This window comes from Vreelandella sulfidaeris (genome assembly GCF_042429665.1).
Taxonomy (GTDB): domain Bacteria; phylum Pseudomonadota; class Gammaproteobacteria; order Pseudomonadales; family Halomonadaceae; genus Vreelandella.
In genome coordinates this window covers 55,726-171,068 of the sequence record NZ_JBHMAC010000009.1, presented here as the reverse complement: position 1 = coordinate 171,068, position 115,343 = coordinate 55,726, and the positions used below count along the sequence as shown (strand labels likewise).

103 protein-coding genes and 1 tRNA gene (2 of these 104 only partly in view) are annotated in these 115,343 nt (G+C 54.3%); 62 read left to right on the top strand and 42 right to left on the bottom strand.

The window, feature by feature from the left end; genetic code table 11:
- On the top strand, positions 1-139 hold the 3' portion of the coding sequence (locus ACFFLD_RS04875) for a RidA family protein (protein ID WP_386037396.1). It extends 218 nt beyond the left edge of the window; the window shows 139 of its 357 coding nt (coding positions 219-357); the start codon falls outside the window, past its left edge; the stop codon is at positions 137-139.
- Positions 140-169: 30 nt separating this feature from the next.
- Here the strand turns inward: ACFFLD_RS04875 and ACFFLD_RS04870 are convergent, their stop codons facing one another.
- From ACFFLD_RS04870 to ACFFLD_RS04860, 3 genes are read right to left on the bottom strand one after another with little or no spacing between them, the layout of a single operon-like run.
- The gene (locus ACFFLD_RS04870; RefSeq protein WP_386037393.1) at positions 170-1,033 is read right to left on the bottom strand and encodes a MurR/RpiR family transcriptional regulator; all 864 of its coding nucleotides are present in this window, start codon (positions 1,031-1,033) and stop codon (positions 170-172) included.
- Positions 1,023-2,789, bottom strand: coding sequence for an EAL domain-containing response regulator (locus ACFFLD_RS04865; RefSeq protein ID WP_386037390.1), 1,767 nt, complete (start codon positions 2,787-2,789; stop codon positions 1,023-1,025). The genes ACFFLD_RS04870 and ACFFLD_RS04865 overlap by 11 nt, the downstream gene beginning before the upstream one ends.
- Positions 2,786-5,392, bottom strand: a complete 2,607-nt coding sequence (locus ACFFLD_RS04860) for an ATP-binding protein (RefSeq protein WP_386037387.1) — start codon at positions 5,390-5,392, stop codon at positions 2,786-2,788. The genes ACFFLD_RS04865 and ACFFLD_RS04860 overlap by 4 nt, the downstream gene beginning before the upstream one ends.
- Before the next feature lie 411 nt (positions 5,393-5,803).
- On the opposite strand from ACFFLD_RS04860, the gene ACFFLD_RS04855 reads away from it, so the two are divergent.
- From ACFFLD_RS04855 to lpxL, 12 genes are all read left to right on the top strand, one after another.
- Positions 5,804-6,964: a GNAT family N-acetyltransferase gene (locus tag ACFFLD_RS04855; RefSeq protein ID WP_386037384.1), complete on the top strand. Its 1,161-nt coding sequence runs from the start codon at positions 5,804-5,806 to the stop codon at positions 6,962-6,964.
- Positions 6,965-7,134: 170 nt separating this feature from the next.
- On the top strand, positions 7,135-7,473 hold the full coding sequence (gene ftsB / locus ACFFLD_RS04850; protein ID WP_386037431.1) for a cell division protein FtsB: 339 nt from the start codon (positions 7,135-7,137) through the stop codon (positions 7,471-7,473).
- On the top strand, positions 7,470-8,168 hold the full coding sequence (gene ispD, locus ACFFLD_RS04845) for a 2-C-methyl-D-erythritol 4-phosphate cytidylyltransferase (protein ID WP_386037381.1): 699 nt from the start codon (positions 7,470-7,472) through the stop codon (positions 8,166-8,168). The genes ftsB and ispD overlap by 4 nt, the downstream gene beginning before the upstream one ends.
- Positions 8,169-8,184: 16 nt before the next feature.
- The gene (ispF, locus tag ACFFLD_RS04840) at positions 8,185-8,673 is read left to right on the top strand and encodes a 2-C-methyl-D-erythritol 2,4-cyclodiphosphate synthase (protein WP_386037378.1); all 489 of its coding nucleotides are present in this window, start codon (positions 8,185-8,187) and stop codon (positions 8,671-8,673) included.
- Positions 8,666-9,697, top strand: coding sequence for a tRNA pseudouridine(13) synthase TruD (truD, locus tag ACFFLD_RS04835; protein ID WP_386037375.1), 1,032 nt, complete (start codon positions 8,666-8,668; stop codon positions 9,695-9,697). Before ispF ends, truD begins: the two co-directional genes overlap by 8 nt.
- Before the next feature lie 110 nt (positions 9,698-9,807).
- Complete coding sequence (gene surE / locus ACFFLD_RS04830; protein ID WP_386037372.1) at positions 9,808-10,554, top strand: 5'/3'-nucleotidase SurE; 747 nt, start codon at positions 9,808-9,810, stop codon at positions 10,552-10,554.
- Positions 10,541-11,218: a protein-L-isoaspartate(D-aspartate) O-methyltransferase gene (locus ACFFLD_RS04825; RefSeq protein WP_386037369.1), complete on the top strand. Its 678-nt coding sequence runs from the start codon at positions 10,541-10,543 to the stop codon at positions 11,216-11,218. Before surE ends, ACFFLD_RS04825 begins: the two co-directional genes overlap by 14 nt.
- Entirely contained in the window at positions 11,215-12,174 is a 960-nt protein-coding gene (locus tag ACFFLD_RS04820; protein WP_386037366.1) for a DUF368 domain-containing protein, read from the top strand. The genes ACFFLD_RS04825 and ACFFLD_RS04820 overlap by 4 nt, the downstream gene beginning before the upstream one ends.
- Positions 12,175-12,180: 6 nt before the next feature.
- Positions 12,181-13,302, top strand: coding sequence for a peptidoglycan DD-metalloendopeptidase family protein (locus ACFFLD_RS04815; protein ID WP_386037363.1), 1,122 nt, complete (start codon positions 12,181-12,183; stop codon positions 13,300-13,302).
- Between the two features lie 165 nt (positions 13,303-13,467).
- Positions 13,468-14,442 carry an RNA polymerase sigma factor RpoS gene (gene rpoS / locus ACFFLD_RS04810; RefSeq protein ID WP_386037360.1) on the top strand — a complete coding sequence of 325 codons (975 nt, stop codon included), beginning with the start codon at positions 13,468-13,470 and terminating at the stop codon, positions 14,440-14,442.
- Between the two features lie 238 nt (positions 14,443-14,680).
- Complete coding sequence (gene alr, locus ACFFLD_RS04805; protein WP_386037357.1) at positions 14,681-15,781, top strand: alanine racemase; 1,101 nt, start codon at positions 14,681-14,683, stop codon at positions 15,779-15,781.
- Positions 15,782-15,793: 12 nt separating this feature from the next.
- Positions 15,794-16,708, top strand: coding sequence for an LpxL/LpxP family Kdo(2)-lipid IV(A) lauroyl/palmitoleoyl acyltransferase (gene lpxL / locus ACFFLD_RS04800; protein WP_386037355.1), 915 nt, complete (start codon positions 15,794-15,796; stop codon positions 16,706-16,708).
- A 60-nt stretch (positions 16,709-16,768) separates the two neighbouring features.
- On the opposite strand, the gene speD is transcribed toward lpxL, so the two are convergent.
- From speD to ACFFLD_RS04780, 4 genes are all read right to left on the bottom strand, one after another.
- Positions 16,769-17,563 (bottom strand): adenosylmethionine decarboxylase, encoded by a 795-nt coding sequence (gene speD, locus ACFFLD_RS04795; RefSeq protein ID WP_386037352.1) that lies wholly within the window; start codon positions 17,561-17,563, stop codon positions 16,769-16,771.
- A gap of 262 nt (positions 17,564-17,825) precedes the next feature.
- Positions 17,826-18,245 (bottom strand): OsmC family protein, encoded by a 420-nt coding sequence (locus ACFFLD_RS04790; RefSeq protein WP_386037349.1) that lies wholly within the window; start codon positions 18,243-18,245, stop codon positions 17,826-17,828.
- Between the two features lie 92 nt (positions 18,246-18,337).
- On the bottom strand, positions 18,338-19,006 hold the full coding sequence (gene murU / locus ACFFLD_RS04785) for an N-acetylmuramate alpha-1-phosphate uridylyltransferase MurU (RefSeq protein ID WP_386037346.1): 669 nt from the start codon (positions 19,004-19,006) through the stop codon (positions 18,338-18,340).
- Between the two features lie 64 nt (positions 19,007-19,070).
- Positions 19,071-20,096: an aminoglycoside phosphotransferase family protein gene (locus ACFFLD_RS04780; RefSeq protein WP_386037343.1), complete on the bottom strand. Its 1,026-nt coding sequence runs from the start codon at positions 20,094-20,096 to the stop codon at positions 19,071-19,073.
- Between the two features lie 70 nt (positions 20,097-20,166).
- Between ACFFLD_RS04780 and ACFFLD_RS04775 the strand changes: the two genes are divergently transcribed.
- From ACFFLD_RS04775 to apaG, 5 genes are read left to right on the top strand one after another with little or no spacing between them, the layout of a single operon-like run.
- Positions 20,167-22,617 (top strand): LPS-assembly protein LptD, encoded by a 2,451-nt coding sequence (locus tag ACFFLD_RS04775; RefSeq protein WP_386037340.1) that lies wholly within the window; start codon positions 20,167-20,169, stop codon positions 22,615-22,617.
- 39 nt (positions 22,618-22,656) lie between these two features.
- The gene (locus ACFFLD_RS04770) at positions 22,657-23,679 is read left to right on the top strand and encodes a peptidylprolyl isomerase (RefSeq protein WP_386037337.1); all 1,023 of its coding nucleotides are present in this window, start codon (positions 22,657-22,659) and stop codon (positions 23,677-23,679) included.
- A 14-nt stretch (positions 23,680-23,693) separates the two neighbouring features.
- The gene (pdxA, locus tag ACFFLD_RS04765) at positions 23,694-24,743 is read left to right on the top strand and encodes a 4-hydroxythreonine-4-phosphate dehydrogenase PdxA (protein ID WP_386037334.1); all 1,050 of its coding nucleotides are present in this window, start codon (positions 23,694-23,696) and stop codon (positions 24,741-24,743) included.
- 52 nt (positions 24,744-24,795) lie between these two features.
- Positions 24,796-25,623: a 16S rRNA (adenine(1518)-N(6)/adenine(1519)-N(6))-dimethyltransferase RsmA gene (rsmA, locus tag ACFFLD_RS04760; protein WP_386037331.1), complete on the top strand. Its 828-nt coding sequence runs from the start codon at positions 24,796-24,798 to the stop codon at positions 25,621-25,623.
- The gene (gene apaG / locus ACFFLD_RS04755) at positions 25,620-25,997 is read left to right on the top strand and encodes a Co2+/Mg2+ efflux protein ApaG (RefSeq protein ID WP_386037329.1); all 378 of its coding nucleotides are present in this window, start codon (positions 25,620-25,622) and stop codon (positions 25,995-25,997) included. The genes rsmA and apaG overlap by 4 nt, the downstream gene beginning before the upstream one ends.
- Here apaG and ACFFLD_RS04750 read toward each other — a convergent pair.
- Positions 25,994-27,442 carry a GMC oxidoreductase gene (locus tag ACFFLD_RS04750; protein ID WP_386037326.1) on the bottom strand — a complete coding sequence of 483 codons (1,449 nt, stop codon included), beginning with the start codon at positions 27,440-27,442 and terminating at the stop codon, positions 25,994-25,996. The genes apaG and ACFFLD_RS04750 overlap by 4 nt on opposite strands.
- Positions 27,442-27,648 carry a twin-arginine translocation signal domain-containing protein gene (locus ACFFLD_RS04745; protein WP_386037323.1) on the bottom strand — a complete coding sequence of 69 codons (207 nt, stop codon included), beginning with the start codon at positions 27,646-27,648 and terminating at the stop codon, positions 27,442-27,444. The genes ACFFLD_RS04750 and ACFFLD_RS04745 overlap by 1 nt, the downstream gene beginning before the upstream one ends.
- A 240-nt stretch (positions 27,649-27,888) precedes the next feature.
- Between ACFFLD_RS04745 and ACFFLD_RS04740 the strand changes: the two genes are divergently transcribed.
- Together ACFFLD_RS04740 and ACFFLD_RS04735 are read left to right on the top strand one after the other, a co-directional pair.
- The gene (locus ACFFLD_RS04740; protein ID WP_386037320.1) at positions 27,889-28,704 is read left to right on the top strand and encodes a symmetrical bis(5'-nucleosyl)-tetraphosphatase; all 816 of its coding nucleotides are present in this window, start codon (positions 27,889-27,891) and stop codon (positions 28,702-28,704) included.
- A 14-nt stretch (positions 28,705-28,718) separates the two neighbouring features.
- Positions 28,719-29,864: a polynucleotide adenylyltransferase gene (locus tag ACFFLD_RS04735; protein ID WP_446753353.1), complete on the top strand. Its 1,146-nt coding sequence runs from the start codon at positions 28,719-28,721 to the stop codon at positions 29,862-29,864.
- Between the two features lie 23 nt (positions 29,865-29,887).
- Here the strand turns inward: ACFFLD_RS04735 and folK are convergent, their stop codons facing one another.
- Together folK and folB are read right to left on the bottom strand one after the other, a co-directional pair.
- On the bottom strand, positions 29,888-30,436 hold the full coding sequence (gene folK, locus ACFFLD_RS04730) for a 2-amino-4-hydroxy-6-hydroxymethyldihydropteridine diphosphokinase (protein WP_386037314.1): 549 nt from the start codon (positions 30,434-30,436) through the stop codon (positions 29,888-29,890).
- A complete protein-coding gene (folB, locus tag ACFFLD_RS04725; protein ID WP_386037311.1) occupies positions 30,433-30,813 on the bottom strand; it encodes a dihydroneopterin aldolase in 381 nt (126 codons plus the stop codon). The genes folK and folB overlap by 4 nt, the downstream gene beginning before the upstream one ends.
- A gap of 90 nt (positions 30,814-30,903) precedes the next feature.
- Here folB and plsY point away from each other — a divergent pair, with 90 nt between their 5' ends.
- Positions 30,904-31,476: a glycerol-3-phosphate 1-O-acyltransferase PlsY gene (gene plsY / locus ACFFLD_RS04720; protein ID WP_386037308.1), complete on the top strand. Its 573-nt coding sequence runs from the start codon at positions 30,904-30,906 to the stop codon at positions 31,474-31,476.
- 40 nt (positions 31,477-31,516) lie between these two features.
- On the opposite strand, the gene tsaD is transcribed toward plsY, so the two are convergent.
- Positions 31,517-32,587 carry a tRNA (adenosine(37)-N6)-threonylcarbamoyltransferase complex transferase subunit TsaD gene (gene tsaD, locus ACFFLD_RS04715; protein WP_386037305.1) on the bottom strand — a complete coding sequence of 357 codons (1,071 nt, stop codon included), beginning with the start codon at positions 32,585-32,587 and terminating at the stop codon, positions 31,517-31,519.
- Between the two features lie 214 nt (positions 32,588-32,801).
- Between tsaD and rpsU the strand changes: the two genes are divergently transcribed.
- The 3 genes from rpsU (at position 32,802) to rpoD (ending at position 37,241) form a co-directional block, all read left to right on the top strand.
- A complete protein-coding gene (rpsU, locus tag ACFFLD_RS04710) occupies positions 32,802-33,017 on the top strand; it encodes a 30S ribosomal protein S21 (protein ID WP_016416934.1) in 216 nt (71 codons plus the stop codon).
- A gap of 272 nt (positions 33,018-33,289) precedes the next feature.
- Entirely contained in the window at positions 33,290-35,158 is a 1,869-nt protein-coding gene (gene dnaG / locus ACFFLD_RS04705; protein WP_386037299.1) for a DNA primase, read from the top strand.
- Positions 35,159-35,384: 226 nt separating this feature from the next.
- Positions 35,385-37,241, top strand: coding sequence for an RNA polymerase sigma factor RpoD (rpoD, locus tag ACFFLD_RS04700; RefSeq protein WP_386037296.1), 1,857 nt, complete (start codon positions 35,385-35,387; stop codon positions 37,239-37,241).
- 115 nt (positions 37,242-37,356) lie between these two features.
- On the opposite strand, the gene ACFFLD_RS04695 is transcribed toward rpoD, so the two are convergent.
- Entirely contained in the window at positions 37,357-38,004 is a 648-nt protein-coding gene (locus ACFFLD_RS04695; RefSeq protein ID WP_386037293.1) for a hypothetical protein, read from the bottom strand.
- Positions 38,005-38,187: 183 nt separating this feature from the next.
- On the opposite strand from ACFFLD_RS04695, the gene ACFFLD_RS04690 reads away from it, so the two are divergent.
- Positions 38,188-39,555 (top strand): L-serine ammonia-lyase, encoded by a 1,368-nt coding sequence (locus ACFFLD_RS04690; protein WP_386037290.1) that lies wholly within the window; start codon positions 38,188-38,190, stop codon positions 39,553-39,555.
- On the opposite strand, the gene ACFFLD_RS04685 is transcribed toward ACFFLD_RS04690, so the two are convergent.
- Complete coding sequence (locus ACFFLD_RS04685) at positions 39,552-40,448, bottom strand: LysR family transcriptional regulator (protein ID WP_386037287.1); 897 nt, start codon at positions 40,446-40,448, stop codon at positions 39,552-39,554. The two genes, ACFFLD_RS04690 and ACFFLD_RS04685, sit on opposite strands and share 4 nt — an antisense overlap.
- Positions 40,449-40,578: 130 nt before the next feature.
- Here ACFFLD_RS04685 and ACFFLD_RS04680 point away from each other — a divergent pair, with 130 nt between their 5' ends.
- From ACFFLD_RS04680 to mtgA, 4 genes are all read left to right on the top strand, one after another.
- On the top strand, positions 40,579-41,553 hold the full coding sequence (locus tag ACFFLD_RS04680; protein WP_386037284.1) for an MBL fold metallo-hydrolase: 975 nt from the start codon (positions 40,579-40,581) through the stop codon (positions 41,551-41,553).
- Positions 41,554-41,598: 45 nt separating this feature from the next.
- The gene (locus tag ACFFLD_RS04675; RefSeq protein WP_386037281.1) at positions 41,599-42,708 is read left to right on the top strand and encodes an S-(hydroxymethyl)glutathione dehydrogenase/class III alcohol dehydrogenase; all 1,110 of its coding nucleotides are present in this window, start codon (positions 41,599-41,601) and stop codon (positions 42,706-42,708) included.
- Positions 42,709-42,865: 157 nt separating this feature from the next.
- Positions 42,866-43,720 (top strand): S-formylglutathione hydrolase, encoded by an 855-nt coding sequence (gene fghA, locus ACFFLD_RS04670; protein WP_386037278.1) that lies wholly within the window; start codon positions 42,866-42,868, stop codon positions 43,718-43,720.
- 10 nt (positions 43,721-43,730) lie between these two features.
- Positions 43,731-44,447, top strand: a complete 717-nt coding sequence (mtgA, locus tag ACFFLD_RS04665; protein WP_386037275.1) for a monofunctional biosynthetic peptidoglycan transglycosylase — start codon at positions 43,731-43,733, stop codon at positions 44,445-44,447.
- A gap of 32 nt (positions 44,448-44,479) precedes the next feature.
- On the opposite strand, the gene ACFFLD_RS04660 is transcribed toward mtgA, so the two are convergent.
- Together ACFFLD_RS04660 and ACFFLD_RS04655 are read right to left on the bottom strand one after the other, a co-directional pair.
- Entirely contained in the window at positions 44,480-45,247 is a 768-nt protein-coding gene (locus ACFFLD_RS04660) for an EAL domain-containing protein (protein ID WP_446753352.1), read from the bottom strand.
- 30 nt (positions 45,248-45,277) lie between these two features.
- On the bottom strand, positions 45,278-46,147 hold the full coding sequence (locus ACFFLD_RS04655; protein WP_386037272.1) for a DMT family transporter: 870 nt from the start codon (positions 46,145-46,147) through the stop codon (positions 45,278-45,280).
- A 202-nt stretch (positions 46,148-46,349) separates the two neighbouring features.
- On the opposite strand from ACFFLD_RS04655, the gene ACFFLD_RS04650 reads away from it, so the two are divergent.
- The 3 genes from ACFFLD_RS04650 to ACFFLD_RS04640 all read left to right on the top strand — a co-directional run bounded on the left by ACFFLD_RS04650 (position 46,350) and on the right by ACFFLD_RS04640 (position 49,597).
- Complete coding sequence (locus tag ACFFLD_RS04650) at positions 46,350-46,742, top strand: DUF4168 domain-containing protein (protein WP_386037269.1); 393 nt, start codon at positions 46,350-46,352, stop codon at positions 46,740-46,742.
- A gap of 217 nt (positions 46,743-46,959) precedes the next feature.
- Entirely contained in the window at positions 46,960-48,870 is a 1,911-nt protein-coding gene (locus tag ACFFLD_RS04645; RefSeq protein WP_386037267.1) for a DUF294 nucleotidyltransferase-like domain-containing protein, read from the top strand.
- A 1-nt stretch (position 48,871) separates the two neighbouring features.
- A complete protein-coding gene (locus tag ACFFLD_RS04640; protein WP_386037264.1) occupies positions 48,872-49,597 on the top strand; it encodes a 3'-5' exonuclease in 726 nt (241 codons plus the stop codon).
- Positions 49,598-49,681: 84 nt separating this feature from the next.
- Here the strand turns inward: ACFFLD_RS04640 and ACFFLD_RS04635 are convergent, their stop codons facing one another.
- The 5 genes from ACFFLD_RS04635 to ACFFLD_RS04615 form a co-directional block, all read right to left on the bottom strand.
- Positions 49,682-51,322 (bottom strand): BCCT family transporter, encoded by a 1,641-nt coding sequence (locus ACFFLD_RS04635; protein WP_386037262.1) that lies wholly within the window; start codon positions 51,320-51,322, stop codon positions 49,682-49,684.
- Between the two features lie 119 nt (positions 51,323-51,441).
- Complete coding sequence (locus tag ACFFLD_RS04630; RefSeq protein ID WP_386037259.1) at positions 51,442-51,864, bottom strand: universal stress protein; 423 nt, start codon at positions 51,862-51,864, stop codon at positions 51,442-51,444.
- Positions 51,865-52,032: 168 nt separating this feature from the next.
- Entirely contained in the window at positions 52,033-52,908 is an 876-nt protein-coding gene (locus ACFFLD_RS04625; protein ID WP_386037256.1) for a glycine betaine ABC transporter substrate-binding protein, read from the bottom strand.
- Positions 52,909-53,078: 170 nt separating this feature from the next.
- Complete coding sequence (locus ACFFLD_RS04620) at positions 53,079-53,909, bottom strand: ABC transporter permease (RefSeq protein ID WP_386037253.1); 831 nt, start codon at positions 53,907-53,909, stop codon at positions 53,079-53,081.
- Positions 53,909-55,111 carry a quaternary amine ABC transporter ATP-binding protein gene (locus tag ACFFLD_RS04615; protein ID WP_386037250.1) on the bottom strand — a complete coding sequence of 401 codons (1,203 nt, stop codon included), beginning with the start codon at positions 55,109-55,111 and terminating at the stop codon, positions 53,909-53,911. Before ACFFLD_RS04615 ends, ACFFLD_RS04620 begins: the two co-directional genes overlap by 1 nt.
- Before the next feature lie 454 nt (positions 55,112-55,565).
- Here ACFFLD_RS04615 and ACFFLD_RS04610 point away from each other — a divergent pair, with 454 nt between their 5' ends.
- Together ACFFLD_RS04610 and ACFFLD_RS04605 are read left to right on the top strand one after the other, a co-directional pair.
- Entirely contained in the window at positions 55,566-56,024 is a 459-nt protein-coding gene (locus tag ACFFLD_RS04610) for a hypothetical protein (RefSeq protein WP_386037248.1), read from the top strand.
- A gap of 432 nt (positions 56,025-56,456) precedes the next feature.
- The gene (locus ACFFLD_RS04605) at positions 56,457-56,660 is read left to right on the top strand and encodes a hypothetical protein (RefSeq protein WP_386037245.1); all 204 of its coding nucleotides are present in this window, start codon (positions 56,457-56,459) and stop codon (positions 56,658-56,660) included.
- 60 nt (positions 56,661-56,720) lie between these two features.
- Here ACFFLD_RS04605 and ACFFLD_RS04600 read toward each other — a convergent pair whose 3' ends face one another.
- From ACFFLD_RS04600 to ACFFLD_RS04570, 7 genes are all read right to left on the bottom strand, one after another.
- A complete protein-coding gene (locus ACFFLD_RS04600; protein ID WP_386037242.1) occupies positions 56,721-58,121 on the bottom strand; it encodes a sigma-54-dependent transcriptional regulator in 1,401 nt (466 codons plus the stop codon).
- A gap of 11 nt (positions 58,122-58,132) precedes the next feature.
- A complete protein-coding gene (locus ACFFLD_RS04595) occupies positions 58,133-59,578 on the bottom strand; it encodes a HAMP domain-containing sensor histidine kinase (RefSeq protein ID WP_386037239.1) in 1,446 nt (481 codons plus the stop codon).
- Positions 59,579-59,618: 40 nt separating this feature from the next.
- The gene (locus ACFFLD_RS04590) at positions 59,619-60,752 is read right to left on the bottom strand and encodes a PQQ-dependent sugar dehydrogenase (RefSeq protein WP_386037425.1); all 1,134 of its coding nucleotides are present in this window, start codon (positions 60,750-60,752) and stop codon (positions 59,619-59,621) included.
- Between the two features lie 144 nt (positions 60,753-60,896).
- Positions 60,897-61,772 (bottom strand): AEC family transporter, encoded by an 876-nt coding sequence (locus tag ACFFLD_RS04585; protein ID WP_386037236.1) that lies wholly within the window; start codon positions 61,770-61,772, stop codon positions 60,897-60,899.
- Between the two features lie 83 nt (positions 61,773-61,855).
- Positions 61,856-62,755 carry a LysR family transcriptional regulator gene (locus ACFFLD_RS04580; RefSeq protein WP_386037233.1) on the bottom strand — a complete coding sequence of 300 codons (900 nt, stop codon included), beginning with the start codon at positions 62,753-62,755 and terminating at the stop codon, positions 61,856-61,858.
- A 175-nt stretch (positions 62,756-62,930) separates the two neighbouring features.
- Positions 62,931-64,988, bottom strand: a complete 2,058-nt coding sequence (locus tag ACFFLD_RS04575; RefSeq protein WP_386037230.1) for a TonB-dependent receptor domain-containing protein — start codon at positions 64,986-64,988, stop codon at positions 62,931-62,933.
- A 340-nt stretch (positions 64,989-65,328) separates the two neighbouring features.
- Positions 65,329-67,542: a TonB-dependent receptor domain-containing protein gene (locus tag ACFFLD_RS04570; protein WP_386037227.1), complete on the bottom strand. Its 2,214-nt coding sequence runs from the start codon at positions 67,540-67,542 to the stop codon at positions 65,329-65,331.
- Between the two features lie 308 nt (positions 67,543-67,850).
- Between ACFFLD_RS04570 and ACFFLD_RS04565 the strand changes: the two genes are divergently transcribed.
- The 5 genes from ACFFLD_RS04565 to ACFFLD_RS04545 all read left to right on the top strand — a co-directional run bounded on the left by ACFFLD_RS04565 (position 67,851) and on the right by ACFFLD_RS04545 (position 73,770).
- Positions 67,851-68,774 (top strand): ABC transporter substrate-binding protein, encoded by a 924-nt coding sequence (locus ACFFLD_RS04565; protein ID WP_386037224.1) that lies wholly within the window; start codon positions 67,851-67,853, stop codon positions 68,772-68,774.
- A 60-nt stretch (positions 68,775-68,834) separates the two neighbouring features.
- Positions 68,835-69,848, top strand: coding sequence for a FecCD family ABC transporter permease (locus ACFFLD_RS04560; RefSeq protein ID WP_386037221.1), 1,014 nt, complete (start codon positions 68,835-68,837; stop codon positions 69,846-69,848).
- A 104-nt stretch (positions 69,849-69,952) separates the two neighbouring features.
- Entirely contained in the window at positions 69,953-71,005 is a 1,053-nt protein-coding gene (locus ACFFLD_RS04555; RefSeq protein WP_386037218.1) for a FecCD family ABC transporter permease, read from the top strand.
- Entirely contained in the window at positions 71,002-71,811 is an 810-nt protein-coding gene (locus ACFFLD_RS04550) for an ABC transporter ATP-binding protein (protein ID WP_386037215.1), read from the top strand. Before ACFFLD_RS04555 ends, ACFFLD_RS04550 begins: the two co-directional genes overlap by 4 nt.
- 150 nt (positions 71,812-71,961) lie before the next feature.
- Entirely contained in the window at positions 71,962-73,770 is a 1,809-nt protein-coding gene (locus tag ACFFLD_RS04545) for an ABC transporter ATP-binding protein (RefSeq protein ID WP_386037212.1), read from the top strand.
- 46 nt (positions 73,771-73,816) lie between these two features.
- Here the strand turns inward: ACFFLD_RS04545 and ACFFLD_RS04540 are convergent, their stop codons facing one another.
- The gene (locus ACFFLD_RS04540) at positions 73,817-74,407 is read right to left on the bottom strand and encodes a hypothetical protein (protein ID WP_386037209.1); all 591 of its coding nucleotides are present in this window, start codon (positions 74,405-74,407) and stop codon (positions 73,817-73,819) included.
- A gap of 112 nt (positions 74,408-74,519) precedes the next feature.
- Here ACFFLD_RS04540 and ACFFLD_RS04535 point away from each other — a divergent pair.
- The 5 genes from ACFFLD_RS04535 (at position 74,520) to ACFFLD_RS04515 (ending at position 79,939) form a co-directional block, all read left to right on the top strand.
- Positions 74,520-74,596 (top strand) — tRNA-Ile (locus tag ACFFLD_RS04535).
- Between the two features lie 641 nt (positions 74,597-75,237).
- The gene (locus ACFFLD_RS04530) at positions 75,238-76,368 is read left to right on the top strand and encodes a PQQ-dependent sugar dehydrogenase (RefSeq protein WP_386037206.1); all 1,131 of its coding nucleotides are present in this window, start codon (positions 75,238-75,240) and stop codon (positions 76,366-76,368) included.
- A 454-nt stretch (positions 76,369-76,822) separates the two neighbouring features.
- Positions 76,823-78,904: a TonB-dependent siderophore receptor gene (locus tag ACFFLD_RS04525; RefSeq protein WP_386037203.1), complete on the top strand. Its 2,082-nt coding sequence runs from the start codon at positions 76,823-76,825 to the stop codon at positions 78,902-78,904.
- Between the two features lie 367 nt (positions 78,905-79,271).
- The gene (locus ACFFLD_RS04520) at positions 79,272-79,520 is read left to right on the top strand and encodes a FitA-like ribbon-helix-helix domain-containing protein (RefSeq protein WP_386037200.1); all 249 of its coding nucleotides are present in this window, start codon (positions 79,272-79,274) and stop codon (positions 79,518-79,520) included.
- Positions 79,517-79,939, top strand: coding sequence for a type II toxin-antitoxin system VapC family toxin (locus tag ACFFLD_RS04515; RefSeq protein WP_386037197.1), 423 nt, complete (start codon positions 79,517-79,519; stop codon positions 79,937-79,939). Before ACFFLD_RS04520 ends, ACFFLD_RS04515 begins: the two co-directional genes overlap by 4 nt.
- A 22-nt stretch (positions 79,940-79,961) precedes the next feature.
- Here ACFFLD_RS04515 and ACFFLD_RS04510 read toward each other — a convergent pair whose 3' ends face one another.
- Positions 79,962-80,795 (bottom strand): ABC transporter ATP-binding protein, encoded by an 834-nt coding sequence (locus ACFFLD_RS04510; RefSeq protein ID WP_386037194.1) that lies wholly within the window; start codon positions 80,793-80,795, stop codon positions 79,962-79,964.
- Between the two features lie 234 nt (positions 80,796-81,029).
- Here ACFFLD_RS04510 and ACFFLD_RS04505 point away from each other — a divergent pair, with 234 nt between their 5' ends.
- Positions 81,030-83,165 (top strand): TonB-dependent receptor, encoded by a 2,136-nt coding sequence (locus ACFFLD_RS04505; protein ID WP_386037191.1) that lies wholly within the window; start codon positions 81,030-81,032, stop codon positions 83,163-83,165.
- 76 nt (positions 83,166-83,241) lie between these two features.
- On the opposite strand, the gene ACFFLD_RS04500 is transcribed toward ACFFLD_RS04505, so the two are convergent.
- The 6 genes from ACFFLD_RS04500 to ACFFLD_RS04475 form a co-directional block, all read right to left on the bottom strand.
- Positions 83,242-84,279, bottom strand: a complete 1,038-nt coding sequence (locus ACFFLD_RS04500) for a FecCD family ABC transporter permease (protein WP_386037188.1) — start codon at positions 84,277-84,279, stop codon at positions 83,242-83,244.
- Positions 84,276-85,280 (bottom strand): FecCD family ABC transporter permease, encoded by a 1,005-nt coding sequence (locus tag ACFFLD_RS04495; RefSeq protein WP_386037185.1) that lies wholly within the window; start codon positions 85,278-85,280, stop codon positions 84,276-84,278. Before ACFFLD_RS04495 ends, ACFFLD_RS04500 begins: the two co-directional genes overlap by 4 nt.
- Positions 85,274-86,218: an ABC transporter substrate-binding protein gene (locus tag ACFFLD_RS04490; RefSeq protein WP_386037182.1), complete on the bottom strand. Its 945-nt coding sequence runs from the start codon at positions 86,216-86,218 to the stop codon at positions 85,274-85,276. Before ACFFLD_RS04490 ends, ACFFLD_RS04495 begins: the two co-directional genes overlap by 7 nt.
- 108 nt (positions 86,219-86,326) lie before the next feature.
- On the bottom strand, positions 86,327-86,662 hold the full coding sequence (locus ACFFLD_RS04485; RefSeq protein ID WP_386037179.1) for an AzlD domain-containing protein: 336 nt from the start codon (positions 86,660-86,662) through the stop codon (positions 86,327-86,329).
- Positions 86,659-87,387, bottom strand: a complete 729-nt coding sequence (locus ACFFLD_RS04480; RefSeq protein WP_386037176.1) for an AzlC family ABC transporter permease — start codon at positions 87,385-87,387, stop codon at positions 86,659-86,661. Before ACFFLD_RS04480 ends, ACFFLD_RS04485 begins: the two co-directional genes overlap by 4 nt.
- A complete protein-coding gene (locus ACFFLD_RS04475) occupies positions 87,384-87,914 on the bottom strand; it encodes a helix-turn-helix domain-containing protein (RefSeq protein WP_386037173.1) in 531 nt (176 codons plus the stop codon). Before ACFFLD_RS04475 ends, ACFFLD_RS04480 begins: the two co-directional genes overlap by 4 nt.
- A 219-nt stretch (positions 87,915-88,133) precedes the next feature.
- Here ACFFLD_RS04475 and ACFFLD_RS04470 point away from each other — a divergent pair, with 219 nt between their 5' ends.
- Positions 88,134-89,438, top strand: coding sequence for an MFS transporter (locus tag ACFFLD_RS04470; RefSeq protein WP_386037170.1), 1,305 nt, complete (start codon positions 88,134-88,136; stop codon positions 89,436-89,438).
- A gap of 112 nt (positions 89,439-89,550) precedes the next feature.
- On the opposite strand, the gene sstT is transcribed toward ACFFLD_RS04470, so the two are convergent.
- Positions 89,551-90,774 carry a serine/threonine transporter SstT gene (sstT, locus tag ACFFLD_RS04465; protein ID WP_386037167.1) on the bottom strand — a complete coding sequence of 408 codons (1,224 nt, stop codon included), beginning with the start codon at positions 90,772-90,774 and terminating at the stop codon, positions 89,551-89,553.
- A gap of 230 nt (positions 90,775-91,004) precedes the next feature.
- On the opposite strand from sstT, the gene ACFFLD_RS04460 reads away from it, so the two are divergent.
- Positions 91,005-91,334: a hypothetical protein gene (locus ACFFLD_RS04460; RefSeq protein WP_386037164.1), complete on the top strand. Its 330-nt coding sequence runs from the start codon at positions 91,005-91,007 to the stop codon at positions 91,332-91,334.
- A 90-nt stretch (positions 91,335-91,424) separates the two neighbouring features.
- Here ACFFLD_RS04460 and ACFFLD_RS04455 read toward each other — a convergent pair whose 3' ends face one another.
- Both ACFFLD_RS04455 and ACFFLD_RS04450 read right to left on the bottom strand, forming a co-directional pair.
- Positions 91,425-91,781, bottom strand: coding sequence for a hypothetical protein (locus ACFFLD_RS04455; RefSeq protein WP_386037161.1), 357 nt, complete (start codon positions 91,779-91,781; stop codon positions 91,425-91,427).
- A gap of 140 nt (positions 91,782-91,921) precedes the next feature.
- Positions 91,922-92,545, bottom strand: coding sequence for a CDP-alcohol phosphatidyltransferase family protein (locus tag ACFFLD_RS04450; protein WP_386037158.1), 624 nt, complete (start codon positions 92,543-92,545; stop codon positions 91,922-91,924).
- 277 nt (positions 92,546-92,822) lie between these two features.
- Here ACFFLD_RS04450 and ACFFLD_RS04445 point away from each other — a divergent pair, with 277 nt between their 5' ends.
- The 6 genes from ACFFLD_RS04445 (at position 92,823) to ACFFLD_RS04420 (ending at position 101,367) form a co-directional block, all read left to right on the top strand.
- Entirely contained in the window at positions 92,823-94,472 is a 1,650-nt protein-coding gene (locus tag ACFFLD_RS04445) for an SLC13 family permease (protein ID WP_386037155.1), read from the top strand.
- A gap of 288 nt (positions 94,473-94,760) precedes the next feature.
- Positions 94,761-95,276, top strand: coding sequence for a CinA family protein (locus ACFFLD_RS04440; RefSeq protein ID WP_386037152.1), 516 nt, complete (start codon positions 94,761-94,763; stop codon positions 95,274-95,276).
- Between the two features lie 94 nt (positions 95,277-95,370).
- Positions 95,371-96,195: an ammonia-dependent NAD(+) synthetase gene (nadE, locus tag ACFFLD_RS04435; protein ID WP_386037149.1), complete on the top strand. Its 825-nt coding sequence runs from the start codon at positions 95,371-95,373 to the stop codon at positions 96,193-96,195.
- Positions 96,196-96,311: 116 nt separating this feature from the next.
- A complete protein-coding gene (locus ACFFLD_RS04430; RefSeq protein ID WP_386037146.1) occupies positions 96,312-97,457 on the top strand; it encodes an exonuclease SbcCD subunit D in 1,146 nt (381 codons plus the stop codon).
- Positions 97,454-100,519 (top strand): AAA family ATPase, encoded by a 3,066-nt coding sequence (locus ACFFLD_RS04425; RefSeq protein WP_386037143.1) that lies wholly within the window; start codon positions 97,454-97,456, stop codon positions 100,517-100,519. The genes ACFFLD_RS04430 and ACFFLD_RS04425 overlap by 4 nt, the downstream gene beginning before the upstream one ends.
- Positions 100,520-100,623: 104 nt before the next feature.
- Positions 100,624-101,367, top strand: coding sequence for a tellurite resistance TerB family protein (locus ACFFLD_RS04420; protein WP_386037140.1), 744 nt, complete (start codon positions 100,624-100,626; stop codon positions 101,365-101,367).
- Positions 101,368-101,513: 146 nt separating this feature from the next.
- On the opposite strand, the gene ACFFLD_RS04415 is transcribed toward ACFFLD_RS04420, so the two are convergent.
- The 3 genes from ACFFLD_RS04415 to ACFFLD_RS04405 form a co-directional block, all read right to left on the bottom strand.
- Positions 101,514-102,896 (bottom strand): NAD-dependent succinate-semialdehyde dehydrogenase, encoded by a 1,383-nt coding sequence (locus tag ACFFLD_RS04415; RefSeq protein WP_386037137.1) that lies wholly within the window; start codon positions 102,894-102,896, stop codon positions 101,514-101,516.
- A gap of 177 nt (positions 102,897-103,073) precedes the next feature.
- Positions 103,074-103,697 (bottom strand): peptide-methionine (S)-S-oxide reductase MsrA, encoded by a 624-nt coding sequence (msrA, locus tag ACFFLD_RS04410; RefSeq protein ID WP_386037134.1) that lies wholly within the window; start codon positions 103,695-103,697, stop codon positions 103,074-103,076.
- Positions 103,698-103,780: 83 nt separating this feature from the next.
- On the bottom strand, positions 103,781-104,683 hold the full coding sequence (locus ACFFLD_RS04405; RefSeq protein ID WP_386037131.1) for a LysR family transcriptional regulator: 903 nt from the start codon (positions 104,681-104,683) through the stop codon (positions 103,781-103,783).
- 168 nt (positions 104,684-104,851) lie between these two features.
- Between ACFFLD_RS04405 and ACFFLD_RS04400 the strand changes: the two genes are divergently transcribed.
- The 9 genes from ACFFLD_RS04400 to ACFFLD_RS04360 form a co-directional block, all read left to right on the top strand.
- On the top strand, positions 104,852-106,363 hold the full coding sequence (locus ACFFLD_RS04400; RefSeq protein WP_386037128.1) for a CoA-acylating methylmalonate-semialdehyde dehydrogenase: 1,512 nt from the start codon (positions 104,852-104,854) through the stop codon (positions 106,361-106,363).
- Between the two features lie 21 nt (positions 106,364-106,384).
- Entirely contained in the window at positions 106,385-108,091 is a 1,707-nt protein-coding gene (locus ACFFLD_RS04395; protein WP_386037125.1) for a GMC family oxidoreductase, read from the top strand.
- A 203-nt stretch (positions 108,092-108,294) separates the two neighbouring features.
- On the top strand, positions 108,295-108,501 hold the full coding sequence (locus ACFFLD_RS04390; RefSeq protein WP_066448238.1) for a cold-shock protein: 207 nt from the start codon (positions 108,295-108,297) through the stop codon (positions 108,499-108,501).
- Between the two features lie 224 nt (positions 108,502-108,725).
- Complete coding sequence (locus ACFFLD_RS04385; RefSeq protein ID WP_386037121.1) at positions 108,726-110,495, top strand: SLC13 family permease; 1,770 nt, start codon at positions 108,726-108,728, stop codon at positions 110,493-110,495.
- A 90-nt stretch (positions 110,496-110,585) separates the two neighbouring features.
- On the top strand, positions 110,586-111,251 hold the full coding sequence (locus ACFFLD_RS04380; RefSeq protein ID WP_386037118.1) for an alpha/beta hydrolase: 666 nt from the start codon (positions 110,586-110,588) through the stop codon (positions 111,249-111,251).
- Positions 111,252-111,331: 80 nt separating this feature from the next.
- A complete protein-coding gene (locus ACFFLD_RS04375) occupies positions 111,332-112,012 on the top strand; it encodes a hydrogenase subunit MbhD domain-containing protein (protein WP_386037115.1) in 681 nt (226 codons plus the stop codon).
- Positions 112,009-113,499, top strand: coding sequence for a complex I subunit 5 family protein (locus tag ACFFLD_RS04370; protein WP_386037112.1), 1,491 nt, complete (start codon positions 112,009-112,011; stop codon positions 113,497-113,499). Before ACFFLD_RS04375 ends, ACFFLD_RS04370 begins: the two co-directional genes overlap by 4 nt.
- On the top strand, positions 113,496-115,004 hold the full coding sequence (locus tag ACFFLD_RS04365; RefSeq protein ID WP_386037109.1) for a complex I subunit 5 family protein: 1,509 nt from the start codon (positions 113,496-113,498) through the stop codon (positions 115,002-115,004). The genes ACFFLD_RS04370 and ACFFLD_RS04365 overlap by 4 nt, the downstream gene beginning before the upstream one ends.
- On the top strand, positions 115,001-115,343 hold the beginning of the coding sequence (locus tag ACFFLD_RS04360; RefSeq protein WP_386037106.1) for a complex I subunit 5 family protein. 1,454 nt of this gene lie beyond the right edge of the window; 343 of the gene's 1,797 nt are visible here — the first part of the coding sequence; its start codon is at positions 115,001-115,003; its stop codon lies off the right edge, out of view. Before ACFFLD_RS04365 ends, ACFFLD_RS04360 begins: the two co-directional genes overlap by 4 nt.

Below are 115,343 nucleotides of genomic sequence, written 5' to 3'. Positions count from 1 at the left end.
CAGCGACGTCGCCGCGATGAATGAGGTGTGGGATGCGTGGGTGCCGCAAGGATACGCACCGGCGCGCGCTTGTATATGCGCACCTATGCCGGCAGATGAACTTAAGGTGGAAATTAGCGTGACCGCCGCGGTGAACTAGCCCGATGCGGTCGGCTATTTGTCATGCGTTTTACTTGGCGGGTTTTTCCACCGGGAAGCGGGTATCGCGCAAGCTGTCTTTGATTTTCTTGAGGTGAGGGAGAAAGTCTTCTCCGCGCCTCAAGGTAACACCCGTTGCCAGTGCATCAATCAGTGTTAATTGAATAACGCGCGAGGTCATCGGCATATAGTGGTCGGTGTCTTCGGGCGTGGCGACATCCAGCGTCGCGGTGCACTCGTTGGCTAAAGGGGAGTGCGGAGCGGTAATACCCAGGACAACGGCGCCGGCATCTCTCGCCAGGCGGGCAATATCCACCAATTCCCGCGTGCGGCCAGTGTAGGAAATAATGACGACGACATCGCCCGTGTGGCAGGCGGCTGCCACCATGCGCTGCATCAGCACATCGATGTAGGCCATTACCGGCAAGTTGAAGCGGAAAAATTTATGCTGCGCATCCTGCGCGACCGCGCCCGAGGCACCCAAGCCAAAAAAGTGAATCTGTTTGGCTTGGGTGAGATAGTCGACCATGCGCTCAATCGCGCTCATGTCGATGTCACGCTGGGCTTCATCAAGGGCGGCGATAGTGGCACCAAAAATTTTATGGGTATACTGCGTGGCCGAGTCGCCGGGCTCCACCGCGCGAGTCACATAAGGCGTTCCACCCGCTAAGCTCTGAGCTAGCTTAATTTTAAAGTCGGGATACCCCTTAGCACCAAAGTTACGGCAAAACCGGTTCACCGTGGGTTCGCTGACGCTGGCGGCTTGAGCCAGGCTTGCGATGCTAAGACTGGTGGCGACCGCAGGATCCTCAAGAATGACATTGGCTACTTTACGCTCTGAGCGATTGAGTTCTTCTAAACGTTCGCGTAAGCGGTCCAGTAAGTCATGAGCCATTGGCGATCTCCATGTGAGTAGGCGAAATATGCGGTTTCCAGTCGGCACACCATGCCACGAATTCGTCGGCAGGCAGAGGGCGTGCATACAAGTAACCTTGTGCCGCTTCACAACCGATAGCACTTAAATACGCCGCTTGTGAAATGTTTTCGATCCCTTCTGCCACGACATCACAGCCCACACTATGCGCGAGCTGGGTGATGGTATGGGCTAACTGACGGTCAACCTCGCTGGTTTCCAGGTCCATCACAAAGGCACGATCAATTTTGAGTGTCGAGAAGGGTAACGTTTTAATATATGCCAGCGACGATTGGCCCGTACCAAAATCGTCAATCGCGACAGCAATATTCATCTTGGCCAGCAGCGCAAGCTGCTCCTGGGCGTGATCCATATTGCTCATCAGACCTGATTCGGTCACTTCAAGCGCCAGGAAGCGTTCAGGAATGCCATGGTGGGCGAGGCGCGACAGTAAGTGCTGGGCAAAATCTTTGCGTGTCAGCTGCCGTGCGGCAACGTTAACAGCAATATGAAAGTCGTCACTCAGTAGTCCTTCGTGTCGCCACTGAATGATGTAGCGCATTGCTTCATCGAGTACCCAGTCGCCGATAGAGAGAATATCACCGCTGGCCTCCGCCAATGGAATAAACTCACCAGGAGAAATCAACCCGAATTCAGGATGATGCCAGCGCAGCAGCGCTTCGGCGCCCAAAATCTTATGGTCAACCAGTGATAGTTTGGGCTGGAAGGCGAGCGACATCTCGCCTCGCTCGGTGGCGCCGCGGATCGCCTGCTGTATATGCAGTCGATGCCGCTGCTTGGCTTCCAGCGCCGGCGTATAGCTCTGAACGGATGACGATCCTTGCGGTGGCAGTGCTAATGCCGCCATATGAACGAGCCGATCAGTCTCAAAATGGCCCTCTTCGCCACTGACCCCAATACGTGCGCTCAACGGGAGCAACAGATCACCCAATGCCTGGTCTTGTTCAAAGCATGTCAACAACCGGTGGGCCAACTGTAATAGTTTGCCAGGGTCGGCAGTGGGCGTGATGACCAGTAACTCACTCCCCCCCCATAAACCGAGCAGGCAGTCCGCGCTGAGCTGGTGGCGAAGCCTGTGGCTGATAGCGCGCAGCAACTGGTCGGCGATGCGATAGCCATGCAGGCGGACGACATCATCGAGTTTGTCGAGCGCGATAAACAGCAGTCCTGTGCCCGACGCTTGAAGAGCTGCCGCTTGTAGCGCCTGGCTCAGCCCTCGCCGGTTGGGTAGTTGGGTAATCGGGTCGGTGCGAGACTGACTGTCGAGCTCTTGGGTCCGTTTGGCAATTTCCAGTTCTAGCGTGTCGGCCTGTTTGTCACGAATCTGATAGCGATGCTCGATACTCAGCGTATTGCGTATACGTTGGAGCACTTCATTATGCTTAAAGGGCTTGGTAATGAAGTCGCGCACTCCCATCTCTAACGCACGTTGCCGGGTGGCATCATCAATTTGTGCGGTCAATACAATGATGGGAGGTGTTTGCTCAGCAAAGTGGGTACGGAGCTGTTCAATCACCGCGTAGCCATCTAAGTGAGGCATGCGAATATCCAGCAACAATAGATCTGGTAAATGTTGCTGACAGTAAGGAAGCACTTCTCGTGAGTCATTAATGCCGTGAATATTTTCAAAACCATACTCATCGAGGAGGTCGAGCATCAATTCGATATTAACCGTGTTGTCATCCACGATTAATACGTGCTTTTCGGTAAGGCTCATGGCTCCTTCCTTGGTAAGGGAGAGATAAACTGCGCAATCGTGGCGTGCAGCTTATCCAGCGCTAGCGGTTTGGTGAGATAAGCGTTAAAGCCAGCATCCAGGCCGCGTTTGACGTCGTTTGGCAGGGCATTCGCCGACAGGGCCACCACCGGTAAGGTTGCAAGCCGAGAGTCGCTGCGTATAACCTCCAGCGCCTGATAGCCGCTCATCCCCGGCAGGTGGACATCCATCAACACGAGAGCAGGGACGCGATGACGCATGATCTCCAACCCCGCTTCGGCACTGGGGGCTACCTGAACGTATAGCCCTTCCATGTCTTCAATAATATCTTTCATCAGGCGCTGGTTGGCAGGGTTGTCTTCAATGTAGAGCACCAGGTGGCCATCGACAGGTGAGGCGCGGCGAGAACCGAGCGGCACTCCCTTCTCGGCGGTAGCGTTTGTGTTGGCCACCGGCAGAGTAAACCAAAACGTGGCGCCGTGTCCGGGCTGGCTGTTAACCCCGATCTGTCCGTGCATGTGCTCTACTAGTTCCCGGGTAATCGCCAAGCCGATGCCGGTGCCCTCAATACTGCCGCCTTCTGCATCCAGGCGATTAAACGGTTCAAACAACTCATGCTGGCGCTCTGGAGCGATGCCGGGTCCGGTATCGGTAACACTGATACACACGTGGTTGCCTGAATGTGCCACCGTTATATCGATTTTTCCATTGTCGCTATTGTACTTAATCGCGTTTGAAAGCAGATTTAAAAGTACCTGCTTGGTACGCGTGTAATCTGCGCTGACTTGCCAATGTTCGCTAGGGGGGGTAACGCATAGTTGAATGCCTGCTGCTTCGGCAGTGGCCTCTAGCGTTGAACAGGCATCATCAAATACCTGTGCAAGAACAATCGGCTCAATGGAGAGCGACATTTGCCCCGCCTCGATTTTGGCTAAATCTAGCACTTCGTTGATTAGACTGAGCAAGTGGTGGCCGCTTTTCTCAATCTGAGCCACTTGGCGCTGCTGTTTTTCACCCAGCGTTTCTCGACGGCTGTTAGTTAAAAGCTGGGCAAACCCAATGATGGCATTAAGCGGTGTACGCAGTTCATGGCTCATCGAAGAAAGAAATTCACTTTTCGCTCGGCTAGCCGTTTCTGCCTGGTCACGGGCAGCCGCCAAGTCGCGGGTAACCTGCTCACGCTCCGCCATTTGGCTGTAAAGATTGATCAATAGCGAGCAGGTATCGGTGAACGGCTGGAGCCAATCCAGCAGCGCTTGATTCAGCGGCTGCTTACTATTGGCGATGGCATACATGCCGATAAGCCGTTCGCCACTAAAAATAGGCACGCCCAAGTAATTATGTAGAATGGGATGGCCCGGCGGAAAGCCCCCGCGGTTAATGTGGTTATAGACATCGTCCGTCATGATCACGTCGCCATGCACAAACCCCCTACCCAGTAGCGAATTGGGATTAGTAAGGGTCATGTCGCCGTTTCGCAGTCGTTCCATCAAGTGGCGAGACGCTTCGCTCCACGATAAATCGGTGATGGCATGGATTTTAAGCGCATTGGTGGTCTTGGTCGGAATCACTTCCCCGATCAGCGCATAGTCGCTGTCGGTGAGTTCACGAAGCGCCTCCATTAAAAATACCCACAGTCTTTTTCCTGACATCAACGCTTGGTAATCAGTAATGCCCTGGTGAAGCACCTTGAGCAGATTTTGCTCTTTCTGTATTCGCCGATTAGCGTTGTACACCTCAGTCAGATCCGTCAGTACCCCTAAGAATTCCACTACCTTACCGTAGTTATCATGAATCGCATTGACAGCAAGATGGACCGGAATATAACGGCCATCTTTATGAACGGCCTGCACTTCACGCCCGCGGCCGATGACGGTGGATTCGCCACCGGCAATATAGCGGGCAATAAACACGTCGTGTTGAGCACTAATCTCCGGTGGGGTAAGCACCGCGATATTTTTTCCAATCAGCTCGCTCTCTTCATAGCCCAGCAGCTTGAGCGCAAAAGGGTTGATGCCAATGATATGGCCGGCATGGTCAATGCGCACCTTGGCGGTTGCGCTTTTGGTAAACAGGGCTTCAAAGCGGCGCGCAGTGTTGGCTAGCTCTTGTTGTAACTTATGTTGGCGAAGTAATTCTTCTACCTGGCCCGCCAGGCTTCCCAGCAGTGCCATGTCGCGTTCGCTGAAGTCACGAGGCTGGCGACTGATCAAGCACAGCGAGCCAACCGCTATATTGTCCAAAGGCCGTATTGGATAACCTGCATAGGCGCGGATATAGGGATTGCCACTAACTAACGGGTTATCGATGAATCGCTGATCTTTCAAGGTATCTTGAATGACGAGGGGGGCATCATTGGCAACGGCATGCGCGCAGAAGGAGAAATCACGGTGTGTTTCGCATACTTCAAGTCCTGGATGCGATTTAAACCACTGGCGGTCTTTATCAATTAACGAAACCAAGGCAATTGGTACGTCAAATAGATCGCGGGCCAACTGTGTCATACGGTCAAATGCCTCTGCAGGAGGCGTATCGAGTATTTCTAGAGCATGCAAGGCCGCTAGGCGCTGTGTTTCATTCTGAGGTATATCTGGGGCTTGCATGACCATTCCGAAGAAAAAAGTTAACAAAACATAGTATAAGGACATTACACCGTTGGATAACTTAACTATCGGTCATTACTCGACAAGCTTTAACCGAGACCTAACAATTTCATTATCCAGCGCCGATAAGGAGGGTAAAGGAGTCGGCTGGGGGAGCGTTTGAAAGTCACTGATAAGATTACGCATCATAGCCTCTCCTTAAGCTAGCGTCCGGCGGGCGAAGGGGGAGCAGCGGGTTAGAGCGCCGTGCTTGCGGTAGGTAAATCTAAACGGTCAGTGTAAACAATTAGTGTAAAGTGATGCAGACCCTGTTCATTGTGGGCTCATCACACGCTTTATAGCGCTACGTTAATGTTCTAGTTCTATTTGCTCTGTCCGATCTTTCTAGCCTTGCATTCTCTGGGAGGTGCTATGCCGTTACAGCCATTGTCGATCACTATCTTGCCCACCATAGGCGCCGTGACGGCCAGCCAGTGGGATGCGCTGGTCGACAAGGATCAGCCCTTTTTGCGACATGCCTTTTTGCACGCGCTGGAGGCCAGTGGTGCTGTCAGCATGGCGACTGGTTGGGAGCCCTGCCACCTTAGCGTATGGCAAGACGAGCAATTAGTCGCGGCCATGCCGATGTACCGTAAGCACCACTCGTATGGTGAATATGTTTTTGATTGGGCATGGGCGGAAGCCTTGGAGCGGGCCGGTGGCGACTATTACCCCAAAGCCCTAAGCGCGGTGCCTTTTACGCCGGTGCCGGGTAGCCGCACGCTGATAGCAAAACAAGCTGATTCAGACAAAGTGCGAGCCCTGCTGGCCGATGCCTGGCGCGAGCACTGCGAAAGCCAAGCGCTTTCAAGCTGGCACCTGTTATTTGCCGACGAGGCTGAGATTACCGCATGGCAGGCCCAGTGCCCTGAACTGATTAGCCGTGAAGGGGTTCAGTTTCAGTGGCGAGATAGCGGTTTCAATGATTTTGATGGCTTTCTGGCCAGCCTTACCTCCAAGCGGCGCAAGATGATTAAGCGTGAGCGGCGTTTGGTAGCTGAACAGGGCTTAACCGTGACGCGCCTGGAAGGTAGTGACATTACCCCAGCCGCTATCGCCCATTTTTATCGCTGCTACGCCATTACTTACCATGAGCGTGGTCGTCCGCCTTATTTGAACCATGATTTTTTTGAGCGCTTGCGCCAAACCATGCCGGAGGCGCTGGTGCTGGTGCAGGCCTATGTAGAGGATCGCCCTGTGGCAGCGGCACTCTATTTTCGCGGCAGTAGTACGCTCTATGGACGCTACTGGGGAAGTGAGGTGGAGGCCGATTGTCTGCATTTTGAGGCGTGTTATTACCAAGGTATTGAATATTGTCTGCAGCGTGGCTTAACGCTGTTTGATCCCGGTACTCAGGGCGAGCATAAGTTGGTACGTGGGTTCGCCCCTCAGCGAGTGCGCTCGTTGCATTATATTCGTCATCCTGGGCTGGCGGCCGGTGTCGCTCAGTTTTGCCACGAGGAAGGAGAGCACGTGAGTGCGTACCGCGAGGCAGCTCATCAGGCGTTACCTTTCAAGCTTTCTTTTAAATGATGCACGGCTCGCTGGTGTCGCGCCTTAATGGCATAATGCGCGCCAACGACAGGCGCCTATGCAAAACAATCCTGAGTGAAAAGGTTTTATTTACGCCAGCCCGGTCGACAGGTGATGACATGTCTGTTGTGAAAGACAGGCGGTAGGCGACAGATGACGGGAAAGCAATGATGCGCAAATGGCTAGTGATAACATTGCTCGCGGTGTTGGCTTTGCTTCAATACACGCTATGGATGGGTAACGGCGGCTGGGGGGATTTGCAGCGTGTCCAGCAGCGCGTGGCAATTCAAGAAGCGGCCAATGGCCCTATGCGCGAGCGCAATGCGCGGCTAGCCGCTGAAGTGACGGACTTAAAAACCGGTCTAGATGCGATTGAAGAGCGTGCGCGCAGTGATATGGGGATGGTGCGCACAGATGAGCAGTTTTTCTGGGTGCCGGGAGTGGCGATCGTGGATGAGCTGGAAGGCATTAATGCGGGGCTAGCCACTCCTCAGGGGCCGCGTCAATGAGCCAAACGTGGCTAGTCGTACCTGCAGCAGGTCAAGGCCGCCGGATGGGCGCCGATAAGCCTAAACAATACCTCACCCTGGCTGATGGGCAGCCGATATTGGCGCATACGCTGGCGAGGCTGCATAAAGCGTTTCCCGACGCGCATTTAATGCTTTGTTTAGATGCAGATGACCACTGGTTTTCCCCGCGCTGGGTGCCCTTTACGCATTGGCAGCGAGTGCCCGGTGGCCGCGAGCGAATGGACAGTGTCCTGAATGCCCTGCAGGCCATGGCGGCCGAGAGTGACGATGTGGTCATGGTGCATGATGTGGCAAGGCCCTGTATCACCTTGAGTGATTTACAGGCCCTCTATCAAGCCACTACGCAGAACCCCGCAGGCGCGCTGTTAGCCATGCCGGTTGCCGATACCATGAAGCGTGCCGATGACCATGGTAAGAGTACCCGCACTGAGTCGCGGGAGGGGTTATGGCATGCGTTAACCCCGCAAGGTTTTCGCTATGCATTGCTACGCCGCGCGCTAGAAACTGCCCGCCAGAAACAAGTAATGGTGACGGATGAAGCATCGGCCATTGAAGCACTGGGTGAGCGCCCACAGTTGGTGAGCGGTCGCCGCGATAACCTGAAAATTACCCACCCGGATGACCTGCCGTTAGCGCTGGCGATTATGACCGCACAAGCGGCTGACAGGGCCTAATTATTAGGAGTGAATAATGCGTATTGGTCACGGATTCGATGTACACCGCTTTGGCCCTGGCGATCACCTGATGATCGGTGGGGTTAAGGTGCCGTTTGAACACGGTTTTGTGGCCCATTCCGACGGCGATGTTCTGTTGCATGCGGTGAGTGATGCCGTGTTAGGCGCCTGTGCTCTAGGCGATATTGGACGCCACTTTCCCGACACTGATGCGACCTGGGCGGGCGCTGATAGTCGCCACCTATTACGCCATGTGGTTGAGCTGGTGCGTGAGCAAGGCTATGGCGTCATTAACCTCGACGCCACTCTCATGGCCCAGGCGCCTAAAATGGCCCCTCATATAGAAGCGATGCGAGCCGTTATTGCCGCCGACTTAGGCATTGAGCTTGGTCAGGTTAATGTCAAAGCCACCACGACCGAAAGGCTTGGCTTTACCGGGCGCGGTGAAGGCATTGCCGCTGAAGCCGTTGTACTGCTTGAGCGTGTAGAGACACGTAATGATTAATATACCTGAGTGGCAGCGCTGCTTAGACGCTCAGTTTGGCGCTCTTAAATCAGGCCAGTACCGTGCTCAGCCGGAAGATTTTTGGGTTGATGAACAGCTCGATTTTGTTCCCGAGGCTTATGGAGAACACCTATGGCTGCGTGTTGAAAAGCGCAACCAAACCACGTTAGATATGGTGAGAGTCGTCAGTCAGCTTTGCGGTGTGGCGCCTCGTGATATTGGTTACTCTGGTATGAAAGACCGTATTGCTGTTACTCGCCAATGGCTAAGTGTTCATTTGCCGGGGCGAGACGCCCCGCCGGATCTGGCGCAATTGCTTAACGCCAAGGGAATCTTTGTCGTCGAACAGGCTCGTCACCCGCGCAAACTGAAACGTGGTGTGCATCGTACCAATCGATTTGTACTGCGCCTGAGCGGTGAAGCGATTGATGACAGTGATTTTGTCGGCCGCTGGGAGGCGCTTTGCCAACATGGCGTGCCCAATTATTTCGGCCCTCAGCGCTTTGGTCATGACGGACGTAATTTGCAACGCGCAGAGGCATTGCTTAACCGAGGTTGGCGTAAGCGTGACGATCGACAAGGTATGATGCTTTCCACGGCGCGCAGTTTTCTGTTTAACGAATTACTGAGTGAGCGGGTGGCAGAGGGGACGTGGACACAGCCGCTGGCGGGCGATACGGTCATGCTTGATGGCACCCAAAGCGTGTTTAGCATCGATGTTGCCGATGCAACGTTAGCGGCCCGTGCCGCCGAGCTGGATATACATCCCACTGGGGTGATGTGGGGCGTGGGAGAGCAAGCCAAGCACGAGGCAGGCGCCTACGAAGCACGTGTGCAGCAGCGCTATCCTGACTTATGCAATGGCTTGGAGCGCAGTGGCGTCAAGCAAGCCAGGCGCGCACTACGAATGCGGCTGCAAGAGCCACAGCTTGAGTGGGACGCAAAGGCCGCACAGCTCTCGTTTGTGTTGCCGCGGGGAAGTTTTGCTACCGCCGTGTTAAGTGAGCTGATGGTGATGCATTAATAGCCGTAAGCTGACTCACCCGTCAGCACGGTGATAAATAGGCAGAAAGGATAGTAAAAGTGATGGATTTAAGCCGCTGCCTTTAGCGCTTATGATCAAGGAGAACCACGATGAGGCGATTACTGCTTTCCAATGATGACGGTGTGCATGCGCCTGGGTTACGCGCCCTACACGACGCATTGCTAGCGCATGCCAATATTCGCGTAGTGGCGCCTGATCGTGATCGTAGTGGCGCCAGTAATTCGCTGACGTTATCACGACCGCTTTCGTTAACGCCCCTTGATAACGGTTTCTATAGCGTCGATGGCACTCCTGCGGACTGCGTCTATTTAGGTGTTAACGGCGTATGGGACGAGAAACCGGATTTGGTGATTTCAGGCATCAATCACGGCAGTAATCTGGGTGACGATGTGCTCTACTCGGGCACCGTGGCGGCGGCGATGGAGGGGCGTAACCTGGGCATGACAGCGATCGCCATGTCGCTGTGTGGCGAGCGTCACTTTGACACCGCGGCACGCGTTGCAGCGACGTTGATTGGCGCTGCTGACCAGCTGTCGTTGCCACCGCGAACATTGCTTAACGTCAATGTGCCCGATGTGCCTTGGGAAGAGATCAAAGGCGTGAAAGTGACCCGCCTGGGATATCGCGGGCCGGCTGAACAACCTTTGCCGGTGCAAGACCCGCGAGGCCGGACGCGTTACTGGATTGCACCTGTTGCCGCCAATGCTGACGATGGCGAAGACACTGATTTTGCCGCCGTCGAGGCGGGCTTTGTGTCGATAACACCGTTACAAACGGATTTAACGCGACACCCCGCGCTTAACGATGTGCAGGAATGGTTGGATGTTTTTGCCTGATATCTCCCCATGTGAACTACGTGGCAGAGGCATGACCTCCCAGCGCACCCGGGACCGGATGGTTGAACGGCTCCAGCGACAAGGCATTCATGATGCCCGCGTGCTGGAGGTGATGGCTAACGAACCACGTCATCTGTTCGTCGATGAGGCGCTGGCCCATCGCGCGTATGAAGATACCGCGCTTCCCATCGGATTCGGCCAAACGTTATCGCAGCCGTTAATCGTGGCGCGCATGACGGAACTGGTGCTGCGCGCCGCGCCGCGCCGTGTGCTGGAGCTGGGAACCGGCTCCGGCTATCAAACATTACTGCTCTCAAGGTTGGTGGAGCAGCTGTACTCCATTGAACGCATTAGTGCGCTGCATGAACGAGCGGCTGAGCGTTTAAGGCGCCTAGCGGCACCTGTATCGCTGGCGGTCGCTGATGGCGGGCATGGATGGCCAGAAGTGGCGCCGTTTGACGTTATTTTATTGACCGCCTGCGCCCAAACGCTGCCCACACCGCTTTTAGAGCAATTGAGTCATGACGGGGTATTGATCGCCCCGCTGGAAGAGCCCGATGGCAGCCAATGGCTTACCCAGATAAAGCGCATCGGGAGTGCCTTTGAAAAGCGCCGGCTTGAACCCGTGCGTTTTGTACCTTTACTACAAGGAGTAGTGGATTGAAGCGGCGACCCTTGGGGATTTTTTTACGAGGCGCAGGGATGGGCGCCGCCGACGCGGTACCCGGCGTGTCGGGAGGAACGATTGCGTTTATTAGCGGTATTTATGAAGAGCTGATTAACACCATTAAACAGTTTGGACCCAGTGCCATTGGTGCATGGCGTCAAGGCGGCTTGCGTGGGCTTAGCCTGCATTTGAATCTGGCTTTTCTCGTGCCGTTATTGGCGGGGGTGGGAATTAGTCTGTTCAGCGTCGCCCATTTGGCGCTTTGGTTAATGGAAACCCACCCTTTGTTGTTGGATGGATTTTTCTTTGGCTTGGTAGCGGCTTCTGCTCTCGTCGTTGGGCAAGCAAGTCAGGGATGGAAGATTTGGTATTTGCTGCCGCTGTTGTTTGGTTTGTTGTTGGCGCAATCGTTGCCTGGCATGATGCCGCTGGTACTGTTGCTTGGCAACGAAGCGCTGGTGGTCATGGTGGCTGGTTGTATTGCAATTAGTGCCATGTTGCTTCCAGGCGTATCAGGCAGCTTTTTGTTGCTGACAATGGGGCTCTACGGCACCATTATGGGAGCGATTCGAAGCCTTGATCTAGGCATTATTGTGCTTTTTGGCATGGGCTGTGTGGTTGGCTTGGCGCTATTTTCACGCCTGTTGTCCTGGCTTTTAAGGCGTCATCACACCGCAACGATGCAGCTGTTACTGGGGTTCATTGTCGGCTCGTTACCGGTTCTCTGGCCATGGCGCGAACTGTTACGCTATCAAATGGGTCCGGAAGGACAGTTGATTCCGCTTGATCACCGTTATTTGCTCCCTGCTGATTATGCCGCATTAACCGGCGACTCAGCACAAGTGGCAGGCGTTCTCGCGCTAATGGCCTTTGGGGCGCTCATTGTTGTGCTACTCAATCGGCACGCTGATCGTCGCCCAATCGATACCAAGCTTGGCGCTGGAAAGGAGTAAGTTTGTATGCGTAAAGGTTATATACCGAAAGTAATGATGATGTCGGCGTTGGTATTAGCCGTTGCAGGTTGTGCCAGCCAACAAGGCGGAAGCCCCCAGGTACGTGATATAAGCCAAGCGCGCCAGGCAGTCGAAAACTCGCCACAATATACCGTCAAGGCGGGGGATACCTTGTATGGTATCGCGTGGCAGCACAATTTGGATTATCGCCAACTGGCAGCCATCAACAATATTGAGGCGCCTTATCAGATTCGCCCAGGGCAAACGATTGCCCTGCGTGCGGGGGCGGGCGCTTCATCGGCCTCGATTGCCAATCGTGAACCCACCTCGGATAGCGCCCGTGGCGGTGCGGTAGCTACCGGACTGAATCCACAGACGGCCTCGGTCGCGAGTAATGATCAAGAGCTGGATTGGCTGCTCCCCGATGAGTCGGCGATTCAGCGTAACCAGCGCCTGACGGCTGAGCGCAACGCCGCTGATGCAGGTGCGCAAGACACTGATGCGTCAGGCTCAGCGCCAGCGTCTGTCACTGCAGCAGAACAATCCTCGTCATCAGGGCCCAGCGCTACAGAGCCCAACGCTACTGAGCCTGCTGTGGTAGCGGCCGCCGAACCAGCGCCAGCCCAGCAGGCGACGCCGGAGCCATCAGCGCCCGCGCCTGAACCAACGCCTGAGCCGCAGGCTCAGCCTGATGCGGCACCTGCGGCTCAAACCGCCAGTGTAGACCGCGCTTCGCGTACCTATACGCCTGCCGATACCATTGCTTGGCAGTGGCCGGCCGAGGGTGCTGTGGTAGGCGCGTTTGGTCAGGGCGACAGTATTACCGCCGGGATTGATATCAGTGGTAAAAAGGGGCAACCTGTAAAAGCGGCTGGTCCGGGTATTGTGGTGTACGCGGGCAGTGGCGTAAGGGGTTACGGCAACCTCATCCTTCTCAAGCACAACGACCAATTCCTGAGTGCATATGCACATAACGATAGCTTGCGAGTCAGTGAAAATGACGTCGTAGAAGCTGGCGAAGTCATTGCCTCAATGGGGGATAGCGATGCCGAGAACGTCAGATTACATTTTGAGGTTCGCCGAGACGGCCAGCCTCAGGATCCGTTAGATTTTCTGCCTTCTCGCTAATGCGATTAACGGTTGTGTAAGGAACCAGCGTTTAACTAGGAAGTTGCCCGAATTGCTGCATTCGAGCGTCATAAAACAATGGTCACATAATAATATGGTGTGCGCCCAAGAGCGCACCCCTTTGACTTTCTAAATGGCGGATAGGCGACAAACGGGGGTAAGGCCATGAGTATGTTGGAGAAAGATTTACAGGAAGTTGACCTGGATGCTGCTGAGGAAGCGCTTGATAATACCGATGATGAGGAAACGGTAGAAGAAGATGCTTTTGAGAAGGCGCTAGGGCGTGAGGATCGGCAATCGACCCAAAGCTTGGATGCAACGCAAATTTATCTCAACGAAATCGGTTTTTCACCTCTCTTAACACCTGAAGAGGAAGTGTACTACGGTCGTTTAGCGCGCAAGGGGGATCCCTTGGGCCGTTCGCGGATGATTGAGTCCAACTTGCGGCTGGTAGTGAAAATTGCCCGGCGTTATCTGAACCGCGGCTTAACGCTGCTGGATTTGATCGAAGAGGGCAATTTAGGCTTGATCCGCGCCGTTGAGAAATTTGATCCCGAGCGCGGTTTTCGGTTTTCGACGTATGCTACCTGGTGGATTCGCCAAACTATCGAACGGGCGTTGATGAACCAGACACGCACCATTCGCTTGCCTATCCATGTGGTCAAAGAGCTGAATATCTATCTGCGTGCGGCGCGTGAATTGACGCAGAAGTTTGATCATGAAGCCACCGCCGAAGAGATCGCCGATCACCTGGACAAGCCGGTTGAAGTGGTCAAGAAAATGCTGGGCCTTAATGAGCGTGTATCGTCGGTCGACTACCCCATGGGTGGCGAGAGCGACAAGCCCCTTATCGACACGTTAACGGACGATGAGGTGCAGGGGCCTGAAGCGTGTCTGGTGGATGGCGATGTTAAAGAGCATGTGGATCTTTGGCTGGATGAACTTAGTGAAAAGCAGCGAGAAGTGGTGGTGCGCCGCTTTGGCTTACGGGGACATGAGTCGGCAACCCTTGAAGAAGTAGGCGCCGAGATTGGTCTAACCCGAGAGCGAGTGCGTCAGATTCAGGTCGAAGCACTCAAGAAGCTGCGCCGCTCGTTAGAAAAGCAAGGGTTATCGCTGGAAGCGCTATTTGAAACCTAGGCAAACTGTTTATTCGGCCGCTGAGTAGCGGTTTAGCCGTCAGCTCAATTTACAACGGCTAGGCAGCGTCGCTGAAGGTGTTTAGCGGTACTGGGCAAGCAAGCATGTGTTCCCCCTCAAAGCCGAGCGAGTGCCATTGCGCACTTACTCGGCTTTTTTATGATTTAGCGCTTCATAACGTTGTTTATGTTTAGAATTATTGCAGAATCTTCTATTTCAGGATCAGGTGGAAAAGCTTATGCGCCCCCTAGTGGCCGAGATTGACCTGGACGCGTTGCGCCATAATTATCAATTAGCGTGCCGCTGTGCACCTCAAAGCCATTCAGTGGCTGTGATTAAAGCCAATGCTTATGGTCATGGTGCGCTTGAATGCGCGCAGGCGCTGGAAAGCCAAGCGCCTGCGTTTGCTGTTGCCAGCATTGAAGAGGCCATGTTACTGCGTCACGGAGGCATCACACGGCCCATCGTTCTGCTGGAAGGTATTTTTAGCATTGATGAAATGGCGCTGGTTGATGCCCATGGCTTGTGGATCTGTGTGCATAGCCAGTGGCAGGTCGATGCGCTGTTGGCCGCGACGCCTCGACATCCTATACCGGTATGGTTAAAAGTCGACTCGGGCATGCATCGACTGGGGTTCTCTGTTGATGAGGTCGCTGGCCTGTGGCAACGGCTTAGCGCGGCCCCAAGTGTGGCCTCACTGCATTTAATGAGTCACTTTGCCAGCGCGGATAGTCAAGATAATGGTTATTTCAATCAGCAAATGGCGCTGCTTCAAGGGCTGGCGAGCCAGCTGGACGCGCCGCTCTGCCTGGCCAATTCGCCCGCCACGTTGGCCTGGCCAGTGGCTCACGGCGATTGGAATCGACCCGGGGTGATGCTTTACGGCAGTGATCCTTTGCAAACCGCTAATGACATAACCCGCCAACTGCAGCCGGTAATGACCCTACGCTCGGAAATTATTGCCCTGCGGGAGCTGGAGGCGGGGGAGCCGGTGGGGTATGGCGGGCGATGGCGAGCACCACGTCGCTCACGAATTGCTGTGGTCGCCTGTGGTTATGGCGATGGTTATGACCGCCATGCCCGAGACGGCACCCCGGTACTGGTCAATGGCAAGCGCTGCGCCCTTGCTGGCAAGGTGTCCATGGATATGATGACCGTTGACGTGACGGACGTGCCTGAGGCCGTTATTGGCAGCGACGTCGTACTGTGGGGAAGAGCGAGCAACGGTGAGATGTTATCGGTAGATGAGGTGGCCCGTTACTGCGATACGATCAGCTATACGCTGCTCACGGGGGTACTGCCGCGGGCGCCACGGCGTTATCATACGCGTTCTGCTTAAACGGTTGTTGCTATGTCATCATCACCTTATCCCCGCTCATTCGCCCACCCCCGGTATTGGTCCACGTGGCTGGCGATTGGTGCTATGTATGTGGCTGCCTGGTTACCTTGGCGATTAAAAATGGTCGTTGGTAAGTTGCTTGGATTACTCGCCTGGCGGTTTGCTAAGCGACGGCGGCATATTACCGAAACCAACCTGGCGATCTGTTTTCCTGAAAAAAATGCTACTCAGCAGCGCCAGTTGGTGAAAGATACCTTTATTGCTAATGGCATTGGGCTGGTAGAAACCGCAACCGGCTGGTGCCGAAATGCACAAGCGTTACGCCACCGGGTAGCTTACAGCGGCCAGGAGCATCTGGCCCATGCCAAGGCGCAGGGCAAGGGAGTGCTGGTCATCGGCATTCATTTTTCGACCCTGGACCTGGGCGGTGCATTACATTCGCTGTTCTTTCCTGCCGATGTCGTCTATCGCCCGCACAATAACCCGCTGTTTGAGCGTTTCATGACCCGTGCCCGCTCGCGCATTTTTGGTCAGGCGATTGATCGTCATGACCTGCGGGGCGTTGTGCGCCGAATCAAGGCCGGGCACATTGTGTGGTACTCGCCGGACCAGGATTTTGGCCGCGATGTCAGCGTGTTTGCGCCCCTGTTTGGCCAGCAGGCCGCTACGATTCGTTTAACCGCCAAGATTGCCCGGATGACCGGCGCACCGGTCGTGCCGCTGATGTTTCACCGCAACCCAGATAACCGCACCTATACCATCGAATGCCTGCCCGCGTTTGAAGACTTTCCCAGCGGCGATGAAGTTGCCGATGCCACCCGCGTTAACCAGTTTATTGAAACTGCTATTCGTAAGCACCCTGAGCAATACTTATGGTTGCATCGGCGTTTTAAAACCCGTCCTGAGGGCGAAGCAGGTATTTACTAAACCGCTATCATCGAAAAAAAAGCCAGCGTTAGCTGGCTTTTTGGCGTTCCGAGGCGGGGGTTAATCCAGATTGCGGGAGTAGAAAATTTCCAGCATCTCTTTGCGCAGGCGGTTCTCAATCTCACGCGCTTCTTCAAAGGTAATATCGCGACGCGAAGTGCCAAATAGGTAGTTATCCAGCTCGAAGTCTTTGAGCAACATCTTGGTATGGAACATATTTTCCTGATACACGTTTACGTCCATCATCTGATACGCATGTTTGGTATCTTCAGCAAGGTAGTCTTGGATGGAGGTAATACCGTGATCGATAAATAGTTTTTTACCATCGACATCACGTGTAAAGCCGCGCACTCGATAATCCATGGTAACGATATCAGAGTCGAAGCTATGGATAAGATAGTTCAACGCTTTGAGTGGGCTGATATGGCCACAGGTTGAGACATCAATATCCAGGCGGAACGTACTGATACCGTTGTCAGGGTGGGACTCTGGATAGCTATGCACCGTTACATGGCTTTTATCCAAGTGGCCAACCACTGTTTCGGGCAGCGGACCAGGGCCAGGCTTGATTTGCTCAGGCGCGGCGTCGTCCAGCTCATGCTCGGCAATCAAAATCGTCACACTCGCGCCGTGGGGCTCGTAATCCTGCCGGGCGATATTCAGCACGTGGGCGCCGATGATATTCGTGACGTCTTTGAGGATTTGCGTCAAACGTTCGGCATTGTATAGCTCATCGATATAATCGATGTAGGCCGCACGCTGCTCTTCGGTTTTGGCGTAACAAATGTCGTAAATGTTGAAGCTCAGTGAGCTGGTCAGGTTATTAAACCCGTGGAGTCGGAGATTGTCTGTCACGTCCGAACCTCCCTGTGGCAGATGAAGACACCCCGACGAGCCTGCGCCGGAACCGAGAAAACACTATCACTATCGTGGCGGCGTGAGCCTGCTAGGCAAGCCAACAGTGTCGCCACGAGATGGTTACAGGTGAAACAAGCGAGCATATTATGCCCATCCAGACGGTGCGTTGCATCCGGCTGAGCCACTTTTTTTGTCTTATCCAATAGCAGTGCGGCACTATTCGATGCGTATGCCGAGGGCTGATAGTGTGCGATGTGGCTCACGCCTCCTTAATCTCAAAAGAGTGAGTGATGTTAACCCCTCCTTTGACGAGCATGATCGAGGCGCTGCAGTATTTTTCAGCGGAGAGCTCAACGGCTCGCTGTACTTGCTTCTCTTTCAGAGCGCGTCCAGTGACGATGAAATGAACATGGATGCTGGTAAATACGGCAGGCACTTCATCAGCCCGCTCGGCATCCACTTCCGCCACACAGTCAGTCACCTCGGCGCGCGCTTTATCGAGAATATTCAAGATATCAAACGCGGTGCAGCTACCCATGCCCATCAATAGCATTTCCATGGGGCGAGGTCCGGTATTCCGGCCACCGTGGTCGGGCGGGCCGTCAATCACGACGCTGTGTCCGCTACCGGATTCCGCCACAAATTGGCGGCCTTCTGTCCATTGTACCCGTGCTTTCACGCTGCTCTCCTCATCTGGGCGACGAAAGGTAAGTCGCGCAGCATACCATTTCTTGGCCTGTACGCCTCGTATTACGAGCGCCAATGCATAAGCTAGCGCCTGTCATTCTGTAGCTGGAAATCGAGTTCGCAAAGCCGTTCGGGCGTACCTACATCAACCCATCTTCCGCGATAGTGCTCGCCGCTCACCCGCTGGTGATCAATCGCATTTCTAAGCAGCGGCGCCAAAGCAAAGGCGCGTTGAGGGTGGCCTGACACTAGGTCAGGGTGAATCACGGCAATTCCGGCGTAGGTGAAGCGCTGGGCGCTGGTTTGAGTAACGCGCCCGGCCGATAGCCCAAAATCGCCACTCGCATGATGCGAGGGGTTATCCACCAGGATTAAATGTGCCAAATCATCGTGGCTGAGCGCTTGTGGGTTGGGCAGTGCGTCGCACCACACGTCGCCATTAACGAGTAAAAAGGGCGCTTCACCCAGTAGAGGCAAAGCTTGCCGTATGCCACCACCGGTTTCCAGTGGCACGCTTTCCTGGCTCCAGTAAATGCGCAGCCCATAGGTCGTTCCATCGCCCAAGGCCTGCATGATTTGCTTAGCACGGTAGCTTACGTTGATGACGACCTCATCAAACCCCGCCTCGCGAAGGCGCTCCAGGTGATGCACAATAAGCGGCTTACCAGCGACAGGTAGCAGTGGCTTGGGACAGTGGTCGGTGAGTGGGCGCATTCGCTTACCAAGGCCGGCGGCTAGAATCATCGCTTTCATGGCACGATTGCTTCCATGTTTATTAAGGGCACGGTTATTAAAGACATGGTTGTTAAGGACATGGTCATTGAAGAGTGTCCGTTAATTGTTTCATAAGATGGGGTCGGAAGGTCTGTTTGAGCCACTGTGCAAACTCGGCCGACGCTGAGTCGGGCTGCGAGGACAGTGCTAAAAGACTGTCTTCCAGATGGTCCAGAAAATGTGGCAGGCGCTCAAGGTAGCCGTGCTTTTGGTCTCGCAGCGTTAACCGGCAGAAAATTCCCAGGACTTTTATTGAGCGCTGAGCGGCCATAGCGTGGCACTGGGTGAGGAACGTCGCAAAGTCGACACCGGTGGATAGCCGCCCGTCGCGCCGTGCCTGAAGGTAGAAGTCGTTTACGAAAGTGGCAAACTGCTCACTGGTAAAACGGCAGTAGCGTCCTCGTAAAAGCGAAATAAGGTCGTAGCTGATGGGGCCGGCAACGGCGTCTTGAAAGTCGATCATATAAAGGCGTTGATCGTGCAGCATTAGGTTCATTGCATCAAAATCACGATGTACGCTAACCACTGGCTGAGCCAGTGCCTGTTGAATGAGGTAGTCACGCAAGGGCTGCCAGCTTTGGGGAGGGGCCAGCGTTAACCATGCGTCAAGGCACCACTCCGGAAACAGATCAAGTTCACGGCCGAGCAGGGCTGCATCGTAAGCGGGCAGCGACTCAGGGCCAGCGCGATTTTGTAGCTCAGCGATCAGCGCGAGCGCCTGCTGATGGTACGCTTGTGTCGTTGCTTGATCGCTAAACAGGCACTGTAGCGGCGTGTTGCCCAAATCATCGAGCAGCAGAAAGCCGTCTGCTAACTGGCTGGCGAGCACTCTGGGTACCGGCAGTCCGGCGTTATGCCAACGTTTGGCAATGGTGACAAAAGGTTGGGAGTCCTCTTGTTGGGGAGGAGCGTCCATGATGACCTGAGTGCGGCCGTCGGGTAGTGTGAGGCGAAAATAGCGTCGAAAACTCGCATCGCCCACGGCGGATGAGAGTGAAATATCGGCTATCGAAAGGCCGTTTTGTTGTGCAGCCCACATGGTGAGGGCGTTAAACCGATGAGAGGACATGCAAGCTCCTTGCTGGTCGGGCATCATGCGGGCTGTATAATACCTATTCTGAATGCCAAGGATAACGAACATGGGCAAGCGATTTTCGCGCACGTTGCCGGTGGCGCATACGCTGATGGGTGGTTTGCTTGCTGGCGCCTCGTTTACGACAGTGGCTCACGCTCAGGATATTCCCGCTGACGCGTTGGATTGGCGACCCTGGGGAAAAGACGAAGTAGCTAATCAATTATGCCGTGGCCGCTATGTGATGCCCGGCTATCGCTTGCCAGCAAACGATAACGCTGAGGCGCTCACCATTGAGTCCAGTGAGGTCGATTACGCCGCTGATGGTGAGGCGTTATTACGTGGAGACGTGGTATTAAGGCGCGGCAATGAAGAGCTGGAGGCCGAGCAGGTGTTTTTGCCTGCCGATCGTCAGCAGGTCGACGCACAAGGCAATATTGCGCTTCGCGATAGCCGGGCCCTGGTGCGCGGTGAGCAGGCTATGCTGCGGCTAAACGAAGACCGGGCGACGCTTAATAACAGCCACTATGTGCTTTACGACCAGCGCTTGCGTGGGCAAGCGCGTCAGCTAGCGCAGACCGCGGAAGGTGAATATCGCCTGAAGGATGCCAGCTTTACTACCTGTGACCCTGGCGCCAATAGCTGGCAACTAGTGAGCAGCGATATTCGCTTGAACCAGACAGAAGGGTACGGGATAGCGCGGCATGCCCGTTTGGAAGTCAAAGATGTGCCGGTCTTTTACTGGCCATGGCTGCGTTTTCCCATCGACGATCGCCGTCATACCGGGCTGCTTGCGCCTTCGATAGGTTTTACCTCAAGTGGCTTTGACTACACCCAACCGTTCTATTGGAACATTGCTCCTAACCACGATGCCACGATTACGCCGCGTTGGATGACCGACCACGGCTTGCTGATGAATGGTGAGTATCGCTATTTGCTGGATGAAAGTGCGGGTATCGTCGAAGGCGGCTATTTAAATAGTGACGATGGTGGCTCGGGCGGCGGTGAAAACCGCTTCAAAGGCGATGACCGTTGGTATGTCGATGCCCGCCATGCAGGTCGGGTGAACGAGCGCAGCAATTATCGTCTGCGCTATGGGGCCGCCAGCGATGGGCGCTATTTCAATGATTTTGGCGGCCAGTTTGGTGAAAGCACCCGTACGAGCATGGAGCGTTTGGCCCAGATAGATTATCGCGGCCAGCGTTGGCAGTTAGATGCCCGTGCGCAGGGGTTCCAGCGGTTGGAAGACCCACTGAACGACAGCGATAAACCCTTTTATCAACTGCCAAGCCTTAGTGCTAATGCCAACTGGCAGTTCGACAATGGGCTTTATACCCAGTGGCGCTCCAACGCGACCTATTTTTGGCGCGATGTGGACGAACGTCAGGTACCTGAGCGCGAAGCGGCGACGGGGGGGCGTTTGCATCTAACCCCTGCCATAGGCTGGCGTTATGAGCAGCCCTGGGGGTATCTGGAACCGCGGACTGAGCTGTGGCATACCGCTTACGAGCTGGATTACGGTGAGCGTGAGACGCAGCGGGGTACCTCGCCCAGCCGCAGCGTGGCGCTTACCTCGATAGACGGCGGGCTGGTTTTTGAGCGTGAACTGGCGCTAGGGGAGCGCGAATATCGCCAAACCTTGGAGCCTCGGCTGAATTATGCCTATGTGCCGCGAACCGACCAAAGCGAGTTACCCGATTTTGACAGCCGAGAGCGCGCCTTCTCCTGGGATCAGCTCTGGTCGACCCGACGTTTTTCGGGAACCGACCGGGTGGGCGATATCAACCGACTGTCTTACGGGGTGCAGTCGCGCCTACTGGAGGATTCCTCGGGTCGTGACCGACTCTCCTTGGGCGTAGGGCAAAGCGTTTATTTTGCCGAACGCCGTATTGATAGCGAAGGCGACGCGGATACGCTGCCGGATCGCCCGGAAGAGAACCCTAACGTGAATCCGCTAAGCCGCTATCAGGCGACTCGGGATCGTTCGCCGCTGGTGACTCGCCTCGACTGGCAGATCAATGATCGCTGGAGCACTGGCTACGAATGGCTCTACGATGATCATCTTGAACGTACCGAGCGATCAAGCGTTGACGTGAGATACCGTCATCCCGAAGGGCACGTAGTGAACCTTGGCTACCGTTGGGAGATCGAAGGCTTCGATCCCGGTGTGGTGCCTGGTGACGATGGTTTTCGAAATTATAACCGCGAAGAATGGGACATGTCGTTTGCCTGGAAAGCCAGCCCTAACATTGATTTGATTGGTCGCTACCTTCACGATCAAACCAATGAGCGATCGCTTGAACAACTGGCGGGCGTGCAGTGGAACAACTGTTGTTACGGTCTACAAGTGGTATGGCGCGAATGGGTAGATGACAATGATACCGCTTACATTGATGATGATTTTAATGACCGCGGCATATTCTTGCGCTTCGTATTCCGTGGATTAGGCGGCGTAGGTAAGGACGCGGACAGTTATTTTGATCAGGCCATTCCTGGCTATCGCCCGACGACTTTATAAATGACTGCCATAGAATGGCTAACGAAAGAGACGTTTGTGATGAAAATGAGAAAGCCCCTGCTAGGCCGTATGAGAAAGCTCTCTGCTGGTAGTCTGTTAGCCCTGTGTGTCGGCGCTGGCTTGGCGTTGGCGCCGCTTGCACTGCAGGCGCAAGACTTTCAGTCTACTCAGCGCCAAGCGTTGGACAGCGTAGTAGCCGTGGTCAACAGTGACGCCATCATGCGCAGTGAATTAGATGATCGCATGGCGCAAATCGAGCAGCAGGTTCAGTCGCAGGGCGGCAACCTTCCTCCTCGCTCTCAGTTGGAGCGCCAGGTGCTTGAGCGTATGGTCATGGAAGAGATCCAGCTGCAGATGGCGAAAGACGCCAACTTGAGCATTAACGATACTGAGTTAAATGCTCAGGTGCGTTCAATTGCTGAAGCCAACAGCATGACGTTGGAAGCGTTTGCCGATGCGCTGGAAGCCGAGGGTACGACGCTGGCCGCAGTACGCGAGGAAGTGCGTCGTGAACTGCTTATGCGTCAGGTACAGCAGCGTCAAATTAGAAGCCGCGTCTCGATAAGCGACCGTGACGTTGAGCGTTTTTTGAGTCAGCAGGGGCAATCCAGCGAGCAGAACTTCATTGAAGAAACGCGCGCCCGCCATGTACTGATTGCCTTAACGCCAAATCGCGATGAAAACCAGGCGCGTGCCCGGGCTGAAGAGGTACGTGAACGCATCATGCAAGGAGCCGATTTTGCGTCGGTGGCGCGAGAAGTAAGTGATGATAGCGGAAGTGCACTTAACGGTGGTGCGTTGGGATGGGTGCGCCCTGGGCAAACCGTGCCCGCCTTTGAAGAGGCAATGCGTGGCCTGGAGATTGGTCAAATCTCTCAGCCGGTGCGTTCGCAGTTCGGCTATCACCTGATCGAAGTAGAAGAGCGCCGTCGCCAAAACGTGACGCAAGAGAGCCAACGTGAGCAGGTACGCCAAGCGATTTTCCAGCGTCGCGCCAATGAAGAACTCGAAAGCTGGCAACAAGAGATACGCTCGCAAGCGTTTGTTGATATTCGCCTCTAATGAATAACCGCGCCATGGACAACGATAGCGTCTTGCCAGTGGTGGTCACCACTGGCGAACCGGCGGGCATTGGGCCTGAGCTGGTGCTGATGCTGGCTGCTCAAGGGCAACTGCCTGCCAATACGGTGGCGGTTGGTGACCCTGAGCTGTTGCGCGAACGCGCGAGCGCACTAGGGCTAACGGTGTGTGTCACAGAGTGCTCGTTCGGTGAATGTCCGCAAGGCGCGGGGCTATTGCCTGTTTGGCCTGTCACGCTGAACGCCCCTGCGCCGCCAGGCGTGCTCAATCCCGCCAATGCTGACTATGTATTGGCTACATTGGCGCTGGCTGTCGATGCCTGTCACCATGGTCATGCGGCGGCCATGGTGACCGCGCCGCTGCACAAAGGCGTGATTATCGAGGGCGGCCACGCTGACTTCACGGGCCACACCGAATGGCTGCGGGATAGGTGCGGTGTTAATGATGTCGTCATGATGCTGGCCACCGACAGGGCGCTGCATGCAAGCTCACCCAATTGGCAAGGTAGTGGCGATTTACGCGTGGCACTGGTGACGACGCATTTGCCGCTGCGCGATGTGGCTGACGCTATCACCTTTGAACGCGTGACTCACATTAGTCGCCTACTCGTGGCTGATTTGCAGGCCCAGTTTGGTATCGCCAAGCCACGTATTGCCGTGTGCGGCTTAAACCCCCATGCTGGCGAAGATGGTCATCTTGGCCGTGAAGAGCTGGATATCATTATTCCTGCGCTTGAGTCGTTACGCGCTGAGGGGATGGATATCGTCGGCCCATTACCCGCCGATACGCTGTTTACCCCTCGTCACTTAACCGGTATCGATGCCGTACTAGCGATGTATCATGATCAGGGCCTTGCCGTACTCAAATATGCAGGCTTTGGGCAGGCGGCCAATATTACGCTGGGCCTTCCTTTGGTGCGTACGTCGGTCGATCATGGCACGGCGCTGGATCTAGCTGGTAAAGGCGTGGCAGACCCGGGCAGCCTGAAGGTCGCTATCGCCCTGGCACGCCGCTTAGCGGCGCAACGACAGGCTGTTGATTCATAACATTGGCTGCCTAACTACATTTTTTGTTTACGTTTCCAAGGAACACCGCTTGATGTCTAATGTGCCCCAACACCGCGCTCGTAAACGCTTTGGTCAGAACTTTTTACGCGATCTTGGCATTATTTCGCGGATCGTTCGTGCTGTTGGGCCACGCGCGACGGATCGTCTCGTCGAAATTGGCCCAGGGCAGGGGGCGTTAACCGAGCCGCTGCTGGAGGCGGCGGGCCATTTAGAGGTAATCGAGCTTGATCGTGACTTGATCCCTGGCCTTCGGGTGCAGTTTTTCAACTACCCTGATTTCGTCATTCATGAAGGTGACGCATTAAAGTTTGATTTTGCCGCGCTCAAGGGAGATGGGCCTGCGTTACGCGTGGTGGGTAACCTACCCTATAACATCTCTACGCCGTTGATTGTGCATCTGCTAGCCGCCGGTGATGCGATAGCGGATATGCATTTTATGCTGCAAAAAGAAGTCGTAGAGCGCTTGGCCGCAGAGCCCGGTGGGCCGGACTGGGGGCGTCTTTCGGTGATGGCGCAGTATTACTGCCATGTCGAACAGCTATTTATTGTGCCGCCAGAGGCATTTGTACCGCGCCCTAACGTCGATTCGGCTATTGTCCGGCTCACGCCTCATGAGTCGTTACCTCATCCTGCGGATGACCCTGCGCTGTTGTTTGAACTGGTCAAGCTGGCGTTTGGGCAGCGACGCAAAACACTGCGTAATAATTTTAAAGGCCGGGTCAGTCCCGCGACCTTGGAGGCGCTCGGCATCGACCCTATTCGTCGCCCCCAAACGCTGACCGTGGCCGAGTATGTCGCCATTGCCAATCGCGTTGCTGCCGACGAACAAGCGATCAGTGAGCGGAGCGATCCGGCGTGAGTGGGCTAGCGATTGAGGTAAGTGTTGTGCCCAGTTATCGGGCCGATGAGTCCAATGATGTGGAGGAGCGGTACGTGTTTAGCTACACCGTGACCGTCCACAATCAGAGTCCTCATAGCGTTCAGCTGATGGCCCGCTATTGGAAAATTACCCAGGGCAGCGGCGATTGCCAGGAAGTGCGCGGCAAAGGCGTTGTCGGCCAGCAGCCGCTGATTGGTCCCGGGCAGAGTTTTCGCTATACCAGCCGGGCTATTCTGCAAACCCCTGTCGGGGTAATGGAAGGTGCCTACACGTTGCTGGACACCTCCACGCAACGCGCGTTTGAAGTGTCGATAACGCCATTCAGGTTAGCCGCGCCGCTACAACTTCATTAAGTATTCTCGGTCAGTCGTTGGGTAAGATGGTCGCAGAGGCGAAGGGCCAGTTGCACTATCGTTAACGTCGGGTTGGCGTGACCGGCGCTGGCAAACACGCTGGATCCGGCTATATAGGCGTTGTCTTGAGCAAACAGCCGACAGTCTGAATTAACGATACCGTCCTTGGGCTCATTGCTCATCCGCGTGCCGCCCATATGGTGGCGTCCAGCGAGTTCGCCCTCGGTCGGCAACGTTACCGGTGTCTCGGCCAGCCATTCGGCCATTTGCAGCCTGCCTAGGTTGTTGTCGCGCAGATACTCCCCGAGCAGCAGCATGCTTTCGCGAATCGTTCGGTGATCCAACTCAGACTGCTGCCATACCAACCGACTGCGTGGAATACCCAGCGCGTCTAGCTCATCGCCCAGTTCAATGCGATTGTCATAGCGTGGCTGTTGTTCCCAGGCAGCTCTCATCACCGCACCGTGAATGACTTGCCCTTGGGCTTGCCAAACACGCAGCCGTCCGCCCAATGTCGGTGCTTGATCGGCGAGCTCATCTATCAGTTCCTGGGTAGCGTCAGCGTTCATACGGTGCAAACGCAGCCCACAGTTAAGTATTTGACGTGACTCAAGGGACGCCGCCGTTGGGGAAAGGAATACATTGTAATCCTCGGCCAGCCCTAGTTCCTCTGGCTTGAACAGCAGCGCTTTGCCTACCGTAGCGTGAGGATGCTCCATCCAGTAACGGCCCAGCGTATCGGCGTCAGGTATCAAGGCGCCATTAGCCTGACGATTGCACCATAACAGCAGGCGTGAGTTTTCGATGCCGCCACAGGCGAGGACAAAATAGCGTGCGCGCACCTGACGATAATCACCTTGATAGTTCTTGAAGGTCGCGCTGGTGATGTTGCCATGCTCTGTTTCTAGCGCCACCAGGTTGGCAGTCAGGCAGCATTTCAGCGTGTTTGATGCGCTGAGCGTAGCGGCATATTTGTCTTTCAGGCGGGCGGGGTTGCCTAACGAAAAATAGATACGCTTGAGCCCTGAGTCATTAACGAGGTGATCCTGAGGTGTCGTCACCAGATCGAGCACACTAGCGGCAGCCCGGTAGTAAGGCGAGAGCGCGCTACGCTCAATCGGCCATGCCGTTTCAGGCGCGGCTTCTTTAGCGCTGAAATCATAGCGATCCAGTGGGCGGCAAACGCCTCCCCAATGATTGGTTGAGCCGCCCAAAAAGCGTAACCGGGCGCCGTATAGCGGGATGTAAGGATCACCGACAGATTCGCCGCGGTAGCAATCCTGGGAGCGCTCGCTATAGTCGGCGTCGCCTCCTTCGCAGAGTAGAACACGGTGCCCGCGTTCTGCCAGCGTGACTGCCATGGTAATGCCCGCCGCGCCAGCGCCAATAATGCAAACATCCACCGCGTCGCTGTGTTCGCTGATATCGTTAAAATCAATAATCATCAGAGGTCACTAGCATTCAGTAGCCAACCCTTCAGAACAAGCGGTGTCGATGGAGGTGAAAGAGGGGGGCTTCCCGCCCAGGCCGTTGGTAATAGCGTGCCGCGAAGTAGCGCCGGTGGCATGGGAAGCAGAGCGGCACTAACCCCCGCTAGAGTGGCCGCTTTTAGCAGCCTGCGCCGAGTGTGGTTCATCGTCATATCTGTCATGTTTTTCCGTAAGCGTATAGCGAGAGGGCAAACTCCAAAGCGTAACAACGCTTGTTTGGATAGTGATTCAGGTTGCATGTTTGCGCCAGTATTAAGTCATAAGAGACTCGCATGTGGCGGGCATAGCGGGCCGGTGGGATGCTACTATTTACTCAACGATGGGTTATTCAACGCAGGCGGATGCAGCGACGCGTTACGCAATGATTGATTACCCACCTCATCTGTTTATAAAGGCTACCCATGAGTACCTATGTCATCGGCGATTTACACGGCTGCCATGCTGAATTCGTTACCTTGCTGGAACAGCTTGGCTTTACTCCCGACAGGGATACGCTGTGGCTCGTAGGCGATTTGATTAATCGGGGCCCAGGGTCACTGGCGTGTCTGCGCGAAGTGCGTGCATTAGGTGGCGCCGCCCGTAGCGTCTTGGGGAATCATGATTTTCATTTGCTGGTAGTGGCGCGCGGTGGCGGTAGCGTGAAGAAAAACGACACCCTCGACGATATTCTTGGCGCCCCTGACCGCGAAGATCTGCTGGATTGGCTGCAATGTCAGCCGTTAAGTGTATACGAAAATAATCGGCTGATGACACACGCCGGGCTGCTTCCCCAATGGAGCGTGGCACAGGCTGCCGCCTTGGGGCGTGAGGTAGAGTCGATGTTGGCAAGCGAGCTGTCGGGCCAGTTCCTGACACAGTTGTTTGGCAACCAGCCCGCTAGATGGCGTGATGATCTAGACGGCATAGAGCGGCTGCGATTGATTGTGAATGTATTGACCCGGATGCGCTTCATCGATGCTCAGGGGCGCTTGGACTTTAGTGCTAAAGAGGGGCTTGATAGCGCTCCAGAGGGCTTTCTACCCTGGTTTCAGTACCCGCGCGAGGACAATGTCCCACTGCTGTTTGGGCACTGGGCAGCCCTGGAGGGGCAGACACCTCAGGCACAGGTGAACGTGCAAGCGCTGGATACGGGCTGTGTATGGGGAGGGCGTTTAACCGCGCTAAACCTGGATAATGGCGAGCGAACTAGCGTACCCAGCCAGCAGCGGAGCAAATAGAAATGGCTAAGGACATGGCTGACACGGTGCTGCACGGGGTTAAAAAAAATGCTGACCCACGTTTGGCGGGCCTAAACGTGTATCGGGTTGGCGGGGCGGTGCGCGATGCACTACTGGGTAGGCCCGTGGTCGATAACGATTGGGTCGTTGTTGGTGCCACTCCAGAGATGATGCGCCAGCGTGGCTTTAAGCCTGTGGGGCGCGATTTTCCGGTTTTCCTGCACCCTGATACGGCTGAGGAGTTCGCACTGGCCCGAACTGAGCGCAAATCTGGCCATGGCTATTCAGGGTTTGAAGTACACGCTAGTCCCGATGTTACGCTGGAAGAAGATTTGCTGCGGCGTGATCTGACGATCAACGCCATCGCTCAGAGCACTCAAGGCGAGTTAACCGACCCGTTTGATGGGCAGGGCGACATTGAGAAGCGGCTGCTAAGACATATTTCCTCAGCGTTCAGTGAAGACCCCTTGCGTGTACTGCGCACTGCGCGTTTTCTGGCCCGATACGCGTCAATCGGATTCTCGATTGCCGCCGAAACAAAAGCACTCATGCGTCAGGTGAGCCAGTGCGGTGAGCTGGAACACTTGGCCGCCGAGCGGGTGTGGGTCGAAACCGAAAAGGCGCTTGGAGAGCCAAACCCAGAAGCCTATTTTGCTACGTTAAAGGAGTGCGATGCTCTGACGGTGTGGTGGCCTGAACTGGTGGGCGAGCCGCTAGCGAAAGGATTGGCCGCATTAGCCCAAGTGCCTGCTCATAGTGCGCTGCCCATGGCCCATTGGCGCTATGCACAGCTGGTGTCGCCGCTCAGTGAGGAGCAGCGCGAGATGTTAGCAGAGCGACTAAAGATGCCCAATGCGGTGGCACAGCTTGCCCGTCATACGTCACTGACTCAGGCGCTACTGGGCACCTCGATAAACAGTGCGAACGTGCTGCAATGGTTAGAACGCCTGGACAGCGTGCGCAAGCCTGCCCAGGCTGAGGAGCAACTGGCACTCATTAAGGTGCTTGCCCCTGGCGAGTTAGCGTCACTTAGGCGCGCCTTCAAAGCGTTTCGCGCCGTGAACCCGCAGGCGTTAATCGCCGAAGGGTACCAAGGCGCTGCGCTGGGGGAGGCATTGCGTCAGCGTCGCGGTCAAGCCGTGGTGGCTGCATTGAGCTAGCGTCCGCTCTACTATGGCTGGCTTTATCGCCGTGCGGTGGCGAAACAGGGCTGTTGATCAGTCTGTGATACCCAGCGCCCACGCCAACGAAAGTCGACGGGCCATAGGCGTTGGTCACCTAGCGTAAAGGCGTCCCACAGTGTTGCGTAAGGGGTGCCGCAGAGAGGATGTTGCTGGTCGGGTAGCAGTTCCGCCATCGGCTGCAAAACAAATGCATTATGAGTGATTTCACCTCGAGGCAAGGTCACATCGTCAATCGTGCCGCAAAGGTTGCCTACCGTTAATAGATCAATGTCCAGTGCGCGAGGAGTGAATTTGGCGATATCGGACGGACGACCATGCGTGATTTCAAGCTGTTTTGCCCACGTCTGCAGCTCGCCTGGCGTCCAGTGGCTGTGAAAAGCCACCACTAGGTTATAGAAATTGCGGCTATCGGAAAAACCGACGGGCTCGCTTTCAAAGACACGAGAGATTTGCAGAGCGCCGAAGGTATCTGACAGCGCATCAAGGCAGTAACGAATATTTTGGGCGGGGTTAATATTGCTGCCTAAGCTAACGGTAACGAGATTCATGCGTTGGGCTCCTGCGCTGCCTCCGGGAGGCTACCGCGGGTGATTTCCAGGCCTACACTAGCGGCGTTGGGAACCGCGCCTGGTTTACGAACGGTGAGGCGCAGCCAGGCAATGGGGAACTCGTTGCGCAGGCACTCCGCCAGGCGTTCGGCGAAGGTCTCCACCAGCGCAAACTGGTGGGCATCGGCAAACTGCTGGATACGCTGGCAAATAGCAGCATAGTCCAGTGTCAGGCGTAGATCATCAGTGGCTGCTGCCGAACGAATATCGGTCGCTAGCGATAAGTCTAAGCTCAGCGTTTGTTGAATCGAACGCTCCCAAGCGTAGACGCCAATGACCGTATCAACGGTTAACGCTTCTATTAAAATGCGATCCATCTACCTTCTCCCCACTGCAACAAGCGAGGGATTGTACGTTAGGATGGGTGTAAACGACAGCGAGCCTGACCACAAAGCGAGCATGCAGCCATGGGATGGATAGTGGTGGGGTATTTAAGCGGCAGTTGGTTGGCAGCGCTGAGCGTTTGCCGTCTTGCTGGGGTGGGTGATCCCCGTCAGCATGGTTCGCTAAACCCTGGGTTTTCAAACGTGCTGCGTCTTTACGGCGTCCGCTTGGCGACAGCGACGCTGTTGCTGGACGCGGTAAAAGGCATGCCCGCCATAGTGGGGGCGGTAATAATGAGCTGTCCGATATGGCTCCAGGGGCTCGTCGGGTTGGCGGTGTTGCTGGGCCACAGTTTTCCCCTGTGGCACGGCTTTCGCGGCGGGAAGTCGGTCGCTTGTGCGTTTGGCATGCTGCTGGTGTTGGTGCCCAGCGTCGCGCTCTTGAGTGCGGTTATCTGGGCGCTACTGGCGTGGCGCTGGCAGACCGCGGCGGCGGCCTCGCTCACCACGGCGCTTGTGGCACCGCTCGCCTGCGTCTGGTTAGCACCTGAGTACGTCATCATCGTGGGCGGGTTCAGCCTGCTGGTACTGGCCCGCCATGGGCTTAATATCGGCCGGCTTCGGCGTGGGGAGGAGACCCCGTTTCGAGGGCCATAATGCTAGACATAGCACGAGTTGGTTAGGGCGAGGGGGCCTGTTACGCCTCCGTCACCAGCGGGGCGGTGGCCGATGGTGGGGTGAGTTGAGCAAGCGGCCACCGCGGTGTCGCCTGCATCACGCCTAACGTGTCGCATTCGCCTGCAGCCAAGCGCTGAGCGCCTACATAGGCAATCATTGCGCCATTGTCGGTACAAAAGCGCCCGCGTGGATAGTACGCACGCGCTTGGCGTTTTTCACAGGCGTCACCTAAACGTTCGCGGAGGCGTTGGTTGGCGCTAACACCGCCTGCCACGACCAGCCGCTTCAAGCCGGTTTGATCCAGCGCCCGCCGACATTTAATCACCAGGGTATCTACCACCGCCTCTTCAAACGCACGGGCCACATCGGCACGTGCTTGCGCGTCAAATTGTCCCGCGGCCTCTAACTGACGAATAGCCGTCATGGTATGGGTTTTTAAGCCGGAAAAACTGAAATCTAGTCCTGGCCGATCAGTCATTGGGCGCGGGAAACGAAAGCGTTGGGGATCGCCTTGCTCTGCCAGCTTCGCGACCTCTGGCCCCCCGGGGTAAGCAAGACCCAGCATTTTGGCGGCTTTATCAAAGGCTTCACCGGCGGCATCATCGACTGATTCACCGAGGAGTTGATAGCGCCCCAGCCCCTGAACATCCACGAGCTGGGTATGGCCGCCCGATACCAAAAGTGCCACGAACGGAAACTCAGGCGCGTCATCTTCGAGCATCGGCGCCAGTAGATGCCCTTCCATATGGTGTACACCCAGCACCGGTATCCCCAGCGCGCGAGCCATGCCGTGAGCCGTGCTCGCCCCTACCATTAACGCGCCGACCAAGCCTGGTCCAGCGGTGTAGGTGATTCCATCTAGATCGTGGCGCGTCATGTTGGCGTCACTAAGCACCTGTTCGATCATGGGCAGCAGTTTGCGGGTATGGTCCCGCGAGGCGAGCTCGGGTACCACGCCGCCAAATTCGGCGTGCATGGCGATCTGGCTATACAGCGCGTCGGCGAGCAGGCCGTCGCCTCCTGACAAGGCCGTGTCATACAGGGCGACGCCGGTTTCGTCGCAGGAGGTTTCAATGCCGAGCACTCGCATAAAAGGAACTCTTAAAGAAGATAAAGGTGAAAAAACACATGTGCATTAGTTTAGCATTGTCGCCGCAGGTGAGCGTAAGCATTTGCAAAGATGGCCAGCGACGACTAGACTACTGTGCGCTGTAAAAACTGGGTCGTGCATGGCACTCTAAACTGCTTTATTGCCGTGTACGTACTATCCGAACTCAAGAATCCTTAAGGTAGGTGAGTGCTTAATGCCTTCTGTAAAAGTACGTGATAACGAGCCGTTTGACGTCGCCCTGCGTCGCTTCAAGCGTTCTTGCGAAAAAGCCGGCGTTCTCTCTGAAGTACGTCGTCGCGAGCACTATGAGAAGCCGACTGCTGAGCGTAAACGCAAAGCGGCAGCTGCCGTAAAACGTCACGCCAAGAAGCTTCAGCGTGAGCGTAAGCGTTTCGAACGGCTCTATTGATCCGTACCCGAGGGGGCCGGAGCAGTTAGCTGGTCGTCTCAAGAGGGATACCAAGCGGCCGCCGATAGGTGGCCGTTTGTTTTTCGGTTTTTCATTGCTGTTTATATCCATCGCTGTTTGCTGTTTAAGGTGATCTGGCTATTGCCTGATGACCCTAGGCAGTCTCTTAAGAAGCAGTGTTTTAAGAAACAGTGGTTTAAGAAACAATGTCTTAAGAAGCAGTCTCTTAAGCGTCAGCGAGTTAGCGTTATACGCGAGGATGCCCGACGTTCATGGCAGGCCAGATTCCACAGCGGTTCATTGATGACCTGTTAGGCCGCGTTGATGTGGTCGAGGTGGTTGGTGAGCGCGTGCAGCTCAAAAAGGCTGGCCGCAACTACTCGGGACTTTGCCCCTTCCATCAAGAGAAAACACCTTCCTTTACGGTTAGTGCTGATAAGCAGTTTTATCACTGCTTTGGCTGCGGTGCTAATGGCAACGCACTGCGTTTCTTGATGGAGTACGACAAGCTGCCTTTTCCCGAGGCGGTAGAACAGTTGGCGGGGCGCTTGGGAATTGATGTGCCCCGTGAGGGTGCTGATGACCCGCGAGCTCAGCAGCGTGAGCAGAAGCGTAAAGAGGGCGTTAATCTACTTGAGCTGTCCGCCAGTTTCTATCGCGAGCGATTAAAAATGCAGGAGGGCCAGTCCGCTCAGCGCTATCTGTTGGGTCGTGGGCTCTCGGAAGAGGTCATTAAGAGCTATGGGATTGGTTACGCTCCTGGTGGCTGGGAAGCACTAAAACAGCACCTTAGCGAGCGTGGCATCAATGAGTCAGTTCAGGTGGAGTACGGCCTGCTGATTCATCGCGAAGATACCGGGCGTACCTATGATCGTTTTCGTGATCGGGTGATGTTTCCGATTCGTGACCTGCGGGGAAGAACGATTGCGTTTGGTGGGCGGGTAATGGGCGATGATCAGCCTAAATACCTTAACTCACCAGAAACGCCGGTGTTTCACAAGGGGCGTGAGCTGTATGGCTTGTTTGAGGCGCGCCAAGCCTCGAACAAGCTTGAGCAATTGGTCATGGTCGAAGGCTATATGGACGTTGTGGCGCTGGCGCAATATGGCATTCATAACGCTGTTGCAACGCTTGGGACCGCGACCACGGAAGACCATTTAACCCGCCTGTTTCGCTTGGTGAGTCGGGTGGTGTTCTGTTTCGATGGAGACCGTGCCGGACGCCAGGCGGCCAGCCGGGCGCTTGAAACTGCATTGCCGCAAATGATTGATGGGCGTGAGGCGCGCTTTCTGTTTCTGCCCGAAGGTGACGACCCGGACACGCTGGTGCGTCGTGAAGGGTCGCAGGCATTTCAGGATCGAGTGACCTGTGCCATGCCGTTGTCGGAGTTTCTGTTCGAGCAAGCGGCCCAAGGGCGCGACTTGAACACGGTAGAAGGGCGAGAGCGTTTTGCCAGTCAAGTGCTTGAGGCATTGAACAAAGTACCTGATGGCATGCTCAAATCGCTATTGCTGGAATCATTGGCGCAGCGTAGTGGATTAGCGCAGGAGCAGTTAAAAACCTTGCTTGAGAAGCGTGCCGCCGCCACCCGCCAACATGCATCCAGCGGTGCGGGAGGCCAGTCACCAGAAGCGTCGTCTGCGGTTGATTCGGCACCGGTCGCTAGGGTGGGCGCGAGGCAAGCGGGATCTGCTCAGTCATCTCCATCGCGCACCCGGGCGCTTTCGCCAGTCGGGCGTATCGCGCAGCTGTTGTTGCACGAGCCTGGTCTGGTGGCCGCACTGCCTGACTCCTTGGCGTGGCTGCCAGAGGATGACGATACGCCGCTATGCCAAGAGCTGATCGCTCTTCTCAAGGCGGGGCGTTATCGCAGCCCGCAGGTGGTATTGGCGCACTTTCAGGGCAGTGAGCAGGGGCGTGCCCTGGCAGCTCTCGCCAAGCGTGAGCTGCTGATTCCAAAAGCCGATCGGGAAGCAGAGCTGACTGGGTTGGTTGAGCATTTGCAATACGTTCAGCGCCAGCGCTCTCCGCAAGGCGAGTACGAGGCACTACTGGCGCAGGAGCGCGCCGGGCATAAGTTAGATAAGGAGCAGCGCCAGCGTTTGGCAAGCTTGGTAATGGAGCTTGCGCAGCGCCAATAAGGCGGTGTTTTGGACGATGGGGGTTGAATTCCTGCCGTTTCAGCACCACATAAAGGGGCAGCCATCGATCACTGGCCTAACCGAACAACCTAACACACCTGGATGACCGCGCAAATACGTCACGCTGGAAAAAAACCGGTAGATTACGCTATACTGTACGGCTTGTTGAGTTTAATCGATTCAGCGCTCCAGGAGTTTCATTCTTCTTCGTCGAGATAGGGTTTCTATGGCTGGAAATGCGCAGCAGCAGTCACGTCTGAAGGAGTTGATCGCACGAGGCAAGGAACAGGGCTACCTGACCTATGCTGAGGTCAACGATCATCTACCCGAGGATATCGCCGACCCGGATCAAGTGGAAGACATCATTGGCATGATCAACGACATGGGTATTAGTGTCGTTGAAGAAGCGCCAGATGAAGACACTTTGATGATGTCGGATCACTCCACGGACGAGTCCGCTGCGGAAGAGGCCGTAGCGGCCCTTGCCGCCGTGGAAAGCGATGTAGGACGCACCACTGACCCGGTACGCATGTATATGCGTGAGATGGGCACGGTTGAACTTCTGACCCGTGAAGGCGAAATTGAAATCGCCAAACGGATCGAAGAAGGCACCCGTGAGGTGATGTCGTCTTTGGCCTATTTACCGGGTGCCGTCGCGTCTATTCTTGACGCCTATGACGCTACTCAGGATGAAGAAGCGCCTGGGCGCCTTTCAGACCTGTTTTCCGGCTTCATTGACCCCGATGAAGGCATCCCTGGCGTTGCCGAAGCGGAAGTGCCTGAGCCGGAGCTTGAAACCGACCTTGGTGATGGTGATGAGGTTGACGGCGACAGCGATGATGAGGATGAGGATTCCACTGCCACCGAAGGCGGGCCTGATCCAGAAGAGGCGCGCGCACGTTTCGAACAGATTCGTGAGCAGAATGCCTTGGTTGAAGCGGCGTTTAACAAGTACGGTCGCGGTAGTGCCGAACTCAAGGCTGAGCAGACCCGTTTGGCGGTGCTGTTCTCGCCCATCAAGCTGGTACCCAAGCACTTTGAGCGACTGGTCGGCCAAGTGCGTATTAGTGTTGAGCAGGTGCGTGCCCAAGAGAAAGCGGTCATGCAGCTGTGCGTGAAAAAAGCCAAGGTGCCGCGTAAAACGTTCATCAAGTCGTTTCCCGGCAACGAGTCGAGCAAGACATGGCTGGATGAATTTCAGGCCGCGCAGAGCAAGTACGCTGATCGCCTTGAGCCGCTTCGTGCCGACATCGCCCGTGCTCAGCGCAAGATCGCCTTTGAAGAGGACATGGTCCAACTCTCGGTTGCCGATCTTAAAGAGGTGAACCGCAAGCTCTCCATTGGTGAGGCGAAAGCTCGTCGCGCCAAGAAAGAGATGGTTGAGGCCAACTTGCGTTTGGTGATCTCGATTGCCAAGAAGTACACCAACCGTGGTCTGCAGTTCCTGGATCTCATTCAGGAAGGCAACATCGGCTTGATGAAAGCGGTTGATAAGTTCGAATATCGCCGTGGCTACAAGTTCTCGACCTACGCCACCTGGTGGATTCGTCAGGCAATTACCCGTTCGATCGCCGACCAGGCGCGCACCATTCGTATCCCGGTGCACATGATTGAGACGATCAATAAGCTCAATCGCGTATCGCGCCAGATGCTTCAGGAAATGGGCCGAGAACCGACGCCGGAAGAACTTGGCGAACGGCTTGAGATGCCGGAAGATAAAGTACGCAAGGTGCTCAAAATCGCCAAAGAGCCGATCTCCATGGAGACGCCGATTGGTGACGATGACGATTCACATCTGGGCGACTTTATCGAAGACGGCACTATGCTGCTGCCGATTGATATGGCCACCGGTGAAGGCCTTATCGAAGCCACGCGTAACGTATTGGGTGGCTTGACGGCCCGCGAAGCGAAAGTGCTACGCATGCGTTTCGGTATCGACATGAATACCGACCATACGCTGGAAGAGGTAGGCAAGCAGTTTGACGTCACCCGCGAGCGGATTCGTCAAATTGAAGCTAAAGCGCTGCGTAAGTTGCGCCATCCGAGCCGCTCCGAGCCGTTACGGTCGTTCCTTGATGAATAAGGCTAAGTAGCCCGCCGTCAGGACCTAAAAGCCCGCCGTTCATTGAACGGCGGGCTTTTTCATGAGGCTCTTTTAGCAGGTCGGTTGCCACCGCCGGGGGTGGCAACCGTGGTGCTCAAGGAGATAACTGCTTAGTTCGGTAAAGGCGTCGGGCCAAGAGGAGTAATTCAAGCGTGGCGAAAAGTATTAAGCTGTAACCGAGTAGCTCAACCACTTCTTCGGCGACGTCCTTGAAGATGCGCACGTATTGATCGTCAAGCACGGCTTGCCACATGATCGTTCGTCCATACAGGCGTGAGAAGATATAGGTAGTCAGCACGCCTGCTGTGAACAAGCCAAAGGCAAACGTATTGCTGTAATAAGCAAATTCTTCAAGAAAGCGACGCCGTTGTATTACCACCCAGACGATAGAGGGGAGGATGATTAATGTCACCAGAACCTTCCATGTATTTCGGGCTATATAGGTATCTAAAAAATAATCCTGTTCGCGCACCAGCGAGGAGGCCACAAACGCCAATAGCAGCAGGGTAATGGTGGGCCACACCTTGAGCACATGGCGAATGTAAATCAGCATGGCGCAGCAGGTGAACAGGACTATCGTTTGGGTAAGTTCGGTAAACCCTAGCTCTGAAAATCGCACGGAAGGGAGATAGAGCGCTTCTAAATAAGCACCCTGGGCAATCGCCCCAATAAATAATACGTACAGTACCGCACGCACTAGAATATCTTTAAAGCCAATGGGCCAAGAAGGGGTAGGAGGCATACCAACATCCTTTTAGGTAGGCAGCTTAAGCATAACCGGAAACATGCACAGATGAATGTTCATTATATCGTCATGTTTATGTGTTCGCACGTGGATATTGTGGTGAAACCACTGATGTCCAGGGAGTGTCACCACAAGATGATAGACTGATAAGTAATAACAACTTTCTGAGAGGGGGGAGGTATGGCTATTAGTGTGTTTGATCTTTTCCGTATTGGCATTGGGCCGTCCAGCTCTCATACGGTGGGTCCTATGCGAGCCGCGCGCGACTTTGCCCTGGCGCTAGACGACACTAACGTGACTCGGGTAGTGGTAAGGCTGCATGGCTCCCTGGCTGCAACTGGGGTGGGGCATGGGACCGATCAAGCCGTCATCATGGGGCTGATGGGGGAAACGCCTGAGCAGATTGAGCCGGACAGCATCGCCACGCGCTTGCAAAGGCTGAATGACGGTGAGCCTTTGTTGCTTGCTAATGGTCAGCAGGTGGCCTTTGATCCTGCGACCGACGTGGAGTGGGATGAGTCATGTCTACCGTTTCACCCTAATGCGATGATAGTGAGCGCTTATGAGGATAAAAAGCTCCTTGCGACCAATACGTTTTATTCGCTGGGTGGCGGCTTCTATGTCGATCAGGCCAAAGCCGATCAAGGTGAGGTGGGTGAAGACAGCACGCCGCTAGTGTATCCCTTCAATACGGCTACGGAGTTACTTGCCTTATGCCAGCAGCACCAACTGCGGATTAGCCAGTTGATGCTTGAAAATGAGAAAGCCTGGCGCAGCGAGACGGCTATTCGCGAAGAGCTGCTGACCATTTGGCGCGCGATGAGTGACAGTATTGAAAATGGCCTACGAGCGACGGGTCATTTACCAGGGGGGCTGCACGTTCGTCGCCGTGCGCAATCGCTGCATCAACAATTACTAAATCCGCCCGTTAATCAGCGTTTGATTGTGTCCAGCTTTACGGTGATGGATTGGGTTAACGTCTTTGCGCTAGCGGTTAATGAAGAGAATGCCGCCGGGCGACGTATGGTCACGGCGCCTACCAACGGTGCTGCTGGCATTGTGCCCGCCGTGTTGGCGTACTACTTAAAGTTTGAACCGGAGGCTAGTGAAAGTGATGTCGTGGACTTTCTGTTGACCGCCGGAGCCGTGGGTATTCTGTGCAAAAAGAATGCCTCGATTTCTGGCGCAGAAGTGGGCTGCCAGGGCGAGGTGGGTTCTGCTTGTGCGATGGCAGCTGCCGGTCTTGCCGAGGTGCTGGGGGGGACGCCTGGTCAAGTAGAAAATGCGGCCGAAATCGGCTTGGAACACAATTTGGGCCTGACCTGCGACCCGGTAGGTGGCCTTGTGCAGGTGCCCTGTATTGAGCGCAATGCCATCGCCTCCGTCAAAGCAATTAATGCTGCTCGCATGGCGTTACATGGTGATGGTGAGCATTTTATATCGCTGGATAAAGTGATTCGTACCATGCGCGATACCGGTCGCGATATGCAGGATAAATACAAGGAAACATCCAAAGGCGGGCTCGCTGTTAACGCTATAGAGTGCTAAATAAGCGCGTTTTTAGGCAATAAGCGGTCAATATTGGTGACCAGATAATCAACCAGTTGGCGAATTTTGGGTGACATGTGGCGGTGGCGAGGATACACCGCCCAGACGGCGGTATCGTGGTGCTGAAACGGTTCGAGTACTGCCACTAACTCTCCGCTGGCCAGATAGGGGGCCACGTAGTAGTCAGGTAACTGAGCAAGTCCTAATCCTTTGCGCGTCGCATCTAATAGCGCAGGCCCTGAGTTTCCGCTCCAGCGCCCCTCAACACGCACTTCTCGACGTTGCCCGTTCACTTCAAATAGCCAGTTGGGCCGTGAGCCGATCAAACAGCGGTGCTGGCTAAGTTCACCCAGCGTATGGGGGCGCGGCGCTTGGCGAAAGTAATCTTGAGAGCCAACGATGTACTCGCGCCGATCGCAAAGGCGCCTGGCGATCAAGCTGGAATCTTTTAATACCCCCATTCGAATAGCAATATCGTAGCCTTCTTCAATCAACGCCACGGGTCGGTTGGTAAAGTGCATATGAACGTCTAGCTGGGGGTGCAGCGCCTGAAACTCATTAACCAGCGGCGCGATAAAACGCTCACCGAAGGTGGTGGCGGAGGTGAGTTTCAGCAACCCATTGGGCTTGGCTTGGAGCTCGCTCAGCGCTTGCTCTGCATCGCGCAGGCCATCAAACAGATGGCGGCAGTGTTCCTCATAGGTAGCGCCGGCATCGGTCAAACGGATCTGGCGGGTGGTGCGATAAAGCAGCTGCACGCCCAGTTGATTTTCAAGCTGGCTCACCAAGCGGCTGATATGGGAGGTAGATACATTCAAGTGACGTGCAGCGGCAGAAAATGTGCCTAACCGAACCACTTCAACAAAGGCCTCAATTCTGCTCCAGTGCTGCATGCCAACTCCTTGGGATGATGACGATTGTTGCTCAGTGACAATAATCTTATGAGTGTATCCCGCTTTATCAACAGTGCCTAGCTGACTTACACTGCTACCATTACTCACATATCAACGGAGGGTATAGGCTATGTCCAAATCTCTGATTAAGTGGACTGTAGGTACGTTGGCGTTTTCGATGAGCGCCGTTAGCGCACAGGCGGAACTGCCCAGCCAGCAGCAAGAGCAAGCCCCTGGCTGGTTTAGAATGATGGTGGGGGAGTATGAAGTCACCGCGCTTTATGACGGTCAGACCACTATCGATACGTCATTGCTGAAAGGCATGGAGCAGGATGAGATTCTCCGTCACCTAAATACTCTCTTTATTGATGCAGAGAGCGGAATGCAAACTGCCGTCAATGCGTTCCTTATTCATACTGGCGAGAACCTGGTGCTAGTCGATGCCGGTTCTGCTGCCTGCTTTGGCCCCACGCTTGGACAAGTGGAAAGCAACCTGCGCGCATCAGGCTATTCGCCAGACGAGGTCGATACGGTATTGATGACCCATCTGCACCCTGACCACGTGTGCGGTTTGGCTGATGAAAACGGCGAAGCGGTTTATCCGCAGGCCGAGCTACGCGCCAGCCAAGCTGATGCGGATTTTTGGCTGGATGAGGAGCGCGCAGCAGCGGCTCCCGAAGGTAATCAAGCTTTCTTTGAAATGGCCCAAAACGCGGTTGCGCCTTACCAGGCCTCAGGCCGGTTCAAGCCTTTCACCGCAGGCGATGAAGTACTGATGGGCATTGTTGCTCACGATACCCACGGGCACACTGCCGGGCACACCAGCTTTATGCTCAATAGTGATGATGATGCCATGCTGGTATGGGGCGATGTGGTGCATAGTTATGGCGTTCAATTTGCCGATCCTACGGTCGCCATTGAGTTTGATTCCGACCCCGAGCAGGCTATTCGCACACGTGAAAGTGTGCTCGAAAGTGCCGTTGAAGATAAGCACTGGATAGCGGGTGCCCATATGCCATTCCCAGGTATTGGTCATATCGTAAAAGAGGAAGAAGGCTATCGCTGGTTGCCAGTTGAGTTTGGGCCGATAGCCACTGACGATTAACGTCTACATGCTTGTTTTGATAGTCACGTACATTTAGGAGCCAACATGAAATCACGCGCAGCTGTTGCATTGGAGGCGGGTAAGCCGCTTGAGCTGATAGAAATTGACGTTGAAGGCCCGAAGGCGGGTGAAGTGCTGGTAAAAATGGCTGCCACGAGCGTATGCCATACGGATGCCTACACGCTTTCCGGCGCTGATCCTGAAGGTAACTTTCCTGCTGTACTCGGTCACGAAGGGGCGGGTGTGGTGCAGGAAGTTGGCGAGGGTGTCACAAGCCTCAAGCCTGGCGACCATGTGATTCCGCTTTATACCGCCGAGTGTGGCAAGTGTAAGTTCTGCCTCTCGGGTAAAACCAACCTGTGTGGCAGCGTGCGCGCTACTCAGGGTAAAGGGGTAATGCCCGACGGTACGTCGCGTTTTTCCCTCGATGGTAAAATGCTGCACCACTATATGGGGACGTCTACCTTTAGTGAATACACCGTATTGCCTGAAGTCTCCCTGGCAGTGGTGTCGAAAGAAGCCCCGATGGATAAAATCTGCCTGCTAGGCTGTGGTGTCACGACAGGGATAGGCGCTGTCTTGAATACTGCTAAGGTGGAGCCGGGTAGTACGATTGCCGTGTTTGGATTGGGCGCCATTGGACTGGCGGTCATTCAAGGGGCGGTGATGGCGAAAGCATCGAAAATTATCGCGGTCGATGTCAACCCGGATAAATTTGAGCTGGCCAAACAGTTTGGCGCCACCGACTTTATTAATCCAAAAGATTACAGTGATCCCATTCAACAGGTGATCGTGGATCAAACGGATGGCGGCGTTGACTACTCCTTCGAGTGTATTGGTAACGTTAACGTGATGCGTTCGGCTCTGGAGTGCTGCCACAAGGGATGGGGTGAATCAATCGTGATCGGCGTTGCTGGCGCTGGCGAAGAGATCTCAACTCGGCCCTTCCAGCTGGTGACCGGACGCGTCTGGAAAGGCTCGGCCTTTGGTGGTGTTAAAGGGCGTAGCGAACTGCCGGGCTACGTTGATCGCTATATGAACGGTGAGATCAACATCGATGATTTCATCACTCACGATATGCCGTTCGAGAAAATCAACGAAGCGTTTGAGTTACTGCATGCAGGCAAGAGTATCCGTACTGTGCTGCACTACTAATGGTTGGTAGGCTGATGGCGGACGCTTTTAAACGCCATCTTTTGCCTTGTTGATAACGACTTTCTGCTTTTTTAAGTAGTATGGTAAGTACGTTGGAAACGCTAAAGCGCGGTAGGGAAGACCTGCCGCGTTTGCTGCATTTAAAGGAACCCTGCCCATGAGCATGAGTGAAACCTTAGAACTGGTGTCCGCCAACCGTAGTTTCGGCGGCTGGCATAAGCGCTACCGCCACTACTCACGTGCGCTGGACTGCGACATGGTATTTGCTGTTTACCTGCCGCCACAGGCGGAAAACGAACGCGTACCGCTGCTATGGTGGTTGTCAGGGCTAACCTGCAATGACGAAAACTTCATGCAAAAAGCGGGCGCGCATCGTCTAGCCGCTGAGCTGGGGATCGCTATCGTTTGCCCGGATACCAGCCCGCGTGGCACCGATTTGCCTGGCGAACATGAAAGTTATGACTTGGGCTCGGGCGCTGGGTTTTACGTCAACGCCACAGAGTCGCCATGGAAGTCTCATTACCGTATGTACGATTACGTCATTGAGGAGCTGCCTTCCGTTGTACGTCAGCATTTTCCGGTCAATGGGCGCGAATCTATCAGCGGCCATTCGATGGGAGGTCACGGTGCGTTGATCCTGGCACTGCGTCATCCAGGACGTTTCAGCTCGGTATCCGCTTTTTCACCGGTGGTTAACCCGATGAATTGCCCATGGGGTCAGCAAGCGTTTAACGCTTATTTAGGTGACGATCAGTCACGCTGGCGCCAGTACGATGCCTGCGAGCTGGTGGCCAATGGGGCATCGCGTCAACGTCTGTTCATCGATCAGGGGGAGGCGGATCAATTCTTGGAAGAGCAACTCCAGCCCGAGCGCTTGGAAGCTGTTTGCGACGAGCACGATCATCCTTTAACGCTGCGTCGTCAACCGGGCTACGATCATAGCTACTTCTTCATTGCCTCGTTCATTGAGGATCATTTGCGCTATCATGCAGATCATCTCTTGAAGCGTTAAGGATAGTCGGATGTTCAATCGCACGCTGCGTCGTTTTATGCGCCAAGTATGGCGTATGGTTTGGCGCGGCGTTTTGCTCTTTGCCTTGGTGTCAGTAGCGTTCGTGTTGCTATTTCGTGTGGTTCCGCCACCAGGGTCGATGGTCATGGTTGAGCGTAAGGTACAGAGCTGGGTGCATAGCGACCCACTTCGCCTCCAGCGCGAGTGGCGCGATTGGGATTCGCTTTCTGCTAACGCCAAGATAGCCGTGATTGCCGCTGAAGATCAGCGCTTCCCGCACCACAGTGGTTTTGATTTCGTCGAATTGCGCCGGGCCTTCCTGGCGAGCCGTGATGGCGGTAAATTGCGTGGTGCCAGCACGTTAAGCCAGCAAACGGCTAAAAACGTCTTCTTGTGGACGGGTCGTAGCTGGACGCGAAAGGGGCTTGAGGCGTGGTTTACGCTGTTGATTGAGCTGTTCTGGAGTAAGCAGCGAATTTTGGAAGTCTACCTTAATGTCGCCGAGTGGGATCGTGGCGTGTTTGGTATTGAGGCCGCTGCTCAGCACTATTTCGGCGTTTCTGCCCAGTCGCTGACTGAGCGCCAGGCGAGTCTGCTGGCAGCGATTTTACCTAGCCCGCTTACGCGAAGTGCGGCGCGCCCCGATGCACAGGTAGAGCGGCGCAGCCAATGGATACGTCAGCAAATGCGCAACTTGGGTGGGGCTGGTTATTTAGAGCATCTATAGGCGCTTGGTAGTTTGTCTGCTCGTAGTTCTGTCTAGTCGTATTTGGAATCATCAATGACCGCTAATGCTTCCAGGTTAGGGTAGGAAAAATAAAATCCCTGCTGGACGGGTATCCCTAACTCCAGTAGGCAGCGCGACTCCTCTCGGGTCTCTATTCCTTCGGCAATGAGCTGCGTACCTAACGTATTAGCCAGGGCGACAATGCTGCGCAGTATGGACTGACGGCGTGGGTCACTATCGCAGTTGATGATCAGGTCGCGGTCTATTTTTAACGTATCTGGCTGCAGGTCCGTTAATAGATCAAGGTTGGCATAACCGTTGCCGAAGTCATCCAACGAGGTGGTAAACCCCATTTCGCGGTAGCTATCGATGATTTTACGCATGTGCATGCGGTCACGAACGCGTTCGGTTTCAGTAATCTCGAAATTGAGCCGTTCAAACGGCCAGCCAACCCGCTGAGCGGTTTCCAGGGTAGCCTGAATGCAGGCTTTTGGTTCATATACGGCGTTGGGTAGAAAGTTAATCGACAGTCGTTCTTGCATGCCCAGTTCGCTGGCCAGTTCGATTGCTCTGATTCGGCAAGCCTGGTCGAACCGGTACATCAAGTCATCAGTCACTTGCTCTAGAATCGAAAAAGCAGATTCACCATTGGGGCCGCGCACTAATGCTTCGTAGTAAACAATCTTCCGCTCGCTAATATCGACGATAGGTTGAAACGCCATCGTAAATAAAAAAGGCACCGGCGAATCGCAGCGGTTGCACACCCCATTTACTCTGGCACAGTGATGTTGTACTGCCATTTTTCAAACCCTTAAACTATTGCTGCCGTCTTATTGTCTGAGAATGGGTTTTCGAATCACCATCACCACCCCGATAATGGCGATCAACATCCCCAGTAAGCCTAATAGCGGAATATGTTCATCAAATAGCCACCACGCCTGCAGCGCAGTGACCGGTGGCACCAGATAAAAAAGACTCGCGACACGCGAGGCCTCCCCTTTTTTTATCAAGGCCATCAATAACAGAATAGCGGCAATTGACAGAATCAACACTAGCCAGCCCAGGGTCAACATAAAGGTAACGCTCCACTGCACCTGGCGCGTTTCAAATAACAGTGCCCCTAAACCAAGTAGAACACCTGCTGCCAAGTACTGAATAACGGCCCCGGAAAGCAGTGGCATGCTAGTGCAGTATTTTTTTTGGTACAGCGTGCCAAGTGAAATGCCGATTAAAGCAACGATCACGCTTAACAGCGCATTAATACCAAACCCATCGAATAGAGATTCACCAATGTCGAGCTGGCTGCCTAGCACTAAGCTGATACCCGCCAGCCCGAGCGCTAATCCCAGCCACTGGCGACGCACCAGCTTTTCACCTAACAATGGCCCTGCACATGCAGCGGTTAATAGTGGCTGAAGGCCGACCAGCAACGCTGCTAACCCTGCGGGCATGCCCAGGTAGATACCATAAAAAACGCCGCCCAAATAAGCGCCATGCACTAGAAGACCCGATATGGCGATATTTTTCCATAACTTAAGTGAAGATGGCCATGAAACACCCATTACTATTACTAACGGTATTAATAGCAGTAGCGTGAGTACAAAACGCATAAATAAAAACGTAAAAGGCTCTGCGTAGGGAAGGCCAAATTTGGCGCCGATAAACCCCGTACTCCATAGCAGAACAAAAAGTGCTGGCATGATGGTTAGCCCCGCAGCCTTTAGATTGCTTGATCTTAACTCTTTGAATAACCTTGTCATTTTCTGTCCGTGCTGATTAGGTAAGTTGGCTTTGCTTACATAAAGTTCTTTTTGTAACTATTGATTACATATTAAATTGAACCTGAAGGTACGTGATGCGTCACAGTGGGACATTCACAACGCACGAATGAGGTTTCTTATTATGCAACGTATGGCTGCTCTATTTTCTGCTGCACTGCTCGCAACCGGCTTAATGACGGCGACTGCCCACGCCCAGCAAGCGCAAGATCCCGCCCAGGATTCCATGGCGACTCAGCAAGCAGCGCCTGCTCAAGATTTTTCTGACGAGCAACTCCAGCAGTTTGCCGATGCTGCTCAAGAAATCGCGGTTATTTCTCAAGAATACACTCAGCGTCTGCAGGAAGCGGAAGACCAATCAGCGCAACAGGATGTTCGCACCGAAGCTAACGACCGCATGATCCAAGTGGTTGAAGACAGTGGCCTGGATGTTGATACCTTCAACGCCATCGGTCAATCTATTCAGCAAGATCCAGAGATGATGCAGCGCGTTCAGGAGATGGCTAACCAGTCATAAATATCGCTATTTCGTATGGCTGGCACAGCTATTACGAATAGTGGTTACTCCTTTATCTGTTTAGTGTTGCCCTCCAAAGCCCGGTGCTGACTGCACCGGGCTTTTTTTATGCTGGGCGATGTTATATGACCCCATCGTTGGTGATGGGGGTTTACCTACCATACTCTTCCCGCCACACTTCAGGTGGTATCTTAACCGACAAGCCCAAGGAGGCCGTATGGATGTTGAACTGTTAGAAATACGTCAACATATGGGGCGCTTTCCCCCATTTGATGGGCTGTCGGATGATCTTCTTGATGCTATTGCTGAACAGGTAGAGGTGAGCTACTTCAAAACCGGCAGCGATATTTTAGCACTCAACGAGATGCTCCATGAGCTTTGCTATATCCGCAGCGGTGCTGTGGAAGTCTATCGTAGCCAAGGGGAATTATATAATCGGCTGGGGGAGGGCGATATTTTTGGCCACTTCAGCCTACTGCGTAACCATAAAGTACGCTTCCCTGCGAAGGCGATAGAAGACACCCTGATTTATTTCATTCCCAATGCGGTCTTTCAGCGGTTGTGTGATGAGGATAACGATTTTGCCGATTTTGTGGAATTGGAGCGTCCGCGGCTAGAAACGGTTGCTGAACAGCAGAAAAAGTCCAACGATATGATGGTGACGCGAATCCGCAAGCTGCTGACCCGTTATCCGGTGATGGTTGAAGTGTCCACTACCGTTCAGCAAGCCGCTTTGCAAATGAGTGAGGCCCAAGCCTCGGCGTTACTGGTATTAAAAGAGGGCAAAGAGAATCCTCGCTACAGTTTTAAAGATAGCGAAGGCCAAACCTGGGAAATGTGCGGAATTTTAACCGATAGCGATTTTCGGACGCGTGTCGTGGCGGAAGGTCTTTCGCCACAGACACCGGTGGGCGAGGTAGTGTCTTCGCGACTCATCGCTATTCAATCGGATGCTTCAGTCTATGAAGCCATGCTAACCATGCTGCGCAGTAATGTGCACCATCTGCCTGTCCTGTATCGTCAACGCCCGGTGGGCGTCGTGCATCTTTCCGATATTATCCGCTATGAGACGCATAGCGGGCTCTATTTGGTCAGCAACATTTTTCATCAGTCCAGCGTTCAAGGGTTGGCACGTTTAGCGCCGGATGTGGGCGCTGCATTTGTACGCATGGTGCAAGAGGATGCGAGCTCGCAGATGGTAGGAAGCGCGCTTTCCACCATAGGACGCAGCTTTACACGCCGATTACTGGAAATGGCGGAAGCCGAGCTAGGCCCACCACCGGTTCCTTACTGCTTTATGGTCAATGGCTCAATGGCGCGCAATGAGCAAAGCATAGTCACCGATCAGGATAATGCCCTGATCCTGTCCGATGAGTTCATTCCTGAGCAGCATGACGACTATTTTTATAACCTGGCAAAAATTGTCAGCGATGGCTTGGATGCCTGCGGTTACACTTATTGTAAGGGTGACATCATGGCAACCAACTCGCAGTGGCGTCAGCCATTAAGCGTATGGAAGCGCTACTTTCAGGATTGGATGGCCAATCCCACTCCTGAGAGGTTGCTGCATAGCTCGATTTTCTTTGATCTGGATAGCTGCTATGGAGAAGACCACTATGTGGAAGCGCTGCAAGACCTGATTGCTGAAACGGCGCCCTCATCACCGCTATTTTTAGCGGCCATGGCACGTAATGCCTTAAATCGCACACCGCCCCTTGGGTTTTTCAGGACCTTTGTGATGGAGCAAGATGGCAAGCACAATAACTCCATCAACTTGAAGCGGCGGGGTACTGCTCCTATGGTCGATTTGGTGCGAATTCACGCATTGGCCTGTGGCTCCAAAGCACAGAACTCTTTTCAACGTTTACATGATATTAATAATACGCAGCTGTTGGCGACCGGCATGAGTGACAAGCTAAGCTATGCGTTTGAGTTTTTATGCATGTCGCGGCTGCGCCATCAGATGATTGATCTACAGGAAGATCGACAGCCGGATAACAATATCGAGCCTGAAAACGTCGCCGATAGCGAGCGTCATACCCTCAAAGATGCGTTCCAGGTGCTGAGTAACGCGCAAAAATTTCTAAAATTCCGTTATCCAATGCCCGTTAAGCGGCAGGGGCGTTGAGATGAATGGCATACGTCCACGGCAAAAAATCAAACAGGCCGACTGGGCTGGTTACATGGCACAGCGGGCCCAGCGAGCATCCAGTACGGCGATCCAACAATTTTTTAGCACGCCGCTTCCTGACCCCGAGACGCCCATTAGTGAGGTGCCGATGGTGGCGATGGATATGGAAACCACGGGGCTTGATGAGCGGCGCCATGCGATTATCAGCGTTGGCCTGGTGCCGTTTACATTAAACCGCATCAAACTGGCTGAGCGGCGCTATTGGGTGGTTAATCCTTCGCGGCCATTGGCAGAAGCCTCGATTGCCTATCATCATATTACTCACTCAGAAATCGCCCATGCGCCAGACTTGGACGATATTCTGAATCCTCTGCTGGCGCAGCTGGCGGGGAAGCTCGTCGTGGTGCATTTTCGCAATATTGAACGCCCCTTTTTAGAGGCGGCGGTCAAGGCCCGGCGTGGGGAGGGGGTGCTGTTTCCAATGATTGACACGATGTCGTTGGAAGCTAGGCTTCACCGCCAAACCCTGTGGGCACGTTTTCGCCGCTGGCTGGGGCGCCCGCCGGTTTCAATACGACTCCACGCTAGCCGGGAGCGTTATGGTCTGCCCGCTTATCAGGGGCATCATGCGTTGGTGGATGCGCTGGCAACGGCTGAGCTATTACAGGCACAAATCGCGACGCATTACCGACCGGAAACGCCGCTGAAAGATATTTGGTGCTGAAGCCATTAGATGTGTAGCAAGCAAAACGAAAACGGGCAACCCAATGGGTTGCCCGTTTGCTTACTAGCTAAGTGTCACGCAACACTACACGGCTTTCGGCTCGCTCATTAATCCTTTGATGATGGCATAACACGCCACTAACAAAATGATCGTGAACGGGAAACCGGTGGACACGGCCATGGTTTGCAGGGCGGTCAGGCCGCCACCGAGCAGCAGCGCAATGGCAATAGCGCCCTCAATAATTGCCCAGAACACGCGCTGTGGTTTCGGCGCATCGACCTTGCCACCTGCGGTAATGGAATCAATTACCAGCGAACCGGAGTCTGAAGACGTCACAAAAAAGATAATCACCAAGACAATCGCGATGAACGAGGTAATTTGTGACAGCGGCAGTTGCTCCAGCATGATAAATAGCTGTAAATCAACGCCAGCATCACGCACGGCCTCAATACCTTGGCTTACATACTGGTCAATGGCGGTACCGCCGAATGTTGTCATCCACAGGACCGAGACGACCGAAGGCACGATTAATACCGATACCAAGAACTCGCGGACGGTGCGGCCACGCGATACGCGCGCAATAAACATACCGACATAAGGAGACCAGGAAATCCACCATGCCCAATAGAAGGCTGTCCAGCCTTGGCTAAAATTAGCATCTTCACGACCGAAAGGGTTCGATAGAGCGGGTAAGTGAACCACATAGCTCCACAGGTTCTCAAAGAAGCCCGTCGCAATCAGCAGGGTGGGGCCTACTGCGATCACGAAGAACAGCAGCAGTGCTGCCATGGCAATGTTGATCTTGGAGAGTAGCTGCACACCCTTGTCGACACCTGCCAGGATTGAACCGATAGCAATGATCGTAATGCCGATGATCAATAAGATCATGGTGATATCGCTTTCCGGTGCACCAAACAAATAGGTGAGGCCCGCTGCTGCTTGAGTGGCACCCAAGCCCAGTGACGTGGCCAAACCAAATAGCGTGGCAAAGACGGCAAGAATATCAATTAAGTGACCTGGCCAGCCCCAAACGCGCTCACCCAAGATTGGATAAAACACCGAGCGCATGGAAAGCGGTAAGCCCTTGTTAAACGAAAACAGCGCCAAAGAGAGAGCGACGACCGCGTAAATCGCCCAGGGGTGAAGGCCCCAGTGGAAAATAGTGGCGGCCATGCCTAACGCCGCAGCGCCTGCAGCGTCACCCTCGGCGCCTGCTAGCGGAGCCCAGCTGCCGCCTTCAAACGAGGTGCCAAAGTGAGTCAGTGGCTCATTCACACCAAAGAACATCAGGCCAATGCCCATGCCGGCCGCAAACAGCATCGAGAACCAGCCCATATAGGTAAAGTCAGGCTTGGCGTCGGCGCCGCCAATACGAATTTTACCCAGAGGCGAGAAGATCAAACCAATACACAAAATGACGAATATATTGGCCGCTAAAATAAAGAACCAAGCCAGATTGCCGGTCAAAAAGGCGAAAATGGCATCATAAATAGGTGAGATGGTGTCCTGTAGCGCCAGTGTTAGCACCACAAATAGCAACACCACAACGGCCGAAATACTGAATACCTTGCCATGAAGATCAAGGTTGAGCCCCATGGTCGTGGTGGTGATATTGTCTTGGCCGATCACGTAATCGGTATCAATTAGATTCGCCGGGCCATTAGGGGCAGGTATGCCCTCTGAGGCCTGCTCATCAGGCGATCGATTTTGCGGTTTTTTATCCACAAAGATGCTCCCTTTGGCATTATTAAGTATGGGTCATTATCCAGAATGACCCATTATAAACATGTGTTATTGCAATGATGAGTATAGATTCATCGGCAACATTAAACGGTAGCGCGAATTCATTGACCCATTCTGATCAAAAAAACGGATACGTCGGTATGTGTCGCAAGCTTGCCACCATGAGACGGCATCACGATATCCAGATGACGAGGCAAGTGGGTCGCCATCATTACCAGATCGGCATTAACCTCGGCAATGGCTTTCTCCAGTAGCGAATCGATATTGGCGACTGGATCTGTCGAGCTATATACCTTAATGCTTACCGGCTGGCCATGAACCTTATGCCGTTCTTGTGCGAACGCTTCCAGTTTTTGCTCATACTCTTGAGGTGTGCGCGCGATGCTGGAGGGAGTGTTAGCCGTGACGCTGACATAAGTAATACGCGTGTCGTATTGCTTGGCCATGTTGGCGACAACATCTAACGCGGGCTCAAGTGCCTCTAGGTGAGCAAGATCTACCGGTACCATGATGTTAGTAAACATACGAAGCTCCCGACATGCTTTACCGTGATAGCAATGTAGTTTAACGGCTTGGTGCATCTCAATCAGGTGAATAAGTTCACCACGCAGAGCGGCGCGTTATCTGCCCCGCTCTGCCGTTGACAAGGTAACGGATTACCTTGTCAACGCTGGTGGCCTATGAATAGCGTATTAGCTATCGAGCCACTGTTCCACGACGTCCTGGTTTTCTTCAACCCACTGTTTTGCGTTTTCGTAGGGGTCGCTGCCATCTTCCTGGTTCATGAGCATCACTTCACCCATTTGCTCAGGTGTCCATTCAAACGCATCAAGAATCGCATAGGCTTCAGGCATGTCATCTTCCAAACCTTGACGAACGACGGTATGGATCTGTTCGGCACCGCCAAATACGTTTTCAGGATCCTCTAGATATTTAAGATCAAAACGGGCAAACATCCAGTGCGGCGTCCAGCCGGTAACCACGATATTCTCTTCGTTGTTAATCGCGCTAGCCAACGCCGCGGTCATCGTTGCCCCGCTGCCGCTACGCAGATTCAGCTCAAGGTCATAGGTATCCACAACCTCTTCGGACAGCGCCATTAGGCCTGCGCCGGGGTCAATACCGATGATCTCGCCATTAAAGCTGTCGGCGTTGTTGTTAAGCTCTGCAATAGAGTCTACCTCGGTGTACGAGGGCACGACGAGACCTAGCTTGGTACCGTCAAGGTTAGGGCCTAGGTCTTCAAGGTTATCGCCCACGCGCTCCATGTAGTCGGCATGGGTAGTCGGTAGCCAAGCAGCCACAATAGCATCCGCATCACCGGTTGATAGCGCCTGGAACATGGCAGCTGCCGACAGTGAGGTTAGGTCCACCTCGAAGCCCGCTTGCTCAAGTACCGCAGCGATGACGTTAGTAGACGCCACTTCAGAAGACCACTCCACGTAGGCGAGGTTAACCGTGCCTTTATCTTCTTCGGCCTGAGCTGCGCTGCTAACGGCGACCCCTGCACCGGCCAATAGGGCCAGCGACGCAAGACGGATACGTTGGTTCAATGTGTGACATTTCATTCACTTTCTCCCTTGGGTGTAATCGTTAATGTTGTTACTTATTGCTACCTATTATTGTTACTTACTGTCGTTACCTACTGTCGTTACCTACTACTGATACTCACTACAGCATGAGTAGCCAGAAGCAACTTATCAAGCGTATGGCTCAACGCACTGGCTACCATGTTGCTCTATTGGCGTGTTTTTCTCAGTGATTGCGTCAAGCGATCAAGCAGCATGGCTAGAATCACCACCGCGATACCTGCTTCAAAACCATCACCGGGACGCAAGCGCTGGATGGCACGCCATACTTCGCTGCCTAGCCCATCGGCGCCGATCATCGCGGCGATCACCACCATTGAGAGGGCGAGCATAATCGTTTGGTTGATGCCGGCCATCACGGTGGGGAGCGATAACGGCAGCTGGACTTTAAACAGCTTTTGCCCACGGGTAGCACCATACGCATCAGCGGCTTCAATAAGCTCTACCGGCACTTGGCGAATGCCCAGGGTGGTAAAACGAATCGCGGGGGGCATTGAAAAGATGACCGTGGCAAAAATGGCGGATACGGAGCCAATGCCGAAAAAGGGAATGGCTGGAATCAAATAGACGAACGCAGGCATGGTCTGCATAAAGTCGAGAATCGGCATGATGACTCGGTAAAGCCGTTCTGATAGGGCTGCTGCTATACCCACGGGCAGGGCAATCACCACAGCGACAAGGGTTGCAAAGACCACCAGCGTGAGCGTTTCGATCATCGGGTTCCAGAGACCCAGGTTCCAGATCAACGCTAAGCCAGCGACGGCGCCGATCGCTAAACGAATACCTGCTAATTTCCAGCAGAGCAGTGCAATCAACCCCAGCAGGGCCCACTCAGGCAGCCACATCAAACTATCGTTTAGGACATCGATGCCCGTTTGAGTAAAACGGGAAATACCGCGGGTAACCGAGGAGTATTCGCTGGTCAGCCAAGTCAAGCCGCTTTCAATCCAATTGCCTAGCGGAATACGTGGGATATCCATTATTGTTCTCCTGCTCGTGCTAGTTCATCAAGTACAGCGCCTTTTACCACGACGCCAAGCAACTGCTGTTCTTGGTCAATAACAGCGATGGGGAAGCTCTTTTCACTGAACATGGCAAACAGGTGACTCAGGGGTTCTTCCCGGGGAACCGTGCGGAAATCCTGGGTTAAATAGCCCAGGATCGAGTCGGCACCTTCATCGATAGCGCGGCTGGCGGCATCGGCCTCAAGCAGGCCTAGAAGTCGGCGGTCGCGGTCGATGACATAGATAGAATCAATACTGTGATCGCGCATACGGTGTAGAGCCGTGCGAGGGCCGTCGCTATCACGGGCCGTTGAGCGAAGAGGGCGCATAGCACTTTCAGCGGTCAAAATGCGTGACCGGTCAACGCCTTCTATAAAGCGGCGTACATAATCGTCTGCTGGCTTGGTAAGGATCTCTTCAGGCGTCCCGATTTGCACTACTTCGCCATCTTTAAGCAACACGATACGATCGCCAATGTTGAGCGCTTCATCCAGATCATGGGTGATAAATACCGTTGTTTTCTGCATCTTGGACTGCAGCTGTAATAGCTCTTGCTGCATGTCTTTGCGTATTAGTGGATCGAGCGCTGAAAAGGCTTCATCCATTAATAGTACAGTCGCATCGTTTGCTAGCGCGCGAGCCAGCCCAACGCGTTGCTGCATGCCGCCGGAAAGCTGGTTGGGGTAAGCGTCTTCCCAGCCTTCTAGACCTACTTGCTTGAGCGAATCGTGGGCGATTTGCTGGCGTTTTGATTTCTCGATACCGCGGATTTCTAGACCAAATTCAGCATTTTGTTGCACAGTACGGTGGGGAAACAGAGCAAAGTTTTGGAAAACCATTGAGAAATGGCGGCGGCGGCATTCAAGCAGCGCTTTCTCATTAAGCGTCGGGATATTCTCGCCATCGATGATGATCTCGCCTTCGGTGGTATCAATCAGCCGATTAAGGCAGCGAATCAACGTCGACTTACCTGAGCCAGAAAGCCCCATGATGACCAGAAGTTCGCCCTCATAGACATCGAATGAAATATTGGAAAGTCCCAGTGTCTGACCTGTTTTTTCCAATACTTCAGGACGCTTCATGCCTTGGTTGCGAAGCTCTAAGGCTTTTTGTGGTTGCTTGCCAAAGACTTTGCTTAAGCCGCGCACTTTAATTTTGACGGGTCTTGTCTCGTCCATCGACGGTGCCTTTTGGTTGGGAAGAATGGGCGCGCGAGCGCGAGGTTACTGCGTTGCCTTATCCTGGCTGGGCCTGAACGTGCCCCAGTAAGACAAGAATGACAGCGCCACCACGCCATTCATAAGTAAATAAGATCTTGAGTTGGGTTATTTATTAATAATTATTATACATAGCTAACGCCTGTGTGTCACAACGCCTCGCTCAACGGTGGTGATAATGCTACATGTGTCATTTTGTACCCATATGAAAAAGTCTTTAGGAAGATAAATGTCCAGAAATATATTTTTATAAATAATTGTTTTTTAAATAATTAATTATTTATTTTTTGTTTTTGGCATGTTGTGTGTATGTGGTTGAATATAGGAAATAGTTACAGTGTGTCATTTACGTTTGTAAGTACGTTTATCGTTTAATGGAGCTATATCTCTCGTCGAGATTGCAATGGAGGCGTGTATGAAAGGCAAGCAACGTGACAACAGTAACGGTGAGCTTTTTGCAAAGCGTCCCCGCTGGTTAACCATTGCCATGATGGTAACGGCAGCAAGCGTGCTGACATTAGCGGGCTGTGGTGATAATGAAGAGCCTGTAGTGCCTGATGAAGAGCCTTCTCCCTTAGAGCAGGACGCGACCGAACCAACTGATCCAGGCGTCAATGAACAGTCTACCTTGCAGCAAGATCCTGGCTTAGAAGAAGAGCCAATGGATGAAGGGGCTGCTAACCAAAGTACTGGTGTAGATCCTCAACCGGCGGCTGCTAATGAAGGCATGCCTGATGACATGATGGATGAGCCAGCTGAAGGGACTGTTAATACAGAGCAGGACGAGCCTGGATTCGGTGAAGGTACCGACCCAATGCCGGGCACGGAAGATAATGCACCTGAAGACGATCAGACTACGTCCAGTAACCAGTAGTGATAGGGCTTCGAGAATGAGTGTTTTCGAGCATGAATTTTTTCGAGAATAAGTGTTTTCGAGCATGTTAGTGAGTAAGTACCGTTCCCTACGATGGTAGATCGCACCAGCTGTTTGTTCCCTGCGGCTGCTCCACTCGGTCTATCATCCTTTCCGCCCCCGCGCCCGCGGGGGTTTTTTTATTCACTGATGCATGGACGTTGAGCCGTTTTAGTCTTTCATCCCTCTATCCGCAAAGGGTTAATGAAACTGGCAATCTAGTTCGTCAGAGCTATGGTTAATCAGGACGATGGTTAATCAGGACGATGGTTTAATCAGGACGATGGTTAATCAGAGCGATAGTTAATCAGGACGACGGTGAGAAGGCCGGTAGGATAAATCAGTATCGTCGTAAATAGCGTGGACTGACGCCAACGAAGGAGAAAATAGGACATGATGTCACTGAAATTCAATATGCGGTTTTTTGCTGGTCTGCTGGTGGCGTTATTGGCAGCGGGTTCGCTCTCTGGGTGTGGAGAGAGCGCTCCTCCCGAAACGAGTGCCGAGCCTGAAAAGCAAGAGCCTATTGATACCGGGCCGATGGCGCTGGATAGTGACCCTGCCGCTGAAGCGCCAGGCGAGGGCGTGACGGAATAAACCGTTAGCCAGCAAAACGACGTTAGCCGACGCTAAGTCGCGTGCGGCTAACGTTAGCGACTACTCTTCGTTATCTTCAAGGCGGCGGTAGAGCGTTCTGCGCGCAATGCCAAGTACCTCTGCCGTACGCCGCTTATTGCCACCCGTTGCTTCTAATACCTTATTTATATAACGCTTTTCGACTTCTTCCAGGCTTGGCCAGCGGATCGGCGGGGGCGTGGGTAGCTGACTTCCCGCCACTACTTCACCACTTAATGTAGGCACCAGCGGAGTGCCGCTCTCAGGAGTGGATTGTTCACGCAGCCGCTCGGGAAGGTCTTTATGGTTAAGTGAGCCATCTTCGCTCAGCGTAACGGCGCGCATAATGGCGTTTTCCAATTCGCGTACGTTGCCGGGGTAGGTGTAATTAAGCAACAGGTTGAGTGCTTCGGGCTCGATTTGCTCTATCTGCTTGTTCTGCGCCTCTGCGTGCTTATCGATAAGGGCAAATACTAAATGCTCAATATCAGTGCCTCGCTCACGTAGCGGAGGGATGCGCAGCGAAAAGGTTTCTAAGCGATAAAATAAGTCGCTTCGAAAGTTTTCCTGCTCGATTTCCTTGTCCAGGTTACGGTGAGTGGCGGCAATAATGCGCACGTCCACGGGTTCTTCACGCTCGCCTCCCACCGGGCGCACGGTTTTCTCCTGCAATGCACGCAATAGTTTTGCCTGGAGGTTGATGGGCATTTCCCCGATTTCATCGAGAAACAGACTACCTCCCTGGGCACTTTGGAATAACCCTTTGCGCGCTTCGTTAGCGCCGGTGAAAGCGCCTTTTACATGCCCAAAAAACTCGCTTTCCATCAAGTCGGCGGGAATGCTTGCGCAATTGACCGGTACGAAGGGTTGATCGTTACGTGGGCTTTCCTGATGAATGGCGCGGGCGAGCAGCTCTTTGCCGGTGCCGCTTTCCCCTAATATCAGAATGGGGGCATCGCTTTTTGAGAGCCGAGAAGCGTCATGAAACAAGGCCTGCATCACTTGGCTTTTACCCACGATGCCATGGAAGTGGCTAATGTCGGTATCGTGGGAAACTGCCAAACGTTGCCTTTCCAGCACGCGAAAGACGGCGTCTCTAATCGCGTCCAGATCCAGTGGTTTAGTTAAAAAATCATCAGCGCCAAGTTTTAACGCTTCCACTGCCTGGTCAATGGTACCAAACGCCGTAATGACGATAATGCCAAGCTCACTGCCTGCTTGGCGTAACTGCTGGAGAAGCTGTATCCCCGTCATGCCCGGCAAGCGCACATCGGTAATTACCAGTGATACAGTGGTATGGCTTAGCAAGGCAACTGCCTCTTCAGCGCTAGGAACGCCCAGCGTTGAATAGCCTGCATCCTGAAGTTCTTCTTCTAATAGCTCACGTATAGCGGCGTCATCTTCCACCACCAACAAAGGTAAAAGGTGTTCCTGATGGGTCACAAACGTTGTCCTCACGTGGATGCGGTTTCACTGATGGGTAGCGTAATTTCAAATCCAGCGCCGCCTAGGGAGCTGTTGAACACGCCAATCGTACCGCCGTGGTCATTTATAATTCGGTGTACCATGGAGAGTCCCAAACCGCTGCCTTGCCCGACAGGTTTGGTAGTAAAAAATGGGTCGAACACTTTATGGTGATGGGAAGGGGGTATCCCCGGACCATTATCTTCCACCCATAATGTCAATTCATGGTGTTGCTGTTGAGCACGCACACGAATACAGCTTACCTGGGGAGCTTGCGCCGCATTTCGCAGCAAATTGGTCAGCACCTGCACAATTTGTTGACCGTTGACAAATAAATTGGGTGTCGGTGACGGTAATTCAATATCCAAACGGATACGGCGTGGTTCCAATTCTTCTTCTACTAAATCGCTGGCGCTGCGAATAAGCTGGTCAAGCGCCTGCTCCCCTTTCTCTACATTATGCTGCCGACCTAATTCCATCAACTGGCGTACAATTTCAACGATGCGCTCCACTTCACCGCGAATACGTCCCAGCCGTGCACGTTCATCGTCGCCAATCACGTCGCGCCTGGCCAGCCGCTGCGCCTGGCCATTTATGACCGTTAGCGGCGCGCCAATCTCATGGGCTACCCCCGCGGCAAGTACGCCTAGCTCTGCCAGTTTTTTCGATTTGCGTAGACGTTTCTCAAGTTCGATTTCACGCCGCTGACGATCCTCAATCTCTTGATCCTTCTCAGCCATTGAATCCAACATACCATTTAACCCGGAGGCAAGGCGGCGGTACTCGGTAGGGCCGTCTTCGGTGGCACGCTGGCTACGGTCACCATCCTCGACCAGCAACATCACGTGTAGCAACCGATTAAGTGGTCGTTCAATATGGCGGCGAAATCCCCACCAGATGCTAAACACAATGCCCGCCGCGCCAACGACAAATACCAGCACGGCCACAATACTGATAAAACCAGTATAGTTCTCAATGCCGGTATTGAGGCGGTTGACCTGTAATACCCCGTAAACAGTGCCATCTTGTGAGCGCAGGGGTGTCAACGCAGAGTAGTAATTCCAGCCTTCGTGCTGTCGGTAATTACTATATAAGTCATCACGCTCGATGACCTGCTGGATTTCTTCCTGGCTGAAAATATCCTTACCAAGCCCCAATCCATAAATATCACGCCCCTGAGTGTCAAACACATAAGCGCCATAAATGCGGTGAAAGGAAAACGCCGATTGCAACGCCTCTTCCAGTGGGGTACTGCTGTCCGGCGTCACCGCGTAACTCAGCGACGAGCTCAGCGTACGGGTGATAATCTCCACTTCCGTTTGCAGTTTTGAGCGGACGTTATCCTCAAGCGATTTAATCGCTACTAAGCTGAACACCACCAAGATGATAAATAACGGCACAATCACCGTTAAAATAATTAAATTGCGTAGTCGCATGTGGCATCCATGATGGTGTTATAAGGACGAGCAAAGAGCGTTACTGATTGGTTGGGGCTAGCCGATAAAGGGCGCCTTGCGGGGCATCTGTCAGCAAGTAAATGGCATTGTCAGGGCCTTGCCGGACATCTCGTATACGACCGATGTGTCCTTCTAAAATCAGCTCTTCTTCAACTACTTTATCATCCTCCAAACGTAGGCGAAGGAGCTTTTCACTGCCGAGGCCCGCGACCAATAAGTTACCTTGCCACTCTCCAAACGCCTCGCTGGTCACTTCAGTAAGCCCGGCGGGCGCAAAACGGCCTTCAAACACATAGACAGGATCTACCATGCCGGGCAGTGAATCTGCACCGATGGGCTCGTTGGTCGCATAGTCATTGCCGAGGCTTACCTCTGGCCAGCCGTAATTATTGCCCGCTTCGATATGGTTCAGCTCATCGCCGGTACGGGGGCCATGCTCCGATACCCAAATATCACCGTTACTGCGGGTGGTCATGCCCTGAATATTGCGATTCCCCAGGGTATAGAGATGATCCAGAGTGTCGGCATCGTCCGTAAACGGATTATCATCCGGCACCTCGCCTGTGGCGGTAAGGCGTAATGTAGAGCCAGCATGGTCATCACGGGCTTGAGCACGTTGTGGGTCGCTGCCGCGATCGCCAATGCTCATCAATAAGGTGTCGTCAGGTAACCAGGCGAGACGTGAGCCGTAGTGGCGACCAGGGCCTGAGGCAATATTTTGAGTAAACAGGTGTTCGACCTCACCGAGTTCATTGCCCAGCCATTCTACCCGTGATAGCGCCGACCGGGTTTGGTTGCCATCAGGCTTGCTCCAGGTGAAATAGATCCAATCGGTGGTCCCATCACCAGGCTGGCTGCCAAAATCGGGATGCAATGTCAGGTCTAATAAACCGCCCTGACCGTGAGTGCTAACGGCGGGCATGCCGTCCAATGCGCGTGTTTCACCGCTGGCAGGGTCGATTAGCGTTAACTGCCCGCTTCGCTCGCTCACCAGGTAGCGGCCATCAGGTAAAAAGGCGACCGCCCAAGGGTGCGTTAGCCCATTCGCAATACGCTCGATGGAAACGTTGACATGCTCGGTTTCAATCGAGGGATGCACGATATCGGCATTCGCTGTGTTCATCGCACAGGTCAACACTAGCCCGCTAAACATAATGCGAGAAAGTAGTACCACAGGTAGCCGTGAGACGTTAGTGATAAGCGCTTTCTTATAATACATAACGTACCTCGTTGGTTTTTTTGCACGCTAATGCTAGTCGTCTAGCAGAGACTCATTTTAGCCGGCGGGGTTCCTGTGCTACATGAGTAATGCCAGTAACGCGGGCACGTAAACCAGCGCTAACAGCGTTGAACAAAATACCAGACTGGCGACATAGATCGGTTCGCGCTGGGCGCGCTGGGCAAACAGATAGTTAAAGACCGCCACCGGCATACACATTTGTACTACCAAGATGCTTTGTGCCAATGGCGGAAGTCCTACCCAGCCCGCGATTAACCATGCCACCGTGGCCGCCAGGGGTACGCGTACCAGGCTAAAGCCAAGTCCAGAGCGCAGGTTTTTTACCTGAATGCTGGCAAGCGACACACCCAGCGTAATGAGCATGAGCGGCACCGTGAGACCTGACAGTAGATCCACCGTGTTGGCCAGCCAGCGGGGGAGAGACGTTCCCGTCAACAGTAACGTCATGGAAAGCGCAATGGCGTAAACCGTGGGGGTTTTGAGAAGCGTCTTGAGCGGGTTACCCTGACTGCTAAGCACCGAGCCCAGCGTGAATTGAAATAGCGAGACGGTCACCATCACGGTAATGCCATAGGCAAACCCAGCACTGCCGAAGGCATAAAGCACCACAGGCAAACCCATATTGCCCGTATTGGGATACATCATGGGGGCCAGCAGTACCCGCCAACTGCGGCGTAATAATTTCGCCACTACAAAGGTCGCACACCCCATGGTAATGATGACCAGCGCGGCGGCCAGCATGGTCTGGCCAAAGGTGGCAGCGTCAATATCAGCACCTGCCAGTGATGCCAGCACTAATGACGGCGTACCGATGTTAAAGACGAGCCGGGTGATGAAATCGACCGGGTAGGGGTGGCCTAAGCGTACCCAAAAAAAACCCAGGCCCGCCCCGGCCAGTACAGGTGCCATGACGGCGAATAATTCAACAAGCATCGGCAATCCTTGGTAGAAAGGCCGGGCTATTGTCGTTAATTAGTCACCTAACTGGCAAGCGATTGACTCAAATAGCTTTCCGGCTACTTGTTCCATTCAGTGGGTGTGCTTGCCCTTAAAAAATCCAGTAAGGCATGAACGCGACGAGGCTGATGGCCGTAAGCGTAAAGAAGCGTGATGGGAAGCGGTGGTGGCGCCCATTCAGGCAGGCAGGCGATCAACTCGCCCGGATGGTGCCGTTCGCGCTGCTGTACCAGCCAGTGGGGCAAAACGCCAATGCCCTGGCCACGAGCGATGGCGTCCATATGTAATAGTGCTAGATCCACTCGCAGGCGTGAGCGAGGGGGCTGAAACGACAGCGTTTCGCCGTCGCGATGACACAACGACAAACCCTCCTGGGTCGTACCGAGCAAATCGACCCAGGCGTATTGATCTAGCTCGTTGGGGTGGCTGGGTAGCGTCGAGGCGTCACGGTAGTCAGGGCTGCTGTAAAGCCCGCGCTTAAGCTCGCCTACCGGTTCCTGATGAAGACCGCATTCACTCAGTTCGCCAAGCCAAATATGCACGCAGTGGCTATCGGGAGAGGTAGGCAGCGCTTCTAGCGTCTGCAGGGTCAGCTCAATGTGTGGATGTTGATGCACAAAATCATTAATCACCGCACTCGCCCAGCTTCGCGTCAGTGAGGCATGTACCTTGAGCGTTAATTGTCCGCTGATATCTTCCTTGAGTTCGGCCAGCGCTTCCTGACTGTTAGCCGCCAGTGCTAGCAGTTCTCTGCAATAGGTATGGAAAAGCAGACCCGCTTCGGTCGGGATCAGGCGATTGGCCTGACGACGAAGCAGGGGCTGATTAAGACGAGTTTCCAGTTGGCTGATGCGCCGACTGAGCGTCGATTTGGCCAGGCCCATGGACTGCGCACTGCGCGTCAGGCTGCCGGTCGTCATGACCGTTGCAAAAGCATTGAGTTCGTCAAAGTCGTACATAAGAAACCGCCGAGGACATAATGGTCCCATTATGCCAGTCAATGATAGTAATGAAAATAATTAGCATTTAAGAATTGCTTGTTGTTGCCTTTTTTAGTTAAGCTTAATTAAATTAAAAAGCCCCGCACATAAGCGGGGCAGAGGAAACGAGCAAGCATGGCAAGTTAAGCAGGCACTAGAAATCGAACGTTAAGCCTAGGTTGTACTGACGGCCATCTAATACCACGCCATACTCATCATTAGTCACCTCTTTGTTGGCGATGTTATAGAGGCCAGCTTTGACTTGTGCGCGGTCAGTCAGGCTATAAACCAAACCAGCATCCACAAAACCATACCCTGGTGTGCCCTCGCCCATGCTAGTGCGTGACAGGTAATCGCTTGTGGAACCACGGTAATTGCCCTGTGTCCATAAATTCAATTCAGGTGTTGCCTGCCAATCGACACCGAGGTTGAACATATGCTCGGGGATCTTGTTTAAAGGCTCGCCAGCAAATTCACCTGATTTCTGCTCGGAGTCGGTATAGGTATAACTAGAGCTTAGGCGTACATCTTGGGTAACGTCATAGTCTAGTGTGAACTCAACACCCTGCATTTCAGCTTCATCAATATTGCGGTAAGTGCTGATGAATACATACTCGTTACCGGCGTATGGGCACTCCCAAGTGGAAGGATCGTTGCGATCGGCACCTGCAGTGTCGCAGTAGCGGTCTTCCGCTATCTTATCTTCAAACTGGGTATGAAACAGCATCATGCTTGAGGTAAGACGGCGATCGTCGCTAGTAAAGACAAATCCGGCTTCATAGTTGGTGCTGGTTTCAGGATCGAGATTTTCATTACCAATAATCAACGCGCGTGCATGTGAGGCAGGGGAACCAGCACCTCCTGTTCCTCGGCCAAAGCCTTCAGTCGCAGCGGCCAGACCTGGCTGGGAGTACCCAGTAGATACACCGCCTTTGAGCGTCCACTCAGGCGTTAAGTGGTAGTTAGCATACACACGCGGAGACAGGTGGCCGCCGAATAGCTCATCGTCGTCGTAACGCATACCGGTTGTAACACTGAAGGCATCTGTAAGACTCCATTCCATCTCGACAAACAGCGCAGCAATCCAGCGATCAACGCTACGCATGGCAGTTGGACTATTGCCAAGAAGCCCATTGGTGTCATCGACGAGATCTTCAACGCGGTACTGGCCACCGAAGGTCAACATATGGTCTCCCCAGAAGTAGGTCGACTGGTTGTTGAAAGTCGTGACTTCCTCGCGCTTTTCATCAGGCGTCGTATTTACCCGCTCTGAAATATCATGCTGTAGGTAGGTGTCTGTAACAAAGGCACCGTACGTGCCTTTATGGCCGAGAGTGAATACATCTTTGTCATAGCGATAGGTGCTGGCGCTAGTAGGGTTCCCCCTACTATCAGTTTCCGGAATACTGCGGCCAGGCGTATGGGTGTATTCTTTTGTGGAAGAAGTGTAGCCCAAACTGTATTTGTTCAGCTCATCGGGAGTCAGGGTAAGCTCGGCGCCTATCTGGCGAGTATCGCTGTCAGGCGTACTTTCAGCGTTGTCACCACCGCCTTCGTAATCGCTCTCTTCCGTTCCACGCCAACTGCCGTGAACGCGTAAGCCGAGCAACCCTTCGATCAGAGCACCCCCTGTATAGAAGCTGACCTGTTGTGAGTCGTTATTGATGTCGTTGAGAGAGTGGGTGTATTCAGTGACCACCTGCCCCGCCCACTCATCCGGCACGCGTTTGGTAATAATGTTAATAACGCCACCCATCGCCTGCGAGCCATATAGCGAGGACATGGGACCACGGATGACTTCAACACGCTCAATCATTGAAATAGGAGGGAGGCCAATCTGCTTGCCTTCGTCCTGCCCGTTGGTATTGACGGCTCTTCCGGCTGAAATGGGGCGGCCATCAATCAAGTACAGTGTGTAGCTATTGTCCATTCCGCGGATGCTGATGTCTTGAGATTCCCCGCCCCCTGACACATAAACACCCGGGATATTTTTAACTGCATCCGTAATATCACTATAGGACTGGCGATTCAGTTCTTCGCCGCTAATAACCGAAATACTGGCTGGGGCGTCAGCAATGGACTGCTCGAAACCGGAGGCGGTGACAACAACAGGATCAAGTGACGTGCTTTCTTGGGCAGAAGCAGCGGCAGCAATTGCTATCGAAGACAGGCTAACGGCATTAGCCAAGGCGCGACGTGAAAGATAAGCCATTTGTATCCCTTGTAATGATAGTGCGTTCTACTTTGTGAATAATATTGTCATATGTGAAATATTCTCATATGTGATTTTGATTCTATTGCTAAAGGTTCCATAGATCGAGAGAGAAAAAATGAACATGTCGTTGTGTTGTACGCAACAGCAATAATTTCGTGATTTTTTATAGCTCAATTTATTAGTGCATAGCGTTCTGTTACAGAGGGCGCCATAAAAGAGAAGAACACCTGGCTCAGATAGAACACTAGCGGCTGGGGAGGTAAAAAAGCCCCGGTTATTGGCCGGGGCATAAGCAGGGTCTCGAATCAGTAGAAGGAACGTGGCGAGCAAGCGCTGATTAAAAATCGTACGTGGCAGATACCCAGAGACTGCGGCCGTCTAATGCGACGCCATTAGTCGCGCGATAGGTATCAGTATAACGATAGGCGACATAGTTATCCCCATCGTATTCGTAGGTATCGTAGGTTGAGAAGTCCTTGTCGAAGAGATTGTAAACGGTGCCTGTTAGACGAACATTATCGGAAAACTGGTAAGAGCTTCTCAGGTTAAACAGTGCGTAGCCGTCCAGATGATTGCCTAGTTGATCGACCAGGGCGGCTGAAGAGCCTGTTACATTGCCGCTAAAGCGTTCTCGTGACGCGTAGTATTCGCCTTCAAGCGCTGTGTTCCAGCGGTCATTGATGGCCCAGTTAAGGTCAGCGGTCAGCTTGTGTTTAGGCACGTTGGTAAGCGCCTGGCCTTCATTCGCACCCGACGTAATTTCGGTGTCGGTATAGGTGTAGCCGCCACTGATGGTCCAGGCCGGCGCGAACTGATAGCGGCTGGTCAGCTCGATACCACGGGTTTCAGCCCGGTCAACGTTAACCGACTGGCCAAAGCTATCTTGAAAGGTAAAGTTGCCGACACTCAAACAGTTGGCGGCATTGGCAAAGGGCTGATTGCCATCAGAATCGATGTACTGGCAGTTGGGCAGGTCGTCGCCGTTGGCAATACGATCACGAAACTGGGTAAAGAAGGCCGTGGCGCTGAGTGAGAAACCGTCGAGATTGTCGTAAATGGCGCCTAATTCGTAGTTGGTGCTCTTTTCGGGCTTCAGGTCAGGAGAGCCAAGACCTACGGTAAGTCCTTGATTGCCGAAACTGTTCACACCATCGTGAAGTTGGTTAAGGGTGGGTGTTTTGTAGCCTTGGCTGATACCGCCTTTCAAGGTCCATTGAGGGGTAGTGTTCCATACTAGGTAACTGCGGGGGCTAAAGTGGCCGCCAAAGGCATTGTGACGCTCGTAGCGGCCACCCAGGGTTAACGCTAAGTCGTCGCGTAGCAGCCATTCATCTTCAAGAAACAGCGCCCAGCTAGACTGGCTGAAATTTTCGTTACCCGCGATTGCATCGGTTAGCTCAGCGTCAATGTACTGACCGCCGACGGTAACCATATGATCCTCTAGCGGTGCCACAAATTTGCTGTCGATGACCAAGTCGCGATTCTTAAGCGTCCGTTGGTCGCCGTTCTCCGCTTCATAACCGAACTCGGGCGCACGGCCTGCGACCAAGGTACGCCCCAACGACTCGGTCTCGGTGCGGGTAATACTGCTGTCCAGTGTGCCTGCCGCAAAGCGGCCGGTGTGGCCGATGGCAAGCTGGTCTCGGTTAAAGCGCAGTTCATCCTCATAGCCGTAGGCCATATCGGGTGCAGGCGTTGCGCAGTCGCTGCGTACCAGGCCATCTAAGCTGCCCAGACGACAGTCACTGTTATCGTAAACCTGGCGTGCGCGCTCTGCGTCTATCCACAGCTCGTTGGCGTCGTCTGGGGTGAGATTTAAACGACCTCCAAACGAATATATGCGCGCTTCAGACGGTCGCGGATCGCGCCCTACGCTGTCCTCGACCATGCGCTGAGAGCTATCGCGGTCAAAGACGCGGCCACGCAGTTGGAGACCTAGCGCGTCTTCTACCAGCGGGCCGGAAGCGTAGAGGTTGATGGCTGAACTGTTGCCCGCGTTACGATCTTCCTGGAAGGTGTTTTCAACCGTCACGGAGCCTGCCCAGTCGCTCCCGATTCGGCGGGTGATAATATTAATGACGCCGCCCATAGCATCGGAGCCGTACAGGGTAGACATCGGGCCACGAATAACTTCAATACGCTCAATAGCCGATAGCGGCGGCATGAAGCTGGTCGAGGTTTCGCCAAAGCCGTTAGGCGTCACATCCCCCGAGGTATTCTGGCGGCGCCCGTCAATCAGCACCAGCGTATATTCGCTAGGCATGCCGCGAATGGAAATGTTATAGCCGCCGGTTTTGCCGGTGCCTGCTCGGACATCAACGCCCGGCACATCCGCAATGGCTTCGGCAATGCTGGAAAACTGTTGCTGCTCCAGTTCATCACGGGTGACGACAGAAATACTGGCAGGGGCACTGTTCAGCGTTTGCTCGTAGCCCGTCGCGGTTACGACCATATTATCAAGCGCAGTATTATCTTGAGCCTGTACGCCTGTCGTGGCGATAGCCGCCAACGTAATGGCACTAGCCAGCTTTTTCTGAGTAAAGCCAAGCATTGCAATCCCCCTGGTAATGATAGGTTTTTTCTAATGGTATTGATTATCAAAAGCGAAAAGGATTTTAGTTTGGTTACCTGGAAAAATCGATATTTTTTAAGTGGAACGATTTGTTGCTGCTAATGGAACTTAGATGACTGGGTTGTTCTCGTCTGCATGTTGCAAATAACGGAACATTAAATTCGAAGAAATCTTGATGCAACTGATTTTGAGAATCGTTACTATTGATTGATATATCGTTGCTGATAATGCTTAAACCGTTAACAACGTGAAGCTCGTTTTTGTCAATCCAGGGTAGGGAGATATCAATGCTGAGTAAGGTACTGCGTCATGGTTTAACAGGTGTGCTACTAAGTAGTCTCATCGCTAATGCTCAAGCGCGAGAGCTGGATACCGCGTTTGGAGCAGTAGAGGTGCCTGACTCGCCTGAACGCGTTGTGGCGCTGTACGAAGGTGCATTGGATGCGGCGGTGGCCGCTGGGGTAACGCCGATTGGCGCGATCGCCACGCGTGGCGGTAACGACGTCGCTGCTTATATGAGTGAGCATATCGATACCGGCGAGCTTGAAATGGTCGGGGTTGCCCGCGAGACCAATATCGAAGCCGTGCTGCGCCTGCAACCTGACTTGATTCTTGCCGCTCCCCAACTCCCCGAAGAGCAGTATCGACTACTGTCGCGCATCGCCCCTACCGTGGTGCCAGATTCAAACGGCCTGTCGCGGGATGGTTGGAAAGAAGAATCGCGTGTTTATGGGCAGGCCCTGGGCAAAGAAGCCGACATTGATGACGCGCTTGAGCAGATTGAACAGCGTGCCGCAGAGATTAACGAGCGTCTCAAGAGCGCTAATGTAGGTGGCACAGCGTACCTGGCACGCTGGATGCCCGCTGGCCCCATGGTCATGTCATCAAAACTGTTCTCAACGGGCATTCTCGCTTCCACCGGCCTTGAAGTGAACGACGATGGTCTAGTCAACGAAGGCAGCGCACACAGCGATATTTTGAGTCTTGAGAACCTTTCATTGATTGACGGCGACTGGCTATTTCTGGCTACCCTCAATGAAGAAGGGCAGCAGGCGCTGGATGCGGCAAAACAAAGCAGCGCCTTTACACGCTTGAATGTGGTGGAGCAAAATCATGTGGTGCCCGTCAACGGGCAAGTGTGGAGCAGTGCCTCAGGTCCTCTTGCCGCTCAGGTCATATTGAACGACATCGAAGAAGCACTCTTGCCATAACTGCTGTCGCTACGGCGGTAGCGGCCATGATGATAAAGGTTCACTCGTGAAGGAATGGTCATGAAAGTGCTCGCAAGAGCGCAGCGCGTTGATCAGCGCACACTACTGTTATGTTTACTCACCGCCCTAGTGGCGGTGAGTCTCGTTAGTCTACTCATCGGTGCCGGTAACGTTTCACCCTCACAGGTGCTTTCAATGCTACTCGGCCGTGAGGACAGCGAGGCATATTTCGTGGTGTGGGAGCTGCGCGCACCGCGCACGCTAATTGGTATCGCGGTGGGCATGGCGTTGGGCGTCTCGGGGGCGTTGCTACAGGCGGTCGCGCGTAATCCACTGGCCGAACCCGGCCTGTTGGGGGTTAGTGCAGGCGCGGCCTTTGCTGTCGCGCTGGCGCTGGTACTTGGCGCGAGCGCAGCCTCGTTACGCATTTCGGTGGCTCAGTTGGGCGCGCTGGTGGGGTGCTTGTGCGTATTGGGTGTCGCCCATTGGCGCGGCGTAGGCAATGATCCCATACGCCTTGTGCTGGCAGGCGCAGCCTTTTCGGCCTTGCTAGGGGCGCTGACTTCCTTGATGTTGCTGTTCGATCAGCGCTCGGCCGATGAAGTCCGCTTTTGGGTAATAGGCAGTCTGGCCGGTCGCCGCCTGGAAGACCTGTGGGCCATTTTGCCGTCCATGGCGTTTTGTACGCTGTTGATTGTCCTTATAGCGCGCCCCTTATCAGCGCTGGCGCTAGGTGAGCGTATGGCCACCGGGCTTGGTCATCACCCCCAGCTTATTCGGGCGCTGGTAATACTCTGCGTTGCGCTACTGGTAGGCGCAGCCACCGCGATTGCCGGCCCCATCATCTTTGTTGGACTGGTGGTGCCGTTTATTGCCCGCGCCTTTGCCGGACCTGATATCCGTCGTACTTTATGGTTCTGCCTTCCGATTGGTCCCTTAATAATATTGGCGGCCGATATCATTTCGCGGGTGGTGGTGGCGCCTTCAGAGCTGCCGCTTGGCGTACTTACCGCCCTCTGCGGGGCGCCAGTGCTGATAGCCGCTGTGCGTGCCCGCCGGTTACCCATGTTATGAGCTTGTTTATGACGCTTCGCTGGTTAAAACCTGACTTCAGGAAACATAGCGCCGCTGCGCTGGTATCCAGAGCGCCCTCTATGGGGATGTCCACGGAGGATGACATGGCGATAAAACCACCCAGTGGTTACTGGCGGTGGAGCGAACCTAGCCATAAGGGTAGAAATATTCTGATCGAGCGCCGTGCCGTGTGGGTCAATAGCGGGCTTGTATTAGCGCTGGTTCTGGCAGTAATCGCCTATCTTTGCCTAGGTAGCTTGACGCTTGATCCTCGTGACGTGATCAGCGCATTACTTGGGCAGGGCGATATGATGACCATGTTCATGGTGCAGGAGTTGCGTCTGCCGCGCCTGATGGCGGCCTGCCTGACCGGCGGCGCGTTCGCCCTGGCCGGTATCCTCATGCAGACGTTGGCGCGTAATCGCCTGGCCACCCCGGGCATTATCGGTATTGATAACGGTGCCACCGCATTTGCTGTCGCGTCGGTAGTGGGGATGAGCGTGTCCTTGGCACCCTCTGCCATGGCCCTAACCGGTGCGGTAACTGCCGCCGTGCTGACCTTTGGGCTGGCCGCCGGTAGCGGCACGCAGGGATATCGCTTTATCGTCGCGGGTATTGGTGTGGGCGCCGTGTTCGGGGCTATCACTCAATTACTGCTCGCGCGGGTGCCCATCGACACAGCCAATGCAGCCTATCCCTGGACAGTGGGGTCGCTCAACGCTCGCTCCGGTGGCTCGGTTCAGCTATTGGCCATTGGCCTAGTGCTAGGTTTTGTGGCGGCGCTGGCGCTGGCCCGCTCGTTAACCATCCTTCGCTTTTCGGAAGCCACGGCCAGTGGGCTGGGTGTCAATACTAAGCTGCGCCGCATTCAGATACTGTTGCTGTCAGTCGTCTTGACGGCGTTAGCGGTAGCCGTTGCCGGGCCTGTGGGAATGGTGGGGCTTATTGGACCGGAAATTGCTCGGTCACTTTCCACAACCCGGCATGTGCCTATCGTTGCTGCCACACTGGCAGGCGCCCTGATCATGGTGCTGGCCGACTTGGCCGGGCGCACGTTGCTGGCACCGATTGAGCTACCGGTAGGCATTGTGACCGCGATTATTGGCGGCCCCTGGCTTTTATGGATTTTGATGCGGCCGCAACGGAGTCACGCATGAATGATTTTCGAACCCCACCAAGCCTTGCAACGCAAGCGCTTTGCATGGGCTACGGGACGCGACGGGTTATCGACGACCTGGATGTCAGCCTGCCTGGTGCCAAAGTAACGGCGATCGTGGGGCCAAACGGGTGTGGTAAATCGACTCTGCTTTCAGGGCTTGCTCGATTGCACAAGCCCGAGGGCGGCAGCGTAGTGCTAAACGGCGAAGACATTCAGCGCCTGCCTTCCCGTCAGCTCGCCACTCAACTGGCATTGCTGCCCCAGGAGGCGATGGCCCCTGAGGGACTCACCGTGACCGAGCTTATTCGGTTTGGTCGTCAGCCCCACCAGGGGTGGCTGCGTCAGTGGTCAGCGGAGGATCAGCGCGTCGTTCAACATGCCCTCATAGCCGCGGGACTTGAATCACTGGCCGACCGGCCAATCGATTCGCTGTCGGGAGGGCAACGCCAGCGTGCCTGGATCGCCATGACGATTGCTCAGCAAACACCGCTACTGTTGCTTGATGAGCCTACCTCGGCCTTGGACCTTGGCCATCAAATCGAAGTGTTTGAGTTGGTGCGCCACTTGGCCGGGCATGGGCGAACAGTGGTGATGGTGCTGCACGATTTGGCCAGCGCTTGCCGCTATGCCGACCATCTAATTGCCATGTGCGATGGCAAGATCGTTGATCAGGGCCCACCGGCGGAGGTGGTGACACCCCAGCTGGTGCGCAAGCTCTACCAGGTAGACTGCACGCTGCTTACCGACCCGGATACCGGCAGCCCGCTACTCGCTAATGTGCGTCGCTCCGCCGTCGTGGCTTGATGCCGCCCTTCATCCCGTTAGTATGGGCTTGCCAGTCAGCAAGCCCTTTTGATAATCATCAGTAGACGACGCGTTACTGGTAAGGGTAGCTCGGTTACGCTATTCAACTCCTGCTTTACCACCTAACAATGCCTTTAGAAAGGAATGTTTGTGTCCTCTTCCACCCATAGCTTTCATGCCCTATTGCGACTATTGCGTTACGCCAAGGGGTACCGGCGTCGCATTATTGCCGCCACCACGTGTTCGGTTATCAACAAGCTGTTTGATATTGCGCCAGAAATTTTGATTGGTGTCGCCATTGATGTGGTGGTGAACCAGGAGCAGAGTTTTGTCGCTAGTTTGGGTTTTGAGACTCCTCAGCAGCAGATTACCATGCTGGCGGTACTGACATTCTTTATCTGGGCGGGAGAGTCACTGTTTGAATATTTGTTTCAAATCTTGTGGCGTAACTTAGCTCAGCGGCTTCAGGCGGATATGCGCCAGGACACTTACGAGCATGCCCAGCGGCTCGACATGGCGTTCTTTGAATCCAAAAGCTCTGGCCAACTCGTGGCCACCATGAATGACGATGTGAATCAGTTGGAGCGATTTCTGGATGGCGGCGCGAACTCGCTGATTCAGGTCATAGTGACCGTGGTGGTGGTAGGCGCGGTGTTTTTTGTGCTTTCTCCGCTGATTGCGCTGTTGGCGTTTACCCCCATTCCGCTGATTATTTGGGGGGCTTTCTTCTTTCAGCGCAGGGCAGGGCCGCTATACAGCGATGTGCGGGAAAAAGTGGGCGATTTGTCCAGCCGTCTTTCCAATAACCTCAACGGCATCGCCACGATTAAAAGCTTTACCAGCGAGGCGCGCGAGGCTGATCGGCTACGCGATGCCAGCGAAGCGTATGTCGATGCCAACCGACGGGCGATTAAAATTAGCTCGGCATTTATTCCAGTCATTAGAATGGCGATTCTAGCGGGCTTTCTAGCCACCTTTACCGTCGGTGGAATGATGGCGCTGAACGGTAGCTTAAACGTGGGGGCTTATGGTGTGCTGGTATTTTTGACCCAGCGTTTGCTGTGGCCATTGACCGGCCTTGCCCAGGTGATCGATTTGTTCGAGCGCGCCATGGCTAGCACTAAACGTATTCTCGACCTGTTGGAAGTGCCCATTACCGTGAAAGACGATAGTCGTACTCCCTTATCTGAACCTGTCCAAGGCGAGGTAAGTTTTGAGGGGGTAAGTTTTGCGTATCAGTCCAGTCAAGTGGGCGTTAACGGGGTAAATCTATACGTACCGGCCGGCAATACCTTAGCGCTGGTAGGGGCTACCGGCTCCGGTAAATCGACATTGATCAAGCTGCTGCTACGTTTCTATGATCCGGTAAACGGACGTGTGTTGATCGATGGACAGCCCATTACCGAGGTGAGTATGCATTCGCTTCGCCAAGCGATTGGGCTGGTCAGTCAGGACGTTTACCTTTTCGAGGGCAGCATTCGCGACAATATTGCCTACGGCAAGCCTGAGGCCAATGAAGCGGCTATCATCGATGCTGCCAAAACTGCAGAAGCGTGGAGCTTTATCGAAACGCTGCCACAAGGGGTGGATACGCCAGTGGGCGAGCGGGGTGTGCGCCTTTCCGGCGGTCAGCGGCAGCGGTTGTCGCTAGCGCGGGCATTATTGAAAGATCCGCCGATTTTGGTGCTGGATGAAGCCACCAGCGCGGTGGATAACGAAACCGAAGCGGCCATCCAGCGTTCGCTTAAACGCATTGCCCATGGCCGCACGGTCATCATGATAGCCCACCGGCTATCCACCATTGTGCATGCCGATGAAATCGTGGTGATTGAAAAGGGCCAAGTGTCCGAGCGTGGCACCCACGCATCCCTATTGGCGGCTAACGGCCATTACGCCGCCCAATGGCGTGTACAAACGGGCGAAGCCCAATCGGGAGACATAGAGGCACTGACTCCTTAGCACTAAATCCTGAGTATTGAGGCCCTTAGCAATGAGTAAGGTACCCTTAGCGATTCACTAACAGCGCATTCAGGGTGACGGGCACATGCTCGTCAATCTGTTGATAACCCAGCAACGACAGCACGGTACGCACCGTGCTGTTTGCCATCAGGGCTCTACCATCTATCGCCATGGGTTCTGCATGGGTAACGCGAACCTGATTAATGCCTTCTCGGGTAAAGCGCAACGGCACTGGCTCCTGCTGATTGACCCCGTCTGCCTGCATGCGGAACGTCAGTGTTTCCACCAGCGACTCGCCGATATCCAGTGCATCCAGCCGCTCGGGGGCCATCTGGGCGGTCAGCGTGACCAGCGTCGTATTAGCCAATAGTCCCACCCACGGGGGGAGATCGCTAAAGCGCGATAGCAGGTCGGTCTGGCTGAGTTTAAGTGGCAGGCGCAGCGTGCCATCTGGCGATATATCGCCCTGTAAATCGCGCACCTGGTGGTGATGCGTTTGAGGACTTGCGCCATCAAGCTGAGTAATGGTGGCCTGTACGCGCGACTGGCCCGGGTCGAGCTGCCAGTCAGCCTGCACCGGCAGCGTTAACAGCAAGGGAATAAGAGCAAACAAAGCTTTCACAGCGCGTCTCCGCATAAAGGACTTCCCTCAAGACCGGCAAATACCCAAAAAGTGCCATTCCTGCACGAAGATAGCTCCATAGGGGTAGCCTCGCCCCCCTACATTCGCTATTATATGCACGCTTTTCGGGCCTATAGCTCAGTTGGTTAGAGCAGGGGACTCATAATCCCTTGGTCGTAGGTTCAAGTCCTACTGGGCCCACCATTTAAATTTGGCAGTTTCCTCCCCTCCAAGCTTCATTTTTCTTCAGTTTTTAATTGAGATTTGGTTGCTGACACGCAGCAACGTTGCGATAACGCATTTATTCTCTTCTCCTTAAGCGCCTTTTGCATCCTGCGTGCTGTGTCAGCAGCTCCAGGCCAATGATGATGCTTGGGGGCCCAACTATCTTTTCATTTCTTGGACAGCCTCAATTTCCCCACCTATCCTCATGAGATATGAGTTATAAGCGTAGGCCCGCACGGACCGCTTGCTAAGGCGGAGCTGACATCCGAGAACCCCTTGCCGAGATCGAATATTGATAAGGTAAGAAGGTGTTTGTGTAGCGGCATTAAATCGTAAGGCATCTTCATTCTCTACAAGGAGAGTAGCATGGTGTATGCCCCGATGAGTCTCGGTCCCAACCTCCGCAGGATCCCCCCAATTCGATTGTTTTCTACGGCTCGGCCGTCGCCATCGTGGTCTTTTTCGCTATTGCCTCGTTCGCCGCCGGGGTGGGCAAGGGCATCGTGGCTCTCCGAGTTCGATATGCTGTTGGGCTGCCTGCACCGGAAGCTGATCCTCCCTCTGCGTAAGGCAGGGCCAGGAGACATTTGCAAAAATCACCATCATGGAGATTGCTTACCATGAAACATTACACCCACGCGACCATGGGTCTTGCGGCTACCGCCATGCTGACGTCCCCGCTTGTCTTGGCGCAGCCGGATGAATCCGTGCAGACCGAGGCTGGCGCCATTGCCATTGAAACCGTTGTAGAGGGTCTTGTGCATCCTTGGGGCATGGCTTTTCTGCCCGACGAGCGAATGCTGATTACCGAGCGCGAGGGGCGTCTGCGCATCCTTTCGAAGGACGAGAAGTTATCCGATCCGATCGAGGGGGTGCCAGATGTCTTCAACCGCGGACAGGGCGGCCTGCTTGATGTTGCGCTGCATCCGGACTTCGCCTCGAACCGTTGGGTCTATCTTTCCTTCGCCGAGCCCGGCGAGGAGGGCGCGTCCACTGCGCTCGGCCGCGGCCGCCTCGAAGAAGGCAAGCTTGAAGACTTCGAGGTGATCTTCCGTCAGGAGCCCAAGGTCGACGAAGAGAACCATTTCGGAGGGCGCATCGTCTTCAGCGGCGATGAAACGCTCTTCTTCACCTTGGGTGAGCGCTTCCTGTTCGATCCGGCCCAGGACCTGTCCAACCACTTGGGCACCATCGTTCGCCTCAACCATGACGGTTCGGCAGCCGCGGACAACCCTTTCGTTGATCAGGACGACGCCCGCGATGAGATCTGGTCCTACGGCCATCGCAACATTGAAAGTGCCGCTATCCACCCCGATACGGGCGAGCTGTGGGTCGCCGAAATGGGGCCGCTGGGCGGTGACGAGCTCAATCGTCCCCAGGCCGGTAAGAACTATGGCTGGCCCGAGGTAAGTTGGGGCAAGCACTATAGCGGTGAGGAGATTCCCGATCCTTCCGAAAACGGCGAGTATGCAAATGCGGTCATGCAGTGGACCCCCGTGATCTCGCCGTCCGGCATGATCTTCTATACTGGCGACAAGTTTGCCGATTGGCAGGGCGACATGCTGATTGGTGGGCTTACGGAGCAGGGTTTGGTGCGCATCACCCTGGATGGCGAGGAGGTAACCAATGATGAGCGCATCCCGCTAGGCGTACGAATTCGCGATGTCGAGCAAGGCCCGGAGGGATGGATCTACGTGGCGACCGACGAGCCGGACGGCAAGGTGATGCGCCTGAGAACGCTGGACGACTGAGAGCTAGGCGCTTTCGGCTTGATATGGTTAAGGCCTTGGCTGCATGGAGCAACCTCAGCATACCTGCTTGTGAACCTCCGAGAGGGGGTTGCCAAGGGAATCTACCGATAGCTGCTGTCCGTCCAGCCCCATATAGGTCAGCCGGCACAGGTGACGGGAACGAAGAAGATTTATGTCCCGCCGGGGGCGCCGTGCACTGATATCGCTTGGTTTAGGTTCAAGTCCTATTATGCCCATCATTTTCAAGTCATATCATCCGCCATGCCTCTCTTAGAAGCATATTTGGCGTTTTTTGCTTGCGTTTCTTAGCGTTTCTTTCTTAGCCCTCCTGTCGTGAAACACACCGTTCCACAAGCCTATATTGACTCATTTTGCTTATTGTGGCTGTGAATAAAAATCCGTATCATTCGCCTTATCATCCCAATGACAACCTCATACCCGTTGAGACTCTCCCATGCCCCGTCAAACCATGCTCTTTTCTGTTGCGCCGTTACCCGCTGCTATTCGTCGTTCGTTGTTTGTGTCGCTAGGCGGAATGCTAAGCGTCGCGCCGCTGGCCGCACTAGCTCAAGAAGAAACCATCAACACTGGCACCACCGTGGTGACGGCCACTGCGCTCAAGGTGGATACACCGCTGGCAGAGACTCCACGTCCGGTGTCTATTGTGAATCGTGAAGAGCTTGATGATCGTAACGTCCAGCAACTCGACGAGGCGTTCCGATATCGCTCTGGTGTGCTTTCCGGCCATTATGGATCTGACAACAATACAGATTGGTTTAAGATTCGTGGGTTTGACCAGGCCACCTATTTAGATGGCCTTCGTCTCTATCGCACCGGTTATTATCAGTGGTTACCTGAAACTTATGGTTTGGAGAGGGTCGAGGTCTTTAAGGGCCCTGCATCTATCCTTTATGGCGAGGCACCTTCTGGGGGGCTGATCAACGCAGTAAGCAAGCGTCCTACCAATGAACAAAGAGGGGAAATTGAAATACAGGCGGGCAACCGTGATCACCGGCAGTTGGGTTTTGATACATCAGGTCCAGTTACCGAGAGTGGTGATGTACGTTATCGTGTCGTTGGGTTATACAAGGAACGCGACGGGGATTTAAACGACACCGAGAACGAGCGTTATTACTTTGCGCCGAGCCTCGAGTGGGATTTATCCGACGATACACAGCTGACGTTACTTGCAAGCTTCCAGAAGGACGACGGTGTCCCGGTCAACCCTTTCAAACTCCCCTACGGTACTGTAGATAATACGCCTTTTGGTAAGGTGGACCCGCAAACTAACTATGGTGCACCCAACTACGACAAGGACGAACGTACTCAGACGTCCGTCGGCTACGAATTCAAACATCAGCTCGATGACACGTGGAAATTCGAGCAGGATTTTCGTTATAGCCATCTCGATTTGGATTTGCGTAGCACCTACATCCTCTCACGCATTGATGAGCAAACAGCTTCGCGCGGTCATCTACAACGTGATGGTGAGATCGACAGTTTTACGATTGATAATCGTATGGTAGGTAAGTGGTATACAGATCGTACTGAAAATACTTTGCTGTTCGGGGTGGACTACCAAGACCTAAGTCTCGATGATAAACAATTCGACAGTGATTTTTCTGGTTATGACACCGTCGATATCTTCGATCCGCAAGGAGATATCGTTTCTGTCCCCGACGACCAATTAGAACGCCGCCAGATCGATAAAGAGCAACTTGGCTTTTATGTACAGGATCAGTTGCGTATTGATGACCGTTGGGTGCTGCTGGGAGCTGTTCGCTACGATCAGGCAGAAACTGACAGCGCCAATCGCACTACTGGAGCAACGGAGCGGGCTGATGATAATCAGGTCTCTTGGTCCGGTGGTGTGATGTATCTGGGGAACCATGGCATTAACCCTTACCTAAGCTACACAGAGTCTTTTGAGACGCAAACCAGCGTTGACGATGGTGGAGATCTTTACGAACCATTGGAAGGTGAGCAGTGGGAGCTTGGGGTTAAGTTTGCTCCGCCTGCTTGGGATGGCTATGTAACAGCTGCAGTCTTTGACTTAGAGCAGCGCAATAGTTTAGTGACTTCAACAACGGGAAGTCGTCAGGAGCAAACTGGTACACAGACCTCCCAAGGATTTGAAGTAGAAGGTGTCAGTTATTTGACCGATCAACTCCAACTGACTGCTGCCTATACTTATACTGACGCTGAGGGCGAAAAAGGTCAGCGTAAGAGTCTAATTCCACGTCATCAAGTATCGGCCTGGCTCGACTATGACTTCCAAGGCACGATCGTGGATGGCTTGAAAGTTGGCGCTGGTATTCGTCATGTCGGCGAAAGCTCAGGCGGTCCAACTATTGAAGTGCCTAGTTATACCGTGAGCGATGCCATGGCAAGCTATGATATCAATGAAAGTTGGACGGCGCAGATCAACGTTAACAACATTACCGATGAAGAGTATGTGGCGAGTTGTGAATCTGATTTTTGGTGCTACTACGGCGAATCACGCAGCATTATCGGCAGTGTGAAATATCGCTGGTAAAGGTTTACAAGTGTTACCCCATAACGCCCGGCTTTAAGCCGGGCGTTATCGTTTTTATCAAGAAGGAAAGCGGGCGCACTTCGCTGATTAACTATAGGAGGTGCGCGTCTCAATGGCGTTTGCTGCCAGGGGGCGTGCATGGAAAAACTATCTATATCGACCCGGCGGCTGAGATGGCTATCTTGCATTTTGCGTTGCACCCTTTAGCAGGTAATACAGCCATCGATCCCATCTCGCTCCCAGCCTATCAAGCGGTGGCTGAGTATTTGTTGGAGAAGGCCCCTTAGGCCAGGGCTGCACGCCGTTCCCTCTTTTTATATGTGCTATCATTGCAGTCAATGAAGTCAATGTTAGCAATGAGGGGAGCATGAAAATGGCGACTATTACGGTGCGGAATTTAGATGATGAGCTCAAAGCGCAACTCCGCGTTCAGGCGGCGAGCCATGGGCACTCTATGGAAGAAGAGGTGCGGCTTATTCTTCGCAAGGCGCTAGTAAAACCGCAGCAGGGTGGACTGGGAAGTCGCATTCATCAGCGTTTTGCCGCTGAGAGCGGGCTGGAATTATCATTGCCAAAACGTGAGGAAAAACCAAGGGCAGCGGACTTTGAGTTGTGATTATTCTGGATACCAATATATTGTCGGAATTGATGCGCCCTGCGCCCAATATGAGCGTAGTTAATTGGCTTAATGCTGAGGAGCCTCTCGGCGTCACGATAACCGCTATTACCGTGGCCGAAATTCTTTACGGTATTGAACGTTTGCCTGATGGCAAGCGTAAGCAGCGCTTTGCACAGCTAGCCGCCGAGATGTTTGAAGAAGACTTTAACGCACGTATTTTACCTTTTGATGATGTAGCCGCTGTCTATTATGCAACTTTAGTTGCCGACAGCGAGCGTTCCGGCCGGGCAGTGCATTCTGCTGATGCTCAAATCGCCGCCATTTGTCAGCAGCACCATGCCCAGCTTGCTACCCGCAATGTGAAAGACTTCAAATATTTAGGCATCCCCATTATTGATCCATGGCGGGTCGGGTAGCGTCTCCCAATACGCAGCGTTGCTAAACAACCACATCCGATTCAGCGTTGGCTTGTTGCCGTTTCCGCGGTACACAAATCGGACTGCCGCTTTCGGGGTCGTGGAGTACATGAGCGTCCAAATCAAACACACACTTGAGATTGGTCGTGGTAAAGACGTCGCTTGGCGCGCCGCTGGTGACTATCCGTCCATCGCGCATCATCACTAGGTGGTCAGCGTAGGCGGCGGCCAGGTTTAGATCGTGGAGTACCAGTAGCAAGGTACGGCCTTTATCATGAGCCAGGCGCGAAAGCAGCTCCAGCAAATCAACCTGTACCTTCAGATCCAGAAAGGTAGTGGGCTCATCAAGCAGGATCAGATCGGTTTGCTGAGCCAGTACCATGGCGATCCAGCAGCGCTGGCGCTGGCCGCCTGAAAGCGCATCGACAGTGCGCTCGGCAAATTCTGTCACGTGGGTAAAAGCCATCGCTTCACGAATGGCATCGGCGTCTTGCTGGGCATTTTTCTGCCATAACCCCTGATGTGGGAAGCGCCCCATCCCCACTAACTGCTTTACGCTTAGTCCTTCAGGCGCTACCGGGCCTTGGGGCAAAATCCCCAAGCGTTTGGCGACCTCTCGCGTCTTGCTGCGATGGATGTCCTTGCCGTCCAAATACACATGCCCGCCAGTAGGTGTGAGTGTGCGCGCAAGGGTTTTTAGCAGCGTCGACTTGCCACTTCCATTCGGCCCCAATAGCACCGTGAGTTTGCCTTCCTCAACCGAAATGTCGACACCATCCAGCACACGTCGAGTGTCATAACCTGCGTGCAGGGCTTCGCCCGTCAAGCGAGGTGGCTGATGAGAAGGGTAGGTCATGGATGTGCTCATTGGGTGGTTAAAGCTGGTAGAACCGTAAGCCAAAATATTCTCATTTTCAACTTCGTCAGGTTCATGCTTATCCAGGCTCATTTAGATGTATTGAGCCGTTCGTTCGGATTGGTAGACCTTCTTGCTCAAAAATGCATAATACAATAATTATCATTTAGATATGCGTTAGCATTTGGCGGTAGCTTAATTAAAGGCTCATTCACACAACGCAAGGGAGCAAGTATGAAACAAACGAAAAACGCCGCTTTCTGGCCGACGATCACTTTGGCAGGATTAGTGGCGGCGACTCAGGCAAATGCCCAGCAAGAGGCAACTGAGAGTGGGGTATCCCTCAATGATTCATCACCCACCATGGTTGTTACGGCGACCCGCAGCCGCAGTAAAGAAGGACAGACACCACAGCGTATCACGGTGATTACTCGCCATCAGATCGAGCAGCAGCTCGCTATTACCGATGACCCAGGCCAGGTTTTGAGCAACTTGATTCCTTCTTATTCGCCCAGCCGCCAGAAGCTCTCCAACGCGGGGGAAACGCTGCGCGGGCGCGATGCGCTGTTCTTGATTGATGGCGTGCCTCAGTCCAATCCGCTGCGCGATAGCTCGCGCGATAGCTACACTATCGATCTCTCAATGGTTGAGCGGATTGAAGTGATACACGGGGCCAGCGCCGAGCATGGTTTAGGGGCCACCGGTGGTTTGATCAACTTCGTTACCCTCCGCGCCGAAGGTGGCGGCATCAGCCAAAGCGCGGGCATTAGCCTAACCGTCGATGACGACCTGCATTCGGAAGGCTTAGGCAACAAGCTGAACTATCGCATTAGCGGCCAGCAGGGCGACTGGGATTTTGTCGCTTCCGCTACGCGCCAAGAGCGGGGCGTGTTTTACGATGGGGGCGACCGTCGCGTGGGCATTGCTTACCCCGGTGAGCTGCAAAACTCTGAAAGCTACGATCTTTTCGGCAAGCTGGGCTACTGGATCGACGACAACCAGAATATCGAGTTCTCGCTGAACCACTTCGATTTGGAAGAGGGTAATGACTACGTACCGGTAGCCGGAGACCGCTCCGCAGGTGTTCCCACCACTGCACGCAAAGGCCGTCGTGACGGGGAGCCTGGATTCAACGAGGTGACCTCGGCGCGGCTTTCCTACTCTCATGCTGACTGGTTTGGCAACGAACTGGATGCCCAAGTGTATCGCCAGCGTTTCCGCGCACGCTTTGCCACTACGCCATTTTTCCCTTATCTGGATAGTGCAGGGGATACCCAGTATGACCAGACACGCAATGAATCTGACAAAACGGGCGCCAAATTCACTTTGAATCGTGATGGTATGCTGGACGACCGTTTGGGTGTGACGGTTGGTTTGGACTTATTGGAAGACGAAACAAGCCAGATGCTGGTGCATACCGGGCGTACCTATGTGCCGGAAAGCCGCTATCGTAATTTGGCGCCTTTCCTGCAGGGCCAGTTTAAGCTCGCGGCGCCTCTCACGCTGCATGCCGGGGTGCGTCACGAGCATGCTGAGCTTAAGGTAGATACCTTTCAAACCATCGACCGCAGCAATATTACTCAAGACAACGTTACCGTTGATGGTGGCAACCCCAGCTTCGATGAGACGCTGTATAACGTCGGCTTAACCTATCAAGCCACCGACTGGGCTCAGCTGTATGCCAACTACTCGGAAGGGTTTGGCATGCCCGATGTGGGACGGGTGCTGCGCGGTATTGGCACGGCGGGCCAGGATGTGGACACCCTGCTGCAACTTCAGCCTATCGTGACCGATAACCGGGAGATCGGCGCGCGTTTTGACTGGGATGGCTACGGGCTAGAGATCAGCTACTACGAGTCCAACTCGGATTACGGCCAGCGGCTTACCGAGCAGAATGGCTCCTGGGTAGGTAACCGCGAGAAGACCGAGATCCAGGGTGTTGAGATTACCGGCGACATGCAGGTGGCGGACAAGCACGATCTATCGCTTTCTTATGCTCACACCGAGGGCGAGTCGGATCAGGATGGCGACGGCAGTGTGGATACCAAGCTCACCGGCATCAATATTGCCCCGGATACGCTCAAACTCGGCTGGAGCGCTACCTGGAACGAGCGTGTCTCCACGCGTTTACAGGGTAGTTACTACTTTGATCGCAGCGTCGATAATCCCGCGCTTGATTTTGACGGTTACGGCCTAGTGGATGCTTCTCTGGCTTATCGCCTGCCCACCGGCAGAGTGTCAGTGGGTATCGAAAACCTCACCGATGAGGATTACCTCACTTACTACTCCCAATCCGCACGCATTAGTGATGAGTACTACTTCACTGGACGAGGCCGCACTTTTACGCTGGGGTACCAGCTGGATTTCTAGTTAGCCGTTTTCTTTTTTCATGCTCGATACTGTTTGGCGGCGCCCCGAGGGTGCCGCTTTTTTTCGTCAACAGGTTCTAGAAGCGAGCTCGCGATCTATGCAGCAAGTAAACAAAAAAGGGTGCGCCTATCCCGGCAACAAAGATGCCGGCAGGCAGGTCTTTGGGTAAGAACGCCACACGGCCTAACAGGTCGGCATAAAGTACTATCAAGGCGCCGACCAGTGCTGACGCGGGCACTAATTGTGCCATATTTCGCCCCACCAGTCTGGCCGCCAGGTGGGGCGCAATTAAGCCTACAAAGCTTAAGCCACCGGCAAACGCCACCGCGGCGCCGGCGAGTGCCACGCTGCAGGTCAGCAATATTAATCGGCTACGCAGAATCGCCACCCCCAACCCTTCGGCAACGCTATCACCCAGGGCCATGGCATCCGCATGTCGGGCGAAGGCTAGGCTGATAGGCACCGCGACGACTAACCACGGCACTAGGCCCCACACATCGTCCCATTGCGCCGCGTAAAGGCTGCCGGTCAACCACACGTAGGCGGTCATGGCGGCAGAGTCATCGCTGATGACGATCAACAGGGTGGTGCCAGCGCCCACGGCCGCCGCCAAACCAATACCCACCAGCACCATGCGCGATGGGCTAATACCGTTTTTCCAGGCCAGGCTAACCACCAGCAGTGCAGACACCAGCGCGCCCAGCATGGCCGCAACGGGCAGCCAGTGAATGCTAAGGGTGGTGCTCCATAGGGATAGGAACACCACCGCTGCCAGCGCCGCGCCGCTGGTAATGCCGATCACATCCGGGGAGGCCAGCGGGTTGCGCACGATGCTTTGCAGAATCGCCCCCGCTATTGCCAGGGCGGCGCCAACCAGTATCGCTAGCGTAATGCGGGGCAGCCGAAGCTCCCAAATGATAAAGGTAATATCGCTACTCTGCGGGGCTGCCAGTGCATTTAGCACCTGCACAGGTGGCGTGGGAAAGCTACCTAAACAGAGCGAAAGCCCGGCGCTTGCTAGCAATAAAAGACTTAGCATCAGCAGGCGACGCAGTAAGCGATGACTATCGCTTACTGCGGTGCTGTGGAGCGTTAATGTTGCGTCTGTTCTCATTGGCCAGCCATCTTGCGTCGTGCCAGATAGATAAAGAAGGGCGTGCCGATCAGCGCAGTCATCACACCGACCGGGATCTCCTGGGGGGGTATTAAAAAGCGCGAGCCAAGATCGGCCAGCAGCAGCAGACAGGCACCCAATAGTGCACAGGCCGGCAGCAGCCAGCGATGGTCGATGCCAAATATTCCCCGTGCCATGTGGGGCACAATCAGGCCGACAAAACCGATCATACCCGCCAGCGCCACGGAGCTACCCGCCAGCACAATCACAATTAAGCCGAGCAGTAGCTTGATGGTGGTGGCCTGCATGCCGAGCCCAGTGACCATGTCATCACCCAGCAATAGTGCGTTGGCGTGGCGTATCAGCAGGGTGCTGAGTAGCAGTGCTCCACCAAAAAGCGGCAGTAAGGGCGCTACCAATGAAAGATCGCGTCCCGACACTGAGCCCGCCAGCCAGTAAAGCACGCTTTCAAAACTTTGCTGATCAATCACCAACAGCCCCTGGCTGAACGACACAAACATCGCCGTTACCGCAACGCCTGCCAGCACAACCCGCAGAGGGGAGAGCTCACCGTGGCGGCCGCGACTAAGCATCACCACCAGGATGGCCGCAACGAGTGCGCCTAACAGCGCGGCCCATACGTAGTGAGCGGGGGTATGTAGCGGCAATAGTGAAACTGCGACCACCACAAAAAACATCGCGCCAGCGTTAATGCCCAAAATACCCGGCGACGCCAGCGGATTGCGCGTCAAGGTCTGCATCAGCGCGCCGGCAATCGCTAAGCTGGCGCCCACTAGAGCGGCAATTACCGCACGGGGTAAGCGCTCGGTTAAAAGAATGATGTGAGCGATGTTGGTCGGGTCGTAATGGGCGAGGGAGCCGTACAGAGAGGAGAGGGCGATCTCCGTGGTGCCTAACATCACGCTGGCGAAAAAGGCGCCCAGCGACACCAGTGCGCCGATGAAAAGGCCAATACTTTTTGCGGCAACACTGTTTAGCATGAAGTGGGAGCCCCACGGGCACTGGTGTGAGGCAGGCAAGCCCGATGCGTCGCCGCTTCGGGCTGCGTCAGCCCATAGTGGCTATACAGATCATCCAGCATGGCGTTGGCCGCCAGTATGCCGCCACCCATCATCCAACTCACTGGCTCAACTTCAAATACGCGTCCGCTTTGTACCGCTGACAGCCGTTGCCAGAGTGGGTGGGAGGCCCAGTGCTGGTAATTATCCGCTATCGCAGGGTCATCGGGCTCAAGCAGAATAAACAGGGCATCGGCATCCAGCACCGGAATGTTTTCAGTACTGGAAAGCTTCATTCCCCAGCTCTGGCTTTGCAGTGTATCGGGTTGCTCAAAACCCAGCTCATCAAGAATCGAACCCGCAAAGCCGCTGGTATAGATACGCACGTGGTCGCTTTTAAAACGCACCACGGCCACTTTTTGCGGCCACTCGCTGCCAAGCCTGGTGGCAATCTGCTGACGAAAGTCGGTGACACGATCATCCCATTGCTCAAGCAGCTCATTTGCCTGCGCTTCGCGGCCAGCAGCATTGGCCACCATGTTCAGCGTGGTCTTGAAGTTAAACACTGTCGGGGCAGATACAGTGGGGGCGATGGCCTCGAGTAGCGGCGCTATTCGCGCATGTCGAAAGTCGCTGGCAATCACGAGGTCAGGATTCAGCCAGGCAATCTTTTCCAGGTTGGGTTGAGTTTCCAGTCCTACGTGCTCAATGCCATCAAGGGGGGCACGCAGGTAGCGGTACATGGGCTTTTCCAGCCATGAATCGACGACGCCAATCGGCGTCAGTCCAAGGGCTACGGCGCTGTCGGTCGCCCCCTGGTAAAGCGTCACAATGCGTGGTGGTTCCGGGGGGCTGTTTGGCGTGTTAGCGGCTGCCATTAAGGGCAGTAGCGCCGTCAGCGTTATCAGCAACACCCTCATTAGAACCTTCTTGCGATGGGGGGATGCTTTTAACATTAATGTCACTTTACGGTTGGCTAGGAGTGCAGTACCAGGATGATGGCATGGCGTAAAAGCTAATGCAAAGCATTACCAAATGAGAGCCGCAACCTCCACTAAACCAAACACTGCCACCCCCGCGGCCACCGGCCAGCCGAGTGAGCGCACGCGTGACCACACCAACAGCGTGACGGAAAGCCCTATGGCCGTTGCCAGCCATGAGATCGCATTTGGGTTAACCGGCACAATGGAGACGCCGAGTACGGCGGCAATCATCAGCGGGCCAAGAATCCCCAGCCACTGGGGCATGTTATTAAGGCCGCTTTCGCTGTTGAGGCGGCGCTGCATCCATAGAAACGGCACTACCCTTATCAGTAATGTCCCCAAGGCAGAAATGACCACGGCTAGCCAAAGTGCGGTGCTCATTGAGTGCCCCTTCTGGACTGGAACTGAACCGTATAAAAGCATAGTGCACCGCAGGCGGCCGCCAGGGGAATCGCCACGTTGGCCCAGCCGACCAGCGTCAAGCTGAGGGCGACTATAATGGTAAGCCCCATGGCCAGTGACCAGCGTTTATCGGTAAAGCGCGGTGCTACCATGGTTAAAAACAGCGCAGGGAGTGCAAAGGGCATAATCTCACCCAGCAGCGGCCAGCGGGCGGTCATCGTCTCGCCTGCGGTGGCCCCAACCAGGGTGCCCACTACCCACACTCCCCAGGCCAATAATGAGGCGCCTAAAAACCAGCCAAACCGTTCAGCCCCGGGCAGTGGGGGTAAGCGAGTAAGCGCCAGGGCAAATACCTGATCGGTCAGGCCGTGCATCAACCAGGGCCAGTGCCGACTTCGCGGTAATAACGCCGCCAGATTAGGCCCGTATACCACATGGCGCACGTTGATCAACATGGTCATCGCGACCACGAGCCACAGCGGTGCGCCGGTGGCAATCATGCCCACAAATAGAAACTGGGAAGCACCGGCGTAAATCAGTAAAGAGATGGCGGTCGCCTCCCAAGTGGCAAAGCCTGCCTGTGTGGCGACTAGGCCAAACGAGAGGGAGACCGGTATATAGCCGCCCAGGAGTGGAATGGCTTCACGGGCGCCCTTGAGCGTTGAACGCACAAGCGGAGAGCGGGAGGGAGCAAGTGTGCTCATTGTGTTTTGCCTTGTTCACCGTAGGTGATGGTCATCATCAATGTGGCCTCAGTTGCCTGGGTGCGGTAAAGGTGTGGCTGGTCAGCAGGGAAGGTCACGCTATCGCCGGGTGCAAGTTCTGTGGTGGCGCCTTCTGGCCCTGCTTCCAGGGCGCCGCTAATCAGCGTGAGCGATTCTAGAGTGCCCGGTGCATGGGCTTCTGCATGGCGCAATGTGTGCGGCGCACAGCGCATCCAGTAGGCATCCACCTGAGGAGAATCCTTGCCTTGGTCAATTAACCGCACCTGAACACCATCTTCACCCAGCGGTACGCTGATCGGCGCTACCAGCGTGCCGAAAGGGACATTGAGCCGCACTGCCAGTCGCCAAATGGTGTCCAGCGTTGGGTTGCCATTGCCTTGCTCAAGGCGGCACAGATTGGATTTAGCTATGCCTGCCTCATTGGCCAGTCGTGACAGTGACCAGCCCCGCTCGATACGGAGTGCTTGCAGGTGCTCGCCAAGTGTATTGAGTGAGAGCTTATCCATCTCGTTATCTCGTGTTTCTTTTATAGAACGTTCTATATAAAGAACGTTAGCCTGTCAACGAATCGCTGGTAAATCCTTGCTGGCACCTTTTATGCATTAGCTTATATAGGTGAGCGTTTTGCGGTGGCTCTAAAAAGTCTGTTTGAGTGAGAGATCTGGTGCATAAATGTGATTCGTCAGTAGATGTCGTTCGTTAGATAACTGTTGCAAGGAGGCGCCATGCGGTCACTGGCAATGCTTAGACCGGTTAAATCAATTCTATACAGCGTGGCGTTACTGCTGTTGGGTAACGGCTTACTGAATACCCTGCTGACGCTGCGCGGCACAGGAGAGGGTTTTTCAAGCGCGATATTGGGCATGATCATGTCCGGCTACTTTGTTGGGTTTATCTGCGGCACCTGGGTGAGCGGGCGTTTAATTCGGCGGATGGGGCATATCCGTACCTTTGGTTTCTGTGCGTCTATTTGTGCGTCGGTCGCGCTGTTGCACCTGGTATTTATCAATCCATGGGTGTGGTTGCCATTACGCATTGTCTACGGCCTTTCTTTTATTACCTTGATTACCGTGATTGAGAGCTGGCTGAACAGCCAAGCGGCCAGCCACGAGCGCGGGCGCATTTTCGCCGTTTATATGGTGGTCAACTTGGGTGCCTTGGCGATTGCCCAACAGCTGCTACGACTCTCTTCTCCACAAGGCTTTTTGCTGTTTGTGGTGATCGCCATTTTGATTAGTTGGGCACTGCTACCGATTACCTTGACTCGCCGAGTGCAGCCTAAAATGTCCGAGCGGCCTAAAAGTAGCCTGCGTTCATTGCTTGGCTTCGCGCCGCTGGCCGTCGCCTCCGCCGCGTTGTCGGGTCTCGCCATGGGGGCTTTTTGGTCAATGACGCCGGTGTATGCCACGCAATTAGGTTTTGATATTGGCGGGGTGGGCCTGGTGATGAGCGTCGCTATTATTGGTGGGGCTCTGCTGCAGCTACCCATCGGGCGCTTTTCTGATAAGCATGATCGCCCGCGGGTGATGACCTGGGTGGTGTTAGGTGCCGCGCTTATAGCAGCATGCATGCCGTTTGCGCCCAGCCACGAGGTGTTGCTAGGGCTCTATTTTATCTGGGGAGGCTTGGCATTCTCGCTTTACCCGCTGGCCGTCGCACAACTGATTGACCAGCTTCACCCGGATGAAATTGTGTCAGGCTCTGCGGATATGTTGGTGATGCACGGCGCCGGCTGTGCCGTTGCGCCCATCGCCTCGGGGTCGCTGATGACGGCCGTCGGAAGCCATGGACTGCCGATCTATATTGCCTGCGTATTTACCTTGTTGGGGTGTTATGCCATTTACCGCCGTCGCCATGTCACGGCGCTGGTTACCCAGCCTGCGCACTTTGAACCCATGGTACAAAGTAGTGCAGGCGCGCTGGAATTGATCTTTGATGATACCCAACGTGACCTGTTCGATGACCCGAGTTTCTATGAGGAGCACGAGCGCAAGCGATTGGCTGATCTGGTCAAATTGTCAAATAGTTAACCGTCGATAACGAAGAATAATCGTAAACCGCTGGGATTCGTTTTGTGGGAACGGTCAAGGGGCTTGAGCAGGGAAGTGGCCTTCGTAAAAGGCCACTTTCCCTATGCGACATTTAAGAGCGCTTCCCTTCTTGCGCCTGACAGGCCGCCGCGGTGAACAGCACATCGGTAGATGAGTTGAGCGCGGTTTCGGTGGAGTCTTGCACCACACTGATCACAAAGCCTATCGCCACCGCCTGCATCGCCACTTCAGTGGGAATGCCGAATAAGCTGGCGGCCATGGGAATCAGCATCAGCGAGCCGCCCGCCACGCCTGAAACGCCGCAGGCCGCCAGCGCAGACACTACGCACAGCAGTAGGGCAGTAGGAAAATCAACGCTAATGCCCAGCGTATGGGCAGTGGCCAGGGTGATGACCGTAATGGTAATGGCGGCGCCGCACATGTTGATCGTCGCGCCCAACGGAATCGAGATGGAGTAAGTGTCGGCATCCAGCTTTAAGCGGCGGCAAAGCTCCAGGTTGACCGGAATGTTCGCCGCTGAGCTGCGGGTGAAAAAAGCCGTAATGGCACTACCGCGCAAGCAGGTAAACACTAGAGGATAAGGGTTTTGGCGGGTGGCAATGTAGACCAGCAACGGATTGCTCACCAGGGCAACAAACACCATGCAGCCCACAATCACCCCCAGCAACTGGGCATAGTTAAGCAATGTCTGGATGCCTGACTCTGCTAGCGTTCCCGCTACCAAGCCAAAGATCCCTATTGGCGCTAAACGAATCACCAGAGTAACGATGCGGGTAACCGCCGTCGACATATCGCTTAATGCTTGTCGGGTGGTGTCGCTTGCCTGGCGTAGCGCCAAACCAAGGCCGATGGCCCAGGCCAGAATAGCGATAAAGTTCGCTTCCATCAGCGCCGTCACGGGGTTGGCCACCGCGTTCAACAAAAGATCTTTGAGTACGTTAAAAATATCCCCTGGCGGGTTGCCATTCACGCTCTCTGCATTCAATGCCAGTTCGGTGGGAAATAGAAAGCTGGCCGCTACTGCGATCAAGGCAGCGCACAGCGTACCCACTACATACAGAACCAGTACTGGACGAATATGGGTGGGCTGACCCTTTTGATGGGCTGAAATCGCAGCGGCCACCAGCACAAACACCAGAATGGGGGCTACCGCTTGTAAAGCGGCAATAAATAGCTGGCCTAGTAGGGCTACATCGCGGGCAACGCCCGGCACAAACAGGGCGAGCAATACCCCGGCAAGGATACCGATTAAGATCTGCGGGATAAGGCCAAGCCGGACAAGTGGCCGGAATACAGAGCGGGTGGTGGCGATCATTGCGCGACTCTCAGGTAGTAAAAAGAGGTAGTAAAAGTAGAAGGCGTTTCGGCAATGGGCTGCCAATGCACCTGAAAGGGGCACTATTCTATCAGCTGCGGTTAGGTCACGGGCGGCTGTGTAAAAAACTCACCGGCGATATACTGCATGGTCGTTGAACATGAGAATGTTCAGCGTTACTTAAATAGCGGCACGCTGCTGGTATCAAAAAAAGCCCAGGGGAATTTTCAATGCAGATCAGAATATTGTTAATGGCATTGGTGGCGCTATGCGCTTCATCGTTGGCCATGGCAAGTGATTACTACGTCGATATCACTAACCGCACCGGCTACACCATTTACTACATGTACGTGAGCCCTGGGAAATCAAAAAGCTGGGAAGAAGACGTGTTGGGCAGTGACGTACTGATGAACGGTGATACCCAGCGGGTAACCTTGACGGGCTATACCAACCCTTACTTCGATATTCGCCTCGTCGATGAAGATAACGATAGCTATACGTTCTGGAACGTCGACGTATCCAAGCAGGACATTGTCGTCACGCTGGATCATCTGGATTAGCGCTATCTTCATACGATAAAAATGCCCCAGCCGCATAATCGGGCCGGGGCATTAGTCAATAACAGACGTTCATCGTGGAGAGCTAGCTAGTTAAGCCGCAACACCATTCATGGCGGCTGGAACACTCTGCTGCGGCTTGCGCTGTGTGGTGCTGGTTTCTGAAAGCGAACTGGTGCCTGAACGGGTAGCCGTCTCTGAAAGCATGTCGTTACTGAGTACTATCTCCGCATAGCCACGCTCATTTAAGGCGACTACCTCGGGTGAGGTGCCCCATTTCATTAGCATGTTGTCGAGTATCTGTTCAGCGTGGTCTACCTGACCCCACTGAGAGAGCAATTGGGCAATGGCGTAATCGCACTCAGGGGTGTCGAACAGTTCATCCCTGATATCCTGAATGGCGATGTGAAGTCCCGCTTGGGAAAGATCGCTTAGCGTTTCACTGTGCATATCACGGCTCCGTGTGAATGCGGATGGAACAGCGGCTAACATTAGCTAACCGCCTGAATTTGCGCTGTACATGTGTTGTACGACACTGAGACTAATATAGCCATGAACGAGAAGCAAATGCAAAAACATTCCATGACAAGTTAGTGACGTTTATGCCTTCGCAGTGTCCAATAGCCTCCCCATAATCGAGTCGCCGTGGTGATGATGCAGGCAATCGTAAACAGCGCCGCCAGGGTTGGAAAGTGCTCAGGGAAAAGGCAAAACAGCACTAATGCCAGCACCGTCTCAGTACCTTCTGTTAAACCTTCTAAATAGTAAAAAGCTTTGCTGGGAAAGTGAGGGCGCTCTATCGCCTGATGTTTGGCGGCAATGGCAAAGGCCAGAAACGAGGTGCCGGTGCCGATAAATGCAAAGAGAAGCCAGGCAGCGGGCAGGGCGTTCTGGGCGGGGTTTGCCAGGGCGAAACCCAGCACGACCGCCGCATAAAAGACAAAATCTAACCCAATATCAATAAAGCCACCGGCATCACTTGTGCGACCGCTTAACCGAGCCAAGGCCCCGTCCAGGCCGTCGCCAAGGCGGTTTAAGATGATTACCACTAGCGCCAGCCAATAATGCTGCCAAGCTAAGAGGGGAAGGGCGGTTATACCAATGAAAAACGCCGTCACTGTTATTTGGTCAGGGGTATAGCGCTGTCTATGCAACGGTTCTGCGATTCGTGTCAGCCAGCGGTGAGTCAGTGGCATGGTCCAGCGATCGAGCACAGGCACCTCCTAGATGCGTCAATAACAATAGGTTGTGAATTTTCGTTGCCACTTGGCATGTTTAGCTGGGGACTTATTAATTAGGTGTAGTTAATAGATATAACTAAAGTCGTTAGACTTTGGTGGTAGTTTTGGCAAAAAAACTGGACTAATGGCCTATTGCAGTGAATAAAGGGCCGCCAAATAAGGTCTGGCATTACCTCTATAACAGCTTATTTGCCGTGATACAGGCCTTAGAATTCTTCTTTAAACCCTGACAGCAAGTGGCGCAAATAGCATGCAAAAAACTGCCCTGACGACGGTATGGGATCAGCTATGGCATTCCCACTACCAAGCTAAAAACTTATTGATGTGCGCGCTGCCAACAGGTGGTGCTGCGAACGCGGCGGCTTCCTCTAGCAAGCGTGACCCTAATCACGCGCCTAAACCGCCTGCTTATACCAAACCACAAACAGTTGGCTTATTGCTTGGGCCGCTACTCTTCGCGTTGGTGGTGATGTTTTTTCATCCTGCCGATTTGAGCATGGAAGGCCGCATGGTATTGGCGACTACCCTGTGGGTCGCCGTGTGGTGGATTACTGAGGCCATTCCTATTCCGGCCACCTCGCTATTGCCTATTATACTCCTCCCGATCACAGGCGCGCTGGATAGTAGTACGGTCACCGCGGCGTATGGCAACCCGATTATTTTCCTCTTCCTGGGCGGTTTCATGATCGCGCTAGCGATGGAAAAGTGGGATCTACACAAGCGTATCGCCCTGTCCATTATTGGCGTGCTCGGAACGAGCATTAACAGCATCGTATTTGGTTTTATGGCCGCCAGCGGCTTTTTATCAATGTGGGTATCGAATACCGCATCGGTCATGATGATGCTACCTATCGGTACCGCTATTGTTTACCAAGTGAGCAAAGAACTTGAAAAAACGGATGGTGACCACAGTGCTGAAATCGATAAATTCAGTAAGGCACTGATTTTCGGTATTGGCTACGGCGGCACCATTGGTGGTTTGGGAACGCTGATTGGTACGCCACCCAATATTATTCTGGCGGCGATTATTAACCAGCTATTTGGTGTGGAAATATCCTTTGCCGGTTGGCTTATGTTTGCATTCCCCGTGGTGGTAGTGCTGCTAGTATTTGCCTGGCTGCTGCTGACCCGCGTGTTTTTCCGGATTGAGTTTAGTCACCTGCCCGGTGGCAAGGCGCTGATCAATAAAGAGAAGGACGCTTTAGGGTCCACCAGCTTTGAAGAAAAGGCGGTATTGGCGGTGTTCTTGTTAGCCGCTTTTATGTGGATTACCCGCTCCTTTTTGTGGCAGGGCCAGATCATTACCATTCCTGGCATTAACGACACCATGATTGCGGTTGCCGCTGCGCTACTGCTGTTTTTAATTCCCGCCAAAAACAAGGGTGGCTGCCTGCTGGGTTGGGACGTGGCAAAAGATGTCCCGTGGGGAATTTTGCTGCTGTTTGGAGGTGGTTTGGCGCTTGCGGCGGGCTTTGGTTCTTCTGGCCTGGCGAATTGGATCGGCGGGCAAATGAGCGTGCTGGAAGGGGCTAACTTCCTGCTGGTTATTCTACTGGCAACTGGCATGGTGCTCTTCTTAACGGAAATCACCTCTAATACGGCGACGGCCACCATGATTCTTCCGGTACTGGCGTCGTTGGCGCTGGCACTGGATATTCATCCGTTTGTGTTGATGGTGCCGGCTGCCATGGCTGCCAATTGCGCCTTTATGCTGCCGGTGGGTACCCCGCCAAACGCGATTATTTTCGCGACCGGCAAGATTAAGATTATCGAGATGGTAAGCACCGGCTTTTGGCTCAACATTATTGCCATGCTGCTGATTGTCGCCGCGGTATATTTCCTGTTGCCGGTACTGTGGGATGTGGATTTGACCCGTTATCCCGAGGCATTTCGTAACTAAGCATTAGCGTAACTAAGCATTAAAGTAACTATGCATTAAAGTAACTATGTATCAGCGTAACTAGCTGTCAGCAAATCTGATTATTAGAAAACCTGATAGTGGAAATATAGTACTGACACGCAAGCCCTCATCCTCGGATGAGGGCTTTTTGCTGGCAGCGTCAGCGCTTATTAATGGCCGTAACCAATGTTAATTATCGCGGAGGTTTTTAGACAAACGACTGCCCTTAACTATAGTGCCTAAATGTGGAAAACAGCACAGACTGCTTGGAGTAGTAAGGAGAAAGCAATGGATCTGCTTGAAAGAATTAGTGATTATCTTAAACAGCACAAACTTACTATGGCCACGGCGGAGTCGTGTACGGCGGGGCTCATCGTATCCGAGCTTGCCAGCGTGCCAGGTAGCGGGCAGTCAATTGATTGTGGGCTTGCGGTCTACTCGCCCGAGGCTAAAAACCGCTATCTGGCGGTCAGCTTTGAGACGATTGATACATACGGGCTAACCAGCGAGGCTACGGTACATGAAATGGTCGTGGGCGCGCTCAATAACAATAATGCCAATATGGCGCTCGCCAATACCGGCATTGCGGGGCCAGAATCGCATGATGGAATACCCGTGGGAACGGTATGTTTTGCCTGGGCATTTCGCCATCAACAGCAGGTTTACATCATCACCGAAACACGGCAGTTTTCGGGTGATCGTAACCAGGTGCGCCTGGCGGCTGCCCATCACGCCTTAGCGCTTATTCCCTCACACCATGGTGAGATGCTGGCAGGTAATGTACCGCGTGCTAACGAAGCGTAAGCTCGCGCATCTTTATTATTTTGGTAAATGGTTAACTTGTTAAATTATTATCTCGTTAAATTTCAATGAGGTAGAAAGCCCTATGGAGCGCTCAATGACCGATCAAGCCACCCAGCAGACGCTTATTCAGGAAGCCTTGCAGGTAAAACCCTCCATTGATCCCCACGTTGAAATCGATACTCGCGTCGAGTTTCTATGTCAGCAGATGATTGAGACCGGGCAAAACGCGCTGGTGCTGGGAATTAGCGGCGGAGTGGATTCTACCGTTGCCGGTCGCTTGGCCCAGCTTGCGGTTGAAAAAGCCCGCGATAAAGGTATTAACGCCCGCTTTTACGCCATGCGTTTGCCTTATGGTGAGCAGAAAGATGAAGCTGATGCTCAGCAGGCACTCAACTTTATTGCCCCAGATGAATTGCTGACGGTTAACGTTAAGCCAGCCAGTGATTCCTTGTTGGCCTCCTTGGAAGAGGAAGGCACGACGTTTAGTGACGACGCCCAACGGGACTTCGTGCTGGGGAATATTAAGGCGCGCCAGCGTATGGTGGCCCAATACGCGGTGGCGGGCGCTAAATCGGGATTAGTGGTCGGCACAGACCAGGCGGCAGAAGCATTAATGGGCTTTTTCACTAAATATGGTGACGGCGCCTGTGACCTCGCACCGTTAACGGGGCTTACCAAAAGCCAGGTTAGAGATATTGGTGCTGCCTTGAATGCGCCCTCGGCGTTAGTAGAGAAGCAGCCCACGGCCGATTTAGAATCGCTCAACCCTCAGCTGGCTGACGAAGTGGCGCTGGGTGTTACCTACGTCGACATCGATGCCTTCCTTAGCGGTCAGCAGGTGAGTGAGAAAGCTTATGAGACGATTACCAGCACGTACCAACGCACCGAACATAAACGTCAGCTCCCCAAGGCTCCTTAGGTGCGTAGAGGGTGCTAAGTGAATAGGGATTATTTAATACTCTCTCAACGTAAGCGCTCAACGCAGCCGCATTAGATTGCTATGATGCTGCTACATCTATTGCGGTTGAGCTTGTTATGCGTCTACTTCACACCGCTGATTGGCATCTGGGGCGGTTATTCCACAATCTGTCACTGCTTGACGATCAACGCCAAGTGCTCAATCAGTTGATTGAGATTATCGACCGTGAACGCGTCGATGCCGTGTTGATTGCGGGGGATATTTTTGATCGCTCCGTGCCTCCTTCTGCAGCGGTAACGTTACTGGATGACGTGCTTCAGGCGCTCTGCGAGGTGCGTAAACTGCCGGTTATCATGATTTCGGGTAACCATGATGGCGCCGAGCGTTTGCGTTTTGGGGCTCGTCACTTGCGCCAGGCAGGGCTACATATTCTGACCGACCTTACCGCCTTTGCAACGCCCGTCACGTTGGACATAGCGGGCGTGGAAGTGGATGTATTTGGCATTCCTTACGCCGACCCAGAGCATGTGCGCAGCCAATTTAATGTGGACGTACGCGACTTTGATGGCGCACATCGTTATTTAGTTGAGCAAGTTGAAGAGCAACGCCACTCAACTCGCCCCTGCATATTGATGAGTCACTGCTTTGTGGATGGCGGTAGCGCCTCAGACTCCGAGCGGCCGCTCACTCTGGGCGGGGCTGAAAGTGTCGCTTGGGAACCCATGCAAGGTTTCGATTATGTGGCCCTTGGCCATCTTCACGGCCCGCAGTATCGCGGCGGTGAACATATCCGTTATAGCGGCTCACTGCTTAAATACAGCTTTTCTGAAGCAACCCAGCGTAAAGGCGTAACGCTGGTAGATATTGATGCAGGTGGCGTGACGCACATCCAACAGGTTCCGCTAGTGCCCAGCCGAGAAGTACGTGTACTGGAAGGCGAGCTGGATGCCTTGATAGCCCAGGGACGAACGGATGCACAGGCCGAAGACTACCTGCTGGTGCGATTAACCGATCGCCATGCCATTCTCGACCCGATGGGAAAGCTACGCGAGATCTACCCCAACGTATTGCATCTGGAAAAGCCCGGCATGCTCGATTCGCGCGGCCAGCAGCAGCTTGATCGCGAGCGATTTCGCTTTGATGCCCTGGATATGTTTAGCGACTTTTTCACACAAACCAGCGGAGAGGCCATGAGCGACGAACAGGCGAGCGCCATGGCGGCGTTGATCACACGACTGCAACGCGACGAGGCTCAGGAATGACGCCACTAACGTTGACCATGCAGGCGTTTGGCCCCTTTGCTGGCAGCGAGACGATTGACTTCACTGCGCTCGGCAAAAGCCCACTGTTTCTAATCAATGGCCCCACCGGGGCGGGCAAAAGCTCGATTCTGGATGCGCTCTGCTTCGCCTTATACGGACAAACCACGGGCAATGAGCGTGACCCCGCGCAAATGCGTTGCGATCAGGCTAGCGCCACCTTGCTGACCGAAGTCAGCCTGGATTTTCGCTTGCGTGGGGTGGATTACCGCGTTCGTCGCGTACCCCAGCAAGAACGCCCCAAAGCGCGCGGAGACGGCACCACCACCCACAACGCTGAAGCGCAGCTATGGCGCTTAAAAGCAGGTGGTGAGGTGGAAAGCTGCCTGGTGGCCCGCAAGGTCAACGATGCCACCGCCGAGCTGCAAACGCTGATTGGTCTGGATGCTAACCAGTTCCGCCAGGTGATGGTGTTGCCCCAGGGTAAGTTTCGCGAACTGCTGTTGGCTGGCTCCAAAGAGCGCGAAGTGATTTTCTCGCAGCTTTTTCAAACTCAGATTTTCCAGCAGATTGAAGAGCGCCTGCGCCATCAGGCGAACCATATTGAGCGAGAGGTCAATAACCACCGTCAGCATATCAGCGGCATCCTGGCTGGTGGTTCGCTGGAGAGTGAAGACGCCTTGGCGCAAGAGCTCACAGACATGAAACCCCAGGTGGATCATGCCAGGCAGCTTTTTGAAACCGCTCAGCAGCATCGCCGAAGCGCTGAAAAAAAGCGCGACGAGGCGCAGGCGCGTCTGCGCCAGTTTGAGGCCCGTGACCAGCTGGCGCTCGATAAAGCACGCCATCGTGAGCAGCAAGCGCTCATCGCCAGTATGCAGGAGCGTTTAGCGCAAAGTGAGCAGGCCCAGGCGCTACGACCCGCTAGTACTGCGCTGATTCAGGCCAGGCAGACGCTCTCCAACGCGCAAGCCGAGCAACAACAGGCAGCGGCCACATTAGCTACCCAGCGTCACCACGTTGAACAGGCAAAACGGACGTTAGAGGCGGCGCGCCAGCGTCAAACAGAGCTTCCTTCGCTACGTGAGCGACATCGTCAGCTAGGCGAGTTTATCCAGAAGGGGCAACAGTTAAGCGAGCTGCAGGAATGTTTTCAAACGGCGCAGGCCAACTGGCAACAAGCGGAAATGGCCTTCAAGCGCAAAGAGGAGCAACTGGAAACGATTCGCCAGCAGGGTGAAGCGATAAGCACGCACCTTGAACGTTTACAGGGTGAGTTTCAGCTGCTGGCCAGTGCCCCCGCCGAGCTGAGTCGTCACGAAAGCCTGCTTACCCAGCGCCAGGAATATGAGGCGCTAGTTCGACAGGAGCATACGCTAGCCACTCAACTGCAGCAGGCAGCAACAGCGCTTAATCAACGCCAGACGCAAGCGGCGAAGGCTGAGCGCCACGCCACTGAACAAGAGATGCGCTGGCATCAAGGGCAGGCAGCGCTGTTAGCGCTGACGCTTGCCGTGGATTCCCCGTGCCCGGTGTGCGGAAGCCTTGAGCATCCCGACCCTGCGCTTAAAAAAGCGGACATCGTCAATCAGGCAGACGTTGAGGCGGCGCGGTCTGCACAAGAACAGGCACGCCAAGCGCTGCAAACTGCGGAGCGCCAGCACCAGCAGCTAACGCAGCAGAAGCACTACCACGCTGAGCAGCGGCAGCGCCTGGATCAACAGCTGGGTCAATGGGCTAGCCAAGCGCTGGTGGCGCTTAAAAACACTTGCGAAGACTTACGCCAGAAAGTGCAACGGCGTGACAATGTTGAACGAGAGATTGACCAACAAAATAGCGCCCGGGACGCGCTCCGCCGTGATTGGGGCGCCCTGGATAAACAGCTTAAAGCTCAACGACCTGTGGCTGAAAAAGCCAAAGAAGAGGCATTGCGCCTGGAAAGCCAGCGTGATCAGTTGAGTCAGTCATTACCTGACAACGCGCGAGACCCGGACGCCATGCGGCAAACGCTGGCTGAGCTGGAGAGCCAGATTGCCCATATCGACACCGCCTGGGAGCGCGCTCAGCAGGCGCTTGCCAGTAGCGAAACCCAACTGGCGAGAGGGGAAGAGCAGCTAAGCGGCATGAACCAGCAAGTCGCGCGCGGTGAACAGGAGCTAACCCAAGCCCAACGCGAGTGGCAAAAAGTACTGCAGGCCAGCCCGTTTGATGATGAGACGGAGTTTCAAGCGGCGCAGCTGGTTGATGCACAGCGTGACACACTCACTCAACAGGTTACGTCGTATCATCGTCGTCTAGCTGAGCTTGAGGGGGCCCTGCAAAACTACCAAGCTCAGCTTGCCGGGCAGAAACCGCCTGATATCGCGGTGCTGACCACCCATGCGACGGCTGCCGAGGCTGATGAAAATACTCAGCTAGAGGCATGGCGTGCACTGGATGCAAGATTAGCAACGCTAACGGGCATTGAGCAAAAGCTGGCCACTGCACACACCGCCCAGGCATCGCTTGAAGCTCAGTACCGGGTCTGGGGGACGCTCAGTGAAGTGGCCAATGGACGTACTGGACATCGTATTAGCTTGCAGCGTTTTGTGTTGGGTGTGTTGCTCGACGACGTACTGATTCAAGCCTCTGAGCGGTTGGTGCGCATGAGCCGTGGGCGTTATCAACTAATGCGTCGCGAAGATCCTTCCAAGGGCAATAAAGCGTCGGGCTTAGAGTTGGATGTCGCCGATACCTATACGGGTAAGAACCGCTCGGTGGCGACGCTTTCCGGGGGAGAATCTTTTATGGCGGCGCTGTCGTTGGCGTTGGGGCTGTCGGATGTAGTGCAGGCTTACGCTGGCGGTATCCAGCTGGATACACTCTTTATTGATGAAGGTTTTGGTAGCCTGGATCAAGACGCCCTGGATCAAGCGATTGCCATGCTCAGCGAGCTGCAAATGGGGGGACGCATGATTGGTGTGATTTCACACGTCAGCGAACTCAAGGAGCAAATGCCAGTGCGCATAGAGGTGCGCGCTAGCCGTCAAGGGAGTTCTGTAGAAGTGAAGGGCACACTTCTATAATGAAGAGCAGTGTTAGTTCATGCTGCGTTCATACAAGATGCTTTATAACGTTAGTTAATCGCCAACCGAGCCCTAAACAATAATATCTGAGTAGGAGTGCACTTATGAACGCAAGCAAAATCTTACAGCAACTGATGCAGCAAGCTGGCGGAAGTCAGAAAGGCGGCAGTAGCAGCGGTGTCGATGTTAAAGGCATGCTTAGCGGGCTCTCTCAGCAGCTAGGCGGTGGCAGCAGCGGTCAAGGTGGCGGCCCCTCCAGTGGCTTCGATGTTAAAAGTCTGCTCGGCGGCGGTGCCATGGGTATGTTGGTCGGCTCTAAGCGTGGTCGTAGCATGGGCGGCAAGGCGCTTAAGTATGGCGCGATTGCCGGTGTCGGCGTACTGGCGTGGAAAGCATGGCAGAGCTCGCAGGCGGCGAAAAATGGCAATGCGCAGCAAGAGTTGGCCCAGACCGCGTCAGAGGGCGAGCGGGTGGATGTGCTGAGCGGCGAGTCCCAGGAGCGACGCAGCCTTGAGTTACTTCAGGCGATGATTATGGCGGCGCGGGCCGATGGCCTTATCGATGAGCAGGAACAGGCGCTGATTACCGAGCAGATTGATGCCTTGGGTGCCGACCAGGAAATGCATAATTGGGTAGAGCAACAGCTCAAGGCACCCTTGGATGCCGAAGCACTTGCCCGCGAAGCGGATTCTCCTCAGGCTGCCCGGGAAATGTACCTTATGAGCGTTGCGGTTGCTGATGACCAAAACCCCATGGAGCGTGCTTGGCTGGATCAGTTAGCCAGCGCCCTGAATTTATCTAAAGAGATGACGGCCGAGCTTGAGCACCAAGCTCAACAGGCAGGCTAAAGAACTGATGCGATTTGTATTTAGCGAGTCTCCCGCGCTATTAATAACCATTAGCTAGATGACAAAAAAGCGCCGTAAGCTAATAAAAGCCTACGGCGCTATTGGTGACATATTACTGCTTACTCTATGTCATGTTACGTGTCGGATTACTCTTGAACGATGATCACCGACTTGGCATTGACGAACTCGTGCATGCCGAAGCCGCCGTGCTCACGTCCATAGCCAGAGTTTTTAACGCCGCCGAAAGGCATTTCTGGGGTAGCCACCCCAAAGCCGTTAATAAACACCATGCCAGTATCAAAGTATTTGCTGGCAAGCTCTGACGCACGCTTCACATCTTTAGAGATGATGCCGCCGCCAAGGCCGTAACGGCTATCGTTGGCGATACGCATCGCGTCCTCGTCATCTTTCGCGCGAATCAGTGCCGCTACCGGACCAAACAGCTCGTCGTCATAGGCAGGCTGGCCTGGCGTGACGTTATCCAGCACGGTGACTGGGTAAAACGCGCCCTTGCCAGACGGCTTTTCACCACCACAGAGGATTTTTGCGCCTTTACGCACGCTCTCTTCGACCTGGTCGTGGAGACCATCGCGGAGATCAACGCGCGCCATGGGGCCAAGGTCGCTATCTTCGTGAGTTGGATCACCAGCCTTGAGAGACTGCATGCGGGCTACGTAGCGCTCTTTGAACGCTTCATAGTTTTTCTCCGTCACCACGAAGCGCTTGGCAGCAACACAGGTTTGACCGCCGTTAAAGACGCGTCCTTGGACACAAGTATCCACCGCCACGTCCAGATCAGCATCATCGAGTACCAGGAAGGCATCGTTAGAGCCCAGCTCAAGCACGGTCTTCTTCAAGTACTCGGCGGCTTTGGCGGCCACCTTGCGACCAGCGCCATCGCTGCCCGTTAGCGTGACCCCGCGTACCGCGGAATGCCCGATTACTTCATCGGATACGTCGTGCGAGATCACCAGCGTGCGGAAAACATTCTCTGGAAGACCTGCTTTACGATAGATTTTTTCCAGTAGCAGACCGCTACCGGTAACGTTTTCAGCATGTTTAAGCAATACACCGTTACCCGCCATGATATTGGCGATGGAGTAACGTACTACCTGATAAGCAGGGAAGTTCCAGGGCTGAATGCCGTAGATGACACCCATCGGTGCAAAGCTGATAAAGCCGCGCTCACCGTTGCTCGGTTGACGCTCTTCGTCGGCCAGTTCTTTGGGGCCCTGTTCAGCGGTGTAATCACAGATGCCTGTGCATAGGTCAACTTCTTGGCGAGCTTCCTCGGGAAGTTTACCCATTTCGGTGACCATCATATCGACAAGCTCATCTTTATGATCTTGCATCGCTTTGCCGATTGCTTTGACTACGCTGGCACGACTCTCCAGAGATTCCAGGCGCCAATCAAGAAACGCAGTATAGCAAGCGTCAACTACCTGGTTCGCTTGCTCGCTGTTCATCAGCGTATAGGTTTCTAGTGTTTCGCCGTTGGTCGGATTAATTGTCGTGATGCTGTTGCTCATAAGATCTCCTATCTTCAGATCAACGTTTGAATCAAAAAACGTCCAGCTCCTGGGCGCTTAGTCGACCGGTCTATTTTCTATATGTGACCACTCTAGTACAAAACGAGCGGCTATGCATAATTTAGCGTTGCTTTATGCGGCAATGGCTAACGTAAAGAGTTCCATCATGGGGTTGGCTTACTCAAACGTCGGTCCGCCGGCTTCTTCGCCCCACACTTCTTCCAGGCGGCCGTCGCGACCACAGCTATAGCGGTAAAATTTATAGCGTACGGGATTCTTTTGGTAATAATCCTGGTGGGACTCCTCGGCCGGCCAGAAGGTGGTGGCCGGTATTATTTGAGTAGTAATTTCCCGATCGAAGCGCGCTTCCATCTCGGCCTTGGACGCTTCGGCGAGCTCCCGTTGCTCTTCATCATGATAAAAGATCGCCGAGCGGTACTGATCACCCACATCACAGAACTGGCGGTCGACCGCGAAGGGGTCGATGTTGCGCCAGAAAATATCCAGTAGCTGTGGGTAGCTAATCTGATCCGAATCGTATTCGACGTTAACGACCTCGGTGTGCCCCGTACCGCCCTGAGAAATCTCTTCGTAAGAGGGGTTTTCAAGTTCGCCCCCGATATAGCCCGAAATAGTGGCAGTGACCCCCGGCTGCTTATCGTATGGCGGCTCCATGCACCAGAAGCAGCCGCCAGCAAAGGTGGCTGCCGCCTGTGACTGGGCGTAAAGCGCAGGGCTTGCGAGGCCAGCAGTGGCCATTATACAAAGCGCGAATGGGCGAGCTAGGACAGGTCGGACCATTGAGAACACTCCAGGGCAGGTAAGACGTTATGACTTACGTCTGATTCAACGAACGGCACAGGGTTCCGTTTTGTTGTTTTCGGCTAGCCCAGGCGATTCGGCCATACCTCATCCAAGGTGCTCAGGGCCGCGATGACGGGGGCTTCAGCGGTACTGTTGTGGCGCCATATAAAGCTTAACGCGCAGGGCAGGCGAATGTTGTTCGCAACGACCAGCCCGCTCGCTTGTCGTTCAGCCATGGCCAATGCATCACGGGCGAGGCTCAAACCCACCCCAGCGCGAACCAAATCGAGCATACAGGCTTCCTGATCAACCTGTGCGACGCGATTAGCCACCACCCCGCTTGGCGCAAGCGCTTGCTTTAATAAACGATGGTGCGCTGAGTCCTGTGGGGTAACGATCCACGGCAGCGTCGCTAAGTGCTCCCAGCGGGTATCACGTAATTGGTTTTCCCAGCCCGCCGGGGCAACAACGTGATAATGGAAGTGAGTGAGTTCCCGCCAGGCAAGCGTGGCATATCCTGGCCCTTCACCGGGCGGCGCCAGGTAAAACCCGACATCTAGCTCACCTTGTTCAATGCGGTTTAGCACGCTCCCGCTCATGCCGTGCTGTAACTCAGTTTCAAGCTGCGGTGCGCGTGCCATCAAGCGGTTTAAAAAAGCCCCTAAACGGAGAAATTCAGGGTCAACAATCGTACCAATGGCGAGCTTGCCGCGCAGGGTGCTGTGCAGTGCACCGGCGGTCTGCTCGAAAGCCTGGACACTGGTTAGCGCTTTTTCGGCAGCAGGCAGCAATGCGTGACCATCGGCAGTTAATGCCAGGCCTTGAGGACGGCGGCTAAACAGCACAAGCCCTAAATTAGCCTGCAGTTGTTTCAACTTTAGGCTAATGGCCGGTTGTGTCAGGTGTAGCTGCTCGGCTGCGCGGGACACGCTGCCCGTTCGCGCAACGACCACAAAGGCACGCAGGGTGGCATAGTCTTGCATGTCCGACCTCCTGGCACGGTGAGATATTAGTAGAGCTTATAACTGGCTTTTAAATAACTCAATTGATCCCTTCGTCTTGCTCAGTAAGCTGGAGAAACAAACGCCTCTTAGCGTCGGCTACTGTTTCCCAAGCCTTGCTCAAGCCCGTTCTCCTCGAAAGGTAATCCCATGACAACAACAGCGATTCAGCACTTTATCAATGGCCAGGTCACCGCTGGCGAGTCCTCTTCCACGCAAGACGTATTCAATCCTGCCACGGGGCGTGTGACCGGGCGTGTATCACTGGCATCCCCCGTTGAGGTAAACAGCGCGGTTGATGCGGCCAAAGCGGCTTTTCCCAGCTGGGCTGATACGCCACCTATTCGCCGTGCGCGTGTGCTGTTCAAGTTTTTAGAGCTATTGAATACGCACAAGGACGAGCTAGCAGAAGCGATCACGAAAGAGCATGGCAAGGTGTTTACCGATGCCAAGGGGGAAGTAGCGCGCGGTATTGATATCGTTGAGTTCGCTTGTGGTATTCCGCAGTTGTTGAAGGGGGATTATACCGAACAGGTCAGTACCGGAATCGATAACTGGACGACCCGTCAACCGTTAGGGGTAGTGGCTGGTATAACGCCTTTTAATTTCCCCGTGATGGTGCCCATGTGGATGTTCCCGCTGGCGATTGCCACGGGTAATACCTTTATCCTCAAGCCGAGCCCGCTTGATCCCAGTGCTTCCTTGCTAATGGCTAAACTGCTTCAAGAGGCAGGGCTGCCCGACGGTGTGTTCAACGTGGTGCAAGGTGATAAAGCGTCAGTGGATGCGCTGATTGATCACCCCGAGGTCAAGGCGCTGTCATTTGTGGGGTCTACCCCGATTGCCAACCTGATTTACGAGCGTGGTGCCCGTCACGGCAAGCGTGTTCAGGCGTTGGGCGGGGCCAAGAACCACATGGTGGTCATGCCGGATGCCGACCTTGATAAAGCGGTCGATGCGTTGATTGGTGCCGCATACGGCTCTGCCGGTGAGCGCTGCATGGCGATCAGCGTCGCGGTGCTGGTGGGTGATGTCGCCGATAAAGTAGTGCCGGCGTTGGCTGAGCGTGCCCGCGCTTTAAAAGTCATCGATGGCATGCAGCCAGAGGCGGAAATGGGCCCGATTGTGACTCGGCAAGCCCACCAGCGGATTACCGGCTATATCGAAAAAGGCGTGGCCGAAGGGGCTAAGCTGGTAGTTGATGGGCGTGATTTTGAGTCCGTATCGGCGGGTGGCGACTGTGCGGAAGGCTTCTGGATGGGCGGTTCACTGTTTGATCACGTGACCCCGGATATGACGATTTACCGAGAGGAGATTTTTGGTCCGGTCTTGGTCTGTGTTCGTGTGCCGGATATTGCCACGGCGATTCAGTTGATCAACGACCATGAGTTTGGCAATGGCGTTAGCTGCTTTACCGAAAGCGGTCACGTGGCGCGTGAGTTTGGCCGCCGCATTCAGGTCGGCATGGTGGGTATCAACGTGCCTATTCCGGTACCAATGGCGTGGCATGGCTTTGGCGGTTGGAAGCGTTCTCTATTTGGCGATACCCATGCCTATGGAGAAGAGGGAGTGCGCTTTTATACCAAGCAGAAATCCATTATGCAGCGTTGGTCGGATTCGATAGATGCCGGTGCTGAATTTGTGATGCCTACCGCGAAGTAAACCTCAGAAAAGAGAGCGACCATGGCTAAACAACAGACACAACAATCACAAAAAACATCAGCCTCTTCAGCCTCCTTGGAATTTGATTATATCGTGATCGGCGCAGGCACCGCTGGGTGCCTGTTGGCCAATCGGTTAAGCGCTAACCCACATCACCGTGTATTGCTGATAGAGGCGGGTGGCCGCGATAACTACCACTGGATTCATATCCCCGTGGGTTATCTCTACTGCATCAATAACCCCAGGACCGACTGGCTGTTTCGTACCGAGCCCGACAAGGGGCTCAATGGCCGTTCGTTGATATATCCACGTGGAAAAACCTTGGGCGGCTGTTCCAGTATCAATGGCATGATCTACATGCGCGGGCAGGCACGTGACTACAACCATTGGGCCGAGGTAACGGGCGATAAGGCGTGGAGTTGGGAGCAGTGTTTACCCGATTTTATCAAACACGAAGATCACTATCGCTTGGATGAAGGCGGCGACGCGGATGCCAAGCACGGTGATTTCCATGGTCATGGTGGGGAGTGGCGGATCGAAAAACAGCGGCTCAAATGGGCGGTGCTGGACGACTTTGCCGAGGCTGCGGTAGAGGCGGGCATTCCGCGGACCGACGATTTCAATCGCGGTTCAAACGAGGGGGTGGCCTACTTTGAAGTAAACCAACGCTCGGGCTGGCGCTGGAATACCGCTAAGGCGTTTTTGCGCCCTGCGCTCAAGCGGGGCAACGTCACGTTATGGCACTCTACCCAGGTGAATCGGCTCTGCTTTGAAAAACAAGGCGTTGATTCTCAATCAGGCTCGTTGCGTTGTACCGGTGTCGAGGTCGAGCGTAATGGTAAAGCCCTGCGCGTTGAGGCCAGCAGGGAAGTGGTGTTATGTGCGGGGGCTATCGGCACTCCTCATTTGCTTCAGCTTTCCGGTGTTGGGCCGAGCAAACTGTTGAGTGAGCATGGTGTTGACGTGGTACATGATCTGCCTGGGGTGGGTGAGAACCTTCAGGATCATCTACAGATTCGCTCAATCTATAAAATCACCAATGGCAACACGCTGAATGCGATGGTCAGTACGTTGTGGGGGAAAGCCGGAATAGGGTTGGAGTACTTGTTCAAGCGCTCCGGGCCGATGAGCATGGCGCCTTCGCAGCTAGGTGCTTTTACTCGCAGCGACGCGGATCATCCGCATGCCAATATTCAGTATCATGTGCAGCCGCTAAGCCTTGAAGCCTTTGGTCAGCCATTGCATCCGTATCCAGCCATTACCGCCAGTGTGTGTAACCTAAACCCTACCAGCCGTGGCTCGGTGCGGTTAAAAAGTAGTGATCCGCGTCAGGCGCCCGCTATTTCTCCTAACTATTTGAGCACGCCTGAGGATCGCAAGGTAGCCGCGGACTCTCTGCGCATCACCCGACGTATTGCCGAACAGCCAGCCTTTGCCAAGTATGCGCCGGAAGAGGTAAAGCCTGGCGTGGAGTATCAAAGCGATGATGAACTGGCCCGGCTGGCGGGAGATATCGGCACCACCATTTTTCATCCCGTAGGCACGGCGCGCATGGGGCGTGAAGATGATCCAATGGCGGTGGTCGACGCCCATCTTAGAGTACGCGGGGTTCGTGGGTTGCGCGTGGCCGACGCCAGCGTCATGCCGACCATCACCAGCGGCAATACCAACTCACCCACGCTAATGATTGCGGAGAAAGCCGCTGCGTGGATCTTGGCAGGGCAATGAACGTCCTGCCTGTGTGGTCACATAAGACACGGTATTGACGAGCGAGGGGGTTAAGCGCAAAATAGCGTCAGTTGGTTAGCAAGTCGAACGTTGTCAGCAGTATAGAAGCGCCTCATGCGTTAAATCTGGTGAAAGTTTCTTGTTCTACCCACTGTAATTCGGGTATTTCCCGGTTTTAATTAGCTTTATCGAGGATTTCGATCATGGCAACTGGTACCGTTAAGTGGTTTAACGACACTAAAGGCTTCGGCTTCATTTCTCCTGACGACAATGGCGACGACCTGTTCGCGCATTTCTCAGAAATTCAGGCAGACGGCTTCAAAACTCTGCAAGACGGCCAGAAGGTTTCCTTCGACGTCACTCAGGGTAAAAAAGGCCTTCAGGCTTCTAACATCAAAGTTGTAGACTAATCTCTACGCATTGATGCTAGCAATCGCTGCTTAGCGGCGATTGATCGGAAAACCCCGCCATGTGCGGGGTTTTTTGTTGCCATAAAAAAGTAATGGGGAACGGCTCCAGGCGCTAAGCGTTTTATATTCCATTTTGGTATTTAAATGTTTCTAAAAATAACTTTTTAGAATATAGGATTGGCTTCACAATACCGCGATGCTTATTGATTAAGGATGTTGCGGTTATGTCGTTGGATGCTTGGATGGCGGTGGGGGTAGTGCTGACAATTTTCCCGCTCATGGCTTTTTCACGCCTGGGGCCGGATATTATCCTGCTGGGCGCGGTTATCTTATTAATGACCTTTGGAGTGATTAACCCACAGCAGGCGCTTGGGGGCTTTTCCAATAGCGGTTTATTCACTGTTGCCTTCATGTATGTCTTAGTGGCGAGCATTCGCGAAACTGGCGGTATCGATTTAATCATTCGCTATGTCCTCGGGCGTCCCCAGCAAGAAAGAGGGGCGCTAATGCGGCTACTTTTGCCGGTGGCATCGCTTAGCGCTTTTGTAAACAATACACCGGTAGTGGCGACCTATATTCCTGCCGTAATGAGTTGGAGTCGTCGGCTGCGCCTGTCGCCCCAACGGCTACTCATGCCGCTTAGTTTTGCCTCGATATTGGGCGGTACCATTACGTTATTTGGTACCAGCACGAACCTGGTCGTGCATGGCCTGTTGCTTGAGCGCTACCCTGAGCTGGGGATGGGACTGCTGGACCTTGCTTGGGTGGGTATTCCCGTGGCGGTGGCGGGGTTAACGTACCTGATAATTCTGGGGCCGGGCATGCTGCCTGACCGTAAAGGGGTGGCCAGTGCGTTTGCCAATCCCCGCGAGTTCACTATTGAAATGGAAGTTGATCCCACCGGTGTCCTGGTGGATAAGAGTGTCGAAGAAGCTGGCCTGCGCCATTTACAAGAATTGTTTCTGGTTGAAATTGAGCGCGCAGGCAATGTGGTCAGCGTGGTGGGCCCTGGCGAGCAGCTCAAAGGAGGGGATCGACTGGTGTTTACGGGCACCTCGGATGCGGCGGTAGAACTACAGCAAATTCGCGGTTTGATTCCCTCTCGTGACGCCACCTCTAGTCTTGAAAAAGAGTTTAAAGAGCGTCGGCTGGTCGAAGCGGTCGTTTCCGATCAGTGCCAGTTCATTGGTCAGCGTATTCGTGACGGTCACTTTAGAACCCTTTATGGCGCCGCAGTGCTGGCTATCTGTCGAGGCGGCGAGCGCGTGAAAGGCAATCTGGGACAGGTGCAACTTCAGCCCGCCGATGTGTTATTGCTAGAGGCTCGGCCGCCGTTCATTGAGCGGCATCGCCAATCGCGCGATTTTTTACTTATCAGCGAACTCAATGGCTCGGCACGCCCTGTGCATGAAAAAGCCCCCTTGGCATGGGGAATACTCATAGGCGCTGTTCTATTCGCGGCGCTAGGGGTGCTGAGCATGCTGAATGCCGCCATGCTAGGCGCAGCATTGGCACTATTGACGGGATGTTGCTCGGTAGGCGCGGCCAAGCGGGGGCTGGATACACAAGTACTGCTGACCATCGCCGCATCGTTTGGGGTAGGTGCGGCCCTGCAAAGCTCAGGTGCGGCCGAGACCATGGCGGGCGGGGTTTTAACCTTCGTGTCGGGAAGCCCACTGCTATTGCTCGTGGGTACTTACTGTGTGGTCGCGCTATTGACGGAGCTGGTGACCAATAACGCAGCGGCAGTGATTATTTTTCCGGTGGTCATGAGCGCGGCGGAAAGTCTGGGCGTTAGTCCGATGCCCTATGTCGTCGCCGTGATGTTTGCTGCGTCGGCCAGTTTTTTAACGCCCATCGGTTATCAAACCAATATGATGGTTTATGGGCCGGGCGGCTATCGAGTGAGCGATTTTCTGCGTTTAGGAAGTGGTTTGAATATACTCACCGGCGCGATAGCACTACTTTTGATTCCTATCGTGTGGCCTTTTTGAACGTGTGGTGGTTCTTTTAAACGTGTCACCGCTCGCTGTTAACGCAGGTTTACGCTAGGGTGACGCTTTTTGAATAAGGAATACGACTTCATGACTGCTCCTGGCGAACTGGTTATTGAACCAAAAGATGGTCAACCCGCCGATGCCTGTGTCTTTATTATTCATGGCTTAGGTGCGGATGGTCACGATTTTGAACCTTTGGTACCGGCATTAGCGCTACCCAAACACACTCATGTGCGTTTTATCATGCCCCATGCACCACGCCTGCCAGTGACCATTAACGGTGGTATGGTAATGCCTGCATGGTACGATATTTTAGCCATGGATTTGGGGCGACGGGTTGATGAGAGCCAGCTAAAAAAATCGGCCGCACGCATCCAAACATTGATCCAAGAACAGATTGACCTAGGGATCGACAGCCAGCGAATTATTGTGGCAGGTTTTTCACAAGGTGGCGCTGTTGCTTACCACGCGGCGCTCACATTCCCCGCACCGCTAGGCGGTCTGCTGGCCATGTCAACGTACTTTGCAACGGTAGACAATATTGATCCTGCCCCCGCCAATCGGGAAATTCCCGTCGAAGTCCAGCACGGAAGCTTCGACCCGATCGTGCCTGAAACCCTTGGGCGCAGTGGAGCAGATCGTTTAAAAGCCATGGGTTACGCCGTCAATTATCGCCAATATCCGATGGCGCATGCGCTATGCCCACAGCAAGTCAATGATATTGGTAAGTGGTTAACTGCTCGCCTAAGCTAAGCGAGCAGTTCGACACTCACCTAGAAGGCAAGTCCATCCAGCGCCGATTCGTGCCCGATGCAAGGACGTAGCGAAAACGAATGATAGCTTCTCATGATGCGGTAGACGTAGTACTTGCGCTGTGCCTAACGATGGCGGCATTAGTGTGCCTGTTTGATCGCCACATGGTGCGTGCGTGTCGTGTCTTTGTAGTCTTCGCTGCCGCCATGACGCTTGCCTGGTGGCGACTCGAAGCCCCCTGGTTGGCTGTTGTGGAGCTAGCGCTGGGGGTGGGGCTCACTGGGCTGTGCTTTTTTTACGCCCTGGGTCGCGTCTACGCCGATGCCCAATTCTCTTTAAAACACGATCACTTTCGCGAACCCTGGTCTCGGGTGGTGATAAGAGTGGTGTTGGCGCTGGCTTGGTTTGTGTTCGTCGGCGCCGCTATTCGCTATGTGATGGCCGATATGGTGTATTCACCGACCGAGCATCCTCTTCTTCTGGCCGGGGTGATTATCACGGCCACTGCCTTGGGCGCTTTTGCCCTCCACCAGCATCTGGTACGTCGCTTGCTGGCGTTTAACCTGCTTGGGTCGGGGGTGTTTATGCTCTTGGCGGGGGTGGCGGGTACCTCGTTAGCTGCCCAGGCGTTAATCAGCGTGGGACTACTCGTGGCGTGTCTTGGTTCGATACTTGGCGCTTTGCTTATCAGACAGCTTTTACGTTTGGAAGGCGCCGATGCGCTGGGTCAAGACGACCGCCCTAAAGAGCGCACCACATGATCTGGCGTTTCGGTCTTTTCGAGAGCACCTTCGAACCTCTTGCCGTGACGAGTTGGGCGCTGGTGGTAGCGCTTGGCTGGCCGCTGCTGATGGGCGGGCTCGCCGCGCTGGCGCCCCCCAAACGGGCCTGGCCTGTGCTGCTTGCCAGTGTGCCGCTGTTGGCCTCGGGGGGCGTGCTGCTATGGAGCTTTGAAGGGGCGGGCTTACTGCAGTGGCAGTGGTCGATAGCCGACCTTCACCTGTCGCTTCGCCTAAACGGGTTGAGCGTACTGTTACTGCTGATGGCGCAGTGGATTAGCGTTGCCGCCGCGCTTTATACCCCTGGCTATTTACGCTTGACCGATAGCGGGCCGCTGTCTCGCTGGTTATGGCCGCTGATGGGGGTGGTGCTAAGTGCACTTTCGCTCATTTGGTTAGCCACCGATCTACTCACCCTTTATGTCGCATTAGAAGTGCTGGGCTTGGCAGGGGTGGGCATGCTGATGCTGTCAGGGAAAGTGCCTTCGCTGGTGGCGGGAATGCGCTATTTGCTTCTGGCACTGGTGGGGTCGCTCACTTACTTGCTGGGCATCGCGTTGATATTGGGTCACTGGGGCCGGTTGGACCTGCAGGGGCTGGCTGAGGTGATCGAACCAGGACCGGTCGCATGGTTCGCTGCGGCGTTGATGGGCGCAGGGCTTGCCTTGAAAGCCGCATTATTTCCGCTACACGCATGGCTAACGCCGGTCCATGAGAATGCCTGGGTACCGGTCAGTGCTGTGCATGCCGGTCTAGTCATTAAAGCCTCGTTGTTTATCTTGCTCCAGCTTTGGAGCCTACTGCTGCCCGATACTTTTTATGCGCCTCGCTTAATTGCCTGGTTAGGCCTGCTGGCGATTGTATGGGGCGGTCTGCTGGCGTGGCGTACTGACTCGCTGAAAACCTTGGTCGCCTCATCGACGGTCGCACAGTTAGGCTACTTGATGGTGGCTTTTCCCCTTTTGCTGGGGCCGGATGTGGCGCCCTTTCCGCGGGCCTTGGCATGGGAAGGTTTTTGGTTGCAGTTGATGGGCCATGCCTTTGCCAAAGCGGCGATGTTTTTGGCTGCGGGAAATCTGATGTTGGCCACCGGCGAGAGTACTTTAAAAGGCTTGGCCGGCACTAGCCGACGGTTACCCCTTTCCTTGTTAGTTCTGGGTATTGCCTCCATTACCTTGATGGGCCTTCCTCCCAGCGCCGGCTTCACGGCGAAATGGCTGTTACTGGAAGCGATGATCATTACCCAGCAGTGGTGGGCGGTGGCGGCGCTACTGACCGGTACGCTGCTGACGCCAGCCTATGTGTTTCGCATGTTTCGCTACTCCTTTGATGAGACGGCACCGCGCCACCGTTATCAACCACTGGCGCCAGGGATGGATCTTATCGCGCTCACGCTTGCCCTTATCGCCTTCGCCTTAGGCCTACTGGCGCATTATCCGCTTGAGCTGATGTATGGAGGTAGCCCATGAATGCCGCCTGGTTACCGCTTACCGCGTTGGCTACCTCTCTGCTGGTCGCTGTCACTATTTTCTGCCTACCGGAGGAGGCCAGACGGCTGCGCAGCACTATTAACCTATTGGCTGCGGTGTTTAAGATTATTCTGGTAGTGCTCATGTTCAGACGGGTAGCCGACGGCCATGAGGATATCTTTAGCTTTCAGGTGATTGGTGGCGTTGATTTTGTACTGCGCACCGATGCGCTGGGCGTCATGTTTGCCGGACTGTCATCACTGCTGTGGCTATGCACGACGGTGTATGCCATCGGCTACCTGGAAGGCTCTGCCAACCGGAAGCGTTTTTTTGGTTTCTTTAGCCTTTGCGTCGCGAGCACGATCGGTATTGCGCTTGCCGATAACCTGTTTACGTTTTTGATCTTCTACGAAATGTTGACGCTCTCCACGTACCCTCTGGTGGTTCACCGTGGTTCGGAGCAAGCGCTCAATGCGGGGCGCGTCTATTTACGCTACACCTTAAGCGCTGGCGTGGTGATACTGCTGGGTGCGGTGCTGCTTTATAGCCTGACGGGAGATCAGTCCTTCTCCTCAGAAGAGGGGCTGGGCGATTACGTCAATGACCACCGAGTGCTGCTGATACTCGTCTTTGGGCTGCTGGTAGGGGGGATGGCGGTGAAGGCGGCGATGGTCCCGCTACACGGTTGGCTCCCCCGAGCGATGGTGGCGCCAGCGCCGGTCAGTGCGCTATTGCATGCGGTCGCCGTGGTGAAGGCGGGCGCCTTTGGGATTCTGCGCGTCGTTTACGACCTTTACGGTATCGAACTCAGCGTGGAACTGGGCGTTATTAGCGTACTGGCGGTCGCCGCCTCGGTGACCATCATTTATGGCTCGCTGAGAGCGATTGCTCAACAAGAGCTGAAACCGCTACTAGCGTTTTCTACCGTCAGCCAAGTCTCATACATCATTCTTGGCATTGGTGTATTCGGCCCGTTTGGAACGGTTGGCGCGCTGGCCCACCTGCTGCACCAGGGGCTAATGAAAGTGACGCTCTTTTTCTGCGCGGGTAATTATGCGGAAGAGCTCGGTATACACCGTATTGATGAAATGGATGGCGCGGGCAAACGCATGCCGTTAACCAGCATTGCGTTTACCATTGGTGCGTTAGGCATGATCGGCCTTCCTCCGGTGGCAGGGTTTATTACCAAATGGTATCTGGGCGTGGGGGCGATACAGGCCGACATGTACTGGGTGGTGGCGGTGCTGGTGCTTAGTACAGGACTCAACGCTATTTACTTTTTGCCGATTGTGCACCGTTTATGGTTCCGCTTAGGCCCCTCACATGGCAAGGGGCACTGGCCCGATGAGCAACGCCTGGGTAAGCGTTTAGAAACCCATAGCTGGCTGCTTATGCCCATGGTGGTGACCGCGATAATCAGCCTGATGGCAGGGTTGTTTGCCGGACTACCCTTTAGCCCTCTGGACTGGGCAGCCCGCGTTGCCAACGGGGAGTATTTGCCATGATGAGCTTGCTATTGGCGCTGAGCCTGCTTTGGCCCCTCGCGATTGCTGGCAGTGTGGTATGGGGCGCTTATCGACGCCCCCAAGCGGGGCGGCAAGCAGGGCATCGAGAAGGGAACGGCTATTTCTCTCTGTTATGGATAAGCGCTGCTTGGCCAGCATTATTGTTGGCTTATGGCGGTGAAGCCCAGTGGACCATGGATATATGGATGCTGGGGGGCGAGTGGGAGTTAAACTCGCTTAGTCGTCCTTGGCTGGCCTTTAGTGCGCTACTCTGGAGCTTGGCGGCGTTTCATGCCCGCGGTTACTTTGCGGCTGACCAAGCTAAAGCCCAAGATGGTG

Excerpts from the sequence above, each read along its gene's own strand:
- ACFFLD_RS04445 (WP_386037155.1), top strand. The coding sequence starts at position 92,823 with ATGCAAAAAACTGCCCTGACGACGGTATGGGATCAGCTATGGCATTCC.
- ACFFLD_RS04590 (WP_386037425.1), bottom strand. The coding sequence starts at position 60,752 with ATGTTTAGCGGGCTAGTGTTGACCTGTGCGATGAACACAGCGAATGCC.
- ACFFLD_RS04695 (WP_386037293.1), bottom strand. The coding sequence starts at position 38,004 with ATGCCTCCTACCCCTTCTTGGCCCATTGGCTTTAAAGATATTCTAGTG.
- ACFFLD_RS04585 (WP_386037236.1), bottom strand. The coding sequence starts at position 61,772 with ATGCTTGTTGAATTATTCGCCGTCATGGCACCTGTACTGGCCGGGGCG.
- ACFFLD_RS04560 (WP_386037221.1), top strand. The coding sequence starts at position 68,835 with ATGAAAGTGCTCGCAAGAGCGCAGCGCGTTGATCAGCGCACACTACTG.
- ACFFLD_RS04620 (WP_386037253.1), bottom strand. The coding sequence starts at position 53,909 with ATGGATATCCCACGTATTCCGCTAGGCAATTGGATTGAAAGCGGCTTG.
- ACFFLD_RS04480 (WP_386037176.1), bottom strand. The coding sequence starts at position 87,387 with ATGAGCACACTTGCTCCCTCCCGCTCTCCGCTTGTGCGTTCAACGCTC.
- ispD (WP_386037381.1), top strand. The coding sequence starts at position 7,470 with ATGAGCCAAACGTGGCTAGTCGTACCTGCAGCAGGTCAAGGCCGCCGG.
- ACFFLD_RS04630 (WP_386037259.1), bottom strand. The coding sequence starts at position 51,864 with ATGTTTACTAACATCATGGTACCGGTAGATCTTGCTCACCTAGAGGCA.
- fghA (WP_386037278.1), top strand. The coding sequence starts at position 42,866 with ATGAGCATGAGTGAAACCTTAGAACTGGTGTCCGCCAACCGTAGTTTC.
- ACFFLD_RS04595 (WP_386037239.1), bottom strand. The coding sequence starts at position 59,578 with ATGCGACTACGCAATTTAATTATTTTAACGGTGATTGTGCCGTTATTT.
- ACFFLD_RS04685 (WP_386037287.1), bottom strand. The coding sequence starts at position 40,448 with ATGCAGCACTGGAGCAGAATTGAGGCCTTTGTTGAAGTGGTTCGGTTA.
- ACFFLD_RS04555 (WP_386037218.1), top strand. The coding sequence starts at position 69,953 with ATGGCGATAAAACCACCCAGTGGTTACTGGCGGTGGAGCGAACCTAGC.
- mtgA (WP_386037275.1), top strand. The coding sequence starts at position 43,731 with ATGTTCAATCGCACGCTGCGTCGTTTTATGCGCCAAGTATGGCGTATG.
- alr (WP_386037357.1), top strand. The coding sequence starts at position 14,681 with ATGCGCCCCCTAGTGGCCGAGATTGACCTGGACGCGTTGCGCCATAAT.
- ACFFLD_RS04495 (WP_386037185.1), bottom strand. The coding sequence starts at position 85,280 with ATGCTAAACAGTGTTGCCGCAAAAAGTATTGGCCTTTTCATCGGCGCA.
- ACFFLD_RS04540 (WP_386037209.1), bottom strand. The coding sequence starts at position 74,407 with ATGCGGAGACGCGCTGTGAAAGCTTTGTTTGCTCTTATTCCCTTGCTG.
- ACFFLD_RS04525 (WP_386037203.1), top strand. The coding sequence starts at position 76,823 with ATGCCCCGTCAAACCATGCTCTTTTCTGTTGCGCCGTTACCCGCTGCT.
- ACFFLD_RS04455 (WP_386037161.1), bottom strand. The coding sequence starts at position 91,781 with ATGCACAGTGAAACGCTAAGCGATCTTTCCCAAGCGGGACTTCACATC.
- ACFFLD_RS04565 (WP_386037224.1), top strand. The coding sequence starts at position 67,851 with ATGCTGAGTAAGGTACTGCGTCATGGTTTAACAGGTGTGCTACTAAGT.
- murU (WP_386037346.1), bottom strand. The coding sequence starts at position 19,006 with ATGAAAGCGATGATTCTAGCCGCCGGCCTTGGTAAGCGAATGCGCCCA.
- rpoS (WP_386037360.1), top strand. The coding sequence starts at position 13,468 with ATGAGTATGTTGGAGAAAGATTTACAGGAAGTTGACCTGGATGCTGCT.
- ACFFLD_RS04855 (WP_386037384.1), top strand. The coding sequence starts at position 5,804 with ATGCCGTTACAGCCATTGTCGATCACTATCTTGCCCACCATAGGCGCC.
- ACFFLD_RS04625 (WP_386037256.1), bottom strand. The coding sequence starts at position 52,908 with ATGAAATGTCACACATTGAACCAACGTATCCGTCTTGCGTCGCTGGCC.
- rpsU (WP_016416934.1), top strand. The coding sequence starts at position 32,802 with ATGCCTTCTGTAAAAGTACGTGATAACGAGCCGTTTGACGTCGCCCTG.
- ACFFLD_RS04390 (WP_066448238.1), top strand. The coding sequence starts at position 108,295 with ATGGCAACTGGTACCGTTAAGTGGTTTAACGACACTAAAGGCTTCGGC.
- ACFFLD_RS04735 (WP_446753353.1), top strand. The coding sequence starts at position 28,719 with ATGGCTGACACGGTGCTGCACGGGGTTAAAAAAAATGCTGACCCACGT.
- lpxL (WP_386037355.1), top strand. The coding sequence starts at position 15,794 with ATGTCATCATCACCTTATCCCCGCTCATTCGCCCACCCCCGGTATTGG.
- ACFFLD_RS04690 (WP_386037290.1), top strand. The coding sequence starts at position 38,188 with ATGGCTATTAGTGTGTTTGATCTTTTCCGTATTGGCATTGGGCCGTCC.
- folB (WP_386037311.1), bottom strand. The coding sequence starts at position 30,813 with ATGGATCGCATTTTAATAGAAGCGTTAACCGTTGATACGGTCATTGGC.
- pdxA (WP_386037334.1), top strand. The coding sequence starts at position 23,694 with ATGGACAACGATAGCGTCTTGCCAGTGGTGGTCACCACTGGCGAACCG.
- ACFFLD_RS04750 (WP_386037326.1), bottom strand. The coding sequence starts at position 27,442 with ATGATTATTGATTTTAACGATATCAGCGAACACAGCGACGCGGTGGAT.
- ACFFLD_RS04770 (WP_386037337.1), top strand. The coding sequence starts at position 22,657 with ATGAAAATGAGAAAGCCCCTGCTAGGCCGTATGAGAAAGCTCTCTGCT.
- plsY (WP_386037308.1), top strand. The coding sequence starts at position 30,904 with ATGGGATGGATAGTGGTGGGGTATTTAAGCGGCAGTTGGTTGGCAGCG.
- ACFFLD_RS04430 (WP_386037146.1), top strand. The coding sequence starts at position 96,312 with ATGCGTCTACTTCACACCGCTGATTGGCATCTGGGGCGGTTATTCCAC.
- ACFFLD_RS04475 (WP_386037173.1), bottom strand. The coding sequence starts at position 87,914 with ATGGATAAGCTCTCACTCAATACACTTGGCGAGCACCTGCAAGCACTC.
- ACFFLD_RS04550 (WP_386037215.1), top strand. The coding sequence starts at position 71,002 with ATGAATGATTTTCGAACCCCACCAAGCCTTGCAACGCAAGCGCTTTGC.
- ACFFLD_RS04370 (WP_386037112.1), top strand. The coding sequence starts at position 112,009 with ATGATCTGGCGTTTCGGTCTTTTCGAGAGCACCTTCGAACCTCTTGCC.
- ACFFLD_RS04385 (WP_386037121.1), top strand. The coding sequence starts at position 108,726 with ATGTCGTTGGATGCTTGGATGGCGGTGGGGGTAGTGCTGACAATTTTC.
- ACFFLD_RS04415 (WP_386037137.1), bottom strand. The coding sequence starts at position 102,896 with ATGAGCAACAGCATCACGACAATTAATCCGACCAACGGCGAAACACTA.
- ACFFLD_RS04425 (WP_386037143.1), top strand. The coding sequence starts at position 97,454 with ATGACGCCACTAACGTTGACCATGCAGGCGTTTGGCCCCTTTGCTGGC.
- ACFFLD_RS04440 (WP_386037152.1), top strand. The coding sequence starts at position 94,761 with ATGGATCTGCTTGAAAGAATTAGTGATTATCTTAAACAGCACAAACTT.
- rpoD (WP_386037296.1), top strand. The coding sequence starts at position 35,385 with ATGGCTGGAAATGCGCAGCAGCAGTCACGTCTGAAGGAGTTGATCGCA.
- ACFFLD_RS04775 (WP_386037340.1), top strand. The coding sequence starts at position 20,167 with ATGGGCAAGCGATTTTCGCGCACGTTGCCGGTGGCGCATACGCTGATG.
- ACFFLD_RS04570 (WP_386037227.1), bottom strand. The coding sequence starts at position 67,542 with ATGCTTGGCTTTACTCAGAAAAAGCTGGCTAGTGCCATTACGTTGGCG.
- ACFFLD_RS04500 (WP_386037188.1), bottom strand. The coding sequence starts at position 84,279 with ATGAGAACAGACGCAACATTAACGCTCCACAGCACCGCAGTAAGCGAT.
- ACFFLD_RS04780 (WP_386037343.1), bottom strand. The coding sequence starts at position 20,096 with ATGTCCTCTCATCGGTTTAACGCCCTCACCATGTGGGCTGCACAACAA.
- rsmA (WP_386037331.1), top strand. The coding sequence starts at position 24,796 with ATGTCTAATGTGCCCCAACACCGCGCTCGTAAACGCTTTGGTCAGAAC.
- ACFFLD_RS04815 (WP_386037363.1), top strand. The coding sequence starts at position 12,181 with ATGCGTAAAGGTTATATACCGAAAGTAATGATGATGTCGGCGTTGGTA.
- ACFFLD_RS04375 (WP_386037115.1), top strand. The coding sequence starts at position 111,332 with ATGATAGCTTCTCATGATGCGGTAGACGTAGTACTTGCGCTGTGCCTA.
- ftsB (WP_386037431.1), top strand. The coding sequence starts at position 7,135 with ATGCGCAAATGGCTAGTGATAACATTGCTCGCGGTGTTGGCTTTGCTT.
- ACFFLD_RS04675 (WP_386037281.1), top strand. The coding sequence starts at position 41,599 with ATGAAATCACGCGCAGCTGTTGCATTGGAGGCGGGTAAGCCGCTTGAG.
- ACFFLD_RS04615 (WP_386037250.1), bottom strand. The coding sequence starts at position 55,111 with ATGGACGAGACAAGACCCGTCAAAATTAAAGTGCGCGGCTTAAGCAAA.
- ACFFLD_RS04860 (WP_386037387.1), bottom strand. The coding sequence starts at position 5,392 with ATGCAAGCCCCAGATATACCTCAGAATGAAACACAGCGCCTAGCGGCC.
- ACFFLD_RS04825 (WP_386037369.1), top strand. The coding sequence starts at position 10,541 with ATGTTTTTGCCTGATATCTCCCCATGTGAACTACGTGGCAGAGGCATG.
- ACFFLD_RS04520 (WP_386037200.1), top strand. The coding sequence starts at position 79,272 with ATGAAAATGGCGACTATTACGGTGCGGAATTTAGATGATGAGCTCAAA.
- truD (WP_386037375.1), top strand. The coding sequence starts at position 8,666 with ATGATTAATATACCTGAGTGGCAGCGCTGCTTAGACGCTCAGTTTGGC.
- ACFFLD_RS04650 (WP_386037269.1), top strand. The coding sequence starts at position 46,350 with ATGCAACGTATGGCTGCTCTATTTTCTGCTGCACTGCTCGCAACCGGC.
- ACFFLD_RS04470 (WP_386037170.1), top strand. The coding sequence starts at position 88,134 with ATGCGGTCACTGGCAATGCTTAGACCGGTTAAATCAATTCTATACAGC.
- tsaD (WP_386037305.1), bottom strand. The coding sequence starts at position 32,587 with ATGCGAGTGCTCGGCATTGAAACCTCCTGCGACGAAACCGGCGTCGCC.
- ACFFLD_RS04870 (WP_386037393.1), bottom strand. The coding sequence starts at position 1,033 with ATGGCTCATGACTTACTGGACCGCTTACGCGAACGTTTAGAAGAACTC.
- ACFFLD_RS04610 (WP_386037248.1), top strand. The coding sequence starts at position 55,566 with ATGAAAGGCAAGCAACGTGACAACAGTAACGGTGAGCTTTTTGCAAAG.
- ACFFLD_RS04645 (WP_386037267.1), top strand. The coding sequence starts at position 46,960 with ATGGATGTTGAACTGTTAGAAATACGTCAACATATGGGGCGCTTTCCC.
- ACFFLD_RS04505 (WP_386037191.1), top strand. The coding sequence starts at position 81,030 with ATGAAACAAACGAAAAACGCCGCTTTCTGGCCGACGATCACTTTGGCA.
- ACFFLD_RS04580 (WP_386037233.1), bottom strand. The coding sequence starts at position 62,755 with ATGTACGACTTTGACGAACTCAATGCTTTTGCAACGGTCATGACGACC.
- dnaG (WP_386037299.1), top strand. The coding sequence starts at position 33,290 with ATGGCAGGCCAGATTCCACAGCGGTTCATTGATGACCTGTTAGGCCGC.
- ACFFLD_RS04660 (WP_446753352.1), bottom strand. The coding sequence starts at position 45,247 with ATGGCAGTACAACATCACTGTGCCAGAGTAAATGGGGTGTGCAACCGC.
- nadE (WP_386037149.1), top strand. The coding sequence starts at position 95,371 with ATGACCGATCAAGCCACCCAGCAGACGCTTATTCAGGAAGCCTTGCAG.
- msrA (WP_386037134.1), bottom strand. The coding sequence starts at position 103,697 with ATGGTCCGACCTGTCCTAGCTCGCCCATTCGCGCTTTGTATAATGGCC.
- sstT (WP_386037167.1), bottom strand. The coding sequence starts at position 90,774 with ATGATCGCCACCACCCGCTCTGTATTCCGGCCACTTGTCCGGCTTGGC.
- ACFFLD_RS04745 (WP_386037323.1), bottom strand. The coding sequence starts at position 27,648 with ATGACAGATATGACGATGAACCACACTCGGCGCAGGCTGCTAAAAGCG.
- ACFFLD_RS04485 (WP_386037179.1), bottom strand. The coding sequence starts at position 86,662 with ATGAGCACCGCACTTTGGCTAGCCGTGGTCATTTCTGCCTTGGGGACA.
- ACFFLD_RS04680 (WP_386037284.1), top strand. The coding sequence starts at position 40,579 with ATGTCCAAATCTCTGATTAAGTGGACTGTAGGTACGTTGGCGTTTTCG.
- ACFFLD_RS04400 (WP_386037128.1), top strand. The coding sequence starts at position 104,852 with ATGACAACAACAGCGATTCAGCACTTTATCAATGGCCAGGTCACCGCT.
- ACFFLD_RS04605 (WP_386037245.1), top strand. The coding sequence starts at position 56,457 with ATGATGTCACTGAAATTCAATATGCGGTTTTTTGCTGGTCTGCTGGTG.
- ispF (WP_386037378.1), top strand. The coding sequence starts at position 8,185 with ATGCGTATTGGTCACGGATTCGATGTACACCGCTTTGGCCCTGGCGAT.
- ACFFLD_RS04740 (WP_386037320.1), top strand. The coding sequence starts at position 27,889 with ATGAGTACCTATGTCATCGGCGATTTACACGGCTGCCATGCTGAATTC.
- surE (WP_386037372.1), top strand. The coding sequence starts at position 9,808 with ATGAGGCGATTACTGCTTTCCAATGATGACGGTGTGCATGCGCCTGGG.
- ACFFLD_RS04380 (WP_386037118.1), top strand. The coding sequence starts at position 110,586 with ATGACTGCTCCTGGCGAACTGGTTATTGAACCAAAAGATGGTCAACCC.
- ACFFLD_RS04655 (WP_386037272.1), bottom strand. The coding sequence starts at position 46,147 with ATGCCAGCACTTTTTGTTCTGCTATGGAGTACGGGGTTTATCGGCGCC.
- ACFFLD_RS04365 (WP_386037109.1), top strand. The coding sequence starts at position 113,496 with ATGAATGCCGCCTGGTTACCGCTTACCGCGTTGGCTACCTCTCTGCTG.
- ACFFLD_RS04405 (WP_386037131.1), bottom strand. The coding sequence starts at position 104,683 with ATGCAAGACTATGCCACCCTGCGTGCCTTTGTGGTCGTTGCGCGAACG.
- ACFFLD_RS04530 (WP_386037206.1), top strand. The coding sequence starts at position 75,238 with ATGAAACATTACACCCACGCGACCATGGGTCTTGCGGCTACCGCCATG.
- ACFFLD_RS04490 (WP_386037182.1), bottom strand. The coding sequence starts at position 86,218 with ATGAGGGTGTTGCTGATAACGCTGACGGCGCTACTGCCCTTAATGGCA.
- ACFFLD_RS04420 (WP_386037140.1), top strand. The coding sequence starts at position 100,624 with ATGAACGCAAGCAAAATCTTACAGCAACTGATGCAGCAAGCTGGCGGA.
- ACFFLD_RS04865 (WP_386037390.1), bottom strand. The coding sequence starts at position 2,789 with ATGAGCCTTACCGAAAAGCACGTATTAATCGTGGATGACAACACGGTT.
- ACFFLD_RS04460 (WP_386037164.1), top strand. The coding sequence starts at position 91,005 with ATGCAGATCAGAATATTGTTAATGGCATTGGTGGCGCTATGCGCTTCA.
- ACFFLD_RS04395 (WP_386037125.1), top strand. The coding sequence starts at position 106,385 with ATGGCTAAACAACAGACACAACAATCACAAAAAACATCAGCCTCTTCA.
- folK (WP_386037314.1), bottom strand. The coding sequence starts at position 30,436 with ATGAATCTCGTTACCGTTAGCTTAGGCAGCAATATTAACCCCGCCCAA.
- ACFFLD_RS04510 (WP_386037194.1), bottom strand. The coding sequence starts at position 80,795 with ATGACCTACCCTTCTCATCAGCCACCTCGCTTGACGGGCGAAGCCCTG.
- ACFFLD_RS04575 (WP_386037230.1), bottom strand. The coding sequence starts at position 64,988 with ATGGCTTATCTTTCACGTCGCGCCTTGGCTAATGCCGTTAGCCTGTCT.
- ACFFLD_RS04640 (WP_386037264.1), top strand. The coding sequence starts at position 48,872 with ATGAATGGCATACGTCCACGGCAAAAAATCAAACAGGCCGACTGGGCT.